Annotated in this window: 109 protein-coding genes, 1 tRNA gene, 1 pseudogene and 1 riboswitch (2 of these 112 only partly in view); of the genes and pseudogenes, 36 read left to right on the forward strand and 75 right to left on the reverse strand. The window is 69.8% G+C overall.

Annotation, left to right across the window (positions count from 1 at the left end; all coding sequences use genetic code 11):
- The 5 genes from EDC34_RS00815 to clpS all read right to left on the reverse strand — a co-directional run.
- Positions 1-400: the beginning of a ribonucleotide-diphosphate reductase subunit beta gene (locus EDC34_RS00815; protein WP_114958950.1), read on the reverse strand. It extends 620 nt beyond the left edge of the window; 400 of the gene's 1,020 nt are visible here — the first part of the coding sequence; the start codon lies at positions 398-400; its stop codon lies beyond the left edge, outside the window.
- 139 nt (positions 401-539) lie between these two features.
- Positions 540-2,930, reverse strand: a complete 2,391-nt coding sequence (locus tag EDC34_RS00820) for a ribonucleoside-diphosphate reductase subunit alpha (protein ID WP_114958951.1) — start codon at positions 2,928-2,930, stop codon at positions 540-542.
- Positions 2,931-3,113: 183 nt separating this feature from the next.
- Positions 3,114-3,337, reverse strand: a riboswitch (cobalamin riboswitch).
- A gap of 17 nt (positions 3,338-3,354) precedes the next feature.
- Positions 3,355-4,065, reverse strand: a complete 711-nt coding sequence (locus EDC34_RS00825) for a 4'-phosphopantetheinyl transferase family protein (protein WP_114958952.1) — start codon at positions 4,063-4,065, stop codon at positions 3,355-3,357.
- A gap of 6 nt (positions 4,066-4,071) precedes the next feature.
- Positions 4,072-6,351, reverse strand: coding sequence for an ATP-dependent Clp protease ATP-binding subunit ClpA (clpA, locus tag EDC34_RS00830; protein WP_114958953.1), 2,280 nt, complete (start codon positions 6,349-6,351; stop codon positions 4,072-4,074).
- Between the two features lie 72 nt (positions 6,352-6,423).
- Entirely contained in the window at positions 6,424-6,756 is a 333-nt protein-coding gene (clpS, locus tag EDC34_RS00835) for an ATP-dependent Clp protease adapter ClpS (RefSeq protein WP_114958954.1), read from the reverse strand.
- A gap of 81 nt (positions 6,757-6,837) precedes the next feature.
- Between clpS and EDC34_RS00840 the strand changes: the two genes are divergently transcribed.
- Genes EDC34_RS00840 through hflD form a run of 4 tightly spaced genes read left to right on the forward strand, consistent with a single transcriptional unit; the run spans position 6,838 to position 9,494 of the window.
- Positions 6,838-7,305 (forward strand): hypothetical protein, encoded by a 468-nt coding sequence (locus EDC34_RS00840; RefSeq protein ID WP_114958955.1) that lies wholly within the window; start codon positions 6,838-6,840, stop codon positions 7,303-7,305.
- Positions 7,305-7,769: an NUDIX hydrolase gene (locus EDC34_RS00845; protein ID WP_114958956.1), complete on the forward strand. Its 465-nt coding sequence runs from the start codon at positions 7,305-7,307 to the stop codon at positions 7,767-7,769. Before EDC34_RS00840 ends, EDC34_RS00845 begins: the two co-directional genes overlap by 1 nt.
- Entirely contained in the window at positions 7,766-8,875 is a 1,110-nt protein-coding gene (gene mnmA, locus EDC34_RS00850) for a tRNA 2-thiouridine(34) synthase MnmA (protein ID WP_114958957.1), read from the forward strand. The genes EDC34_RS00845 and mnmA overlap by 4 nt, the downstream gene beginning before the upstream one ends.
- A gap of 7 nt (positions 8,876-8,882) precedes the next feature.
- Positions 8,883-9,494, forward strand: a complete 612-nt coding sequence (gene hflD, locus EDC34_RS00855) for a high frequency lysogenization protein HflD (RefSeq protein WP_114958958.1) — start codon at positions 8,883-8,885, stop codon at positions 9,492-9,494.
- A 122-nt stretch (positions 9,495-9,616) separates the two neighbouring features.
- Here hflD and acnB read toward each other — a convergent pair whose 3' ends face one another.
- The 4 genes from acnB to EDC34_RS00875 all read right to left on the reverse strand — a co-directional run bounded on the left by acnB (position 9,617) and on the right by EDC34_RS00875 (position 13,735).
- Positions 9,617-12,208, reverse strand: coding sequence for a bifunctional aconitate hydratase 2/2-methylisocitrate dehydratase (gene acnB / locus EDC34_RS00860; protein ID WP_114958959.1), 2,592 nt, complete (start codon positions 12,206-12,208; stop codon positions 9,617-9,619).
- Positions 12,209-12,246: 38 nt separating this feature from the next.
- Positions 12,247-12,645, reverse strand: a complete 399-nt coding sequence (locus EDC34_RS00865; RefSeq protein ID WP_114958960.1) for a type II toxin-antitoxin system VapC family toxin — start codon at positions 12,643-12,645, stop codon at positions 12,247-12,249.
- Positions 12,642-12,845 carry an AbrB/MazE/SpoVT family DNA-binding domain-containing protein gene (locus tag EDC34_RS00870; RefSeq protein WP_114958961.1) on the reverse strand — a complete coding sequence of 68 codons (204 nt, stop codon included), beginning with the start codon at positions 12,843-12,845 and terminating at the stop codon, positions 12,642-12,644. The genes EDC34_RS00865 and EDC34_RS00870 overlap by 4 nt, the downstream gene beginning before the upstream one ends.
- Positions 12,846-12,943: 98 nt before the next feature.
- Positions 12,944-13,735 carry a GGDEF domain-containing protein gene (locus EDC34_RS00875; protein ID WP_165921007.1) on the reverse strand — a complete coding sequence of 264 codons (792 nt, stop codon included), beginning with the start codon at positions 13,733-13,735 and terminating at the stop codon, positions 12,944-12,946.
- A gap of 109 nt (positions 13,736-13,844) precedes the next feature.
- On the opposite strand from EDC34_RS00875, the gene acnA reads away from it, so the two are divergent.
- From acnA to EDC34_RS00900, 5 genes are all read left to right on the forward strand, one after another.
- The gene (gene acnA, locus EDC34_RS00880; protein WP_114958963.1) at positions 13,845-16,601 is read left to right on the forward strand and encodes an aconitate hydratase AcnA; all 2,757 of its coding nucleotides are present in this window, start codon (positions 13,845-13,847) and stop codon (positions 16,599-16,601) included.
- Between the two features lie 116 nt (positions 16,602-16,717).
- A complete protein-coding gene (locus tag EDC34_RS00885; RefSeq protein ID WP_114958964.1) occupies positions 16,718-17,065 on the forward strand; it encodes an ArsR/SmtB family transcription factor in 348 nt (115 codons plus the stop codon).
- Between the two features lie 47 nt (positions 17,066-17,112).
- Positions 17,113-17,526, forward strand: a complete 414-nt coding sequence (arsC, locus tag EDC34_RS00890; RefSeq protein WP_114958965.1) for an arsenate reductase (glutaredoxin) — start codon at positions 17,113-17,115, stop codon at positions 17,524-17,526.
- On the forward strand, positions 17,523-18,248 hold the full coding sequence (gene arsH, locus EDC34_RS00895; protein ID WP_114958966.1) for an arsenical resistance protein ArsH: 726 nt from the start codon (positions 17,523-17,525) through the stop codon (positions 18,246-18,248). Before arsC ends, arsH begins: the two co-directional genes overlap by 4 nt.
- Positions 18,249-18,267: 19 nt before the next feature.
- The gene (locus EDC34_RS00900) at positions 18,268-19,569 is read left to right on the forward strand and encodes an arsenic transporter (protein WP_114958967.1); all 1,302 of its coding nucleotides are present in this window, start codon (positions 18,268-18,270) and stop codon (positions 19,567-19,569) included.
- A gap of 331 nt (positions 19,570-19,900) precedes the next feature.
- Here the strand turns inward: EDC34_RS00900 and EDC34_RS00905 are convergent, their stop codons facing one another.
- Both EDC34_RS00905 and EDC34_RS00910 read right to left on the reverse strand, forming a co-directional pair.
- Positions 19,901-23,029 (reverse strand): RNA-directed DNA polymerase, encoded by a 3,129-nt coding sequence (locus tag EDC34_RS00905; RefSeq protein ID WP_114959262.1) that lies wholly within the window; start codon positions 23,027-23,029, stop codon positions 19,901-19,903.
- A gap of 66 nt (positions 23,030-23,095) precedes the next feature.
- The gene (locus EDC34_RS00910) at positions 23,096-26,536 is read right to left on the reverse strand and encodes a methylmalonyl-CoA mutase family protein (protein WP_132982821.1); all 3,441 of its coding nucleotides are present in this window, start codon (positions 26,534-26,536) and stop codon (positions 23,096-23,098) included.
- An 87-nt stretch (positions 26,537-26,623) separates the two neighbouring features.
- On the opposite strand from EDC34_RS00910, the gene EDC34_RS00915 reads away from it, so the two are divergent.
- The 4 genes from EDC34_RS00915 to EDC34_RS00930 all read left to right on the forward strand — a co-directional run bounded on the left by EDC34_RS00915 (position 26,624) and on the right by EDC34_RS00930 (position 30,868).
- A complete protein-coding gene (locus EDC34_RS00915; protein ID WP_114958969.1) occupies positions 26,624-27,448 on the forward strand; it encodes a ChaN family lipoprotein in 825 nt (274 codons plus the stop codon).
- 165 nt (positions 27,449-27,613) lie between these two features.
- A complete protein-coding gene (locus tag EDC34_RS00920) occupies positions 27,614-28,714 on the forward strand; it encodes a Glu/Leu/Phe/Val dehydrogenase dimerization domain-containing protein (protein WP_114958970.1) in 1,101 nt (366 codons plus the stop codon).
- A 215-nt stretch (positions 28,715-28,929) separates the two neighbouring features.
- On the forward strand, positions 28,930-30,087 hold the full coding sequence (locus EDC34_RS00925; RefSeq protein ID WP_114958971.1) for an isovaleryl-CoA dehydrogenase: 1,158 nt from the start codon (positions 28,930-28,932) through the stop codon (positions 30,085-30,087).
- Positions 30,088-30,343: 256 nt separating this feature from the next.
- A complete protein-coding gene (locus EDC34_RS00930) occupies positions 30,344-30,868 on the forward strand; it encodes a hypothetical protein (protein WP_132982822.1) in 525 nt (174 codons plus the stop codon).
- Between the two features lie 81 nt (positions 30,869-30,949).
- On the opposite strand, the gene EDC34_RS00935 is transcribed toward EDC34_RS00930, so the two are convergent.
- Positions 30,950-33,862, reverse strand: coding sequence for an autotransporter serine protease (locus EDC34_RS00935; protein WP_162797644.1), 2,913 nt, complete (start codon positions 33,860-33,862; stop codon positions 30,950-30,952).
- A 181-nt stretch (positions 33,863-34,043) separates the two neighbouring features.
- Between EDC34_RS00935 and EDC34_RS00940 the strand changes: the two genes are divergently transcribed.
- The 3 genes from EDC34_RS00940 to EDC34_RS00950 all read left to right on the forward strand — a co-directional run bounded on the left by EDC34_RS00940 (position 34,044) and on the right by EDC34_RS00950 (position 36,137).
- On the forward strand, positions 34,044-35,219 hold the full coding sequence (locus tag EDC34_RS00940; RefSeq protein WP_114958974.1) for a thiolase family protein: 1,176 nt from the start codon (positions 34,044-34,046) through the stop codon (positions 35,217-35,219).
- 128 nt (positions 35,220-35,347) lie between these two features.
- Positions 35,348-35,647, forward strand: a complete 300-nt coding sequence (locus tag EDC34_RS00945) for a hypothetical protein (protein ID WP_114958975.1) — start codon at positions 35,348-35,350, stop codon at positions 35,645-35,647.
- 208 nt (positions 35,648-35,855) lie between these two features.
- Positions 35,856-36,137, forward strand: coding sequence for a hypothetical protein (locus EDC34_RS00950; RefSeq protein WP_114958976.1), 282 nt, complete (start codon positions 35,856-35,858; stop codon positions 36,135-36,137).
- Positions 36,138-36,284: 147 nt separating this feature from the next.
- On the opposite strand, the gene EDC34_RS00955 is transcribed toward EDC34_RS00950, so the two are convergent.
- From EDC34_RS00955 to rlmD, 6 genes are all read right to left on the reverse strand, one after another.
- Positions 36,285-36,488 carry a cold-shock protein gene (locus EDC34_RS00955; protein WP_114958977.1) on the reverse strand — a complete coding sequence of 68 codons (204 nt, stop codon included), beginning with the start codon at positions 36,486-36,488 and terminating at the stop codon, positions 36,285-36,287.
- A gap of 133 nt (positions 36,489-36,621) precedes the next feature.
- Positions 36,622-37,371: an S-methyl-5'-thioinosine phosphorylase gene (locus EDC34_RS00960; RefSeq protein ID WP_114958978.1), complete on the reverse strand. Its 750-nt coding sequence runs from the start codon at positions 37,369-37,371 to the stop codon at positions 36,622-36,624.
- A gap of 151 nt (positions 37,372-37,522) precedes the next feature.
- A complete protein-coding gene (locus tag EDC34_RS00965; protein ID WP_114958979.1) occupies positions 37,523-38,083 on the reverse strand; it encodes a hypoxanthine-guanine phosphoribosyltransferase in 561 nt (186 codons plus the stop codon).
- On the reverse strand, positions 38,080-39,147 hold the full coding sequence (gene nagZ, locus EDC34_RS00970; protein WP_114958980.1) for a beta-N-acetylhexosaminidase: 1,068 nt from the start codon (positions 39,145-39,147) through the stop codon (positions 38,080-38,082). Before nagZ ends, EDC34_RS00965 begins: the two co-directional genes overlap by 4 nt.
- Entirely contained in the window at positions 39,138-39,674 is a 537-nt protein-coding gene (locus tag EDC34_RS00975) for a CYTH domain-containing protein (protein WP_114958981.1), read from the reverse strand. Before EDC34_RS00975 ends, nagZ begins: the two co-directional genes overlap by 10 nt.
- 69 nt (positions 39,675-39,743) lie before the next feature.
- Positions 39,744-41,087: a 23S rRNA (uracil(1939)-C(5))-methyltransferase RlmD gene (rlmD, locus tag EDC34_RS00980; protein WP_114958982.1), complete on the reverse strand. Its 1,344-nt coding sequence runs from the start codon at positions 41,085-41,087 to the stop codon at positions 39,744-39,746.
- A 114-nt stretch (positions 41,088-41,201) separates the two neighbouring features.
- Here rlmD and EDC34_RS00985 point away from each other — a divergent pair, with 114 nt between their 5' ends.
- From EDC34_RS00985 to EDC34_RS01000, 4 genes are all read left to right on the forward strand, one after another.
- The gene (locus EDC34_RS00985) at positions 41,202-42,812 is read left to right on the forward strand and encodes a carboxyl transferase domain-containing protein (protein WP_114958983.1); all 1,611 of its coding nucleotides are present in this window, start codon (positions 41,202-41,204) and stop codon (positions 42,810-42,812) included.
- 106 nt (positions 42,813-42,918) lie between these two features.
- Positions 42,919-43,401: a bactofilin family protein gene (locus EDC34_RS00990; protein ID WP_114958984.1), complete on the forward strand. Its 483-nt coding sequence runs from the start codon at positions 42,919-42,921 to the stop codon at positions 43,399-43,401.
- Positions 43,398-43,751 carry a hypothetical protein gene (locus tag EDC34_RS00995; RefSeq protein WP_114958985.1) on the forward strand — a complete coding sequence of 118 codons (354 nt, stop codon included), beginning with the start codon at positions 43,398-43,400 and terminating at the stop codon, positions 43,749-43,751. The genes EDC34_RS00990 and EDC34_RS00995 overlap by 4 nt, the downstream gene beginning before the upstream one ends.
- A 138-nt stretch (positions 43,752-43,889) precedes the next feature.
- Positions 43,890-44,273 (forward strand): hypothetical protein, encoded by a 384-nt coding sequence (locus tag EDC34_RS01000; RefSeq protein WP_114958986.1) that lies wholly within the window; start codon positions 43,890-43,892, stop codon positions 44,271-44,273.
- A gap of 136 nt (positions 44,274-44,409) precedes the next feature.
- On the opposite strand, the gene EDC34_RS01005 is transcribed toward EDC34_RS01000, so the two are convergent.
- The 3 genes from EDC34_RS01005 to EDC34_RS01015 all read right to left on the reverse strand — a co-directional run bounded on the left by EDC34_RS01005 (position 44,410) and on the right by EDC34_RS01015 (position 51,216).
- Complete coding sequence (locus EDC34_RS01005; protein ID WP_114958987.1) at positions 44,410-47,190, reverse strand: TonB-dependent receptor; 2,781 nt, start codon at positions 47,188-47,190, stop codon at positions 44,410-44,412.
- 286 nt (positions 47,191-47,476) lie between these two features.
- On the reverse strand, positions 47,477-49,498 hold the full coding sequence (locus tag EDC34_RS01010; RefSeq protein ID WP_425477425.1) for a glycoside hydrolase family 97 protein: 2,022 nt from the start codon (positions 49,496-49,498) through the stop codon (positions 47,477-47,479).
- Positions 49,499-49,596: 98 nt separating this feature from the next.
- Complete coding sequence (locus EDC34_RS01015) at positions 49,597-51,216, reverse strand: alpha-glucosidase family protein (RefSeq protein ID WP_114958989.1); 1,620 nt, start codon at positions 51,214-51,216, stop codon at positions 49,597-49,599.
- A gap of 166 nt (positions 51,217-51,382) precedes the next feature.
- Here EDC34_RS01015 and EDC34_RS01020 point away from each other — a divergent pair, with 166 nt between their 5' ends.
- Complete coding sequence (locus tag EDC34_RS01020; RefSeq protein WP_114958990.1) at positions 51,383-52,873, forward strand: MFS transporter; 1,491 nt, start codon at positions 51,383-51,385, stop codon at positions 52,871-52,873.
- An 8-nt stretch (positions 52,874-52,881) separates the two neighbouring features.
- The gene (locus EDC34_RS01025; protein WP_114958991.1) at positions 52,882-54,660 is read left to right on the forward strand and encodes an alpha-amylase family glycosyl hydrolase; all 1,779 of its coding nucleotides are present in this window, start codon (positions 52,882-52,884) and stop codon (positions 54,658-54,660) included.
- 3 nt (positions 54,661-54,663) lie between these two features.
- Here EDC34_RS01025 and EDC34_RS01030 read toward each other — a convergent pair whose 3' ends face one another.
- On the reverse strand, positions 54,664-55,710 hold the full coding sequence (locus tag EDC34_RS01030) for a LacI family DNA-binding transcriptional regulator (protein WP_114958992.1): 1,047 nt from the start codon (positions 55,708-55,710) through the stop codon (positions 54,664-54,666).
- Between the two features lie 278 nt (positions 55,711-55,988).
- Between EDC34_RS01030 and katG the strand changes: the two genes are divergently transcribed.
- Positions 55,989-58,151, forward strand: a complete 2,163-nt coding sequence (gene katG / locus EDC34_RS01035) for a catalase/peroxidase HPI (protein WP_114958993.1) — start codon at positions 55,989-55,991, stop codon at positions 58,149-58,151.
- 195 nt (positions 58,152-58,346) lie between these two features.
- Here katG and EDC34_RS01040 read toward each other — a convergent pair whose 3' ends face one another.
- Positions 58,347-59,528, reverse strand: coding sequence for a trans-sulfuration enzyme family protein (locus EDC34_RS01040; protein ID WP_114958994.1), 1,182 nt, complete (start codon positions 59,526-59,528; stop codon positions 58,347-58,349).
- Between the two features lie 96 nt (positions 59,529-59,624).
- Between EDC34_RS01040 and EDC34_RS01045 the strand changes: the two genes are divergently transcribed.
- Entirely contained in the window at positions 59,625-60,092 is a 468-nt protein-coding gene (locus tag EDC34_RS01045; RefSeq protein ID WP_114958995.1) for an Lrp/AsnC family transcriptional regulator, read from the forward strand.
- 1 nt (position 60,093) lies between these two features.
- On the opposite strand, the gene EDC34_RS01050 is transcribed toward EDC34_RS01045, so the two are convergent.
- The 8 genes from EDC34_RS01050 to fabA form a co-directional block, all read right to left on the reverse strand.
- A complete protein-coding gene (locus EDC34_RS01050; protein WP_114958996.1) occupies positions 60,094-60,828 on the reverse strand; it encodes a peptidoglycan-binding protein in 735 nt (244 codons plus the stop codon).
- Positions 60,829-61,002: 174 nt separating this feature from the next.
- Entirely contained in the window at positions 61,003-61,407 is a 405-nt protein-coding gene (locus EDC34_RS01055; protein ID WP_114958997.1) for an RNA-binding S4 domain-containing protein, read from the reverse strand.
- A gap of 82 nt (positions 61,408-61,489) precedes the next feature.
- On the reverse strand, positions 61,490-61,906 hold the full coding sequence (gene rplS, locus EDC34_RS01060; protein ID WP_114958998.1) for a 50S ribosomal protein L19: 417 nt from the start codon (positions 61,904-61,906) through the stop codon (positions 61,490-61,492).
- 197 nt (positions 61,907-62,103) lie between these two features.
- On the reverse strand, positions 62,104-62,877 hold the full coding sequence (gene trmD / locus EDC34_RS01065) for a tRNA (guanosine(37)-N1)-methyltransferase TrmD (protein ID WP_114958999.1): 774 nt from the start codon (positions 62,875-62,877) through the stop codon (positions 62,104-62,106).
- A gap of 12 nt (positions 62,878-62,889) precedes the next feature.
- Positions 62,890-63,411, reverse strand: a complete 522-nt coding sequence (rimM, locus tag EDC34_RS01070) for a ribosome maturation factor RimM (protein WP_114959263.1) — start codon at positions 63,409-63,411, stop codon at positions 62,890-62,892.
- Between the two features lie 53 nt (positions 63,412-63,464).
- Complete coding sequence (gene rpsP, locus EDC34_RS01075; RefSeq protein WP_114959000.1) at positions 63,465-63,713, reverse strand: 30S ribosomal protein S16; 249 nt, start codon at positions 63,711-63,713, stop codon at positions 63,465-63,467.
- Positions 63,714-63,822: 109 nt separating this feature from the next.
- Entirely contained in the window at positions 63,823-65,031 is a 1,209-nt protein-coding gene (gene fabB / locus EDC34_RS01080; RefSeq protein ID WP_114959001.1) for a beta-ketoacyl-ACP synthase I, read from the reverse strand.
- A 1-nt stretch (position 65,032) separates the two neighbouring features.
- Positions 65,033-65,548 (reverse strand): 3-hydroxyacyl-[acyl-carrier-protein] dehydratase FabA, encoded by a 516-nt coding sequence (gene fabA / locus EDC34_RS01085; RefSeq protein ID WP_114959002.1) that lies wholly within the window; start codon positions 65,546-65,548, stop codon positions 65,033-65,035.
- A gap of 232 nt (positions 65,549-65,780) precedes the next feature.
- Here fabA and zwf point away from each other — a divergent pair, with 232 nt between their 5' ends.
- The 5 genes from zwf to EDC34_RS01110 are packed head-to-tail and all read left to right on the forward strand — an operon-like array spanning position 65,781 to position 71,480.
- Positions 65,781-67,223, forward strand: coding sequence for a glucose-6-phosphate dehydrogenase (zwf, locus tag EDC34_RS01090; protein ID WP_338067034.1), 1,443 nt, complete (start codon positions 65,781-65,783; stop codon positions 67,221-67,223).
- The gene (gene pgl, locus EDC34_RS01095; RefSeq protein ID WP_114959004.1) at positions 67,220-67,981 is read left to right on the forward strand and encodes a 6-phosphogluconolactonase; all 762 of its coding nucleotides are present in this window, start codon (positions 67,220-67,222) and stop codon (positions 67,979-67,981) included. Before zwf ends, pgl begins: the two co-directional genes overlap by 4 nt.
- A complete protein-coding gene (gene edd, locus EDC34_RS01100; protein WP_114959005.1) occupies positions 67,981-69,810 on the forward strand; it encodes a phosphogluconate dehydratase in 1,830 nt (609 codons plus the stop codon). Before pgl ends, edd begins: the two co-directional genes overlap by 1 nt.
- Positions 69,807-70,817, forward strand: a complete 1,011-nt coding sequence (glk, locus tag EDC34_RS01105) for a glucokinase (protein WP_114959006.1) — start codon at positions 69,807-69,809, stop codon at positions 70,815-70,817. Before edd ends, glk begins: the two co-directional genes overlap by 4 nt.
- Before the next feature lie 15 nt (positions 70,818-70,832).
- Positions 70,833-71,480 carry a bifunctional 4-hydroxy-2-oxoglutarate aldolase/2-dehydro-3-deoxy-phosphogluconate aldolase gene (locus tag EDC34_RS01110; protein WP_114959007.1) on the forward strand — a complete coding sequence of 216 codons (648 nt, stop codon included), beginning with the start codon at positions 70,833-70,835 and terminating at the stop codon, positions 71,478-71,480.
- A gap of 13 nt (positions 71,481-71,493) precedes the next feature.
- Here the strand turns inward: EDC34_RS01110 and EDC34_RS01115 are convergent, their stop codons facing one another.
- From EDC34_RS01115 to EDC34_RS01125, 3 genes are read right to left on the reverse strand one after another with little or no spacing between them, the layout of a single operon-like run.
- Positions 71,494-71,727, reverse strand: coding sequence for a DUF6587 family protein (locus tag EDC34_RS01115; RefSeq protein WP_240311028.1), 234 nt, complete (start codon positions 71,725-71,727; stop codon positions 71,494-71,496).
- Positions 71,724-73,577 carry a ferrous iron transport protein B gene (feoB, locus tag EDC34_RS01120; protein WP_114959008.1) on the reverse strand — a complete coding sequence of 618 codons (1,854 nt, stop codon included), beginning with the start codon at positions 73,575-73,577 and terminating at the stop codon, positions 71,724-71,726. The genes EDC34_RS01115 and feoB overlap by 4 nt, the downstream gene beginning before the upstream one ends.
- The gene (locus tag EDC34_RS01125; RefSeq protein WP_114959009.1) at positions 73,574-73,843 is read right to left on the reverse strand and encodes a FeoA family protein; all 270 of its coding nucleotides are present in this window, start codon (positions 73,841-73,843) and stop codon (positions 73,574-73,576) included. Before EDC34_RS01125 ends, feoB begins: the two co-directional genes overlap by 4 nt.
- A gap of 91 nt (positions 73,844-73,934) precedes the next feature.
- On the opposite strand from EDC34_RS01125, the gene EDC34_RS01130 reads away from it, so the two are divergent.
- From EDC34_RS01130 to EDC34_RS01150, 5 genes and pseudogenes are all read left to right on the forward strand, one after another.
- Positions 73,935-74,720 (forward strand): enoyl-CoA hydratase-related protein, encoded by a 786-nt coding sequence (locus tag EDC34_RS01130; protein ID WP_114959010.1) that lies wholly within the window; start codon positions 73,935-73,937, stop codon positions 74,718-74,720.
- Positions 74,720-76,714, forward strand: coding sequence for an acetyl/propionyl/methylcrotonyl-CoA carboxylase subunit alpha (locus tag EDC34_RS01135; RefSeq protein WP_114959265.1), 1,995 nt, complete (start codon positions 74,720-74,722; stop codon positions 76,712-76,714). The genes EDC34_RS01130 and EDC34_RS01135 overlap by 1 nt, the downstream gene beginning before the upstream one ends.
- A 10-nt stretch (positions 76,715-76,724) precedes the next feature.
- Positions 76,725-77,615, forward strand: a complete 891-nt coding sequence (locus EDC34_RS01140; RefSeq protein ID WP_114959011.1) for a hydroxymethylglutaryl-CoA lyase — start codon at positions 76,725-76,727, stop codon at positions 77,613-77,615.
- Positions 77,612-80,173: a sensor domain-containing protein gene (locus EDC34_RS01145; RefSeq protein ID WP_114959012.1), complete on the forward strand. Its 2,562-nt coding sequence runs from the start codon at positions 77,612-77,614 to the stop codon at positions 80,171-80,173. The genes EDC34_RS01140 and EDC34_RS01145 overlap by 4 nt, the downstream gene beginning before the upstream one ends.
- A 19-nt stretch (positions 80,174-80,192) precedes the next feature.
- A pseudogene (locus EDC34_RS01150) lies at positions 80,193-80,534 on the forward strand (GNAT family N-acetyltransferase); the annotation flags it as partial.
- A gap of 50 nt (positions 80,535-80,584) precedes the next feature.
- On the opposite strand, the gene EDC34_RS01155 reads toward EDC34_RS01150, so the two are convergent.
- Genes EDC34_RS01155 through EDC34_RS01190 form a run of 8 tightly spaced genes read right to left on the reverse strand, consistent with a single transcriptional unit; the run spans position 80,585 to position 92,499 of the window.
- Positions 80,585-81,145, reverse strand: a complete 561-nt coding sequence (locus EDC34_RS01155; protein ID WP_114959014.1) for a glycine-rich domain-containing protein — start codon at positions 81,143-81,145, stop codon at positions 80,585-80,587.
- On the reverse strand, positions 81,145-81,966 hold the full coding sequence (locus EDC34_RS12255) for a hypothetical protein (protein WP_205388020.1): 822 nt from the start codon (positions 81,964-81,966) through the stop codon (positions 81,145-81,147). The genes EDC34_RS01155 and EDC34_RS12255 overlap by 1 nt, the downstream gene beginning before the upstream one ends.
- Position 81,967: 1 nt before the next feature.
- A complete protein-coding gene (locus tag EDC34_RS01165) occupies positions 81,968-85,699 on the reverse strand; it encodes a TipJ family phage tail tip protein (protein ID WP_114959015.1) in 3,732 nt (1,243 codons plus the stop codon).
- Positions 85,696-86,361: a tail assembly protein gene (locus tag EDC34_RS01170; protein WP_114959016.1), complete on the reverse strand. Its 666-nt coding sequence runs from the start codon at positions 86,359-86,361 to the stop codon at positions 85,696-85,698. Before EDC34_RS01170 ends, EDC34_RS01165 begins: the two co-directional genes overlap by 4 nt.
- Positions 86,358-87,101 carry a C40 family peptidase gene (locus tag EDC34_RS01175; RefSeq protein ID WP_114959017.1) on the reverse strand — a complete coding sequence of 248 codons (744 nt, stop codon included), beginning with the start codon at positions 87,099-87,101 and terminating at the stop codon, positions 86,358-86,360. Before EDC34_RS01175 ends, EDC34_RS01170 begins: the two co-directional genes overlap by 4 nt.
- Entirely contained in the window at positions 87,098-89,086 is a 1,989-nt protein-coding gene (locus EDC34_RS01180; protein WP_114959018.1) for a phage minor tail protein L, read from the reverse strand. Before EDC34_RS01180 ends, EDC34_RS01175 begins: the two co-directional genes overlap by 4 nt.
- Positions 89,083-89,415, reverse strand: coding sequence for a phage tail protein (locus tag EDC34_RS01185; RefSeq protein ID WP_114959019.1), 333 nt, complete (start codon positions 89,413-89,415; stop codon positions 89,083-89,085). The genes EDC34_RS01180 and EDC34_RS01185 overlap by 4 nt, the downstream gene beginning before the upstream one ends.
- A gap of 3 nt (positions 89,416-89,418) precedes the next feature.
- Positions 89,419-92,499 (reverse strand): tape measure protein, encoded by a 3,081-nt coding sequence (locus EDC34_RS01190; protein WP_114959020.1) that lies wholly within the window; start codon positions 92,497-92,499, stop codon positions 89,419-89,421.
- Between EDC34_RS01190 and EDC34_RS01195 the strand changes: the two genes are divergently transcribed.
- On the forward strand, positions 92,498-92,719 hold the full coding sequence (locus EDC34_RS01195; protein WP_114959021.1) for a hypothetical protein: 222 nt from the start codon (positions 92,498-92,500) through the stop codon (positions 92,717-92,719). The genes EDC34_RS01190 and EDC34_RS01195 overlap by 2 nt on opposite strands.
- Here EDC34_RS01195 and EDC34_RS12495 read toward each other — a convergent pair.
- The 13 genes from EDC34_RS12495 to EDC34_RS01255 all read right to left on the reverse strand — a co-directional run bounded on the left by EDC34_RS12495 (position 92,694) and on the right by EDC34_RS01255 (position 99,067).
- Positions 92,694-93,089, reverse strand: a complete 396-nt coding sequence (locus tag EDC34_RS12495; protein WP_338067035.1) for a DUF1799 domain-containing protein — start codon at positions 93,087-93,089, stop codon at positions 92,694-92,696. The genes EDC34_RS01195 and EDC34_RS12495 overlap by 26 nt on opposite strands.
- Positions 93,017-93,361: a hypothetical protein gene (locus EDC34_RS01205; RefSeq protein WP_114959023.1), complete on the reverse strand. Its 345-nt coding sequence runs from the start codon at positions 93,359-93,361 to the stop codon at positions 93,017-93,019. Before EDC34_RS01205 ends, EDC34_RS12495 begins: the two co-directional genes overlap by 73 nt.
- A 24-nt stretch (positions 93,362-93,385) precedes the next feature.
- Positions 93,386-94,348: a phage tail tube protein gene (locus EDC34_RS01210; RefSeq protein ID WP_132982824.1), complete on the reverse strand. Its 963-nt coding sequence runs from the start codon at positions 94,346-94,348 to the stop codon at positions 93,386-93,388.
- Between the two features lie 3 nt (positions 94,349-94,351).
- On the reverse strand, positions 94,352-94,528 hold the full coding sequence (locus EDC34_RS12165) for a hypothetical protein (protein ID WP_162797645.1): 177 nt from the start codon (positions 94,526-94,528) through the stop codon (positions 94,352-94,354).
- A gap of 3 nt (positions 94,529-94,531) precedes the next feature.
- On the reverse strand, positions 94,532-94,942 hold the full coding sequence (locus EDC34_RS01215) for a phage tail terminator protein (protein ID WP_114959025.1): 411 nt from the start codon (positions 94,940-94,942) through the stop codon (positions 94,532-94,534).
- The gene (locus EDC34_RS01220; protein WP_114959026.1) at positions 94,942-95,370 is read right to left on the reverse strand and encodes a gp436 family protein; all 429 of its coding nucleotides are present in this window, start codon (positions 95,368-95,370) and stop codon (positions 94,942-94,944) included. The genes EDC34_RS01215 and EDC34_RS01220 overlap by 1 nt, the downstream gene beginning before the upstream one ends.
- A 1-nt stretch (position 95,371) precedes the next feature.
- The gene (locus EDC34_RS01225; RefSeq protein WP_114959027.1) at positions 95,372-95,602 is read right to left on the reverse strand and encodes a hypothetical protein; all 231 of its coding nucleotides are present in this window, start codon (positions 95,600-95,602) and stop codon (positions 95,372-95,374) included.
- A 3-nt stretch (positions 95,603-95,605) separates the two neighbouring features.
- The gene (locus EDC34_RS01230) at positions 95,606-95,845 is read right to left on the reverse strand and encodes a hypothetical protein (RefSeq protein ID WP_132982825.1); all 240 of its coding nucleotides are present in this window, start codon (positions 95,843-95,845) and stop codon (positions 95,606-95,608) included.
- Positions 95,833-96,744, reverse strand: a complete 912-nt coding sequence (locus EDC34_RS01235; protein WP_114959029.1) for a Mu-like prophage major head subunit gpT family protein — start codon at positions 96,742-96,744, stop codon at positions 95,833-95,835. The genes EDC34_RS01230 and EDC34_RS01235 overlap by 13 nt, the downstream gene beginning before the upstream one ends.
- A gap of 3 nt (positions 96,745-96,747) precedes the next feature.
- The gene (locus EDC34_RS01240; protein WP_114959030.1) at positions 96,748-96,999 is read right to left on the reverse strand and encodes a hypothetical protein; all 252 of its coding nucleotides are present in this window, start codon (positions 96,997-96,999) and stop codon (positions 96,748-96,750) included.
- Positions 96,992-98,020, reverse strand: a complete 1,029-nt coding sequence (locus EDC34_RS01245) for a phage protease (protein WP_114959031.1) — start codon at positions 98,018-98,020, stop codon at positions 96,992-96,994. The genes EDC34_RS01240 and EDC34_RS01245 overlap by 8 nt, the downstream gene beginning before the upstream one ends.
- A gap of 112 nt (positions 98,021-98,132) precedes the next feature.
- Positions 98,133-98,312, reverse strand: a complete 180-nt coding sequence (locus EDC34_RS01250) for a hypothetical protein (protein ID WP_114959032.1) — start codon at positions 98,310-98,312, stop codon at positions 98,133-98,135.
- Between the two features lie 194 nt (positions 98,313-98,506).
- Positions 98,507-99,067 carry a phage virion morphogenesis protein gene (locus EDC34_RS01255; protein WP_114959033.1) on the reverse strand — a complete coding sequence of 187 codons (561 nt, stop codon included), beginning with the start codon at positions 99,065-99,067 and terminating at the stop codon, positions 98,507-98,509.
- A gap of 217 nt (positions 99,068-99,284) precedes the next feature.
- Between EDC34_RS01255 and EDC34_RS12170 the strand changes: the two genes are divergently transcribed.
- Positions 99,285-99,364 (forward strand) — tRNA-Arg (locus EDC34_RS12170).
- Here EDC34_RS12170 and EDC34_RS01260 read toward each other — a convergent pair.
- The 20 genes from EDC34_RS01260 to EDC34_RS01355 all read right to left on the reverse strand — a co-directional run.
- Positions 99,362-100,651: a phage head morphogenesis protein gene (locus tag EDC34_RS01260; RefSeq protein WP_114959034.1), complete on the reverse strand. Its 1,290-nt coding sequence runs from the start codon at positions 100,649-100,651 to the stop codon at positions 99,362-99,364. The two genes, EDC34_RS12170 and EDC34_RS01260, sit on opposite strands and share 3 nt — an antisense overlap.
- A 2-nt stretch (positions 100,652-100,653) precedes the next feature.
- On the reverse strand, positions 100,654-102,279 hold the full coding sequence (locus tag EDC34_RS01265; RefSeq protein WP_114959035.1) for a DUF935 domain-containing protein: 1,626 nt from the start codon (positions 102,277-102,279) through the stop codon (positions 100,654-100,656).
- On the reverse strand, positions 102,273-103,616 hold the full coding sequence (locus EDC34_RS01270) for a phage terminase large subunit family protein (protein WP_114959036.1): 1,344 nt from the start codon (positions 103,614-103,616) through the stop codon (positions 102,273-102,275). Before EDC34_RS01270 ends, EDC34_RS01265 begins: the two co-directional genes overlap by 7 nt.
- Positions 103,606-104,130, reverse strand: a complete 525-nt coding sequence (locus EDC34_RS01275; protein ID WP_114959266.1) for a DUF3486 family protein — start codon at positions 104,128-104,130, stop codon at positions 103,606-103,608. Before EDC34_RS01275 ends, EDC34_RS01270 begins: the two co-directional genes overlap by 11 nt.
- Positions 104,130-104,468 (reverse strand): DUF2513 domain-containing protein, encoded by a 339-nt coding sequence (locus tag EDC34_RS01280; RefSeq protein ID WP_114959037.1) that lies wholly within the window; start codon positions 104,466-104,468, stop codon positions 104,130-104,132. The genes EDC34_RS01275 and EDC34_RS01280 overlap by 1 nt, the downstream gene beginning before the upstream one ends.
- Before the next feature lie 2 nt (positions 104,469-104,470).
- The gene (locus EDC34_RS01285; RefSeq protein WP_114959038.1) at positions 104,471-104,794 is read right to left on the reverse strand and encodes a cytoplasmic protein; all 324 of its coding nucleotides are present in this window, start codon (positions 104,792-104,794) and stop codon (positions 104,471-104,473) included.
- Positions 104,784-105,236 carry a hypothetical protein gene (locus tag EDC34_RS01290; protein ID WP_114959039.1) on the reverse strand — a complete coding sequence of 151 codons (453 nt, stop codon included), beginning with the start codon at positions 105,234-105,236 and terminating at the stop codon, positions 104,784-104,786. Before EDC34_RS01290 ends, EDC34_RS01285 begins: the two co-directional genes overlap by 11 nt.
- On the reverse strand, positions 105,226-105,777 hold the full coding sequence (locus tag EDC34_RS01295) for a hypothetical protein (RefSeq protein ID WP_114959040.1): 552 nt from the start codon (positions 105,775-105,777) through the stop codon (positions 105,226-105,228). The genes EDC34_RS01290 and EDC34_RS01295 overlap by 11 nt, the downstream gene beginning before the upstream one ends.
- The gene (locus EDC34_RS01300; RefSeq protein WP_114959041.1) at positions 105,774-106,280 is read right to left on the reverse strand and encodes a lysozyme; all 507 of its coding nucleotides are present in this window, start codon (positions 106,278-106,280) and stop codon (positions 105,774-105,776) included. The genes EDC34_RS01295 and EDC34_RS01300 overlap by 4 nt, the downstream gene beginning before the upstream one ends.
- Positions 106,281-106,448: 168 nt before the next feature.
- Positions 106,449-106,766 (reverse strand): hypothetical protein, encoded by a 318-nt coding sequence (locus EDC34_RS01305; RefSeq protein ID WP_114959042.1) that lies wholly within the window; start codon positions 106,764-106,766, stop codon positions 106,449-106,451.
- 101 nt (positions 106,767-106,867) lie between these two features.
- On the reverse strand, positions 106,868-107,065 hold the full coding sequence (locus EDC34_RS01310; RefSeq protein ID WP_132982827.1) for a hypothetical protein: 198 nt from the start codon (positions 107,063-107,065) through the stop codon (positions 106,868-106,870).
- Between the two features lie 101 nt (positions 107,066-107,166).
- Positions 107,167-107,532, reverse strand: a complete 366-nt coding sequence (locus EDC34_RS01315) for a Mor transcription activator family protein (RefSeq protein WP_114959043.1) — start codon at positions 107,530-107,532, stop codon at positions 107,167-107,169.
- Positions 107,529-107,957 carry a phage protein GemA/Gp16 family protein gene (locus EDC34_RS01320; RefSeq protein ID WP_114959044.1) on the reverse strand — a complete coding sequence of 143 codons (429 nt, stop codon included), beginning with the start codon at positions 107,955-107,957 and terminating at the stop codon, positions 107,529-107,531. Before EDC34_RS01320 ends, EDC34_RS01315 begins: the two co-directional genes overlap by 4 nt.
- The gene (locus EDC34_RS01325) at positions 107,941-108,174 is read right to left on the reverse strand and encodes a hypothetical protein (RefSeq protein WP_132982828.1); all 234 of its coding nucleotides are present in this window, start codon (positions 108,172-108,174) and stop codon (positions 107,941-107,943) included. Before EDC34_RS01325 ends, EDC34_RS01320 begins: the two co-directional genes overlap by 17 nt.
- Positions 108,171-108,386, reverse strand: a complete 216-nt coding sequence (locus tag EDC34_RS01330; RefSeq protein ID WP_114959046.1) for a hypothetical protein — start codon at positions 108,384-108,386, stop codon at positions 108,171-108,173. The genes EDC34_RS01325 and EDC34_RS01330 overlap by 4 nt, the downstream gene beginning before the upstream one ends.
- The gene (locus EDC34_RS01335; protein WP_114959047.1) at positions 108,361-108,600 is read right to left on the reverse strand and encodes a DUF551 domain-containing protein; all 240 of its coding nucleotides are present in this window, start codon (positions 108,598-108,600) and stop codon (positions 108,361-108,363) included. Before EDC34_RS01335 ends, EDC34_RS01330 begins: the two co-directional genes overlap by 26 nt.
- Positions 108,597-109,154 (reverse strand): host-nuclease inhibitor Gam family protein, encoded by a 558-nt coding sequence (locus tag EDC34_RS01340; RefSeq protein ID WP_132982829.1) that lies wholly within the window; start codon positions 109,152-109,154, stop codon positions 108,597-108,599. Before EDC34_RS01340 ends, EDC34_RS01335 begins: the two co-directional genes overlap by 4 nt.
- Positions 109,138-109,428 carry a hypothetical protein gene (locus tag EDC34_RS01345; RefSeq protein WP_114959049.1) on the reverse strand — a complete coding sequence of 97 codons (291 nt, stop codon included), beginning with the start codon at positions 109,426-109,428 and terminating at the stop codon, positions 109,138-109,140. The genes EDC34_RS01340 and EDC34_RS01345 overlap by 17 nt, the downstream gene beginning before the upstream one ends.
- Complete coding sequence (locus EDC34_RS01350; protein ID WP_114959050.1) at positions 109,409-109,618, reverse strand: hypothetical protein; 210 nt, start codon at positions 109,616-109,618, stop codon at positions 109,409-109,411. The genes EDC34_RS01345 and EDC34_RS01350 overlap by 20 nt, the downstream gene beginning before the upstream one ends.
- A protein-coding gene (locus EDC34_RS01355; RefSeq protein WP_114959051.1) for an AAA family ATPase crosses the window boundary here: on the reverse strand, positions 109,615-109,815 show its final stretch. The gene runs 762 nt beyond the window's last position; 201 of the gene's 963 nt are visible here — the last part of the coding sequence; its start codon lies off the right edge, out of view; the stop codon is at positions 109,615-109,617. Before EDC34_RS01355 ends, EDC34_RS01350 begins: the two co-directional genes overlap by 4 nt.

Genomic DNA, 109,815 nt, shown 5'->3' on the forward strand with positions numbered 1-109,815 from the left:
CCGCCGCGAACGCCCTGGACCGCTCCTCCGGGTCCGGCAGGTAGTTGTCCAGCAGCGTGAGGTAGAACTGCACGTGCAGCGCCTCCTCGTACAACTGGCGCGACAGGTACATGCGCGCCTCCGGCGCGTTGAGGTGCTGGTACAGGTTGAGCACCAGGTTGTTGGCCACGATCGAATCGCCGGTGGCGAAAAACGCCACCAGGCGGTGGATCAGGTGGCGGTCGGCCGGCGTCATCTTGTGGCGCAAATCGCCGAGGTCAATCTCGAAATTGATCTCCTCCACCGTCCAGGTGTTGCGGATGGCGTTGCGGTACATCTCGTAGAACTGCGGATAGCGCATCGGCCGCAGGGTGAGGTCGAAGCCGGGGTCGAGCAGCATTTGGCGGGGTTGTACGGACATGGGAAACCTCGTTTTTCCCTCTCCCCTTGGGAGAAGTTGGCGCACAGCGCCGGATGGGAGTTCGGTGAGGCGGCGATGGCTGGGTTTCGCCGTACCCTCACCCCAGCCCCTCTCCCGCAGGGAGAGGGGTTTCCAGGCATTACTGGCAGGCCTCGCAGCTCTCCGGGTTCTCCAGCGAGCAGGCCACGGCCTGGGCCGGGGTGTAGGCGGAGACGGTGGTCTTGGCGATCTTCGTCGCCGGGCGCGAGCGCAGGTAGTAGGTGGTTTTGAGGCCTCTTTTCCAGGCGTACATGTACATCGACGACAGCGCACCGATGGTCGGGCTTTCCATGAACAGGTTGAGCGAGGCGGACTGGTCGATGAAGGCCCCGCGCTCGGCGGCCATGTCGATCAGGCTGCGCATCGGCAGCTCCCAGGCGGTGCGGTAGATTTCGCGCAGGACTTCCGGAATCTGCGAAAGGTTCTGGATCGACCCTTCGGCCAGCTTGATCGCATCGCGCATCTCCGGCGTCCACAGGCCGAGGCGTTTGAGCTCCTCGACCAGGTAGCGGTTGACCTGCAGGAAATCGCCGGACAGCGTTTCGCGCTTGAACAGGTTGGACACCTGCGGCTCGATGCATTCGTAGCAGCCGGCGATCGAGGCGATCGTCGCGGTCGGCGCGATCGCCACCAGCAGCGAGTTGCGCAGGCCGTGCGCCTGGATGCGCTCGCGCAGCGCGCACCAGCGCGCCGGATCATCCGGCTGCACGCCCCAGGCATCGAACTGCAGCTCGCCGCGCGCGGCGCGGGTGTCGGCAAAGGCCGGATGCGCCCCGAGCTCCTGCGCCAGCGCGCAGGACGTCTCCAGCGCGTGGTAGTAGATCTCCTCGGCGATCTTGCGCGACAGCGCGCGCGCCGGTTCGCTGTCGAACGGCAGACGCAGGCGGAAGAACACATCCTGCAGCCCCATGCAGCCCAGCCCCACCGGGCGCCAGCGCAGGTTGCCGCGACGCGCCGGCTCGATCGGGTAGAAGTTGAGGTCGATCACCCGGTCCAGCTGGCGCACGGCCATGCGCACGGTCTCGGCCAGTTTCTCGAAATCGAATTGCCCGTCCGCATCGAAGTGGCGGGCGAGGTTGATCGAGCCGAGATTGCAGACCGCGGTTTCGGCATCCGAGGTGACTTCCAGGATTTCCGTGCACAGGTTGGACAGGTGCACCACGTTGCCGGGCAGCGCGGTCTGGTTGCAGGCGCGGTTGCATTTGTCCTTGAAGGTCATCCAGCCGTTGCCGGTCTCGGCAAGGGTGCGCATCATCCGCGCGTACAGCTTGCGTGCCGGCAGCGTGCGTACGGCTTTCCCTTGCGCTTCGGCCTGGGTGTAGGCGCGCTCGAAATCCTCGCCGTACAGATCCACCAGCTCCGGCACCTGCGCCGGGTCGAACAGCGACCAGTCCTGGTCGGCCTCGACCCGGCGCATGAACAGGTCCGGCACCCAGTGGGCGAGATTGAGGTTGTGGGTGCGGCGCATCTCATCGCCGGTGTTGTCGCGCAGTTCCAGGAAATCCTCGATGTCGGCATGCCAGGTCTCCAGGTACACGCAGGCCGCGCCCTTGCGCTTGCCGCCCTGGTTGACCGCGGCGACCGAGGCATCCAGCGTCTTCAGCCAGGGCACGATGCCGTTGCTGAAGCCGTTGGTGGAGCGGATCAGCGCGCCGCGCGCGCGTACCCGCGACCAGCTCACGCCGATGCCGCCGCTGAACTTGGACAGCTGCGCGATCTGGCCGTAGCGCTGGTAGATCGACTCCAAAGAGTCTTGCGGCGAATCCAGCAGGAAACAGGACGAGAGCTGCTCGTGGCGGGTGCCGGAATTGAACAGGGTCGGGCTGGACGGCAGGTACTCCAGGCGCGCCATGCCCTGGTAGAGCGCGATCGCCTCGCCCACGTCCTGGCTCAGCGCGCAGGCGATGCGCATGAAGAACTGCTGCGGGGTCTCGATCACCTTGCGGGTGTGCGGATGGCGCAGCAGGTAGCGGTCGTACAGGGTGCGCAGGCCGAAGTAGTCGAACTCGCGATCCAGCTCCGGCGCGATCGCGGCATTGAGCTTGCGCGCATGCGCCTGCACGAAGCCGAGCAGGCGGTCGTTGGCCAGCCCGACCTCATGCGCGCGCTGCACCGACTGCGAGAACGCATGGATCTCCTGCCCCGCCACTTCCTTGGCGATCACCCCGGCGAGCAGGCGCGCGGCCAGGCGGCCGTATTCGGGCTCCTCGCCGGTCAGCAGCGCCGCGGTGCGGATCGAGAGTTCGTCCAGCTCGGCGGTGGTGGCACCGTCGTACAGTCCGGAGATGGTGCGGGTGGCCACCCGCATCGGCTCCACCGCGTGCAGGCCCTCGGCCGCGCGGGTGATCGCGCGCACGATCTTGTTGAGGTCCACCGGCTCGCTGCCGCCATTGCGCTTGGTCACGCGCATGCCGGTGGCGGTGGGCGGCGGGGTGAGGTCGAAGGCGGGAGCGGCAGGCGCGGCGGCCAGCGCGGCATCGGAAGGCGACATCGTGGTTCTCCATGCGTGATGCACGGGCCCGGGCCTGTCCCTCGCAGGCGCGGATGGCATCGGAACCACAGGATGGCGGCGCGGTGTCGCAGGGGGTGCGACCGGCGCGCCGACGGCACGCGGACTGCCCCTGCTGCACCGGCCATCTCCCCCCGGAGACTCCGCGGCCGGCACCGCGCGGCGTGCTTCGCGCGGCTGTCGGCAGGTCTTCGGGCTCGTGGATGTGGCCGGATGCCTCCGGCCGCCTCGGTCGCCGCTTCCCAGGACCACCGTCCCAGTGCGAATCGCGACCTCGTCTCCACCTACCGCTGCGGGGCAGCGCCGGATTGGGTGCACAGACACCTGGACCGGCTTCCCTTTTCATCCGACAGCTTGTGGCTGTCGGAACCGACGACCCCAAGATACTGGGGTGATCGCGTGAACGTCAATCCTGGATCGGCGCTGCCATTGCAGGCGCGTAGCGCCAGCCAGCGGCCACTCCCATGCCCGGGCCGGCGCCCTCCAGCGTCCAGCACACTCCGGGCGCGGCGGCCAACGCCAGCGCGCCGTCGCCGCAGGACCAGCTCCAGGCCTCGGCATCCGCAGCCTGCGCCGGATGCGCGCAGACGGTGCGCGCGGCGCGTGCGCCCAGCCCCGCACCGCTGCGCTTGGCCTGCGCTTCCTTGAGCGCCCACAGCCGATGGAACACGGCCGCACGCGCAGCCTCGTCGGGCGCGGCCTGCACGCGCCGGCATTCTTCCGGCGCGAACGCGAACCGCGCCAGCGCCTCCCAGTCGCGGGCGCGCCGGGGCAACTCGAGGTCGATCCCCACCGGCACCTCCGCCAGCACCAGCGCCAGCCAGTCGCCGCTATGGCTCAGGGACAGATGCAGCGGCAGCGCCTCGCCGGCAAGGCACAGCCGCGGCCGGCCCTGCGCATCCGTCGCCCATTCGATCCGGTCGGGCGCCAGCCCCAGCCACTGCCCGGCCTGCCTGCGCGCCTGCCAGTGCCCGGCCAGGAAGCTGGCACGTCGCGCCGGGGCGGTGATCGCCTGCAGGCGCCGCTGCTCGGCATCGGTGAGCCAGCCCAGGCCCTGCGCATCGGCCTCGGCGGCCGCGTCCACGACCGCGAGCAGCCCGATCCGCGCCTCCGGCATCCGGGTTTACGCCAGCACCGCCGGCAGCAGCTTCTCCGGCTCGGGCTGCACGTCCAGCACCAGCTCGCCATCGACCGCATCCAGCGCGACCCGGCCGCCATCGACCAGCTTGCCGAACAGCAGCTCGTCCGCCAGCGGGCGCTTGATCTTGTCCTGGATCAGGCGCGCCATCGGGCGTGCGCCCATCAGCGGATCGAAGCCCTGCTGGCCCAGCCACTCGCGCGCGGCCGGGGTGGCCGACAGCGTCACCTTCTTCTCGTGCAGCTGGGTTTCCAGCTCGATCAGGAACTTGTCCACCACCCGCAGGATGTGCTCGAAGCCCAGCGCCTGGAACTGCACGATCGCATCCAGCCGGTTGCGGAACTCCGGGGTGAAGCCGCGGCGGATCGCCTCCATCGCGTCCGGGCTGTGGTCCTGCTTGGTGAAGCCAATGCTACGCCGCGCCGCCTGGGTGGCGCCGGCGTTGGTGGTCATCACCAGCACCACGTTGCGGAAGTTGGCCTCGCGCCCGTTGGTGTCGGTCAGCGCGCCGCGGTCCATCACCTGCAGCAGGATGTTGAAGATGTCCGGGTGCGCCTTCTCGATCTCGTCCAGCAGCAGCACGCAGTGCGGGGTCTTGACGATCTTCTCGGTCAGCAGGCCGCCCTGGTCGAAGCCCACGTAGCCGGGGGGCGCGCCGATCAGGCGGCTCACCGAATGCGGCTCCATGTACTCGCTCATGTCGAAGCGGATCAGCTCGATCCCCAGCTGCATGGCCAGCTGGCGGGTGACCTCGGTCTTGCCCACGCCGGTGGGGCCGGCGAACAGGAAGCTGCCGATCGGCTTGTCGGGGTTGCCCAGGCCCGAGCGCGCCAGCTTGATCGCGCTGGCCAGGGTCTCGATCGCCGGGTCCTGGCCGAAGATCACCATCTTCAGGTTGCGCTCCAGGTGCTGCAGCACGTCCTTGTCGGAGGCACTGACCTGCTTGGCCGGGATGCGCGCCATGCGCGCCACGATGGTCTCGATCTCCTCCACGTCGATCAGGTGCTTGCGCGCCTCCGGCGGCTGCAGGCGCTGGCGGGCGCCGGCCTCGTCGATCACGTCGATCGCCTTGTCCGGCAGCAGGCGGTCGCCGATGTGCTTGACCGACAGGTCCACCGCGGCGCGGATGGCGTCGTCGGCGTAGGCCACCTCGTGGTGGGCCTCGTACTTGGCCTTCAGGCCCTTGAGGATCTCCACCGCCTCGCCTACCGTCGGCTCGACGATGTCGATCTTCTGGAAGCGCCGCGCCAGCGCGCGGTCTTTCTCGAACACGCCGCGGTATTCCTGGAAGGTGGTGGAGCCAATACAGCGCAGCTCGCCGTTGGCCAGCACCGGCTTGATCAGGTTGGAGGCATCCATGGTGCCGCCGCTGGCCGAGCCGGCGCCGATGATGGTGTGGATCTCGTCGATGAACAGGATCGCGTTCGGCTGCTTCTTCAGCGCCGCCAGCACGCCCTTCAGGCGTTTCTCGAAGTCGCCGCGGTACTTGGTGCCGGCGACCAGCGCGCCGAGGTCGAGCGAATAGATCACCGCCTCCTGCAGCACCGCCGGCACCTCGCCGTCCACGATCCGCTTGGCCAGGCCTTCCGCCAGCGCGGTCTTGCCCACCCCGGACTCGCCCACGTACAGCGGGTTGTTCTTGCGCCGGCGGCAGAGCACCTGGATGGTGCGCTCGATCTCCTCGGCGCGGCCCACCAGCGGGTCGATCTTGCCGGCCGCGGCCAGCGCGTTGAGGTTGCTGGCGAACTCCGCCAGCGGGTCGGACTTGGCCTCGCCCTCGCCGCCCTCGGGCTTGGCCTCGCCGTCCGCGGCCGGCTGGCCCGGCTCCTCGTCCGTGCGCGAAATGCCGTGCGAGAGGTAATTCACCACGTCCAGCCGGTGCACGTCCTGCTGGTTGAGGAAATAGACGGCGTGCGAGTCCTTCTCGCCGAAGATCGCCACCAGGACGTTGGCGCCGGTGACCTCCTTCTTGCCGGAGGACTGCACGTGGTACACCGCGCGCTGCAGCACGCGCTGGAAGCCCAGCGTGGGCTGGGTGTCGCGGCCGTCATCCTCGGGCAGGCGGTTGACCGAGACCTCGATCGCGTTCTCCAGCTCGTCGCGCAGGCGCGGCAGGTCGGCGTTGACCGCGCGCAGCACCGCCTCCGCCGACGGGTTGTCCAGCAGCGCCAGCAGCAGGTGTTCGACCGTCATGAACTCGTAGCGCGCTTCGCGGGCGTGCTTGTAGCACTGGCCGATGGTTTGCTCGAGATCCTTGCTGAACATGGGGGCGGCTCTTGGGGGAAGCGTGCCTCCTATGTAAGGCGCATTCCCCGCCGGCACAAGCCCCCGGGCGGGCTAGCTGCGTTCCATCGTGCACAACAGCGGATGCTGGTTCAGGCGGGCGTATTCGTTGACCTGGGCCACCTTGGATTCGGCGATCTCGCGGGTGTACACCCCGCACACGCCGCGTCCGCGGGTATGCACGTGCAACATCACCTGGGTGGCCCTTTCCAGGTCGAGGGCGAAGAACTGCATCAGCACATCCACCACGAAGTCCATCGGGGTGTAGTCGTCGTTCAGCAACAGGACGGTGTATAGCGGCGGCCGGGTCACCTCCGGGCGCGCCGGCGCCACCGCCACCCCGTGGTCGGGCTGCTGGTGCTGCGGCTTGTCGGGCTGGGTCGGCATGGGCAAATTATACGGGCGCCCTTCCTGCCGGTGGCGCCCCCCCTCTTCTGGCAGACCTCGAATACCACTTCCGGAGATCCCATGCGTCTGCCTTGCCTCTTCCTTGCCTGCCTGTTACCCCTCGCCGCCCTCCCCGCCCACGCCAGCGATGCGTCGGTCAAAGCCAGGCTGGAGGCCCGCGGGATCAAGTACGAAATCGACGGCGACGGCGATTACAAGATCCTGGTTTCCTATAAATCAGAGAATCGCACCCAACTGGTGTTCGTCTCGGGCACCACCGAATCGGTGAGGGGCCTGCGCGTGCGCGAAGTGTTCTCGCCGGCAGGCCGGGTAGCAGACGACGGGGTAGCCAAGCAGGCGCTCGCACTCCTCGAGGAAAGCCGGACCCAGAAAATCGGCGCATGGGAAGTTTTGGACGACACCCTTTATTTCGTGATCAAACTGCCGGACAGCGTCGACGCAGCCCAGCTGGAAGCCGCCATCGAGGTTGCCGCGGAAAGTGCGGACAACAAGGAAATCGAACTGTCCGGGAACAAGGACGCACTCTGATGAGCTATCGCGAGGGGCGCTTCTGGCAGCCGGACGTGACCGTGGCCACGGTCGTGGTCCGGGACGGACGCCTGCTCTGCGTCGAAGAGCGCGTGGCTGGCCGGCTGGTGCTCAACCAGCCGGCCGGTCACCTGGAACCCGACGAAAGCCTGATCGACGCCGCCCTGCGCGAAACCCGCGAAGAGACCGGCTGGAACGTCCGCATCACCCACCTGGTTGGCACCTACCAGTGGAGGGCACCGGAAACGCAGCGGCACTACCTGCGGTTCGCCTTCGCGGCCGAGCCGCTGGACGAAATCGCGGGTGCCCCCCTCGACGAAGGCATCGTGCGCGCCCTGTGGCTCACCCCCACCCAGCTGCAGGCGGAGGCCGCGCGCCACCGCAGCCCGCTGGTCTGGCGCACGGTCGCCGACTACCTCGGCGGCAGCCGCCACCCGCTGGCGCTGGCCCGGCACATCGCATGAGCCCTGCCACGCGCATCGTCGTCGGGGTCTCCGGCGGCGTGGATTCGTCGGTCGCCGCCCTGCTGCTGCGCGATGCCGGCCACGCGGTGACCGGGCTGTTCATGCAGAACTGGGCCGACGATGGCGCGGGCGAATGCCGGGCCGAGGACGACCGCCGCGACGCGGTGGCGGTCTGCGGCGCGCTGGGCATCCCGATCCGCTTCCGCGATTTCTCGAAGGAATACTGGGACGGCGTATTCCGGCATTTCCTCGCGGAATACGCGGCCGGCCGCACGCCGAACCCGGACGTGCTGTGCAACCGCGAGATCAAGTTCAAGCACTTCCTCGACGCCGCGCGCGAACTCGGCGCCGAGGCCATCGCCACCGGCCACTACGCGCGCGTCGATGCCCAGGGCGGGACGTTCCGGCTGCTGCGGGCGGTCGATCGCAGCAAAGACCAGAGCTATTTCCTGCACCAGCTGGGGCAGGCGCAGCTGGCCGCCACCCGCTTCCCGCTGGGCGAGCTGCGCAAGCAGGAGGTGCGCGCGATCGCCGCCGCCCACGGCCTGCGCACCGCGGGCAAGAAGGACTCCACCGGCATCTGCTTCATCGGCGAGCGCGATTTCCGCCGCTTCCTGGCGCAGTACCTGCCGGCCCGGGAAGGCGAGATGCGCACCCCCGACGGCGTCCGCATCGGCACCCATCCCGGGGTGTTCTATTTCACCCTCGGCCAGCGCGAAGGCCTGAACATCGGCGGCGTGCGCGGGCGCCCGCAGGCGCCGTGGTTCGTGGTGGCCAAGGACGTGGCGCGCAACCTGCTGTACGTCGACCAGGGCCACGACAGTCAGTGGCTGCTGTCGCACGCCCTGCGCAGCGAGCCGGCGCACTGGGTGGCAGGCGCGCCCCCGGCGACGCGCTTCTCCTGCACCGCGCAGACCCGTTACCGCCAGCCGGACCAGCCCTGCGTGGTCGAGGTCCACGACGACGGCAGCCTGTCGGTGCGCTTCGAGCGCCCACAGCGCGCGGTCACGCCCGGCCAATCGGTGGTGCTCTACGATGGCGAGGCGTGCCTGGGCGGCGCCGTGATCGCCGCCACCGACGCCCCCGTTCCCGAATCGAAGCCGTGAAGACCGCATGACCCATCCCTACCAAGACCGCGTGCTGGCCCTGGCCGGGCTGCTGCAGGCGCTGGCGCAGGTGCGCCGGATCGCCGACACCGGCCAATCCGATCAGGTGCAGGTGCAGACTGCGCTGGAAAGCGTGTTCCGGATCGACGCCCGCGATACCGAAAGCGTGTTCGGCAGCGCGCGCGAGTTGCGCATCGGCCTGCGCCAGCTGCGCGACTACCTCGCCAACGGCAGCAAGGACGAAGCGCTAGGCAAGCTGGCGCTAGCCGTGCTGCAGCTGGAGCGCCGCTTCATCCGCAACGCCGCGCTGGCGAACAAGGTGCAGGCCGGGCTGCGCCGGATCGCGCCGCGCGCGGATGACATCGGCAGCGCGCATCCGGACGTGATCGCCGACCTCGCCCGCCTCTACGCCGACACCCTCAGCACCCTGCGCCCGCGGGTGATGGTGCAGGGCAACCCGCACTACCTCGGCCAGGCCGGGGTAGTGGCCGAGATCCGCGCCCTGCTGCTGGCCGCCCTGCGCGCCGCCGTGCTGTGGCGCCAGCTCGGCGGAAGCCTGTGGGATTTCGTGTTCGCCCGCCGCCAGATGGCGGCCGCGCTGGATGCGCTGCTCGGCTGACCGCTCGCATCACCGCCGGTTCCACGCTGGCGCAGACGACAGCCCACTGACGCCGAATTGCCAAACGGAAACGCCCGGCATCGCTGCCGGGCGTTTCGTCGTGCGGGATCGATGGAAGGCGATCAGGCCGCGACCGAATCCGCCACCTGTCGGTACTCCTCGATCTGGTCGAAGTTCATGTAGCGGTAGATGGCATCTCCATTGGCGTTGATGACGCCGATGTCCGCCATGTACTCCTCGCGGGTCGGGATGCGGCCCAGGCGCGCGCAGATCGCCGCCAGTTCCGCCGAGCCCAGGTACACGTTGGTGTTGCGGCCGAGGCGGTTGGGGAAGTTGCGGGTCGAGGTGGACATCGCGGTGCTGCCCTCGCGGATCTGCGCCTGGTTGCCCATGCACAGCGAGCAGCCCGGCATCTCCATGCGCGCGCCGGCGGTGCCGAACGTGCCGTAGTGGCCCTCGTTGGTCAGCTCGGCGGCGTCCATCTTGGTGGGCGGCGCGATCCACAGCCGGGTCGGGATGTCGCGCTTGCCTTCCAGCAGCTTGGCCGCGGCACGGAAGTGGCCGATGTTGGTCATGCACGAGCCAATGAACACCTCGTCGATCTTGGCGCCGGCCACATCGGACAGGGTCTTGGCATCGTCCGGGTCGTTCGGGCAGCACACGATCGGCTCGACGATCTCGTCCATGTCGATCTCGATCACCGCCGCGTACTCGGCGTCGGCATCCGGCTCCAGCAGCTGCGGGTTGGCCAGCCACGCCTCCATCTTGGCGATGCGGCGCTGCAGGGTGCGGGCGTCCTGGTAGCCCTCGGCGATCATCCACTTCAGGAGGGTGATGTTGCTGGTGAGGTATTCGATGATCGGGGCCTTGTCCAGGCGCACGGTGCAGGCGGCGGCGGAGCGCTCGGCGGAGGCGTCGGCCAGCTCGAACGCCTGCTCCACCTTCAGGTTCGGCAGGCCTTCGATCTCGAGGATGCGGCCGGAGAAGATGTTCTTCTTGCCCTGCTTGGCGACCGTCAGCAGGCCCTGCTTGATCGCGTACAGCGGGATCGCGTGCACCAGGTCACGCAGGGTGACGCCCGGTTGCAGCTTGCCCTTGAAGCGCACCAGCACGGATTCCGGCATGTCCAGCGGCATCACGCCGGTGGCCGCGGCGAACGCGACCAGGCCGGAGCCGGCCGGGAACGAGATGCCGATCGGGAAGCGGGTGTGCGAGTCGCCGCCGGTGCCCACGGTGTCGGGCAGCAGCATGCGGTTGAGCCAGCTGTGGATGATGCCGTCGCCCGGGCGCAGCGAGACGCCGCCGCGGGTGGAGATGAACTCCGGCAGGGTGTGGTGGGTCTTCACGTCCACCGGCTTCGGGTAGGCGGCGGTGTGGCAGAAGCTCTGCATCACCAGGTCCGCGCTGAAGCCCAGGCAGGCCAGGTCCTTCAGCTCGTCGCGGGTCATCGGGCCGGTGGTGTCCTGGCTGCCCACCGAGGTCATCTTCGGCTCGCAGTAGGTGCCCGGGCGCATGCCCTTGCCTTCCGGCAGGCCGCAGGCGCGGCCGACCAGCTTCTGGGCCAGGGTGAAGCCCTTGCCGGTGTCTGGCGGGGTCACCGGCAGGCGGAACAAGTCGGTGGCCGGCAGGCCCAGCGCCTCGCGCGCCTTGCCGGTCAGGCCGCGGCCGATGATCAGCGGGATGCGGCCACCGGCGCGCACCTCGTCGAACAGCACCTCGGACTTCAGCGCGAACTCGGCGATCACCTCGCCGTTCTTCAGTGCCTTGCCCTCGTACGGGCGCAGTTCGATGACATCGCCGTGCTCCATCTTCGACACGTCGAGCTCGATCGGCAGCGCGCCCGCGTCTTCCATGGTGTTGTAGAAGATCGGCGCGATCTTGCCGCCCAGGCACACGCCGCCGGCGCGCTTGTTGGGGATGTAGGGGATGTCGTCGCCGGTCCACCACAGCACGCTGTTGGTGGCCGACTTGCGGCTGGAGCCGGTGCCCACCACGTCGCCGACGTAGGCGACCAGGTGGCCCTTCTCCTTCAGCTTCAGGATCTCGCCGATCGGGCCGCGCTTGCCGTCTTCCTCCGGCACGAACGGCGCGTCCGGGCGCTTGTTCTTCAGCATCGCCAGCGCGTGCAGCGGGATGTCCGGCCGGGTGGTGGCGTCCGGCGCCGGCGACAGGTCGTCGGTATTGGTCTCGCCCGGCACCTTGAACACGGTGATGGTCAGCGAGGCCGGCACCTCCGGCTTGCTGGTGAACCACTCGGCATTCGCCCAGCTTTCCAGCACGGCGCGGGCGTTGGCGTTGCCGGCCTTGGCCTTTTCCTCCACGTCGTGGAACGCATCGAACACCAGCAGGGTGTGCTTGAGCGCGTCGGCGGCCACCGCGCCGACCTCGGCGTCGTCCAGCAGCTGCACCAGCGGCGCCACGTTGTAGCCGCCGAGCATGGTGCCCAGCAGTTCGGTGGCGCGGGCGCGGCTGATCAGCGGGTTCTTCTCGCTGCCGAAGGCCAGCGCGGCCAGATAGCTGGCCTTGACCTTGGCGGCGTCGTCCACGCCGGCCGGCACGCGGTTCACCAGCAGGTCGAGCAGGAAGGCCTCCTCGCCGGCCGGCGGTGCCTTCAGCAGCTCGATCAGGTCGGCGGTCTGCTGCGCGTTCAGCGGCAGCGGCGGGATGCCGAGGGCGGCGCGCTCGGCCTGGTGCTTGCGATAGGCGTCCAGCATGGGGAATGTCCTTGGGTGCGGGGTGGGGGGATGGGCCTTTAGTCCTTGGGAACGATCAGCTTCAGGCCCTTGAAGTAATCGCGGTGGAATCCGGCATCGAAGGTGATCAGCGCATCGCACTGCAGCAGGGCGTGCGCGCCGACCAGGAACTCGTGCAGTGCCCGCGGCGGCTCGCCGCGCTGGCGCTGGCGGCGCTGCATCTCGCCGGCGCGCAGCGCCGACTTGGCCTCGACCGGGCTGAAATGGATGCCCATTTCCTCCAGCGCGGCCAGCGCCTCGGCGCCGTTGCGCAGGCTGGCCGACAGCTGCGCCAGCGCGGCATCGCAGACCACCACCCGGCCGTTGCCCAGCGCCTGGCGCAAGGTGGCCTCCACGGCGTCGGCGTGCGTGCCGTCGGCCAGCAGCTCGGCCAGCACCGGGGCATCGACCGCGATCACGCGCCCTTGCCCTTGGCGGCCGGCGCATCCAGCGCGAACTTGCCGCGCACCCGCGAAATGGCGTCGTCCACGTGCTTGCTGAGCACGATGCGGCCGCCATCCAGCTCTACCTTCAGCACGCTGCCCTTGGTCAGGCCCAGCGCGTCGCGCACGGGCTTGGGCAGGGTGATCTGGCCGCGTTCGGCGACGGTGGCTTCCACGGGCGGGCTCCGGCTCTATGGTAGGCCGAAATTATACATACTTTTTATTACATACTTTCGACGGCCGTGCAGCCCGGCCTGTCCCGGCTCGGCGGCATTCAGCCAAGCCCGGTGCGCGCGCCTCCGGCATGCCGGGCCAGGTACAGGGCGCGGTCGCAGCGCTGGAAGAACTGGGCCGGCGCCTCGTCCTGCGCGCCCAGCTCCACCAGCCCGGCGCTGAAGGTGACGTAGTTCGGGCCGGTGCCGTCGGCCGGCCAGGCCGTATGCCGCGCGAACGCATGCTGCAGGCGTTCGCACAGGCGCCAGCCGCCGTCGCGGCCGGTGTCGGTGAGGATCACCGCGAAGGTGTCGCCGCCCAGCCGCGCCGGCAGGTCGGACAGCCGGCACACCGCGCGCAGCAGCCGCGCCGCCTCCACCAGCACGTGGTCGCCGACCGCATGCGACCAGCTTTCGTTCACCTGCTTGAGGTGGTCGATGTCCAGCAGCACCAGGCTCAGCGGCTGCCCGTGGCGCTTGGAGCGCGCGAAGCTCAGGGCCAGCTGCTCGTCGAAGGCGCGGCCGTTGGGCAGGCCGGTCAGCGCGTCCTCGGAGGCCAGCCGCGCGAAATCGCGCTCGCGCTCCTGCATGCGCGCCATCAGGGCATCACGCTCGTGCAGCACGGCCAACAGCTGCTCGCCCTGGCGGCGCTGCTCGGCGGCCTTGGCCTCGGCCTCGCGCGCCAGCCGCGCCGCGGTGCGCCGGGCCGCTCCGCCCAGCGCGTACGCCAGGACAGCACCGAGCACGAAGGCCAGCACCACCGCCAGCACGACCCAGCCATCGGCCACGCCTTGTCCCGCTGCGGCGGGCGCGCTTGCCGGCAGCAGGGCGGCCAGGCCGCAGGACATGCGCATGTTCGCCATCGCTCACCGCCCTCGTCGCAATTCAATCCGGCTTAACATCGCAGGCGCACCATAGCGCCATCGCCTGCGCCCGCGGGCACCTTCTCCCAGGAGTCTTCCCATGCGCAACTCCCTCGCAACCCAAGACCGCCTGCACGTTAACGGCCGCGAGTACGCTTTCCACAGCCTGCCGAAGCTGGGCGAACGGTTCGACATCGCCCGCCTACCCTATTCGCTGAAAATCCTGCTGGAAAACCTGCTGCGCCACGAGGATGGCGGCATCACGGTCGGCCGCGAGCATATCGAGGCGCTGGCGCAGTGGGACCCGAAGGCCGAGCCGGACACCGAGATCGCGTTCATGCCGGCGCGGGTGGTGCTGCAGGACTTCACCGGCGTGCCCTGCGTGGTGGACCTGGCGGCGATGCGCGACGCGGTGGTGGCGCTGGGCGGACGGCCCGAGCAGATCAACCCGCAGATCCCTTCCGAGCTGGTGATCGACCACTCGGTGCAGGTGGATGCCTTCGCCCGCCCGGACGCGCTGGACATCAACGGCCGCATCGAATTCGAGCGCAACGCCGAACGCTACGGCTTCCTGCGCTGGGGCCAGAAGGCGTTCGCCAATTTCAAGGTGGTGCCGCCCAGCACCGGCATCGTGCACCAGGTGAACCTGGAATACCTGGCGCGGGTGGTGATGACGCGGGAGGTGGAGGGCGTGACCTGGGCTTTCCCCGACACCGTGTTCGGCACCGACAGCCATACCACCATGGTCAACGGCCTGGGGGTGCTGGGCTGGGGCGTGGGCGGGATCGAGGCGGAGGCGGCGATGCTGGGCCAGCCGTCGTCGATGCTGATCCCGCAGGTGGTGGGCTTCCGCCTGACCGGGCGGCTGCCCGAGGGCACCACCGCCACCGATCTGGTGCTGACCGTCACCCAGATGCTGCGCCAGCACGGCGTGGTGGGCAAGTTCGTGGAGTTCTACGGCGACGGCCTGCAGCACCTGCCGCTGGCCGACCGCGCCACCATCGGCAACATGGCGCCGGAATACGGCGCCACCTGCGGCATCTTCCCGATCGACGCCGAATCGCTGGCCTACCTGCGCCTGTCCGGCCGCAGCGAGGAGCAGATCGCGCTGGTCGAGGCCTATGCCAAGGCGCAGGGCCTGTGGCACGCGCCCGACAGCCCGCACGCGCACTACAGCAGCACCCTGGAACTGGACATGGGCACGGTGCGCCCCTCGCTGGCCGGGCCCAAGCGGCCGCAGGACCGGGTACTGCTCGGTGACGTGCCGGCCAACAGCCGCGCCGCCATCGCCCAGCTCACCGCCGCGCGCGAGCAGCGCGGCGCGGACGTGGCCGACTTCATCGCCGAAGGCGGCGATGCCGCGGTCGGCAATCGGCATCTGGCCAAGGGCCAGGCCGACGCCGTGATCGACGGCCAGTCGGTGCGGCTGAAGGACGGCGCGGTGGTGATCGCCGCCATCACCTCCTGCACCAATACCTCCAACCCCGCGGTGATGGTGGCCGCCGGCCTGCTGGCACGCAATGCGGTCGCACGCGGGCTGCGGCGCAAGCCGTGGGTCAAGACTTCGCTGGCGCCCGGCTCGCGGGTGGTGACCGACTACCTGCAGAAGGCCGGCCTGATGCCGGCGCTGGAACAGCTGGGGTTCGACGTGGTGGGCTACGGCTGCACCACCTGCATCGGCAATTCCGGGCCGCTGCCGGTGGAGGTGAGCGCCGCCATCGCCGCCGGTGACCTGTGCGTGGCTTCGGTGCTGTCCGGCAACCGCAACTTCGAGGGCCGCATCCACGCCGAGGTGAAGATGAACTACCTGGCCAGCCCGCCGCTGGTGGTGGCGTATGCGCTGGCCGGCAGCACCGAGATCGATCTCACCCGCGAGCCGCTGGGCCACGACCGCGACGGCGCGCCGGTGTATCTGAAGGACCTGTGGCCGAGCGCGCGCGAGGTAGCCGACACCATCGCCGCCACCCTCGGCCCGGACCTGTACCGCCACAACTACGCCAACGTCTTCCAGGGCGATGCGCGCTGGAACGCCATCGCCTCCCCGGACGGCGAGCGGTATGCGTGGAATGCGGCTTCCACCTACATCAAGAACCCGCCCTACTTCGAAGGCATGACCATGCAGCCGGGGCGGATCGACGACATCGCCGGCGCGCGCGTGCTGGGCCTGTTCGGCGACTCCATCACCACCGACCACATCAGCCCCGCCGGCAGCATCAAGAAGGATTCCCCGGCGGGCCGCTACCTCATCGCGCGCGGGGTGCAGCCGGTGGACTTCAACAGCTACGGCAGCCGCCGCGGCAACGACGACGTGATGGTGCGCGGCACCTTCGCCAACATCCGCATCAAGAACCTGATGCTCGGCGGCGAGGAAGGCGGCAACACCCTGTACTTCGGGCGCGATGGCGGCCGCGAGAAGCTGGCCATCTACGACGCGGCGATGAAGTACAAGGCCGACGGCGTGCCGCTGGTGGTGATCGCCGGCAAGGAATACGGCACCGGCTCCAGCCGCGACTGGGCGGCCAAGGGCACCAACCTGCTGGGCGTGAAGGCGGTGATCGCCGAGAGCTTCGAGCGCATCCACCGCAGCAACCTGGTCGGCATGGGCGTGCTGCCGCTGCGCTTCCGCGACGGCGAGACCGCGCAGTCGCTGGGACTGTACGGCAGCGAGACCTACTCCATCACCGGGCTGGCCGATGGCGAAGCGAAGACCGCGACCGTCACCGCCACCCGCGCCGACGGCCACCAGACGCGGTTCGAGGTGGACGTGCTGCTGCTCACCCCCAAGGAAGTGGAATACGCCCGCCACGGCGGCCTGCTGCAGTACGTGCTGCGGCAGCTGGCCGGCAAGGCCGCGTAAGCCGCGGGCGCTCACCGCACCGATGGCGGACGCGCCGGCTGCCGCCCGGCCGTGCGCCGCAAGAGGTGCCCCGACATCACTATCCAATAATACGAATATTGTTGCATAATCGCAGAGTGAACGACGCATCCGCCATCTCTGCCCTGTCCGCGCTTGCGCATGCCGATCGTCTGGCCGCCTTCCGGATGCTGGTCCGCGCCGGGCCCGCGGGCCTGCCTTCCGGCGAGATCGCCAACCGCCTTGCGATTCCGCCCACGCGCATGAGTTTTCACCTGGCCAGCCTGGAACGGGCCGGGCTGCTGGAGTCCCGGCGGGCCGGCAGGCAGGTGTGGTACGCGGCCCGCTACGACGCGATGCGCGCACTTCTGGCCTTCCTGACCGAAGACTGCTGCGCCGGCGACCCCCAGATCTGCGGAGGGCTGGCCGCACCGGCGCCCCAGTGCGCACCAGAGACCGCGGCATGACCCACGCGACTTCGCTGCCGCCGTCCCCGTTGCAACCGCCTTCGGCCATGACCGTCACCATCTACCACAACCCGGCCTGCGGGACCTCGCGCAATGCACTGGCGATGATCCGCCAGTCCGGCGAGGACCCGGAGGTGATCGAATACCTGGAGACCCCACCCTCGCGTGACACGCTCAGGCAGCTGATCGCCGCCATGGGCATCCCCACGCGCGACCTGCTCCGGCGCAAGGACACGCCCTACGACGCGCTCGGCCTGGACGACCCGACGCTCGACGACGACGCCCTGCTCGACGCGATGCTGGCGCATCCGATCCTGATCAACCGGCCGATCGTGGTGACCGCCAAGGGCGCGGCGCTGTGCCGCCCTTCGGAGCGGGTGCTGGCCTTGCTGCCCCATCCGGTGGCCACCTTCACCAAGGAAGACGGCGAGATCGTGTCGAGCGCGGGGGTGGCCCGATGAGCGCGGTTCCCCTCGACGACCTGCCGAACATCGACCCGGCGCTGCTGCATCCCATCGACGTGGCGGCGCTGGCCACGCCGGACGACCCCCGGCACCCGCCGCGCCTGCTGGTGCTGTACGGCTCGCTGCGCGAGCGCTCGTATTCCCGCCTGCTAGCGCAGGAAGCCATGCGGCTACTGCGCTGGTTCGGCTGCGACGTGCGCATGTTCGATCCGCACGGCCTGCCGCTCCCCGACGGCGCCGATCCCGGGCATCCGAAGGTCAGCGAGCTGCGCGCCCTCGCCGACTGGTGCGAAGGCATGCTGTGGGTAAGCCCGGAGCGGCACGGCGCGATGACCGCGATCATGAAGGCGCAGATCGACTGGATCCCGCTCGAAGTGGGCGGGATCCGCCCCACCCAGGGCAAGACCCTGGCGGTGATGCAGGTCTGCGGCGGCTCGCAGAGCTTCAATGCGGTCAACCAGCTGCGCATCCTGGGCCGCTGGATGCGCATGGTCACCATCCCCAACCAGTCGTCGGTGCCCAAGGCCTACCAGGAGTTCGACGAGGACGGCCGGATGCGGCCCTCCCCCTACTACCTGCGGGTGGTGGATGTCTGCGAGGAACTGGCCAAGTTCACCTGGCTGGTGCGCGGCCGCTCCCGCTACCTGACCAACCGCTACTCGGAGCGGGTGGAAAGCGCCGAAGCCCTGTCCCGTCGCGTCAACCAGCGCGCCCTCTGAACTCACGCCACACACTGCCATGCTCGCACTGACGATCTTCATCGCCACCCTCGTCGTGGTCATCTGGCAGCCCCGCGGGATCGGCATCGGCTGGTCGGCGCTGGCCGGCGCCGCCGTCGCGCTGGCCACCGGCGTGGTCGGCTGGCACGACGTGGGCACGGTATGGGCCATCGTGTGGGACGCCACCTTCACCTTCGTCGCGCTGATCGTGATCTCCCTGATCCTGGACGAAGCCGGCTTCTTCGCGTGGGCGGCCCTGCACATCGCGCGCTGGGGCGGCGGCGATCCGCGCCGCCTGTTCCCGCTGACCGTGCTGCTGGGCGCGGCGATCTCCGCCGTCTTCGCGAACGACGGCGCCGCCCTGCTGCTGACGCCGATCGTGCTGGCCATCCTGCTGCGGCTGCGGTTCCCGCCCGCGGGCGCGCTGGCCTTCACCGTCGCCTGCGGCTTCATCGCCGACACCGCCAGCCTGCCGCTGGTGGTGTCGAACCTGGTGAACATCGTGACCGCCAACTACTTCGGGATCGCGTTCGACCGCTACGCGCTGGTGATGGTGCCGGTCAACCTGGTCTCGGTGGCCGCGACCCTGCTGGTGCTCTGGCTGTGGTTCCACCGCGACCTGCCGGCCGCCTACCGGGTCGAGGACCTGGAATCCCCGCGCAGCGCCATCCGCGATGTCGCCGTGTTCCGCGCCGCCTTCCCGCTGCTGGCGCTGCTGCTGCTGGCGTATTTCGTGACCGGCCCGCGCGGGGTCCCCACCGCCCTGGTCACCGGGGCCGCGGCGCTGTCGCTCATGGCCATCGCCGGCCGCTGGGCCACGGGCGGACGCGGCGCCAGCGTGCAGCTGGTCAAGGTCCTGCGCGGGGCGCCCTGGCAAATCGTGCTGTTCTCCCTCGGCATGTACCTGGTTGTCTATGGCCTGGGCCATGCGTGGCTCACGCGCGAGGCCACCGCCATCCTCGACCGCCTCGCCGGATACGGCCCGCTGGCGGCGACGGTGGGCACCGGATTTGCCGTGGCCGGCCTGGCCTCGGTGATGAACAACATGCCGGCCACGCTGGTAGGCGCGCTCGCCATCGACGCCGCCCACGTGCCGGCACTCACGCGGGAGCTGATGGTCTACGCCAACATCATCGGCAACGACCTCGGGCCCAAGTTCACCCCGATCGGCTCGCTCGCCACCCTGCTTTGGCTGCACGTGCTCGCCGGCAAGGGCCAACGGATCACCTGGGGCCAGTACATGAAGGTCGGCCTGGCGCTGACTCCCCCCGTCCTGCTCGCGACCCTGCTCGCGCTCTGGCTCTGGCTGCAGGTGGTGTAAGCCCGGATCGCACCGGGGCGAGGGGCAACGCCCTGAGCCAAGCAAGGGTGGTCTTCAAGACTGCGACTCTGAGGCGATCATGCCTGTGGACGGCACGACGGCAGACCGAACGAGTGTTGGGCGCAAACCGCGTGGGCCGCGCAAGTGGCTAGATCCCGAAGGGTGACGGAGGCGATGGTGCCGCCTCAATCAAACAAACACACCGGGAGTCGGTGGCAGGCAATGACGCAACGTGCAGGCCCGGTCAGCGGGAGGCTCTTCTTCGTTCACTTGACCGGAGGCGGCGAAATGGTGACCCCGTTTTTCGTTTTTCCACACCTTTCCTCCTCGCTTAAGCGGGTGATCTTCGTCTGCGCGGCGACACATTAAACCCCTCAGGAACCGGCTTGAATGGATCATTATCGCGAGGCCATTTTTTTGCGCGAGACTGAAAGCTACGGAGCGAGTTCACATCGATATCAACAACAACGACATAGTCGTCGCCACCGCCGCGCACGCGACACAAATCCCGACGATATGCATCTTTCATCGGCGCTCGCACGCGACTGTCTCCATACGACCTATTATTCACAAGCGCAACGTATGCATGCACATCCAGCGCAGCGGACTCGACTAAGGCCCCAAATGTTTCGAGGTCCCGATTCCAAGAAAGCACAAACAAAGAATCGACTTCCCCTTGAAAACGTTGTCGATAGGAGATGCTCTGCAGTTCTGAACAGACCAGTACGCCAAAAGAGAAGCCCTTGTGATCATAGACTGGCTTCTCAGGAGGCTGCTCGTCCCACTCCTGTCCGTATTTGACGTAAAGCTCCTCTTCTTCGGAAGGAGCCGGCAAGCACTTCCGCTGACGAATCTCCACCGTGGACGGATAGCCCAGACGATCGTCAGAAAGCATTAGAAGCGCCTCACTATAGATGCGACCACCCGAGACTCGCGCGTAGTCAAGACCAGCTATAAGGCTAATCCCTGCATCTCTTAAGCGCCCACTAATACTTGAAATCCAACGTTCTGGAAGTGACACCTCTGGCAACAAGACATGGGTTGGACGGGGGACCAACTTAAGACACTGATTGATGAGTCGCACCAGTCTCCGGTATCGCGCCGGACTAAGGTCGCTTACCCCTCCGGCGCAGGAAGACCACGATGCATTCGTGGTTAGAAGGCTGGTAATGCCTAGCCGCACTGGCGACTTACTTGGCTTGCCTACAGTCCATACTCTTGACTTCGAATCCACTTGCTCAGCGCTGTTCCCCGTCAAACTCTCGAGCTCAACTGCGTCGTCGATAAGCTTGGGCTTCACCCACACGCCCCGCACTGCGCGGACATATTTCGCCCATAGCGTCGCGCCGGATTCTTCTCCGCTCCCAAAAATACACTGGGGCACAAAGAGAGCAATCTCTTGAGCGGAGTAAGGTCGAGTGGCAAAGACATATGGATATAACGACTCTTGGGTGCCAGTTTCATCCTGACGAAGACGAAGCCTGCCTCCACTCTTAGAGACAATAAGAAAATTGGTCAGGTCGGCAACGCCGTCATAACAGCTAACAATGCCGATCTCCGCCTCTTCGACCTTCCGAACTTCTTCCGAATAGCGTCGAACGTGATCCTTGTATGCAACCTTAGCCCAATCGTGTTCCCTTAGGTCACGAACTATCGAGAAGAGCTGCGAAACATCCAACGAAAGCCCGATTTCCTCAAAAAGAGCACGCGCTGATCTACTAAGACGAACGGGCGCCTTATCCTTCCACCTGTACGACCTTAGAACCGCTTCTTCTGCTGCCTCGGCAATACCACGTACAACCGATTTCCACGCTTCAGGTCTCGCGGCTTCAGACCGGTAGCCGTTCACCTTTAAGTATCTAATCTCGCCCTTCTCCGCTGCCTCCATTAATCGACCAATGGAATCGAACGACGTTCTCACTAATGCAAGCGCGTCGTCCCAATCCTCTAGCGCGACGGCCAGCGATATAAGTCGAGGAAGATAGTCTGCATGATCCAAGAACCTATCACTTCGCAGAATGTGATTCCGTGCAAACTGATAGAACTTCGAGCGCTCCTCACGCCAGTCCTCTGGCCTCAAGTCGTGCGCGACCGTTTCAGCATTCCGCAACTGTAAAGACCACCCCAAGCGACGAACTGAAAGGCCATCAGCTCGCCTTAGCGTATCCGCCTCATCCCCAACGGCTCCTGCGGCGGACAACACCTGAGCAGCTGTTGATTCTTCGAGCATGGAGAGATCTGGCATTAGCCTGCGCTCGCTCGAAACGCTGCGTATTTCCTTCTCAATGCTTTCCAATAGATCCAAGCCACCTTGGCCGCACAAAAAAAACACTTTGCGCTTCCCGTCTTGGAATGCCAAGCGCGAGCCAGCTTGGTAATCCTCGCCAAGCACAACATCCCAACCTTCATCGCCCGATTTCTTGATCAGGCCCTCTGACCGCTTCACCAAGAGATCCATTAGTCCAGCGGAATTGATATCACCCGGGTCCTTTAGCACCAACAGAACATCATCCACATACCGACCGTAATACACGGGAGACAGCTGTCGCTCAACAAAATCATCCCACTTTGCCAACAGACAGTTGGCGATTAGGCGAGTTGCCGACAACCCAATTGGCAACCCTCCGACCAATTGCGAACCATCCTCTGCTTTCGCGTATACCCCCAACTCTTGAGTCGCCTGAACTGACCACTGAGACAAGAAACCCGAAAAATCGCGCGTGAATGCAGTCTCAAATTCGTTCAAATCCACACCGATAGCTTTCTGGAAGCCATCGAGCGCGAGAAAGCTCGGATCGATCGTGTGGTAGTAGTTCTTGAAATCCAAAGAAACCGCGATTAGCGCTTCACCTTTCTGCAACCCATTCTTAAGTGCATTGAGGCCGTTGTCTCTCCAGCTCTTGTAGGGCGAAAAATAAGGTTGGAACGAACCAAGCGCCCCTAGGTGATACTCCCCCACTTCACCACCAAGAGACCTTGCCTTCCCATACCTTCTCAGTCGGGAACCATAAGCGCTAGGCCTAAGCCGCTCGTCAAAGAGATGACCAACTAGGTTGATCCACAGCGCCGACAAGACGTGAAGCTCAACAGAAAAAACGCCGACAAGGCGGAATTCTGGCGTCAGCTCCTCAGAATCCAATAGGTATCGGAAGGCGCGGTTTGGATCAGAAAAATATGCATGACTTTCTCTCCATCCATCTCGTCGCTTCCGCGCTAGCTTTTTAGGAACTAATCGATGACCGCCAAAATTTCGCGCCAAGGCATCCGAAAGCCTACCGCTTTGCAACTCACCCAGGAGATCCCGTAGGTTTTTCGAAAGCGCTTTCTCATAAGAAACAAATTCCTGAGATACGTGCAACGATCGATCGAAATAGGAATCCGCCTTAGCCTTTCGATAGGCGTAGACAAGATCTCTCATTTCGAGTTCTTGCCAAGACTTAATCCGACGCACTTCTTCCATACCCCCTCCCGTCAACTAGAAAGAAAACCCGCCAATAGGCGGGCTCTTCTATTCGTGCGCGGAGCATCACATATTCCGCCTGTACTCCCCACCCACCTCATACAACGCATGGCTGATCTGCCCCAGCGAATGCGTCTTCACCGCCTCCATCAGCGATTCAAACACATTCCGCCGCTCCCGGGCGGTCGCCTGCAATGACTTGAGCCCCTCGGTCGCATAGCCGTTGCGGTTGCCCTGGTACCCCGCCACGTTCGCGATCTGCTGCGCCTTCTCTTCTTCCGTGGAGCGGATCAGCTCGATCTCGGTGACGATGTCGCCGCCGTGTTCCTTGGGCAGGAAGGTGTTGACGCCCACCAGCGGCAGGCTGCCGTCGTGCTTCTTGTGTTCGTAGTACAGGCTTTCTTCCTGGATCTTGCCGCGCTGGTACATGGTGTCCATGGCGCCCAGCACACCGCCGCGCTCGCTGATGGCCTCGAACTCCTTGTAGACGGCCTCTTCCACGAGGTCGGTGAGCTTGTCCACGATGAAGCTGCCCTGCCACGGGTTCTCGCAGAAGTTCAGCCCCAGCTCCTTGTTGATGATCATCTGGATGGCCACGGCGCGGCGCACGGACTCTTCCGTGGGCGTGGTGATGGCTTCGTCGTAGGCGTTGGTGTGCAGGCTGTTGCAGTTGTCGAACAGCGCGTACAGCGCCTGCAGCGTGGTGCGGATGTCGTTGAACTGGATCTCCTGCGCGTGCAATGAGCGCCCGCTGGTCTGGATGTGGTACTTCATCATCTGGCTGCGCGGGCTGGCGCCGTAGCGCTCGCGCATGGCGCGGGCCCAGATGCGGCGGGCCACGCGGCCGATGACGGTGTACTCCGGGTCCATGCCATTGCTGAAGAAGAAGCTCAGGTTGGGCGCGAAGTCGTCGATCTTCATCCCACGCGCCAGGTAGTACTCCACGATGGTGAAGCCATTGGACAACGTGAAGGCGAGCTGGCTGATCGGGTTCGCCCCGGCCTCGGCGATGTGGTAGCCGGAGATGGACACCGAGTAGAAATTGCGGACGGCGTGGTCCACGAAGTACTGCTGGATGTCGCCCATCATGCGCAGGGCGAACTCGGTGCTGAAGATGCAGGTGTTCTGCGCCTGGTCTTCTTTGAGGATGTCGGCCTGCACGGTGCCGCGCACGGTGCGCAACGTCTCGGCCTTGATCTTGGCGTACGTCTCGGCATCCACCAGCTGGTCGCCGGTGACGCCGAGCAGGGCCAGCCCCAGGCCGTCGTTGCCTTCCGGCAGCGGGCCTTCGTAGCGCGGGCGCGGCTTGTTCTCGAACAGGGCGTCGATCTTCTTCTGCGCCTCGGCCCAGCGCGCCGGATCGGCCTTCAGGTATTTCTCCACCTGCTGGTCGATGGCGGTGTTCATGAACATCGCCAGGATGATCGGCGCCGGGCCGTTGATGGTCATCGACACGCTGGTGGTGGGCGCGCACAGGTCGAAGCCGGAGTACAGCTTCTTCATGTCGTCCAGCGTGGGCACGTTGACGCCGGAGTTGCCGATCTTGCCGTAGATGTCCGGGCGCGGCGCCGGGTCTTCGCCGTACAGGGTCACGCTGTCGAAAGCGGTGGACAGGCGCGCGGCCGGCTGGCCCAGGCTGAGGTAGTGGAAGCGGCGGTTGGTGCGCTCCGGCGTGCCCTCGCCCGCGAACATGCGGATGGGGTCCTCGCCGGTGCGGCGGTAGGGGTACACGCCGCCGGTGTAGGGGTAGTAGCCCGGCAGGTTTTCCTTCTGCAGGAAGGTGAGCAGCTCGCCCCAGGCCTTGTAGGTGGGCGCGGCGATCTTGGGGATCTGCTGGTGGCTGAGCGACTCGCGGTAGTTCTCTACCCGGATGGTCTTGTCGCGCACCTGGTATTCGTTCACCGGCTCGGTGATGGACTTCAGGCGCGCCGGCCAGTCGCGCAGCAGCTTCAGCGCTTCGGAATCCAGCGACTGGATGGCGTCGTTGTAGCGCTGGCGCAGGGTCTTCAGGCTGCGGTCGTCGCCCTCGGTGAGGGCTTCGGCCGGGTACAGGTCCAACGCCTTGGGCAGCAACGGATCGCCCAGCTCCTTCAGCGCGTCCCACAGCGACTGCGCGCGGTCGGCGATCTCCGCCTGCGATTCGATGCGGGCATTGATCTGGCGGCCCTGCTCGGCGATCTCCGCGAGGTAGCGGACGCGGTTGCCGGGGATGAGGACGGTGGCGCGCGGCTCCTTGAGGGTGGTGTCGATGTGCGGCGTCCACTTGCCCGCATCTAGCGCCAGCTCCTCGCGCAGCAGGCGGCAGAGATTTACGAACATCCAGTTCAGGCCGGGGTCGTTGAATTGGCTGGCGATCGTCGGATAGACCGGGACGTCCTCGTCCTTCAGGTCGAACTTCACGCGGTTGCGCTTCCACTGCTTGCGCACGTCGCGCAGGGCGTCCTCGGCCCCGCGCTTGTCGAACTTGTTGAGCACCACCAGTTCGGCGTAGTCCAGCATGTCGATCTTCTCGAGCTGGCTGGGCGCGCCGAAGTCGGAGGTCATCACGTACATCGGGAAATCGACCAGGTCCACGATTTCCGAATCGCTCTGGCCGATGCCGGCGGTTTCCACGATCACCAGGTCATAGCCCAGCGATTTCAGGAACGCGATGCAGTCCTTCAGCACCACGTTGGTGGCGGCGTGCTGGCGGCGGGTGGCCATCGAGCGCATGAACACGCGCGGGCTGCGCAGGCTGTTCATGCGGATGCGGTCGCCCAGCAGCGCGCCGCCGGTGCGGCGGCGGGTGGGATCGACGCTGATCACCGCGATGTGCATGTCGGGGAACTGCGCCAGGAAGCGGTTCAGCAGCTCGTCGGTGACCGACGACTTGCCGGCGCCGCCGGTGCCGGTGATGCCCACCACCGGGGTCTTGTGGCCGGCCAGCTGCCAGTGCTTGCGCAGGCGCGCCAGCTCGGCCTCGGGCACCGCCGATTCCTCGATCGCCGAGAGCATGCGGCCGATGTCGATCTCGTCCTCGAACGCCACCTGGTGCGGCATCTCGGCCGGCAGGCGCGCGGCCTCGGCGCGCTTGACCACGTCCTCGATCATCGCCACCAGCCCCATGTGCATGCCGTCGTTGGGGTGATAGATGCGCTCCACCCCATAGGCCTGCAGCTCGCGGATTTCCTCCGGCGTGATGGTGCCGCCGCCGCCGGCGAACACGCGGATGTGCGCGGCGTTGCGCGCCTTCAGCATGTCCACCATGTACTTCAGGTATTCGACGTGGCCGCCCTGGTAGGACGACAGCGCGATGGCGTCGGCGTCTTCCTGCAACGCCGCGCGCACCACGTCTTCCACGCTGCGGTTGTGGCCGAGGTGGATGACCTCCGCGCCCTGCGCCTGGATCAGCCGGCGCATGATGTTGATGGCGGCATCGTGGCCGTCGAACAGGCTGGCGGCGGTGACGAAGCGCAGCGGCGTGGCATCAGTCTGCTGCGCGGGAATCTGGGTGGCGGGGGTGCTCATGGGGGGCATCCACGGATCGATGAATGGCAATCTGTGGATTGTAGCGCGCAGGGTTAGCATGGGCCGTCTTCCAACCGGTCTTCCGCCATGCGCCTGCGCACGTTGCTGCTGCCGCTGCCCCTGCTCGCCCTCCTCGCCACCGGCGCCTGCCGGCACGTGCCGCCGGCCACTGCCGACACGCCGCGCATCCTGCTGCTGGGCGAGGTGCACGACAGCGCCGCCGGCCACGCCGCGCGCGCGGCGCTGCTGCGCAAGGAACTGGAAGCGGGCTGGCGGCCGGCGATCGCGATGGAGCAGTTCGACACCGATGCGCAGCCCGCGCTGGACGCGGCCATGCGCGAATGCGCCGATGCTGCGTGCGTGATCGCGCGTGCAGCGCCGGCCAAGGCCGGATGGACCTGGGCTTACTACGAACCGGTGATCGCGCTGGCGCTGCAATACAAACTGCCGCTGTACGCCGCCAACCTCTCCCGCGGCGATGCGGCGAAGGTGGTGGAGGACGGCTTCGCCGCCGCGCTGCCGGCGGGGCTCATCGCGCGCTACCGGCTGGATGCGCTGCCCGCGGATGTGCTGGCCGCGCAGGAAACTGAAGTGCGCGACAGCCACTGCGGCGCGCTGCCGGAGAGTCTGGTGGCGCCGATGGCGAAGGCGCAGATCGCGCGCGACGTGGTGATGGCGGAGACCCTGCGCACGCATGCCGCCGATGGCATCGTGCTCATCGCCGGCAATGGCCACGTGCGCCGGGACATCGCGGTGCCGTTCTGGCTGCGCCAGCAGGGGCTGCCGGCCCGCGCGGTGGGCTTCCTGGAGCCGACGTCGAACGCGACCGCATTCGACGCCGTGGAGCGCATCCCGGCGACCACCCGGCCCGACCCGTGCGCGGGCTTCAAAGCGCCGAAGAGCCCCGGCTGAATGGGGGACGCGGGAGCCATACCCCCGCGTATGCAGGCCCGGCCTGGAGGAATGGCCTAAAATGCGCGGCTGCGACGGGCGGCTTGCCCCTGCCGCAGCCCACATTCCCGTTTCCTCCCAACTGCCAGCGGTTCCGCTGCGTGCGGCGCCGGCCGGAGCTTTGCAATGATCTTCGAGACGCTCGACACCTACGGCCACGAACAGGTCGTGTTCTGCCACAACAAGGACGCCGGCCTGAAGGCGATCATCGCCATCCACAACACGGTGCTGGGCCCGGCCCTGGGCGGCACCCGCATGTGGCCCTACAAGAGCGAGCAGGAAGCCCTCAACGACGTGCTGCGGCTGTCGCGCGGCATGACCTACAAGAACGCCGTGGCCGGCCTGAACATCGGCGGCGGCAAGGCGGTGATCATCGGCAACCCGGCCACCGACAAGTCCGAGGCGCTGTTCCGCGCGTTCGGCCAGTTCGTGGAATCGCTGGGCGGCCGCTACATCACCGCCGAGGACGTCGGCATCGACGTCAACGACATGGAATACGTGTACCGCGAGACCGAGTACGTCACCGGCGTGCACCAGGTGCACGGCGGTTCCGGCGACCCCTCGCCGTTCACCGCCTACGGCACCCTGCAGGGCCTGATGGCCACGCTGAACAAGAAGTTCGGCAACGAGGACGTAGGCAAGTACGTGTACGCCGTGCAGGGCCTGGGCCACGTCGGCATGGAATACGTGAAGCTGCTGAAGGAGCGCGGCGCCAAGATCTTCGTCACCGACATCAACCAGGCGCTGGTAGACAAGGCGGTGTCCGAGTACGGCGCCGAGGCGGTGGGGCTGGACGAGATCTACGACGTGCCGGCCGACGTGTACTCGCCGTGCGCGCTGGGCGGCACCATCAACGAGCAGACCCTGCCGCGCCTGAAGTGCAAGGTGATCTGCGGTGCGGCCAACAACCAGCTGGCCAGCAACGAGATCGGCGACGAGGTGGTCAAGCGCGGCATCCTGTACGCGCCGGACTACGCGGTGAACGCCGGCGGCGTGATGAACGTGGCGCTGGAGCTCGACGGCTACAACCGCGAGCGCGCCATGCGCATGATGCGCACGATCTACCACAACCTCGCGCGCATCTACGAGATCTCCGACCGCGACGGCATCCCGACCTACAAGGCCGCCGATCGCCTGGCCGAGGAGCGCATCGAGAAGATCGGCAAGCTGAAGCTGCCGCTGGGCCGTGGCCATACCCGTTTCCAGGGGCGCATCCGCGGCAATTGATCGGGCGTTGCCCGATCAATTCTGGATTGGCTTCCATAACCCCGCCGCTGTCGCAGCGCCCCCTTGACTCGAGGGGGCCTGGCAAACCGAGCTTCTTCGACGAAACGCCCGGCAAGCCGGGCGTTTTCGTTGGCAACGCCGGCACAGTCGGGGTCCCGACTACAATTGCGGCATACCGCGCGCATCGCGCGCTTTCGACATCCACGAGGAATCCCATGCGTCCATTCCCCCTCGGTGACGACATCGACGCCCTGCGCGAAGCGGTCCGCCGCTTCGCCGATACCGAAATCGCCCCGCGCGCCGCGCAGGTGGATGCAGACAACTGGTTCCCGCAGGACCTGTGGCCGAAGCTGGGCGAAATGGGCCTGCTGGGCCTGACCATCCCCGCCGAGTTCGGCGGCAGCGAGATGGGCTATCTGGCCCACCTGGTGGCGATGGAGGAGATCAGCCGCGCCTCCGGATCGGTCGGCCTGAGCTACGGCGCGCACTCCAACCTGTGCGTGAGCAACCTCTACGCCAACGGTAATGCCGCGCAACGCGCCAAGTACCTGCCCAAGCTGTGCAGCGGCGAGTGGAAGGGCGCGCTGGCGATGAGCGAGCCCGGTGCCGGTTCCGACGTGGTCGGCTCGATGGCTTGCCGCGCCGAGCTCAAGGGCGACGTGTGGGTGGCCAACGGCAACAAGATGTGGATCACCAACGGCCCCGAGGCCGACGTGCTGATCGTGTACATGCGCACCGCCAGCCGCGAGCTGGGCAGCAAGTGCATGACCGCCTTCATCGTCGAGAAGGGCATGAAGGGCTTTTCCACCGCGCAGAAGCTGGACAAGCTGGGCATGCGCGGCAGCAACACCTGCGAGCTGGTGTTCGAGAACTGCGAGATCCCGCAGGAGAACGTGCTGGGCGAGGTCAACAACGGCGTGAAGGTGCTGATGAGCGGCCTGAACACCGAGCGCCTGGTGCTGTCCGGCGGCCCCATCGGGCTGATGCAGGCGGCGCTGGACATCGCCCTGCCCTACGTGCGCGAACGCCGCCAGTTCGGCCAGCCGATCGGCACCTTCGAGCTGATGCAGGCCAAGATCGCCGACATGTACACCGCGCTGCAGTCCAGCCGCGCCTTCGCCTACCAGGTGGCGCGCGACTACGATGCCGGCCACAAGAGCCGGATCGACGCCGCGGCCTGCCTGCTGCACGCCAGCGAAGCGGCGGTGCAGGTGGCGCTGGAGGCCATCCAGTCGCTGGGCGGCAACGGCTACATCAACGAATATCCGACCGGGCGCATCCTGCGCGATGCCAAGCTGTACGCCATCGGCGCCGGCACCAACGAGATCCGCCGCATGCTGATCGGCCGCGAACTGTTCGCCGGCAACCACTGACGGCCACGACGACCCCGGTAGTACCCCGCGAAGCCCGCCCTTCCGGCGGGCTTCGTGCTTCCTGCATCGGCCCGGCGACCACGGCCGGCACCCCAATCGCCATTCCGATCCCCATCCCGATGGGTGGCCAGATCATGACCAATCTTTCATCCACGGTGCATGCGCGATTAACCGGCGCGGGCGGATGCTGAACACGTGGAACCGCCGCCGGCATGGCCGGGCCCCACGCCCCCCACAGATACCGATGGAGAACGCCATGAAGACCCGTCTTGCCCCGATCACCCACACCCTGCTGCTGGGCACCCTGGTGCTGGCCAGCGCCTCGGCCCTGGCCACCCAGCCCACGCCGCAGCAGGCCACGCAGAAGAAGGCCAGCGCCGAAAAGACCGTCGCCCGCCAGGCCGAGGCCGCGGCCGCCGCCAATGCCGTGGCCGCCGACATGAACGCCGCCGCCGCCGGCAACGACATGGCCGCCGCCGACCGCGAAGCCAACCGCGCGGTGAAGGACGCGCGCATGGCCAAGCATGCCAAGGTCGCGCATGTGCGCCACGCCGATCGCCGCAAGGAAGCCGCCAACGCGATGGCCGCCGATCTCAATGCCACCGCGGCGGGCGTGCGCATGGCCGCGGCCACGCGCGAAGCCGACCGCGCCGCCGGCGACATGCTGCTGGCAGCGGAGGCCAAGCAGGGCTACGTGCAGACCGCGCAGACCGCGTTCACCACGCCCGACGGCCAGCAGGTGACGGTGCGTTCGATCATCCCGATCGCCGGCAAGAACTGACCGGCAACCCCTGCCCGTCCGTGGCGCGCCTGTCGCGCGATGGACGGGCAAGGCGGAGCCGTCGCCTCAAAACACAAACCTTCAGAACCGGTAGCCGGCCTGCAGTTGGGCCATGCCGGTCTGGCGCAGGCCGTCGTCGCGGCGGCCGAGGTCGAAGCGCAGCAGGCCGTGGCGGCCGAACTGGGCGCCCAGCCCCAGGCCGAACTGGCGCGCCCGAGGCGACAGCGCCATGCCCTGCAGCGGCGCCCACTGCTCCAGCCCGGTGAAGCTGGCATCGAAGGCGGTGCCGGCACTCGCCAGCGTGCGCCGCCATTCCATCCATGCATCCAGCGTCCACTGCACGTCGCCGCTGCGCCAGCCGCGCTCGGCGCGCAGGCCGGCCGCGCCCTGCCAGCGGCGGCTGTCCCAGGCGCGCGCCTGCAGGCCGAAACCGGTGGCGCCGGCTTCCGCGAACCCGTCGTTGGCCACCCGCACGTAATCGCCGGCCAGGTACGGGCGCAAGGTCAGCGGACCGGCCTGCAGCCGGCGGGCCAGTTCTAACGACAGCCCGAGGTAGCCGCCGGACAGGCGGCTGCCAACGTGGTCCTGCAGCCCGCCCAGCAGCAGACTGCGCTGCATCTGGCGCTGGACGCTGCCGCTGGCCAGAGACGCCTGCGCCTGCCACGGCCCGCGCCAGGCCGCCGCGTACAGCTGCACCTCGCGCTGCACGCCGAAACTGCGGTCGCCCAGCGCGCCCAGCCAGCTCGCCTGCTGCTGGCGATCGATCGCCAGGCCCAGCAGCGCCGAGTCGCCCAGCCGCCAATCGTGGCCGACCAGCTCGCCGCGGGTGTCCAGCGTCACCGCGTCGAACCCGGCCTGCGCCAGCTGGCCACCGCCGGCCAGGTCGCGATACCAGCCACCGGCCTGCGCCGGCCGTTCCATCAGCGCATCCAGCCGCTGGCCGAGCGCATGCTGGCTGGCCGCGATACCCTCGAGCATCAGCGCCAGCGAGGCGCCGTGCAACTGGCCGGACAGGCTGCGCAGCGACAGTGAGGCCTGCCCGGCGCTGGCCGTCTGCTGGAACGCCCCGGCCGCGTCGATGAAGGCCGCGCCAATGCCACCCGGCGCGATCCCGCCGAGCTGGGCGTCGATCGCCTGCATCGCCGATTCCACGCGCACGGCGCTGGGAACGGCCACGCCGGTCAAGCCCAGCGCCGCCACCGCCTTGCTGACGTCGATCCGGTTGATGTTGAGGAACACGTGGGTGGGGTCGTAGCCCAGACTGGCGTCGAGGAACACGTTCGGCGCCGCCTTCAGGCTGGAGAAGGTGCCGCTGACGCCGCCGTTGGCGCTCAGCAGGGTCTCCTTGGCGCTGGTGGTGTAGCCCGTTTTCACGCCGAGGATGGACATCGTCCCAGCCAGGCTGGCGCTGCCAGAGACCAGCAAGGGGCTGCCCAGCCATACGCCCAGATTGCCGCTGGATGCCTGCTGGAAGTTGCCGGCGATGGTGGCCGGATTACTGGCCCCCACCAGGAACCGGCCGCTGTTGGCGACATTGCCGCCGAACGCCCCGCTGGCCCACACGGTGGCGCCATCGGCCACCGCGAGATTGCCGCGCAGGCCCTTGCGCACGTCCAGCCCGCCGGCATCGACGCGGGTATCGCCGGTGAAGCGGCCGGCTTCGGCCAGGGTCAGGATGCCGCTGCCGCCCTTGATCAAGCCGCCGCTGCCGACGATCTCGTTGCGCCAGACCGAGTTGCCGGAGAACGCCACGCTGAAATCGCCCCAGGCGAAATTGCTGGGCCCCATCGCCGCCTTGGTGACATCCAGCAGGCCCCAGCCGAACACCGGGTCCACCCCGGGCGCGCCGAGGTCCTTGGCCCCGCCCAGGAGCAGCTGCCGCACCTGGTCGTTGCTCAGATACGGAAAGGCCGACCACACCACCGCCGCCGCGCCTGCGACCTGCGGCGCCGCGAACGAGGTGCCGCCGCCCTGGTACAGCGCATAGCTGGCATCGCCGACCTTGGCCTGCGGGTCGATGAAGACCACGTTGCCCGGCGCCACCAGGCAGTAGTTCATCGCGCTGCCGCACTGCTGCGAATACGAGGTGAGCTGGGTCGGATTGTTTGGGTCCAGCGCGCCCACGGTGAGCCAACCCTTTTCCAGCAAGGGATCATTGGCCAGGGTCGGCAGGCGGGCGTTGTCGGACGGCTCGCCGGCATAGCGCGGATCGCCGCCGCTGTTGCCGTTGGCGAACACGATGATGCCGCCGCGGTTGACCACGAAATCGCGCCAGGCGTTGGCCAGCTCCGTCGTCAGCGCCGGGTCGTTCCAGTACAGCCCGCCCCAGGAATTGTTGATGATCTTCGCGCCGGCATTCGCCAGCTCGGCATTGATGGCCTGGAAGAAATCGCCGTAGCCCTCGCCGGCGTGGATCTCGTTGCCGGCGCCGGAGCCATCGTCCACCGGCGGCGCATCGCTGATGATGCGCGAGGACACGATGTTCGCGCCCTGCGCCACCCCGCCGCCCCAGCTGCCGATGCCCTTGCCTGCGGCCATCTCCGCGACCACCGTGCCGTGCCCGACGACGTCGTCCACGCTGGTGTTGTTGGTGGCCGGATCGACGTGGATGAAGCTGGCCGTCACCCGCCCGGCCAGCGCCGGGTTCTGCCGGTTCACCCCGGTATCGACCAGTCCGATGGTGACGCCCTGCCCTTTCAGCCCCGCGCCCAGTGCGCCGGCGGCATTCGTCAGCACCAGATGCTGGCTGTACTGCGGCAGGCTGGCCGGCCCGGCCAGGGTGGGAATGGCCGGCGGGTTCACCACCAGGCTGCTGTCGTTGGCCACGGTCGGGGTGAAGCCGATGCCGCCACCGGGCGTGGTGGGCGGCGACGGCGGCGGCGAGGACCGCACCCCTCCGCCACCGCCGCCACAGGCGGCCAGCAGCAGCGCGATGGCGCAAGGCAGGAGCGCCGCCAGCGGACGGCGCGCAGGAAGGGTCTGGATGATCGGCATGTGCATGGCTCCCCGGAGGCCGGCACCGCCCATGGTGCCGCGCATCCGCCGCCAATGTTGTAAGCCGAGGGCCCCGGCGGGCGCAACGCCAGCACCATGCGGCAACGCAGCATGCGAACGCGATTCGCGCCATAATCGGGGTTTCCCGGCCCCCACGGCCACACGCATCCCGGAGCTTCCCATGCGCGACGTCGTCATCGTCGGTGCCAAGCGCACCGCCATCGGTTCCTTCCTCGGCCAGTTCACCGGCACCCCCACCCCGGCGCTGGGCAGCGCCGCCATCGCCGCCGCACTGGCGCAGTCCGGCCTGCCGGCGGACAAGGTGGATGAAGTGATCATGGGCTGCGTGCTGCCGGCCGGCCTCGGCCAGGCCCCGGCGCGCCAGGCCTCGCGCATGGCCGGCATCCCGGATGCCGCCGGCTGCACCACCGTCAACAAGGTCTGCGGCTCCGGCATGAAGGCGGTGATGCTGGCGCACGACATCATCCGGGCCGGCTCCGCGCAGGCGGTGGTGGCCGGCGGCATGGAGTCGATGACCAACGCCCCGCACCTGCTCAACGGCTCGCGCACCGGCATCCGCTACGGCAGCGCCGAGTTCCTCGACCACATGGCCTACGACGGCCTGACCAACCCCTACGACGGCAAGGCGATGGGCGTGTTCGGCGACATGGCCTGCGGCAAGTACGGTTACGACCGCGCGACCATCGACGCCTACTCCGCGGAAAGCGCGCGCCGCGCGCAGGCCGCGCAGGCCAGCGGCGCGTTCGACGCCGAGATCGCGCCGGTGACGGTCAAGACCCGCAAGGGCGAGGCCGTCATCAGCAAGGACGAAGAGCCGGGCAAGATCGATCCGGCCAAGATCCCCGACCTGCGCCCGGCGTTCGGCAAGGACGGCGTGCTGACCGCCGCCTCGTCCTCCAAGATCTCCGACGGCGCGGCCGCGCTGGTGGTGATGTCGGCCGAGGCCGCGGCCGCCGCGGGCGCCAAGCCGCTGGCCCGCATCGTCGCCCACGCCACCCACGCGCAGGCGCCGGAGTGGTTCACCACCGCCCCGGTGGCCGCGATCAAGAACGTGCTGGACAAGGCCGGCTGGAGCGTGGGCGACGTGGACCTGTTCGAGGTCAACGAAGCCTTCGCCTGCGTGGCGATGGCGCCGATGACCGACCTCGGCATCCCGCACGACAAGCTGAACGTCAACGGCGGCGCGCTGGCGCTGGGCCATCCGATCGGCGCCTCCGGCGCGCGCCTGCTGGTGACCCTGGTGCACGCCCTGCAGGCGCGCGGGGGCAAGCGCGGTGTCGCCTCGCTGTGCATCGGCGGCGGCGAAGCCACCGCGGTGGCGATCGAACTGGCGTGACCAGCGCCGCGCGGAGAACGGCTGAACGGGAAATTTTCGGTCAACCGCTTGACACGCGACACCAGCACGTCATCATGGTAGGGCACGCGATTCTTGCGTTGCCCAATTTCAGACGAGGAAACCGCATCATGTCGATCAACAAGATCCTGCTGGCGATGGCGCTGGGCCTGGCCCTGACTGCCTGCAGCAAGTCCGAGCCCGCCGCCGATGCCGCTGCCGCCGGCAACGAAGCACCGGCCGCCGAGCAGGCTGCTGCCGACAACGCCGCCGCCCAGGCGGCCGACGCCACTGCCGAAGCCCCGGCTGCCGACGCGGCTGCCCCGGCGACGGAAGCGGCCCCGGCCGACGCTGCCGCTACCCCGGCGGACGCCCAGAAAGCGGCCGACGAGGCGGAGAAGGCTGCGACCTCGGCGGAAGCCAAGAAGTAATCCGACGGCGGAGCGATCTACCGGCGTATTGCTGCTAGAATTCGGAAAGGCCGTCGGTGTCCCGACGGCTTTTTCGTGCCCCGGGCGACCGGGAAAGACGTAAGTCAGTGAACGACCCACCGGTGCAAGCCGGTACGCTAAGCGCACTGGCGTTGCCTGAAGTTCCACCCTTAAAGCTGTTCCATCAGTCAACCCTCTGGAGATTTCCATGAACAACAAGCTTTTCGTGCTCCTCGCCGCTGGCGTCCTGGCCCTGTCGGCCTGCAAGAAGGAAGAGGCTGCTCCGGCCGCCGACGCCGCTGCCCCGGCCGCCGAGGCCCCGGCTGCTCCGGCCGCCGACGCCGCCGCTGCCCCGGCCGCTGAGGCCCCGGCTGCCGACGCCGCTGCCGCTCCGGCCGCCGACGCCGCCGCTGCTCCGGCTGCCGACGCCGCTGCCGCTCCGGCCGCCGACGCCGCTGCCGCTCCGGCCGCCGAGGGCGAGAAGAAGTAATCTTCTTCTCCCAGCGTTCGATGCGAACAGGGCCCGCTTCGGCGGGCCCTGTTTTTTGCGCATGCAGGACAACAACACGAAGCGACGGCACGCGCGCGAAAAAAACCCCGCGCGAGGCGGGGTTCGGAATGCGGCGAGGGGCTTGGATCAGGCCGGCTTGACGCCTGCCGCCTGCGCGCCCTTCGGGCCCTGCTGGACTTCGTAGCTGACGCGCTGGCCTTCCTGCAGGCTGCGGAAGCCCTTGGCGTCGATCGCGGAGAAATGCACGAACACGTCGGCGCTGCCGTCCTCGGGGGCGATGAAGCCGAAGCCCTTGGCGTCGTTGAACCACTTCACGGTGCCGTACTGCATGATGCGAAGACCTCTTGCGGATGCGGGTGGTGATGGAACCGGATGGTGGGGGCGTACCGCCTTGCGGCGGCACCGCGCGAGTATGCCCGAACCGACTGCCCGCGCAAGCCGCGCGCGCACCTCGAGATTGCCCTCACTCCACCAGCAGCGAACGCAGCAGCGGCGGCACCCCGGCCATCGCCGCCGCCACGTTGTCCAGCACGTCCTGCAGGGTGATCACCTCGTCCACGTCCGGCCCAGCCCCGGCGGCCCAGTTGGCGACGATCGCCAGGCAGGCGTAGTCCAGCCCCAACTCGCGCGCCAGCCCGGCCTCCGGCATCCCGGTCATGCCCACCAGGTCGCAGCCGTCACGGCGCATCCGCGCGATCTCGGCGCGGGTTTCCAAGCGCGGGCCCTGGGTCGCGCCGTAGCAGCCGCCATCCACCACCGCCACCCCGGCGCGCGCCGCCGCGGCCAGCACCTGCTGCCGCAGCGCAGGAGTGTAGGGATCGCCGAAATCCACGTGCAGCACCTCGCTGCCCGGCTCCTCGCAGAACGTGGAGATGCGGCCCCAGGTGTAGTCGATGAGCTGGTCCGGGCACGCCAGCACGCGCGGGCCGTAGGCTTCGGTGATGCCGCCGACGGTATTCAGGGCCAGCACCCGCTGCGCGCCCAGCGCCTTCAGCGCGGCGAGGTTGGCGCGGTAGTTGATGCGGTGCGGCGGCAGCGAGTGGCCTTCGCCGTGGCGGGCCAGGAAGGCCACCCGCCGGCCCGCATACAGCCCCACCCGCACCGGGCCCGAAGGCGCGCCGTAGGGCGTCACCGGCTGGTGGGTTTCGACGCCGGCCAGTTCGCCCAGTGCGTACACGCCGGTACCGCCGATCACCGCGAGTTCGATGGTCATCGTTTACTCCGTATTCGTCGCAGGCAGACGCACGCACCGGCCGCGCTTCGCCGGACACGCCGTGAATACATCCATGTAGGCTTCTCGGCGGCATCCATGCCGCCGAGAGTCCGTCCAAGCGCAGCCGGCACGCACGTCTGCCATCGCAATTTCAATGATCCCCCAGCGCATAGATCGCCGGCAGGTTGCGCCCCTGCTCGTGGAAGTCCATGCCGTAGCCGAACACGTAGGCATCGGGCACCCGCACGCCCACGTGGTCGGCGGCGATGCCTTCCACGCAGCGGTCGTGCATCTTCTCGGCCAGGACCGCCACCCGCACCTCGACCGCGCCCTGGTCCTCGCACCACTGCTTGACCGCCAGCAGGGTGTGGCCCTCGTCGAGGATGTCGTCGGCCAGCAGCACCTTGCGCCCCTGCATCGGCGTCGCCGGCCGGTGCAGCCAGGCCAGGCCAGAGCCGCTGGTCTGGCCGCGGTAGCGGGTCGCGTGCAGGTAATCGAACTCGAGGTCGAGGCCGCGCTCGCCCAATGCGAACGCCAGCTGCGCCGCGAACGGCAGCCCGCCGTTCATCACCGTGAGGTACAGCGGCACCTCGCCGTCGGCGTAGGCGGCGCGGATCTCGCCGGCCATGCGCACGATGGCGGCTTCCAGCGCCGCGCGATCGAACAGCCGATGGGCGGAGGCCAGCGCCTCGGCCAGGGTTGGTACCGTCATGCCACGTCTCCCGAATGCACCGCGCCCGACAGGACGCCCGTCTCCAATGCCGGCGCCTGCAGCGCGTGCAGGCGCGCCTGCGCCTCGCCGCGACGCGCCTGCGCCAGCAAGCCATCCCAACCCAACGCGCCGCGCCCGATCAGCGCGGCCAACGCCAGCGTATTCCCGCGCCGCCCTTCCAGCGCCGCCAGCGCCACCTCGGCCTGCTGCGGCTGGCAGACCAGCGCCACGTCGCAGCCGGCGTCCAGGTGGGCGTGGATGCGCGCCGGCAGGTCGCCCGCGGCGTCGGCGGCGGCCATGCCGAGGTCGTCGGAGAACACCACCCCGCGGAAGCCCAGGCCGCCGGCGGACACCTCGCCGCGCAGCACGTCCCCGATCCAGCGCGGCGCGCATCCGGCCGGCTGCGGCGCCACCTGCGGATACACCACGTGCGCCATCATCACCGCATCGGCGCCGGCCGCGATACCGGCGGCGAACGGCACCAGGTCGTGCGCGCGCAGTTCCTCCAGCGAGCGCGGATCGACCGCCGCGTCGAAGTGGGTGTCCTCCTGCACCGAGCCGTGCCCGGGAAAATGCTTGAGGGTGGCGGCCATGCCGGCTTCGTGCATACCGGCGACATACTCGCGCGCGAAAGCGGCCACGACCTGTGGATCGGCAGCAAACGCGCGGTCACCGATCGCGCGGTTGCCGCGCGCCAGGTCCACGACCGGGGCGAAGCTGAGGTCGATCCCGCTGGCGCGCAGTTCGCTGGCCATCAGCCAGGCATGCTCGCGCGCCAACGCCAGCGCGGCCTCGGGATCGCGCCGGTACAGCGCCTCGAACCCGTGCAGGGCCGGCAGCGCGCTGTAGCCCTCGCGGAAACGCTGCACGCGTCCGCCTTCCTGGTCCACGCACACCAGCAGCGGTCGCGGCGCGGCCTCGCGGATCGCCTGCGCCAGCTCCGTCACCTGCGCGCGCGAGGCGAAATTGCGGGAAAACAGGGTCACCCCGGCGCAGGCCTCGTGCGCCAGCAGGTCGCGTTCGCGCGCGGTGAGCGTATGCCCGGCGATGCCGATCAGGAGCATGTCGCCACCTCCTGCAGATCCAATGCACGCCGCTCGTCCTCGCGCCACTGCGAGTACGGCCGCGCGGCCAGCGCCAGATTGTAGTAGCGCTGCGCATGGGTCGCCTCGGCGCCGGCCCAGTCCGGCTTGGCCAGCGGTGCATCCTCCGCCTCCAGCTCGACCTCGGCCACCACCAGCCCGGCGTTTTCGCCGAGGAATTCATCCACCTCCCACAGCCGCCCGGCGTACTCGACGTAGTGGCGGTTCTTCTCGACCAGGCCGCCGACGCACAGCGCCAGCAGCGCACGCGCATCCGCGACCGGGATCGGGTAGTCGAACTCCTGCCGGCGCGGGCCGGCCTCGCGCGACTTGATGTTGAGGAAGGCGGCGTCGCCCTCGATGCGCACCCGCACCGAGGCCTGCATCGCGCCCGACTCCACCTGCGCCAAGTCGTTGAGGTAGCCCTGCGCCATCGGCACCACCTTGTGCGCGGCGGCGCGCCAGGCGTCGCTGCAGACCAGAAACTTGCGTTCGATCTCGATGCCCATCAAAAAAAATCCTCGCATCCGTTTGCACGCAGCGCGTGGCGATGCGCTGCAGGGGTGTTACATCCACATTCAATCGCGGCGCGGCGGGTCGAACACCGCGATCGACTCGACATGCGCGGTGTGCGGGAACATATCCATCACCCCGGCCGCGCGCAGGCTCCAGCCGGCCTCGTTGACCAGGTAGCCGGCATCGCGCGCCAGCGAGCCCGGATGGCAGCTGACATACACGATGCGCTTGAGGCCCTTCAGCGGCAGCTGGCGCAGCACCTCGATCGCGCCGGCGCGCGCCGGGTCCAGCAGCAGCTTGTCGAAGCCGGCCTTCAGCCACGGCTGGCCGACGAGGTCCTGGGCCAGGTCGGCGACGAAGAATTGCAACGTGTGCAGGCCGTTGCGCGCGGCGTTGGCGCGCGCGCGCGCCACCAGCCCGGCATCGCCCTCGACCCCGACCACCGCGCCGTCGCCGGCCATCCGCGCCAGCGGCAGGGTGAAGTTGCCCAGCCCGCAGAACAGGTCCAGCACGCGCTCGCCGGGCTGCACCTCCAGCAGCTCCAGCGCACGCGCGATCATCGCCTCGTTCAGACGCGCATTGACCTGGATGAAGTCCAGCGGGCGGAACTGCAGGGTGACGTCCCACTGCGGCAGGCGGAACGCAAGGTCGGCATCCGCACCCAGCGGATGCACCGAATCCACCCCGCCCGGTTGCAGGTAGATCACGAACCCATGTTCCTGCCCGAACCCGGCCAGACGCTCGCGGTCGGCCGCGGACAGCGGCTGCAGGTGGCGGAACACCAGCGCGGTGGCGGCATCGCCGGCGATGAACTCGATCTGCGGGATGTCACGGCGCGCATCCAGCCCGTCCACCAGCGCGCCCAGCGCCTGCAGTTTGAAGCCCAGCTGCGGCACCACGACATGGCATTCGGACAGATCGGCCACGAAGCGCGGGTCCTGCTCGCGGAAGCCGACCAGGGTCTTGTCCTTCTTCTCCACCCGGCGCACCGAGAACCGCCCCTTGCGGCGATAGCCCCAGGCCCCGGCGCGCAACGGCGGCAGCACGGCGGCCGGCGCCACGTGGCCGATCCGCTGCAGGTTGTCCAGCAGCACCTGCTGCTTGTAGGCGATCTGGCGGTCCTCGGCCAGGTGCTGCAGCACGCAGCCGCCGCAGGTGCCGAAGTGCGGGCAGCGCGGCGGCACCCGGTCGGCGGAAGGCTGCAGCACCTCCAGCGTGCGCGCCTCGTCGAAATGGCGCGAGCGCGCGGTCTGCTGCACGCTCACCGTCTCGCCCGGCAGCGCACCGGACACGAACACGGTCTTGCCGGCCTGCGCATGGCCGTCCGGCCAGCGCGCCACGCCGCGGCCGTCGTGGCTGAGGTCGAGGATGGAGAGGGTCTTGGGGGATGGGTCGAGGCGGGCCAAGGCAAGCGCTGTCCTGCGGATGGCCTGCCATTGTCGCAGACCCGGCACGGGCCCGGCGCGGGCTGCCCCGACGCAGGCGGTATCCTTGTCGCTTTCCCGCCACCCGCACGCCCCATGCCCGCGCTGACCTCGCAAATCGACCCCCGCTCGCAGGACTTCCAGGACAACGCCGCCTTCCACCGCGCACTGGTGGCCGAACTCGAGCGCCGGCTGGCGCGCGCGGCCGACGGCGGCGGCGAGAAGGCGCGGGCCAAGCACACCGAGCGCGGCAAGCTGCTCCCGCGCGAGCGCATCGACGCCCTGCTCGACCCCGGCGCGCCGTTCCTGGAGATCGCGCCGCTGGCTGCCGAGGGCATGTACGAGGACGCCGCGCCGGCCGCCGGCATGGTCTGCGGCATCGGCCGGGTGATGGGCCAGGAAGTGGTGATCGTCGCCAACGACGCCACCGTGAAGGGCGGCACCTACTTCCCGATGACGGTCAAGAAGCACCTGCGCGCACAGGAGATCGCGCGCGAGAACCGCCTGCCCTGCATCTATCTGGTGGATTCCGGCGGCGCCTTCCTGCCGCTGCAGGACGAGGTGTTCCCGGACAAGGAACACTTCGGGCGGATCTTCTACAACCAGGCGCGGATGAGCGCGGAGAACATCCCGCAGATCGCGGTGGTGATGGGCAGCTGCACCGCCGGCGGCGCCTACGTGCCGGCGATGTGCGACGAATCGGTGATCGTCAAGGAACAGGGCACCATCTTCCTCGGCGGCCCGCCGCTGGTGAAGGCCGCCACCGGCGAGGTGGTGGACGCCGAGACCCTGGGCGGCGCCGAGGTGCACACCAGCATTTCAGGGGTCGCCGACCATTTCGCCGAGGACGACCGCCATGCGCTGCAGATCGCGCGCAGCATCGTCGGTGCGCTCAACCGCAAAAAGACCGTGCCGGTGGCGACCCAGCCGGCGCGCGAGCCGCTGTATCCGGCCGAGGAGCTGTACGGGATCGTGCCCAAGGACGCGCGCCGGCCGTTCGACATCCGCGAGGTGATCGCGCGCATCGTCGATGGCAGCGAGCTGCAAGAGTTCAAGGCGCGCTACGGCAAGACCCTGGTGACCGGCTTCGCCCACCTGCACGGCTATCCGGTCGGCATCGTCGCCAACAACGGCATCCTGTTCCCGGAAAGCGCGCTCAAGGGCGCGCATTTCATCGAGCTGTGCAACCAGCGCGGCATCCCGCTGGTGTTCCTGCAGAACATCACCGGCTTCATGGTCGGCAAGAAGTACGAGCAGGCCGGCATAGCGAAGGACGGCGCCAAGATGGTGACCGCAGTGGCCTGCAGCCACGTGCCCAAGTTCACCGTGGTGATCGGCGGCAGCTTCGGCGCCGGCAACTACGCGATGTGCGGCCGCGCCTACGGCGCCCGTTTCCTGTGGATGTGGCCGAACGCGCGCATCAGCGTGATGGGCGGCGAGCAGGCCGCCAGCGTGCTGGCCACCGTGAAACGCGACGGCATCGAAGCACGCGGCGGGGTGTGGACGCCCGAGGAGGAGGAGGCGTTCAAGGCACCGATCCGCCAGCAGTACGAGGACCAGGGCAACCCCTACTACGCCACCGCGCGGCTGTGGGACGACGGCATCATCGACCCGGCCGACACCCGCCGCGTGCTGGGACTGGGCCTGTCGGCGGCGCTCAATGCACCAATCGAGGACCGCACCCGGTTCGGCGTGTTCCGCATGTGATGCGCATCGCATTCACGCGCTGTGCTGACGCGCCGCGCCCATTCATGCCGCAAACCGTCGCCTCGGAGTGATAGCCTCGGCATTTCCTCCCGTGGAGAGCCTGCCCATGGCCATCTGGAAAGATCCCGCTCCGGCGTCCAAGCCCGAACCCGCCCGCTTCGATCCGCCGACCCACCTGCCCGATCTGGCCGCCGCGCAGGCCGCGCCGATGCGCGCGGTGGAAACGCCCGCGCGCGAATCGGTGATCGCCGCCGATTTGTCGATCGAAGGCAAGATCGAAGGCGCCGGCCACGTCCGCATCGCCGGCAAGTTCAAGGGCGACGTCAAGGTGCAAGGCAACCTGGCGATCGACCAGGGCGCCAAGGTGTCCGGTAGCGTCACCGCCGGCAAGGTGACCCTGGCGGGCGAGCTGGACGGCAACATCACCTCGGCCCAACACGTGGAGCTGCTGGCCAGCGGCGCACTCAACGGCGACCTCAAGGCCGGCTCGCTCACCGTCGCCGCCGGCAGCCGCATCCGCGGCCACGTCGAATGCGGCTGGGAGAAGGACGCCAAGGCCGCGAAACCGGAGCCCGGCGCCGCCGCATGAGCGCCGTCCGCCCGGGCGAGGCAGGCGCCACCCGCGCCTGCCCGCACTGCAAGGCCACCATCCTGGAAAGCTCGGCGGTCTGCCCGGCCTGCCGCGGCCACCTGCGGTTCGATGCCGCCGCCACCGATGCGGCGCAGCGCTTCGTGCCGCTGCACGTGGAAGGCACCTTGCGCGGCGACGACCACGGCAGTTTCGAATACACGATGGTGGTGGTGATCCGCAACGAACGCGGCGAGGAAGTCGGCCGCCACGTGGCCGGCGTGGGCGCGGTCTTCCCCGGCGAGGCGCGCAGTTTCAGCGTATCGGTGGAAGCGGTTCCGGTGCCGGCGGGCAAGCGTCGGCGGCACTGAGCCGCTCCATTTCCCGCAACCTTTTTTTCACATCGCGCCGCGTACATTCAAGCTGCCGCTTTCGCGGCCACCGGCTCGCGGCTGCTGCCTGCAGCCAGCCCGCCGCAGTGCAACTTCACACACTCAGGAGTCCATGAGATGACCACGAAGCTGTATGTCGCCCTGGTGGCTGCCACGCTGGCACTGACCGCCTGCAAGAACGACACCCCGGCTGCGCAGGATGCAGCCGCCGATGCCAACGCGGCGATGCACGATGCGGCCGACGCCACCAAGGCCGCCGCCGATGCCACTGCGAAAGCTGCCGACAAGGCGATGGATGCCACCGCCGCGGCCACTGGCGAGGCTGCCGGCGAGGCCAGCAATGCCATGCACGATGCAGCCGACTCCACCAAGGCCGCCGCCGACGAGGCTGCCGCCAAGGCCGCCGACGCCACCGCGGATGCCGCGCAGGCCACTGCGGACGCCGCCCAGAAGATGGCGGACAAGGCCAAGGCCGCGGCCGACCAGGCCAAGAAGAACTGACCAGGCCGGTTGTCGCTGCATGACCCCACGAGGCCCGCTTTGCGGGCCTCGTGCTTTTTGGCGATCACCGGATAAAAACAACCCCCGCCGGTGTTGACCGACGGGGGTGGCGTGCCCCAGGGACGCCAGAGTGCGATCAGAACTTGTAGCTGGCCCCCAGCAGCAGGGTGCGGCCCCACTTGATGTATTCCAGCGGACGGTCCTTGCTGCCGGCGTAGGTGCGGTAGGCCGCATCGCCCAGGTTGTTGGCCTGCAGCAGCAGGCTCAGCCCGTTGAAGCGGCTGCCCTCGCCGAAGGTGTAGCTGACCTGCGCATCGGTGATGTTCTCGCCGACCACGTAGCGCAGCGTGCGGTTGCCGTCGAAGTTGCCGATCTCGCCGATGAAGTCCGAACGGCGGCGGTTGTTGATGCGGAACTCGAAGCCGTTGCGCTCGTAGTAGGCGGTCAGGTTGTAGACCTGCTTGGACAGGCCCGGCAGGCTGATCGGGCCGCTGCCGACGCTGCTGCTGCTCTCCGGATCGAGGATCTTGATGCTGCTGTCGGTGAAGCTGGCGCTGGCGATCACGCCGAACCCGCGCAGGCTGTCGCCGAACACCATGTCGAGCGGCATCGACGCCGTCAGCTCGATGCCCTGCAGCTTGCCACCCTTGCCGTTGAACGGCGCCGACATGGTGCCGGTGGTCTGCACCGGCACGGTCATCCCCGGCGGCGGCACCCAGCCCTGCAGCAGGGAGGTGAAGTCATAGCCATCGCGGGTCTGGGTATAGATGTAGCTGGTCAGCTGCTTGTAGAAGTAGGCGGCGGCGATGTAGGCCTTGTTGCCGAAGTACTTCTCCCACGAGATGTCGAACGCGTTGGCGCGCCACGGATCCAGCAGCGGGTTGCCACCGCCGGCGCCGGGCTTGCCGGTGGCGGTATCCACGCCGAACTCCACCGAGGCGCGCAGCTGGTCCACACGCGCACGCGCCACCTGGCGGGCCAGGGCCACGCGCAGGGTCTGGTCGTCCGCCAGCGAGAACGCCAGATTCAGGCTGGGCAGCACGTCGGTGTAGGTCTTGCCGTTCTGATAGGGACGGATTTCCTGGCCCGCGGGCTGCGAGCTGTCCCACACGCGCGAACGCGAGGACTGGTCGGTGTGCTGGATCTGCACGCCGACGTTGCCGCGTACCGGCACCGAGCCCCACATGGTGTCGATGTTGCCCTGCACGAAGGCCGTGCTGATCTTCTCCAGCACGGTCCAGGCCTTCGGGATCAGGTACGGCGCCGAGGAATCGCTGGGATTGAAGGTCATGTAGCGGGCCACGGCGCCCGGCACGTTCCACGACGGGATCAAGCCGACCCCGGCGAAGCCCAGGTCCACCAGCCCGTACTGCAGGTCGGAGGCAATCGGGGTGACGCCCTGGGCCCCGAGCAGAATGCTGCCCTCGGGCTGGGTCTTGTCCTTGCTGCGGTCGGCGTAGTTCACGCCCACGTCGATCCCGGAGAACACGGTCTCCATCGCGCGCGGGGCCGGCAGCGAGGCCACCAGGCGGCCGCTCTTGAGCTCGTCCAGCACCTTCGGCACCTTGCCGTAGCCGGAGCCGTAGATGGTGTTGGCCAGGTAGAGATTGGCCGGGTTGGAGTAATCACGCCCCGGATGCAGCTGCGAGAAGCCGTCCGAGGTGAAGGCCAGCTGCACCGAATCCAGCTGCGGCGCCGGCAGCAGCTGGGTGTTGTTCTCCAGGTTCAGCTCGTCGCGCTTGGCGCGCGACCAGCTGGCATCGGCGGTCAGCTTGATGCCGTTGCCGAAGAAGAACTCGTTGCGCCAACCGGCCGCATCGATCTTGTCCTTGCGGTCGTTGTACATGCCACGCACCAGCGGATAGACGTTCTGCGCGGTGCCGCCGGTGAAGGTGCCGTTGCTGTTGATCTGCGCGTTGACCACGTTCAGGCGGCCATAGCCGCCGTTGTAGTCACCGATGTGCACCTCGAACTGGTTGGCGGTGTTCTCCTGGTGCGACTGCGAGTGGAACACGTCGAGGGTGCTGGTCCAGGCGTCGGACGGACGGAACTCCAGGGTCGCCATCACGCCATCGCGCTTGGTGTAGCCGGTGCGGCGCAGCGCCTTGATGCCATCGGAGTAGTAGGTGCCGGCGGGCACGCCCGGGCGCCAGTTGTCGCCGATCGCCTGCCACGGCTCGTAAAGGCCGACCTGGTTCTCCTGGATCGGCGTGTCGGAATGCGAATAGCCGATCACGAAGCCGAAGGTGCGGTCGGCGGACTGGCCGATGTAACTGGCGTTGAAGCGGTTGCCGGTGGCGCCCTGGTTGGCGGCCGAGCCGAGCGAATTGCGCTGCCAGCGGCCGCTGATGGCGGCCACCGGCTTGTCATAGTCCAGCGGGCGCACGGTGCGCATGTCGATGGTGCCCGACAGGCCCTGCCCCACCAGCGAGGCATCCGGGGTCTTGTACACGGTGACGCCGGCCATCAGCTCGGACGGGTACTGGTCGAACTCGACGCTGCGGTTGTCGCCGGTGCTGACCATCTCGCGGCCGTTCAGCAGCGTGGTGGCGAAGTCGGGCGACAGGCCGCGCACGCTGATCACCTGCGCGCGGCCGGCCACGCGCTGCGCGGCCAGGCCCGGCAGGCGGGCGATGGATTCGGCGATGCTGACGTCGGGCAGCTTGCCGATGTCCTCCGCCGACACCGCCTCGACGATCGAGGTGGCGTCCTTCTTGATGTCGATGGCGCGCTCGATGCCGCCGCGGATGCCGGTCACCACCACCGCATCCAGGTTCTTGGCGTCGTCCTTTTCCTTCTTCGCCTTGGCCGGCGCGTCCTGCTTGGTCGCCGCCTCCTGCGCCTGTGCCTGCACCGCCAACATCAGCGCGGCCGAAGCCAGCGCCACGCTCAACAGATTCCGCTTCAACTGCACCATGGTCCCCTCCAGGAATGGTTTTGTGAGGTCCGGGCGATCTGCGCCGCCCGCGGTTTCATGCCTGTATCACGCGTGAATGCATGAACGCTGCGATGGTGTGGCAGCGCCCGCGCAAACGAAAGCGCCTGCATACGTATTCATGGCCGGCTGCAACGCAAATCACGCAACCCCTTGCTCACGCGGGATTTCTCCCGGCACGGCGGGAGCCATGAATGCGAACCGGGCGCATTTCCGGGGCGCCGCGACAGGGGCCGGCCCGATGCCGGCGCAGGCGGCGCGCGACGGGTCAGCCGTCCAGCGGCACCAGCCGGATCGCCGCGCCACCGCCAGCGGCCAGCCACAGCGAGAGCACGTCGCCGCGGGCGACCGTCTTTTCCTCGCGCACGAAGCGGAAGCGCGCCGGTCCCCGCCAGTCCGCGCCCTCGCCGTCGCGGTAGATCTCCGCGCGGTAGCGCTTGCCGGGATCGAGGAACTCCAACGCCAGCGCCAGCGTGCGCGGGTGGCGGTCGTTCATCGCGCCCACGAACCACAGCGGCGCGCCGCGCTGCTTGCGCGCGATGGCGACGTACTCGCCCACCTCGCCGGCCAGCACCCGGCTCTCGTCCCAGTCCACCGCCACGTCCTTGATGAACTGGAACGCCTGCGGGTGCTCGGCGTAGTGCTCGGGCAGGTCGGCCACCATCTGGATCGGGCTGTAGATGCCGACGTACAGCGCCAGCTGGCGCGCCAGCGTGCTCTGGATCTCCTGGCCGTCGCGGCCGGTCAGACTGACGATGCCGGGGGTGTAGTCCATCGGCCCGGCCAGCAGGCGGGTGAACACCAGGGTCACCTCGTGCTCGGGCGGGTTCGGCGGGTGGCCCCAGGCGTTGTATTCCATGCCGCGCGCGCCCTCGCGCGCGACCCAGTTCGGATAGGTGCGGCGCAGGCCGGTGTCCTTGATCGGCTCGTGCGCGTCGATGGCCACGTGGTGGCGGGCGGCATCACGCACCACCCGCAGGTGGTGGTTGCTCATCCACTGCCCTTCGTGCCATTCGCGCAGGATGGGGCCGCCTGGCGTGTCCTGGCGCTCGATCTGGCCGGCATCGCAGACATAGCCGGTCTTCACCACCTCGACCCCCAACTGCCGGAACAGGGTGAACGCGCTGTCCATCTGGCGCTCGTAGTGGCTCACCGCGCAGGCGGTCTCGTGGTGCCCGATCAGGTGCACGCCGCGCGCTGCGGCATACGCGGCCAGGCCCGTGAGGTCGTAATCGGGCGTGGGCTTGCGGAAGTCGAAGTTCCAGCCGTTGGCGAACCAGTCGCCATCCCAGCCCAGGTTCCAGCCTTCTACCAGCACGCCGCGAAAGCCGTTGGCGGCGGCGAAGTCGATCATGCGGCGGGTGTTTTCGGTGGTCGCGCCGTGCTCCTGGCCGGTCGCCCAGCTCTGCTGGTTCAGGTGCAGCGACCACCACACGCCGACATATTTCGAGGGCTTGAACCAGCTGACCTCCCCGAGCTTGTTCGGCTCGTTGAGGTTGAGGGTCAGGTTGGATTCCACCAGCCCGCCGGCGCGCTCGCTGATAGTGATGGTGCGCCAGGGCGTGGCGAATGGCGTTGCGCGCACCACCGGCGCCGGGCTGCCTGGAGTCAGCATCACGCGCAGCTGACCATCGCCGCCGCGGGCCAGGTTCATGCCGGCATAGTCCACCAGCGCGGCCTCGTGGATGCTCAGGTGCAGGCCGTCATCGGTGCGCAGGGTCAGCGGGGTCTGCGCCAGGCCCACCTCGGCCAGCGAGGTCCTGCGGTAGAGATACTCGGCGCGGTTCCATTCCAGCGCCGGAATCCACCACGCCGTGGCCGGGCGCGCGATCGCGAACTCGGTCAGCTCCTGCACGATCTGCGCCTGCTCCAGCGCGGGCTGGCGCGGCACCTCATAGCGGAAGCCGACGCCATCGTCGAACACCCGGAACACCACGTCGAAGCGGCGGTGGTCGCCGTCCTTCTCGACGAAATGCGCGCGCAGCTCGTTGTGGTGGTCGCGCACGTAGCGGCGCTCGCCCCAGGGCTGCTCCCAGGTGGTGTCCGCGCGGGTGTTGGCCTGTCCGTCCAGGCGCAGGTTGCGCAGCAGCTGGCGGCCATTGCGGAAGATGAAGCCCAGCCGCGAATCGTTGATCACCGGCTTGCCGTCGCGCAGCACGCGGTAGGCCAGCCGGCCCTCGCCATTGAGGTCCAGCTGCACCTCGATGCGGCCGTCGGGCGAGGCCACGCGGGCCACGGTCTCGGCCTGCGCCAGCGGCGACAGCAGCAACGCCGCCAGCAGCCAGCCCACGCAAGCCTTGGACGCACCGCGCCGCTGCAGGCATCCACGCAGGGAGGGTCGCGGATTTCCATCGCCACGGCGATGGCAGGGATGGGCGGCCATCGGCATCACTCCAACATGGCGAACGCAGCGCCGCGCGGCGGCAGGTGCAGGGTGCCGTCCTGCAAGTGGCCCGCCTCCGGGCCGGGAACCGCAAGCAGCGCGCCGGCGGCGAACGCCGGCCACGCCACCGGCGCGGGCGACAGGTTGAACACCGCCAGCAGGCGCTGGCCGGCGTGCTCGCGCACGAACGCCAGCAGCGGCGGCGGCGCATCGAGGAAGCGGATGCCGCCTTCCACCAGCGCCGGCTGCCCGCGGCGCCAGCGCAGGAAGGCGCGGGTGGCGTGCAGCACCGAGCGCGGGTCCTGCTCCTGCGCGGCCACGCTGCGCGCGCGGTGGGCCTCGGGGATCGGCAGCCACGGCGTGCCGCTGGTGAAGCCGGCCTCCGCGCTTGCGTCCCACGGCATCGGCGTGCGGCAGCCGTCGCGACCCTTGAAGTTCGGCCAGAACGTCTTGCCGTACGGGTCCTGCAGCGCCTCGAACGGCACCTCGGCCTCCGGCAGGCCCAGTTCCTCGCCCTGGTACAGGCAGACGCTGCCGCGCAGACAGCACACCAGCGCCACCAGCTGCCGCGCCAGCGCGTCGTCGCCGGCTTCCGGCGCGCCGCTGCCCCAGCGCGTCACCGCGCGCTGCACGTCGTGGTTGGAGATCGCCCAGCACGGCCAGTCAGCGCCCAGCTTCGCTTCCAGCGCCTCCACCGTGGACCGGATGTAGGCCGGGCTGGCGTCCTCGGTCAGCAACTCGAAGCTGTAGCCCATGTGCAGGCGGCCGGGCGCGCAGTACTCGGCCATGGTCGCCAGCGAATCCTCGGAGGAAATCTCGCCCAACGCACCCACGTCCGGGTAGCGGTCCATCAGCGCGCGTAGATCGTGCAGGAAGCCGAGGTTCTCCGGCTGGGTGTTGTTGTACCAGTGGTACTGGAAGGCGTACGGGTTGTCGGGGCTGAAGCCGCGCCCGGTGCGCAGTTCCACCGGCTTGGGCGGGTTGTCGCGCAGCTGGGCGTCGTGGAAGCAGAAATTGATCGCGTCCAGGCGCAGGCCGTCCACCCCACGGTCGAGCCAGAACTTCACGTTGTCCAGCTGCGCCGCGCGCACCTGCGGGTTGTGGAAGTTGAGGTCCGGCTGCGAAGGCAGGAAGTTGTGCAGGTAGTACTGGCCGCGTCGCGGTTCCCACTGCCAGGCCACGCCGCCGAAGATCGACAGCCAATTGTTCGGCGGGCTGCCATCCGGTCTGGCATCGGCCCATACGAACCAGTCGGCCTTCGGGTTGTCGCGGCTCTGGCGGCTTTCCTGGAACCAGGCGTGGCGGTCGGAGCAGTGGCTCAGGACCTGGTCGATCATCACCTTCAGGCCCAGCGCGTGGGCCTTGGCGAGCACGCGGTCGAAATCGGCCAGGGTGCCGAACAGCGGATCGACGTCGCGGTAATCGGCGATGTCGTAGCCGAAGTCGGCCATCGGCGAGGTGAAGAACGGCGAGATCCAGATCGCATCCACGCCGAGGCTGGCGATGTAGTCCAGGCGCGCCAACAGCCCGGGCAGATCGCCCACGCCGTCGCCATCGCTATCGAGGTAGCTGCGCGGATACACCTGGTAGATCACCGCGCCGCGCCACCAATTGCCTGCTGCCATCCCTGCGTCCCCGCTGTCGTCGTCCCGGACTATGCCGCCTCGGCCGCGCGCTTGCGGCCCCCGGCCGGCGTGAATACGTTTACAGGCCTGCCACCCCGGCGCCTGCGCTATATGTACGCGGCTGCCGCGCACGGGTGGCAACGACGCTACCGCCACCGGGGACGCCATGCACGCAGCGATCGCAAAGGACAAACCGCAGCTCTCGTTCTGGCAGATCTGGAACATGTGCTTCGGCTTCCTCGGCATCCAGTTCGGGTTCGCGCTGCAGAACGCCAACGTCAGCCGTATCTTCCAGACCCTGGGCGCGGACATGGATGCGCTGCCGGGGTTGTGGATCGCCGCGCCGCTGACGGGGCTGCTGGTGCAGCCGGTGATCGGCTACCTCTCCGACCGCACCTGGACCGGCCTCGGCCGCCGCCGCCCCTATTTCCTCGCCGGCGCCCTGCTCGCCTCGCTGGCGCTGGTGTTCATGCCGGCGTCGCCGACCCTGTGGGTGGCCGCCGGCCTGCTGTGGGTGCTGGATGCCTCGATCAACGTGTCGATGGAACCCTTCCGCGCCTTCGTCGGCGATCAGTTGCCGATGTCGCAGCGCGCCCAGGGCTATGCGATGCAGAGCTTCTTCATCGGCATCGGCTCGGTGGTCGCCAGCCTGCTGCCGTGGCTGCTGGAAAAAGCCGGGGTGGCGAACACCGCCGGCCCCGGCCAGGTGCCGGACACCGTGCGCTACGCCTTCTATGCCGGCGCGGTGGTACTGGTCGGGGCGATCCTGTGGACGGTGTTGCGCACCCGCGAATACCCACCCGAGCAGCTGCACGCGTTCGACCAGGCGCCGCCGCTGGACCGCGCGCCGCTGGATCGCGCGCGCGCCACCCGCTTCGGCCTGCTGTGGCTGGCGATCGGCGCGCTGGGCCTGGCCGGCGTGGCCTGGCAGGGGCTGCCGCGCGAGCTGTACCTGCTGGGCGCGCTGCTGGCCGCCTACGGCGTGGCGCTGCTGGCGCTCACCGTGGTGGGCCGCGACAACGGCTTCGCCCAGGTGATGGGCGACATCTACGCGATGCCGCTGGCGATGCGGCGGCTGGCGGTGGTGCAGTTCTTCTCGTGGTTCGCGCTGTTCGCGATGTGGATCTACACCACCGCGGCGGTGACCCGGGTGTACTACGGCACCGCCGACACCGCCTCCGCCGCCTACAACAGCGGCGCCAACTGGGTGGGCGTGCTGTTCGCCGCGTACAACGGCTTCGCCGCGCTGGCGGCGATCGCGATCCCGTGGATGGCACGCCGCTTCGGCCTGCGCGGCAGCCACCTGGTGAACGTGGTGCTGGGCGGGATCGGACTGGCCTCGATCCCGTTCCTGCCCAACGAGAACTGGCTGGCGCTGTCGATGGTCGGGGTGGGCATCGCCTGGGCCTCGATCCTGTCGCTGCCCTACGCGCTTCTGTCCGACAGCGTGCCCGCCGCCAAGATGGGCGTGTACATGGGCATCTTCAATTTCTTCATCGTGATTCCCCAACTGGTGGCGGTGGCCACGCTGGGCTACCTGCTCAAGCACCTGTTCGCGGACGACCCCGCGAAGATGCTGGTGCTGGGCGGCGCCAGCCTGGTCGTGGCCGGGCTGTGCGTGCTGCGCGTGCCCGAGCCGTCCGCCCACCGCGCCTGAGGCCGCCCATGCACCCGACCCGCACCCTGCTCGCCGCCGCCCTGCTGGCTGCCACCACCGCCTGCGCCGGCACCCCGGCCCGCCCCGCGCCGCCGGCGCAGCCGAACGTGCAGGTGGAAGAACAGGCGAAAGGACAGGCGACGCCGGCGGCGGATTACTACGGCACGCTGGAGCCGTTCGCGCGCGAGGCGGTGTACTTCGTGATGACCGACCGCTTCGTCAATGGCGATCCCGGCAACGACCACCGCGACCAGGGCGGCAAGTACCGCACCTTCGACATCCCGCTGCCGCCGTGCAACGGGGTGTCCGGCAACATCGGCTACCTCGGCGGCGACTTCAAGGGCCTGGCCGAGCACCTGGACTACATCCGCGGCATGGGCTTCACCGCGGTCTGGATCACCCCGATCGTGGACAACCCCGACCAGCACTTCACCGGCGGGCAGGCCCCGACCTGCGGCGGCATCCTCGCCGACCACGGCAAGGCCGGCTACCACGGCTACTGGGGCGTGGACTTCTACAAGGTGGACGAACACCTGCCCAGCCCCGGCATGGACTTCAAGGACCTGGCCGCGGCGATGCATGCCAAGGACCTGAAGCTGGTGCTGGACATCGTGGCCAACCACGGCTCGCCGGCCTGGGGCATGGCCTTCGACCAGCCCAAGTTCGGCAAGGTGTACGACCGCAATGGACGCCTCATCGCCGACCACCAGAACCTGCCGCCGCAGAAGCTCGATCCGGCGCACAACCCGCTGCACCGCTTCTACAACACGCGCGGCCCGGTGGACGGCGCGCAGGGGTCGATCTTCGACGGCAATCTCGCCCAGCTTTCGGACTTCAACGAGAACAACCCTGAGGTGCTCGACTACCTGGCCGGCGCCTACGCGCAGTGGATCGAACAGGGCGCGGACGCCTTCCGCATCGACACCATCGCGTGGATGCCCGACAGCTTCTGGCAGAAGTTCACCCGCCGCATCCGCGCCAGGCACCCGGGTTTCTTCATGTTCGGCGAGGACTTCAACTACGACGCCAACGCCATCGCCCACCACACCCTGCCCGGCCACGGCCAGACCAGCGTGCTGGACTTCCCGATGAAGCAGGCGATGGAGGAGGTCTTCGGCCGCCAGCAGGCCGGGTTCGAACGGCTTATCCCGGCGCTGCACCTGACCGGCGGGCCGTACGCCAATCCCTACGAGCTGGCCATCTTCTACGACAACCACGACATGCCGCGGCTGGACGCCAGCGACGCCGGCTTCATCGACGCCCACAACTGGCTGTTCACCGCGCGCGGCATCCCGGTGGTCTATTACGGCTCGGAGATGGGCTTCATGCGCGGGCGCCCGGAGCACGGCGGCAACCGCAACTACTTCGGGGTGGAAGGCATCCGCGCCGCGCAGGCCAGCCCGATCTTTGCTGCGCTTACCCGCATCGCCCACGTGCGCAAGGCCTCGCCGGCCCTGCAGCGCGGGCTGCAGCTGGACCTCGAACTGGCCGGCACCCGCGCCGCGTTCTACCGCGTGTACCAGCACGCCGGCCAGCACCAGATCGCGCTGGTGCTGCTGAACAAGGGCGAGGCGCCGGAGCGCTTCCGCATCGACCGCCTGCTGCAGCCCGGCCACTGGGTCTCCGCGCTGGACGGCAGCACGCGCGATGTCGCCGCCGGCGAGGCGCTGGAGGCCGAGGTCCCGGCGCACGGCGTGCAGGTGTTCCTGCTGGATGCGCCGGCCACGCAACCGGACCTGGTGGCCGCGCTGCAAACCGCGATGGCCGGCGCGCGCAGGGCGCGCTGAGGTTCAGCCGCCGCTGGAGGCGCGGACTTCGAGGGTCGGTGCCAGCATCACGCTGCGCACCGGCTGATCGCGCACCTGCCGCAGCAGCGTCTCCACCAGCAGCTCGCCGGCGCGCGAGGTGTCCTGCACCACCGTGGTCAGCGGCGGGTCCGCGAAGCGCGCCATCGGGGTGCCGTCGAAACCGACCACCGCCACGTCCTGCGGCACCCGCAAGCCGGCCTCTTTCAGCGCATGCAGCGCGCCGATCGCGATCAGGTCGCTGGCCGCGAAGATCGCGTCGAACGGTTTATCACGCGCCAGCAGGTTGCACGTGGCGGCATAGCCGGCTTCCTCGGTGCTGTCGGCATCCACCTGCAACTCGCGCAGCATGCCCAGCCCGGCCTCGCGCAGGGCCGCGTCGCAGCCCTGGTAGCGGGCGAAGAATTCCGGGAACCGCGAGGAGGCATCGCCGAGGAAGGCGATCCGCCGATGTCCGCGTTCGAGGAGGTGCCGGCCCGCCAACGCGCCGCCGGCATGGTTGTCGCAACCGATCGAGATCCCCGGCTGGCCGGGCTGCACCTGGCCCCAGCGCACGAAGTGGGTGCCCTGCTCCACCAGTTTTTCCAGCTTGCTCTCGTAGGCCAGGTAGTCGCCGTAGCCGAGCAGGATCAACCCGTCGGCCTTCATGCTGTCCTCGTAATCGGCGTGCCAGTCGTCCGAGAGCTGCTGGAACGACACCAGCAGGTCGTGCCCGTGGCGCGCGCAGGCGCGGGTGATCGAGCCCAGCATCGACAGGAAGAACGGGTTGATGTGGGAATCGTCGGGCGTCGGATCTTCGAACAGCAGCAGCGCCAGGGTGCCGGCGCGCTGGGTGCGCAGGCTGGAGGCGTGGCGATCCACCTTGTAGTTCAGCTCGCGCACCGCCTGTTCCACCCGGCGCCGGGTCTCGGCGTTCACCAGCGGGCTGCCGGCCAGCACGCGCGAGACGGTGGCCTGCGAGACCCCGGCCCGGTGCGCGATGTCCAGCGATGTCACACGGGTCTTCTTGCGGGGTCGGCGCGGCTCGGTCATCCCCGGAGTTTAACCAATGCCGCCCCCGCGCCCCGCTGGCCGCCCCCGCCGCACGGCGGCGTTGGCCTGCAGGCGGCGAAGCCTATTGCCCGAACGCATGCGCGGGCTTCGCCCTTCCAGTCAACCAATAGCCTTCAGCTATTGATTGCATTTCAAAATGAAACTTCACCTATCGATTGGCGCGCACTACAGTCACGAAGTCGGCCGACGCTGGATTCCCGGTGCACCCAGGCCCACACCACCCAACCGACCATCGACCAACGGAGAGGACCATGGCTATGAACGAATCCAAGCACGGCGGCAAGTGCCCGGTGATGCACGGCGCGATGACCGCCGCCGGCACCACCAATACCAGCTGGTGGCCGAACGCGCTGAACCTGGACATCCTCCACCAGCACGACACCAAGACCAACCCGATGGGCAAGGGCTTCAACTATCGGGAAGAGGTGAAGAAGCTGGACGTGGCCGCGCTGAAGAAGGACCTGCACGCGCTGATGACCGACAGCCAGGACTGGTGGCCGGCCGACTGGGGCCACTACGGCGGCCTGATGATCCGCATGGCCTGGCACGCGGCCGGCACCTACCGCCTGGCCGACGGCCGCGGCGGTGGCGGCACCGGCAACCAGCGCTTCGCCCCACTCAACAGCTGGCCGGACAACGTCAGCCTGGACAAGGCGCGGCGCCTGCTGTGGCCGATCAAGAAGAAGTACGGCAACAAGATCAGCTGGGCCGACCTGATGATCCTGGCCGGCAACATCGCCTATGAGTCGATGGGCCTGAAGACCTTCGGCTTCGGCTTCGGCCGCGAGGACATCTGGCATCCCGAGAAGGACATCTACTGGGGCTCCGAGAAGGAATGGCTGGGCCGCGACCGCTACGAGAGCGACGACAAGCCCGACTCGCTGGAGAACCCGCTGGCCGCGGTGCAGATGGGCCTGATCTACGTCAACCCGGAAGGCGTGGGCGGCAAGCCCGACCCGGCCAAGACCGCGCTGGAAGTGCGCGAGACCTTCAAGCGCATGGCCATGGACGACGAGGAGACCGCGGCCCTGACCGCCGGCGGCCACACCGTCGGCAAGGCCCACGGCAATGGCCGCGCCGACCGCCTGGGCCCCGACCCGGAAGGCGCCGACGTCGCCGAGCAGGGCCTGGGCTGGGCGAACCCCGACATGCAGGGCAAGGCCGCCAACGCCATGACCTCGGGCATCGAGGGCGCGTGGACCAGCAAGCCCACCCAGTTCGACATGGGCTACTTCGACATGCTGTTCAACCACGAGTGGGAGCTGCGCAAGTCGCCCGCCGGCGCCTGGCAGTGGGAGCCGGTGGACATCAAGGAAGAGGACAAGCCGCTGGATGCGACGGATCCCACCAAGCGCCGCAACCCGATCATGACCGACGCCGACATGGCGATGAAGGTGGACCCGATCTACAACGCGATCTGCCGCAAGTTCATGGCCGATCCGGAGTACTTCAAGGACACCTTCGCGCGCGCCTGGTTCAAGCTCACCCACCGCGACATGGGCCCGAAGGCCCGCTACATCGGCCCGGACGTGCCGGCCGAGGATCTGATCTGGCAGGATCCGGTGCCGGCCGGCAACGCCCACTACGACGTGGCCGCGGTGAAGGCGAAGATCGCCGCCAGCGGGCTGTCGGTGGCCGACATGGTCAGCACCGCCTGGGACAGCGCGCGCACCTACCGCGGCTCCGACATGCGCGGCGGTGCCAACGGCGCGCGCATCCGCCTGGCCCCGCAGAAGGACTGGGAAGGCAACGAGCCGGCGCGGCTGGCGCGGGTGCTGGCGGTGCTGGAGCCGATCGCGCGCGAAGCCGGCGCCTCGCTGGCCGACGTCATCGTGCTGGCCGGCAACGTCGGGCTGGAACAGGCGATCAAGGCCGCCGGCTTCGACGTGCCGGTGCCGTTCTCGCCCGGCCGCGGCGATGCCAGCCAAGAGCAAACCGACATCGAATCGTTCGCCCCGCTGGAGCCGCTGGCCGATGGCTACCGCAACTGGCTGAAGAAGGACTACGTGGTCAGCCCGGAGGAACTGCTGCTGGACCGCACCCAGCTGATGGGCCTCACCGCACCGGAAATGACGGTCCTGATCGGGGGTATGCGCGTGCTGGGCACCAACCACGGCGGCAGCAAGCATGGTGTGTTCACCGACCGCGTCGGCGCGCTGACCAACGACTTCTTCGTCAACCTCACCGACATGGCCTACACCTGGGCCAAGGCCGGCGACCATTACGAAGTGCGCGACCGCAAGACCGGTGCGCTGAAGTGGACCGCCACCCGGGTGGACCTGGTGTTCGGCTCCAACTCGATCCTGCGCGCCTACGCCGAGGTGTACGCCCAGGACGACAACAAGGAGAAGTTCGTGCGCGACTTCGTGGCGGCCTGGACCAAGGTGATGGACGCCGACCGCTTCGACCTGCACGCCTGACCTCCCCCCGCAGGCAGCCTTGGCAACGGCCGCGCAAGCGGCCGTTGCCATGTGTGCGCCTCGCAGCGCGCCGCGCGCCCTGCTCGGCCGCGGCAGGGCCTGTGTCAGCCCCGGCCCGATTGCGATTGCATCTGTATCCGTACTTTCATCCGGATAACGCGCATTCCCGTCCGCGGAAGTGCGCCACCCGCCCAATCACTCCACGGACGCGGACGCGACCGCCAGCGACTGCGCAAGGTCGTCCCACAGGTCCTCGACGTCCTCGATGCCCACCGACAACCGCAGCAGGCCGGGGGTGATGCCGGTGGCCGCCTTCACCGCGTCGTCCACCATGCGGTGGGTCAGGCCGGCCGGATGCTGGATCAGGGTGTCCACCGAACCAAGGCTGACCGCCGGCGTCATCACCTTCACCGCCGCCATCACGGCCGCCGCCGCGGCGTGGCCGCCGTGCAGCTCGAACGCCATCAGGCAGCCGGGGCCGCGCATCTGGCGGCCCACCAGCTGCGCACCGTGCGCACCCGCCAGGCCCGGATAGAACACCCGCGCCACCGCCGGATGCTGCTGGAGGCGCTGCGCCAGCACCTGCGCGTTCGCCTGCGCCGCCTCCACCCGCAGCTTCAGGGTCGGCAGCCCGCGATGCAGCAGGTAGGCGGCCAGCGGATGCAGCAACGCGCCGGTGGCCGCGCGCACGGTGCGCAGCGGCGCCGCATGCGCCTCGTCGCAGCAGACGACCCCGGCGATCACGTCGCCATGGCCGCCGAGGAACTTGGTCGCGCTGTGCAGCACGTAGGCGGCGCCGAACTCGGCCGGGCGCTGCAGCACCGGGGTGGCGAAGGTGGAATCCACCAGCACCGGCACCTCGCCGGCCGCCGCCGCCACCGCGCGGATGTCCACCAGCTGCAGGGTCGGGTTGGCCGGGGTTTCGATCACCACCAGCGCGGTGTCGGCGCGGCGCCTGGCGGCGATCTCGTCGGCCTGCACGAACTCCGCCTCGAGCCCGCACATGCCGCTGGCCAGCAGGTGGTCGGAGGTGCCGTACAGCGGTCGCACCACCAGCACGTGCTTGCCGTGCTGCGCGCGCGCCAGCAGCACCGCGGTCATCGCGGCCATGCCGGAGGCGTAGGCGACGCAGGCCTCGGTGCCCTCCAGCGCGGCGATCGCGGCCTCGGCGCGGGCCACGGTGGGGTTGTGCAGGCGCGCGTAGATCGGGTTGGCGGCCGTGGCGCCGCCGCCCACCAGCGCGTCGAAGCTGGCGCTGCCCACTGCGAGGTCGGCGATCGGATAGGTGGTGGACAGGTCCAGCGGCGGGGCGTGCACGCACAGCGCGCCGAAGTCGTCGCGGCCGGCGTGGACGGCGGTGGTCTGGAAACGGTGCATGACGGCCTCTCGTGCGGTGGAATGCCGCTATCCTAGAAGCTGCTTCGGCTTTGATTTCCAATGCCGAATGATATTTCGATTTTCCGGGGAACCTGCATGCTCGACCGAATCGACTACGCCCTGCTGCGGCTGCTGCGGAAGAATGCGCGCCTGCCGAACAAGGATCTCGCGGAAAAGACCGGGATCGCGCCGTCCACCGCGCTGGAACGGGTGCGGCGGATGCGCGAGGCGCGGATCCTGCTGGGCTACCACGCCGAGATCGCGCCCGAGGCCATCGGCATCGGCTTGCAGGCGATGGTGTCGGTGCGGCTGGCGCGCCACTCGCGGGCGCTGGTGGACGGCTTCCACCGCCACCTGCTGGGCCTGCCGGAAGTGCTGGCCTGCTACCACGTGGCCGGCGCGGACGATTTCCTTGCCCATGTCGGCGTGCGCGACAGCGAGCACCTGCGCCAGTTCACCCTGGCCGCCTTCACCGAGCGCGAGGAAGTGGCGCACATCGAGACCCGGCTGATCTTCGAGTTCCAGCGCAACGTGGACCTGCCGCCGCAGCCGGGCGCGGACTGATCTACTGGAACAGGCGGTAGGTGCGGGTGGAGACTTCGCTCATCCAGCGGTAGTAGCTGACGCGCCAGCGCCGGCCCACGTTCGGTTCCCACGGGTCGTACACCATCAACGTGGTGCCGCGGCCGCTGGGGTCGTTGTCGCCGCGCACGCCCACCACCAGGGTCATGTGTCCTGGGCTGCCCTGGTAGCCGCTGGGGATGCGCTTCAGGTAGCCGCCCGCGTTCCACAGGGTGTCCACCATCACCGGCCCCTGCCGCACCATCGCGGCGAAGGCCTGCGGGGTCCACGACGCCGGGGGATAGAAGCGCAGGCCGTGCGCGCGCGCGTAGCGCTCGGTCAGCGGCAGCCAGTTGGCGAGGTCGGAGGCGTTGTGCAGGCCGCCCGCGTCGTCCCACATATCGGACGGCGTGGCCGCCTTGACCGCGGCCACGCTGCTGCGCTTGAGCATCGCGGTGGAGGCCGCCCAGCAGGTGGTATTGGTCGGCTGCGGGATGAACGGCCGCAGGTGCTGCACCGCCGGATAGGCCTCGGCATCGAACAGCGCGTTCTGGGTGCAGGGGCCGGCCTCGCCGTCCACCACCAGCCAGGCCTGGTCCTGGTAGCGGCGCACCGCCTCCTGCGTGCGCGGGCCGTAGCTGCCGTCCGCGCGCAGGCTGCAGCCGGGCAGCTTGCGATTCAGCGCCTCCTGCAGGCGCCGCACCTCGGGCCCGCTGGACCCGTTCCTGAGCACCGTCATCTGCCTCTCCAGCAAACACCTTGCGATGCCGGGCAGGATGCGGACCCGCGGGCGCCATCGCTATTCCCGAAACGGCCTATGCGCCCCCTGCGTTCGGCATAGGCGCGGGTCGCGAGTCGTGGAGTTCGGGGCGTGGAACGTGGGGCGTGAGCGCGCGGCAACCGCGGGCGCGGGCTACAGCGCGTCGATATCGCCCAGCGCGCGGATCAGGCGGCGGGCGCGCTTGTCCGGCTTGGTTTCGGGCGGCTGAAAGCCGGCGCGCTCGGCCGCACGCTGCGCGCGTGCATGCGCGCGCGCCTGCCGCGACGCCTCGGATTCGCGGTACAGGGCTTGGGCGACGCTGGCCGGACCGCGCGCATCGCTGAGCGCCAGCACTTCGATCTCGAAGCGCTCCTCCGCGCGCTGCACCACCAGCGCATCGCCCACCCGCACGCCACGCGCGGGCTTGGCGCGTTGCCCGCCGACCTCGACCTTGCCGGTCTCGATGGCGTGCTTGGCCAGCGCGCGGGTCTTGAAGAAGCGCGCGGCCCACAGCCACAGGTCGAGGCGGACGCTGGCGATATCGTCGGGGGTCTGCATGTAGGGCGTCCTGCGCACCGGAAACGCAGACGGCCACCCGAGGGTGGCCGTCGCGGGGCGTCGCGAGGGTCGCGAAAGCGCCTTACTCGGCGGCGGCGGCAGCAGCAGCGGCCGCGGCGGCCTTGGCCTTGGCGTTGCCGGCCAGGTCTTCCTTGATGCGCGCCTTCTTGCCTTCCAGGCCACGCAGGTAGTACAGCTTGCTGGCGCGCACGGCGCCGCGGCGCTTCACTTCCACCGAGTCGATCGAGGCACTGTGGGTCTGGAACACGCGCTCGACCCCGTAGCCGTGGGAAATCTTGCGCACGGTGAACGCGGAGTTCAGGCCGGCGTTCTTCTTGGCGATCACCACGCCCTCGTACGCCTGCACGCGCTCGCGGTTGCCTTCCTTCACCTTGACGTTGACGACGACGGTGTCGCCGGGGCCGAACTCCGGCAGCTTGCGCGCCACCTGGGCGGCTTCGAAGTCCTGGACGAGGGCGTGGATCGAGGGCTTGTTCATGGGATCAACCTGTTGAATGTGTTGCGTGCAACGGCACGCGCCTGTTGGAGTCGTTGTTGCGCGAGTGCACGTGGACCCGCGTCATGGCACTGGTGTAGCGGATGAATCTGGAACAACCGGGCGCAGGCCCAGCCGCGCATTATAGCGGGAAATTCCGTTGCGTGTCGCGCGCTTGCACGCCCCGGGACGCGAACGGCTCAGGCGTCCCCATCCGGCGGCTCGCCGGCCGCCGCCAGCCACTGCACCCGGAATGCCTCCAGCAGGGCGCGGTCGGCCTGCGACAGCGCGGCCTCGTCCAGCAGGTCGGGGCGGCGCAGCCAGGTCCGGCCCAGCGATTGCTGCCGGCGCCAGCGCGCGATTTCAGCATGGTTGCCCGACAGCAGCACCTCCGGCACCCGGCCCAGTGGATGTTCCACCGGGCGGGTGTAATGCGGGCAGTCCAGCAGCCCATCGCCCTCGAAACTGTCCTGGGCCGCGGATTCGGCATCGCCCAGCGTGCCGTCCAGCAACCGGGCCACCGCATCGACCACCACCGCCGCGCCCAGCTCGCCACCCGAAAGCACGTAGTCGCCGATCGACAACTCCTCGTCCACCTCGGCCTGCAGCAGGCGCTCGTCCACGCCTTCGTAGCGGCCGCACAGCAGCACCAGCCGCGGCAGCGCCGCCAGTTCGCGCACCTTGCGCTGGTCGAGGCGCCGCCCCTGCGGGCTCAGGTACACCACCCGCGCCGGCGCAGGGTCGGCAGCCCGCGCAGCCGTGATCGCCGCACGCAGCGGGTCGATCAGCATCACCATGCCCGGGCCGCCGCCGAACGGGCGGTCGTCCACCCGGCGGTAGTTGCCCTCGGCGAAGTCCCGCGGGTTCCAGCCGTGGATCGCCAGCAGCCCGCGCTCGCCGGCGCGTCCGACCACGCCATGGGCCGCGAGCTGGGCGACGAACTCCGGGAACAGGCTGATGATGTCGAAGCGCATGCCTGCGGGCGCCTAGAAGTCCGGGTCCCAGTCCACCACCACCAGGCCGGAGGCGAAATCGACGCTGCGGATGAAGTCGGGCTGGACGAACGGGATCATGCGATCGCGTTCGCCCTGCGCCACCAGCACATGGTTGGCGCCGTTGTCGAACAGATAGGCCACGCGCCCGAAGTCCACGCCCTCGACGTTGGCCACGCGCAGGCCCTCCAGGTCCACCCAGTAATACTCGCCGGGGGCCGGCGGCGGCAGCGCGCTGCGCGGCACCAGCACCTCGGTCCCGCGCAGGGCCTCGGCGGCATCGCGGTCGGCGACCCCCGGCAAGGTGGCGATCAGGCCCTTGCCGCCGGCGCGCACTTTCGCGCCTTCGCACAGGCGCTCGCCACCGCGCCCATCGCGCAGGGTCCAAGGCTGGTAGCGCGCGATCGCGCGGGCGGGCTCGGTATAGCTCTCCAGCTTGACTTCGCCACGCACGCCGAACGCACCGTGCAACCGACCCACGGCGATCATCCGCTGGCCAGCCGACGGTGCGTTCATTTCGGCATCCAGTCCGGCGGCACCCGCGGGCGCCATGCCGGAGCGCATCCGGATCAGGCCGCCTTGGCGGCGGTCTTGTACAGGTCGGCGACCTTGTCGCTCATCTGGGCGCCATTGTCCACCCAGAACTTCATGCGCTCGAGGTTCAGCTCGACGCGCTTTTCCTGGCCCTGCGCCACCGGGTTGTAGAAACCCAGGCGCTCGATGTTGCGGCCGTCGCGGGCGCTGCGGCTGTCGGTGACGATGATGTGGTAGAAGGGACGCTTCTTCGCGCCGCCGCGGGTGAGACGGATCTTGACCATGATGTTTCCAGTGTTGCCCAGCGGCCGGGATGGCCGGGTAAGCGGGCAAGTATAGCGGCCTTTCGACGTCGAACCAAGCCTCGGGAGGGCGCTCACACCCCCGCGAGGCTCAGGCGCGTGCGAACACCAGCGCGGCGTTGGTGCCGCCGAAGCCGAAGCTGTTGGACATCACCACGTCCAGGCGCGCGTCGCGGCTCTCGCGCACGATCGGGAAGCCCTCCGCCTGCGGGTCCAGCACGTCGATGTTGGCGGAGCCGGCGATGAAGCCGTCGCGCAGCATCAGCAGGCTGTAGATCGCCTCGTGCACGCTGGCCGCGCCCAGCGAATGCCCGCTCAGCGCCTTGGTGGACGACAGCGGCGGCATGGCATCGCCGAAGGCCTCGCGTACCGCCTTCAGCTCGACGATGTCGCCCAGCGGGGTCGAGGTGCCGTGGGTATTGAGGTAATCCACCGGGCGCCGCACGCCCGCCAGCGCCATCTGCATGCAGCGCACCGCGCCCTCGCCGCTCGGCGCGACCATGTCGGCGCCGTCGCTGGTGACGCCGTAGCCCACCAGCTCCGCATGGATGCGCGCACCGCGCGCGACCGCGTGGTCCCAGTCCTCCAGCACCAGCATGCCGCCACCGCTGCCGATCACGAAGCCGTCGCGGCCGGCGTCGTACGGGCGCGAGGCGCGTTCGGGCGTATCGTTGTAGCCGGTGGACAGCGCGCCCATGGCGTCGAACATCACCGTCATCGTCCAGTCCAGGTCCTCGCCGCCGCCGGCGAACACGACGTCCTGCGCGCCGTGGCGGATCAGGTCCGCGGCCGCGCCGATGCAGTGCGCGGAGGTCGCGCAGGCGGCGCTGATCGAATAGCTGACGCCCTTGATGTGGAAGGCGGTGGCCAGGTTGGCCGAGACCGTGGAGCACATCGTGCGCGGCACCATGTACGGACCGACCTTGCGCGCGCCGCGACTGCGGGCGATGTCGGCGGTCTCCACCTGCCAGCGGCTGGAGCCGCCGCCGGAGCCGGCGATCAGCCCGGTGCGCGGATGGCTGACCTGCGCCTCGTCCAGGCCGGCATCGGCGATCGCATCGCGCAGCGCCAGGTAGCTGTAGGCGGCGGCATCGCTCATGAAGCGCTTGAGCTTGCGGTCGATGGCGGCCTCGAGGTCGAGCTGGACCGCGCCGCCGACCTGGCTGCGCAGGCCGCGTTCGACCGCATCGGGCAAGGTGCGGATGCCGGAAATCCCCTCGCGCAGCGCGCGCGAGACGGTATCGAGGTCATTGCCGAGGCAGGACGTGATGCCCATTCCGGTGATCGCGACGCGACGCATGTCAAAGGCTTTCCGTGGAGGTGAACAGGCCGACCCGCAGGTCCTTGGCGGTGTAGATCTCGCGCCCATCCACCAGCGTGCGCGCATCCGCCTGCGCCACCACCAACTTGCGGTTGATGACGCGGCTGATGTCGATCTCGTAGCTCACCACCTTCGCGGTGGGCAGCACCTGGCCGCTGAACTTGACCTCGCCGCAGCCCAGCGCGCGGCCACGGCCGGGCGCGCCCAGCCAGGTCAGGTAGAAGCCGACCAGCTGCCACATCGCATCCAAACCCAGGCAGCCCGGCATCACCGGATCGCCGAGGAAATGGCACTGGAAGAACCAGAGGTCCGGGCGGATATCCAGTTCGGCGCGGACGAAGCCCTTGCCATGCGCGCCGCCGTGGTCGTTGATCTCGACGATGCGGTCGAACATCAGCATCGGGTCGGCCGGCAGGCGGGCCAGGCTGTTGGGGAACAACTCGCCACGCGCGCTGGCCAGCAGCTGCTCGCGGGTGAAGGAAGACGCGCGGGTCATGGACTGGCCCAAGGGGAAAGGGTTTCGATTCTAAACACCGCCCCGCGACATACCTAGACGTATGCGGCCGCGCACGCCGGGCGCCTGAAGCGGCATCGAGGCCGGCCGCGACCCCGGCGGCGGCCGGCACTGAAATCGTGTGCACCGCAATCCCGACGGCGAAGCGTATTAAGCTCGGGAAAACCCAAGCCTGGAACCGATGTCCGTGACGCCTGCCACGCACGCTTCGCTGTTGACCATATTCGGCGCCACCGGCGACCTGGCACAGCGCATGCTGCTGCCCTCGCTGTACAGCCTGCAGGCCGAACGCCTGCTGCCGGAGGGCATGCGCATCCTCGGCACCGCGCGCAGCGAGCTGGACCGCGAGGGCTTCGCGCAGCTGGTGGCCGACAGCATCCAGCAGCGCATCCCCGCGCACGAGCGCAGCGAGGAGGCCCTGCGCGGGCTGCTGGAGCGCCTGGACTACCTGCCCGCCAGCGCCGACGACGACGCCTCGATGGCAGCGCTGGCCGCGCGCGTGCAGGCGCTGCGCGCGGGCGACGTGCTCTACCACATGAGCACCGCGCCGAAGTTCTACGGCCCCGCCTGCCAGGCGCTGGCCGCGCATGGCGCCGCCGGCCCCGGCACCCGGGTGATGCTGGAAAAGCCGATCGGCAAGGACCTGGCCAGCGCGATCGCGATCAACGACGCGGTGGCGCGTGCGTTCGATGAAGAGCGGGTTTACCGGGTCGATCATTACCTTGGCAAGGAAGGCGTGCAGAACCTGATCGCGCTGCGCTTCGGCAACGCACTGTTCGAGCCGCTGTGGAACGCACGCCACGTCGAGCAGGTGCAGATCACGGTCGCCGAGACAGTGGGCGTGGAGGGCCGCGGCGATTACTACGATGACGCCGGCGCGCTGCGCGACATGCTGCAGAACCATCTGCTGCAGCTGCTGTGCCTGGTCGCGATGGAGCCGCCGGCGCGGTTCGACCCGACCGCGGTGCGCAACGAGAAAATCAAGGTGCTGCGCTCGCTGCGCGCGATCGACGCCAGCAACGTCGCCACCGAATCGGTGGCCGGCCAGTACACCGCCGGCGCGATCGACGGCGCCGCGGTGCCCGGCTACGTGGAGGAGTTGGGCCGCCCCAGCCGCACCGAGACCTTCGTGGCGCTGCGCGCGCACGTGGACAACTGGCGCTGGTCCGGGGTGCCGTTCTACCTGCGCACCGGCAAGCGCCTGCCCGCGCGCAGCACCGAGATCTACCTGCAGTTCCGCAAGGTGCCGTATTCGATCTTCGGCGGCGCCGCGGCGGCCGACATGCGCCCGAACGGGCTGCTGATCAAGCTGCAGCCGGAGGAGCGCATCGAGCTGGACCTGATGAGCAAGACCCCGGGCCTGGACCGGCACGGCCTGCGCCTGTCGCAGGTGGCGCTGGACCTGGACTTCCACCAGGAATTTTCCAGCGCGCGCCGGCGCATCGCCTACGAGCGCCTTTATCTGGATGCGATCGAGGGCAACGGCACTCTGTTCGTGCGCCGCGACGAGACCGAGGCCGCCTGGCAATGGGTGGACGCGATCGCCGCCGGCTGGCGCGATGCCGGCATGCTGCCGCGCCCCTACCCCGCCGGCACCTGGGGGCCGGGCGCCGCGATCTCGCTGGTGGACCGCCTGGGCCACGGCTGGCGCGAATGAGCAGGCGCGCGGCGATGGCAGGCAGCGAGCACCTCTATCCCGACACCCCCGCGCTGGTCGCCGGGGTCGCCGCCGCGTTCACGCAGGCCTGCCGCGATGCCATCGCCAGATGCGGCCACGCCTGGCTGGCGCTGGCCGGCGGGCGCACGCCGCTGCCGGTGTACGCGCAGCTGGCGCAGGCCCTGCGCGATGCACGGATCGATGCCGTGCCCACCGACGAGCGCTGCGTCCCGCACGACCACCCAGCCTGCAACCTGCGCCACCTGCGCGCGGCTTTTGGCAGCGAGGCTCCCGCTTTTGCCCGTCATTCCCGCGTAGGCGGGAATGACGAACCAAGGAATATCGTGGCGCATCCGCTCACCGCCGCCAATGGCGGCATCGACGCCTCGCTGGCGCAGGCGCGCGCGCTGCTCGCCGCGCGTCCGCAACCGTTCGATGCGGTGCTGCTCGGAATGGGCGCGGACGGCCATATCGCCTCGCTGTTCCCGGGCGCGGCCAACCTGGCCGAGGGCCTGGCGCTGGACAGCGGCGTGGATGCCATCGCCACCCTGCCCGACCCGCTGCCGCCGGAGGCACCGTTCGCGCGCATCAGCCTGACCCTGCCGCGCCTGCTGCGCGCACGCAGCGTGCACCTGGTCGTGACTGGCCACGCCAAGCGCGCGGTGCTGGAGCAGGCCCGCCGCGATCCGCAGGCACCCTTCCCGGTCACCGCGCTGCTGCATGCCGGCGCGCCGGTTCACGTTCACTGGAGCCCCTGATGAGCCTCCCACTGCACCCCGTCGTCGAGCGCGTCACCGCCCGCATCGCCGAGCGCAGCCGCGCCACCCGCGCCGACTACCTGGCGCGGATGGACGCCGCGCGCATCCAGGGCCCGTACCGCCACAAGCTCTCGTGCGGCAACCTCGCGCACGCCTTCGCGGCGGCCGGCGAGGACAAGCTGGCCCTGCGCGCCGGCCGCGGCGGCAACATCGGCATCGTCACCGCCTACAACGACATGCTCAGCGCGCACCAGCCGATGGAGCACTACCCGGCGCTGATCCGGATGGCCGCGCGCAACGCCGGCGGCAGCGCGCAGGTAGCGGGCGGCGTGCCGGCAATGTGCGACGGCGTCACCCAGGGCCGCGCCGGGATGGAGCTGTCGCTGTTCTCGCGCGACGTGATCGCGATGGCCACCGCGGTGGCGCTGTCGCACGACACCTTCGACGCCGTGCTGTGCCTGGGCGTGTGCGACAAGATCGTGCCGGGCCTGCTCATCGGCGCATTGAGCTTTGGCCACCTGCCGGTGATCTTCGTGCCGGCAGGCCCCATGCCCTCGGGCATCCCCAACAAGCAGAAGGCCGAGGTCCGCCAGCGCTATGCGCTCGGCCAGGCCAGCCGCGAGGAGCTGCTGGAGGCCGAGGCCGCCTCCTACCACGCGCCCGGCACCTGCACCTTCTACGGCACCGCCAATTCCAACCAGATGCTGATGGAAGTGATGGGCCTGCACCTGCCGGGCAGCGCCTTCGTGCCGCCGAACACGCCGCTGCGCGATGCGCTGACCGTGGCCGCCGCCGAGCAGGCGCTGCGCATCACCGCGCTGGGCGGGGACTATCGCCCGCTGGCGCGCACCATCGACGAGAAGGCGATCGTCAACGCGATGGTCGGGCTGGCCGCGACCGGCGGCTCCACCAACCACACCCTGCATCTGGTCGCCATCGCCCGCGCCGCAGGCATCCGGATCGACTGGGACGATTTCGACGAGCTCGCGCGCGCCACCCCACTACTGGCGCGCATCTATCCGAACGGCGCCGCCGATGTGAACCAGTTCGAAGCTGCCGGCGGCCTGGGCTTCGTGATCACGCAATTGCTGGACGCCGGCCTGCTGCACGAAGACATCGCCTGCGTGCACGGCGGCAGCCTGCGTCGGCAGGCGATGCAGCCGTATCTGGACGATCTGGCCCTGTGCTGGCGCGACCCGCCGGCGACCTCGGGGAATACCGACATCGTGCGCCCGGTGGCCGCGCCGTTCGATACCGAAGGCGGGCTGCTCCGGCTGCAGGGCAATCTCGGTCGGGCGGTGGTGAAGATTTCCGCCGTGGCCCCGGAATTCCGCCGCATCCAGGCGCCCGCGCGGCTCTTCGACTCCCAGGACGCCCTGCTGGCGGCGTTCCAGGCCGGCACCCTGGAAGGCGATTTCGTCGCGGTGGTGCGCGGCCAAGGGCCGCGGGCCAATGGCATGCCCGAGCTGCACAAGCTGATGCCCACCCTGGCGGCGCTGCAGGACCGCGGCCAGCGCGTCGCGCTGCTGACCGACGGCCGCCTGTCCGGCGCCTCGGGCAAGGTGCTGGCGGCACTCCACCTCACGCCCGAGGCCGCCGCCGGCGGGCCGCTGGCGAAGCTGCGCGATGGCGACCCCGTGCGCATCGACGCCGAGGCCGGAACCGTGGACGCGCTGGTCGATGCCGCCGATTGGGAGGCACGCACGCCGGCCGCGCTGGCGCTGGACGGCAACCGCAGCGGCATCGGCCGCGAGCTGTTCGGGCTGATGCGCGGCCACGTCGGCCCCGCCGAGGAAGGCGCCTGCAGCCTGTTCGGGCACCCGGCATGAGCACCTCCACGCTGGCGCTGGTGGGCGACATCGGCGGCACCAATGCGCGCTTCGCGCTGGTGGACCTGGCGGCACCGAGCATCGAGCTGCACGCCTCGAAGTCGCTGCCGAACGCCGAATTCGCCAGCCTGCAGCACGCCATCGAGCACTACCTGGCCGAGGTGCGGGAAACCCCGGCGCGCGCCGCGCTGGCGGTGGCCTGCCCGGTGGGCAGCGACGAGATCCGGCTGACCAACCGCGCCTGGTCGTTCTCGCGCTCCGAGCTGCAGCGCACGCTGGGGCTGGCCGAGCTGCGCATGCTCAACGATTTCGGCGCGGTGGCCTGGGCCGTGCCGGCGCTGGCCGAGGAGCACCTGGTGACCCTGCACGGTGACCCGCAGGCGCCGCTGCAGGGGCCGGTGAGCGTACTCGGCCCCGGCACCGGGCTGGGCGTGGCGCTGCTGGTGGGTGATCCAGATCGCGGCTGGCAGGTGGTGGAAACCGAGGGCGGCCACGTCGGTTTCGCCCCGATCGGCGACGAGGAACGCGCAATCGCCGCGTGGCTGACCGCCCAGCACGGCCGCACCTCCACCGAGCGCCTGCTGTGCGGCAAGGGCCTGTCCGAGATCGACCTGGTGCTGCGCGGTGCGGCGGTGCCGCCGGCGGCCACCCTGCTGCCCGGCGAGAGCAGCCTGCGCCGCCCGACCCTGCGCGAACCGGCGGAGATCGTGGCGGCCGCGCTGGACGGCCACGACCAGGCCGCGCGGCGCGCGCTGGCGCGGTTCTGCGCGGTGCTCGGCAGCGTGGCCGGGGACTGCGCGCTGATCCACGGCGCGCGCCGGGTGGTGATCGCCGGCGGCATCGTGCCGCGCTTTTTGCCGTTCCTGCGCAGCAGCGCCTTCCGCGAACGCTTCCTCGCCAAGGGCCGCATGGCCACCCTGCTGGAAGCGGTGCCGATCCAGATCATCACCCATCCCCATCCCGGGCTGCTCGGCGCCGCCTGCGCCCTGCGCGCCGGGCCCGCCTGACGCAAGGAGCCACGGATGCTCGACACCGCCCGCCACAACGCCCTGGTCGATGCCGTGTTCGCACGCGCGCCGGTGATCCCGGTGATCACCCTGCAGCGGCTGGAGGATGCCCTGCCGCTGGGCCGCGCGCTGGTGGAGAACGGCCTGCCGGTGCTGGAAATCACCCTGCGCACGGCATGCGCGCTGGATGCCATCGCCCTGCTCGCGCGCGAACTTCCTGAGGCCTGCGTGGGCGCCGGCACGGTGCTGGAGGCCGCCGGCCTGCGCCGCGCGCGCGATGCCGGCGCCGCCTTCGCGATCTCGCCCGGCGCCACCGACGCGCTGTATGCCGCGGCGCAGGCCAGCGACATCCCGCTGATCCCGGGCATCGCCACCGCCAGCGAGCTGATGCGCGGGCTGGAGCACGGCTGGCAGCGCTTCAAGTTCTTCCCGGCCGAGGCCAGCGGCGGCGTGGCCGCGCTCAAGGGCCTGGCCGGGCCACTGCCGATGGCGCGCTTCTGCCCCACCGGCGGGATCGACGCCGCCAAGGCACCGGCCTACCTGGCGCTGCCGAACGTGGCCTGCGTGGGCGGGTCGTGGATGCTGCCGGAGGAGGCACTGCGCGCGGGCGACTGGGCGCGCATCGGCGAGCTCGCGCGCGCCGCCGCCGCCCTGCGCGGCTGAGCCGCAGGCGCGCTCAGCCGCAGCCGTCGCAGCCGCCGCAATCCTTGCCGCCGCCCTGCACCGACGGCGCGATCCGGCGCGCCAGGGCGCGCATCCACGCCGGCCGTCCGGCGCGCGCCAGCGGCAGCGCCAGTGCGATCCGCAGGCGGCGGGTGGCGTTCGGGAACTGCTTGCGCATGACCACCGCCACGCTGACCAGCACCGCCAGCGCCACCAGCAGGTACTGCAGCCATAGCGGAATCATCATCCCCCTGCTCCCAACACCAATGTGATGCGGTAAGTAAGCAGCGAGGCCAGATAAGCCAGCGCGAACAGATAGCCGGCGGCGAACCCGGTCTGCTTCCAGGAATGGGTCTCGCGGCGAATCGTCACCAGCGTGGACAGGCACTGCGGCGCATAGATGTACCAGACCAGCAGCGACAGCGCGGTGGCCAGCGGCCACTGCGCCTGGATCACCGGGGCCAGCGCCTGCGCGGCGGCATCGTCGCTGGCCGCCGACAGCGCGTACACGGTGGCCAGCGAGGACACCACCACCTCGCGCGCGGCCAGCCCGGGGATCAGCGCGATGCAGATCTGCCAGTTGAACCCGATCGGCGCAAACACCGCGGTCATGGCCTGCCCGATGCGGCCGGCGAAACTGTAGTTGATGGCCGGGTCGGTGGCACCGGCCGGCGCGCCCGGAAAGCTGAGCAGGAACCACAGCAGGATGGTCAGCGCAAGGATGATCCCGCCGACCCGCTTGAGGAAGATCATCGCGCGCTCCCACAGCCCGATCAGCAGGTCGCGTGGGTGCGGCACCCGATACGAGGGCAGCTCCATCAGCAGCGGGTGCTCGCTCTGGTCGCGCCGCCACTTCTTCATGGTCCAAGCCACCGCCAGCGCACTGAGGATGCCGGCCAGATATAGCCCGAACAGTACCAGCCCCTGCTGGTTGAACGGGCCGACCGCGCGCCGCGGCACGAAGGCGCCGATCAGCAGGGTATAGATGGGCAAGCGCGCCGAGCAGGTCATCAGCGGCGCCACCAGGATGGTGGCGAGGCGGTCGCGCGGGTCCTGGATGCTGCGGGTGGACATGATCCCCGGCACCGCGCAGGCGAAGCTGGACAGCAGCGGGATGAAGCTGCGCCCGGACAGCCCGGCGGCGGCCATGCCGCGGTCGAGCAGGAACGCCGCGCGCGGCAGATAGCCGGATTCCTCCAGCGCGAGGATGAACAGGAACAGCACCAGGATCTGCGGCAGGAACACGACCACCCCGCCGGTGCCGGCGATCACGCCGTCCACCAGCAGGCTGCGCAGCGGCCCGTCCGCCATCGCGCCGGCCACCCAGTCGCCCACCCAGCGGGTGGCCGCCTCGATCCCGTCCATCATCGGCGTCGCCCAGGCATACACCGCCTGGAACACCAGGAACATCACCAGCGCCAGCGCCAGCAGCCCGAGCACCGGGTGCAGCAGCCAGCGGTCGAGCGCGTCGTCGATCGCCGCGGTGCGGCGCGGCATGCGCACCGCCAGCGCCAGCAGCCGGCGCACCTCGGCGTGCAGGGCCGCTTCGTCCACTGGGGCCTTCGCCTGCGGTGCCGGCGGGGGCGGCGCATCCAGCAGCTTAAGCAGCGCGTGCGCACCGTCGCGGCGCACCGCCACGGTCTCCACCACGGGCACGCCCAGCTCGCGCTGCAGTGTGGGCACGTCGATCATGATCCCGCGGCGCCGGGCCACGTCGCTCATGTTCAGCGCCACCAGCATCGGCCGCCCCAGCGCGCGCAGTTCCAGCACGAAGCGCAGGTGCAGGCGCAGGTTGGTGGCGTCCACCACGCACACCAGCAGGTCCGGCGCCGGCTCGCCCGGGTAGAAGCCGCGGATCAGGTCGCGGGTCACCGCCTCGTCCAGGCTGGCGGCATGCAGGCTGTAGGCACCGGGCAGGTCGAGCACGGCGAAGCGCTGGCCGGAAGGTGCGGTCAGCCAGCCTTCCTTGCGCTCGACGGTGACGCCGGCGTAGTTGGCCACCTTCTGGCGACTGCCGGTCAGCAGATTGAACAGCGCGGTCTTGCCGCAGTTGGGATTACCCACCAGGGCGATGCGCGGGAGTGCGGCCTGGCTCATGCCCCGCCCCGTGCCGCGTCTTCGACCGCATCACCGCTGCGCAGCGTCACCCGCTCGGCTTCGATCCGGCGCAGCGCGAAGCGGGTGAAGCCCACTTGCACCAACAGCGGTTCGGCGCCCAGCGGCCCGGCGGCCACCACCTCCACCGGCTCGCCGGACACGAACCCCAGCTCGCGCAGGCGACGCGCCACCGGATCATTGGGCAGGCGGTCCTGCACCGCATCGACGACAGCGGGTTGCCGCCGCGGGAGTTCGGTCAACAGCATGGGGGTGCTGACAAATGGGAATTGTTCTCAATTCTAGCACCGCCGCCAGTGGCTATCATGTACGGCTGGCAACTTCCGCATGGACCCCCGCATGAGCAATGCCCTGCAGCTCCGCCGCGACGGCCCGGTGGCCCGCCTGTGCCTGGCCCGCGGGCAGGTGCGCAACGCCTTCGATGCCGCGCTGATCACGGAGCTGACCGAGGCCCTGCAGGCGCTGGCGGCCGACCCCGGCGTGCGCGTGGTGGTGCTGGAAGGCGAAGGCCCCGCGTTCTCGGCCGGCGCCGACCTGAACTGGATGCGCGCCATGGCCGCCGCCAGCGAGGAGGAGAACCGCAAGGACGCGCTCGCCCTCGCCCGCCTGATGCGCACCCTGGATGAGCTACCCAAGCCCACCCTCGCGCGCGTCCACGGCGATGCCTACGGCGGCGGCGTGGGCCTGATCGCCTGCTGCGACATCGCCATCGGCGTGCCGGAAGCGAAATTCGGCCTGACCGAGAGCAAGCTCGGCCTGCTGCCGGCGGTGATCTCGCCCTATGTCATCGCCGCGATCGGCGCGCGCCAGGCGCGGCGCTACTTCGCCAGCGCGGAAATTTTCGATGCCGCCGAGGCGCTGCGGCTCGGCCTGCTGCACCAGCTGGTGCCTGCCGAGGCGCTGGACGCGGCCGTGCAGCGCCAGATCGACCTGCTGCTGAAGGCCGCCCCGCTGGCCAGCGCCGCCGCCAAGCACCTGGTGCGCGCCGTCACCGCCGCGACCGACCGCGACCGTCTGGACGCCGACAACGCCGCCCTGATCGCCCGCCTGCGGGTGTCGCCGGAAGGCCAGGAAGGCATCAGCGCCTTCCTCGAAAAACGCCCGCCGCACTGGATGCCACGATGATGTTCGACACCCTGCTCATCGCCAACCGCGGCGAAATCGCCTGCCGCGTGATCCGCACCGCGCGCAAGCTCGGCATCCGCACCGTCGCGGTGTTTTCCGAGGCCGACGCCGACGCCCAGCACGTGCGCCTGGCCGACGAGGCGCACTGCATCGGCGGGCCGCGCCCGCAGGACAGCTACCTGCGCGGCGACGCCATCCTCGACGTTGCCAAGAAAACCGGCGCGCAGGCCATCCACCCGGGCTACGGCTTTTTGTCCGAGAACGCCGACTTCGCCGACGCGGTGCAGGCCGCCGGGCTGGTGTTCGTCGGGCCGTCCGGCGCCTCCATGCGCAAGATGGGCAGCAAGGCCGGCGCCAAGGACCTGATGGCCGCCGCCGGCGTCCCGGTGGTGCCGGGCTACACCGGCGAGGACCAGTCGCCCGAGCATCTGCAGCGCGAGGCCGACCGCATCGGCTACCCGCTGATGATCAAGGCCGCGCACGGCGGCGGCGGCAAGGGCATGCGCATCGTGCGCGAATCCGACGAGTTCGCCGCGCACCTGGAAAGCTGCCAGCGCGAGGCGAGAAACGCCTTCGGCCGCGACCGCGTGCTGCTGGAGCGCTATATCGAACATCCGCGCCACATCGAAATCCAGGTGTTCGCCGACCACCACGGCAATGCCCTGCACCTCGGCGAGCGCGAGTGCTCGGCCCAGCGCCGTTACCAGAAGGTGCTGGAGGAATCGCCCTCGCCGTTCCTGACCCCGGAACTGCGCGCCGCGATGGGCGCGGCCGCGGTGCAGGCGGCACGCGCGATCGACTACGCCAACGCCGGCACGGTGGAGTTCATCGTGGCGCCGTCGGGCGAGTTCTTCTTCATGGAGATCAACACCCGGCTGCAGGTGGAACACCCGGTCACCGAGCTGGTCACCGGGCTGGACCTGGTGGAATGGCAGCTGCGGATCGCCGCCGGTGAGAAGCTGCCGCTGACGCAGCAGGACGTGACCCAGCGCGGGCACGCCATCGAGGTGCGGCTGTACGCGGAAGACCCGGAGGCCGGCTTCCTGCCCGGCTCGGGCACGCTGAAGACGCTGCGCCTGCCGCCGCCGTCGCCGCATGTGCGGATCGATGCGGGCGTGGTGGAAGGCGATACCGTCACCATCTTCTACGACCCGATGATCGCCAAGCTGATCGTGTGGGACGAGGACCGCCCGCGCGCGCTGGCGCGCCTGCGCGAGGCGCTGGCGGCCTGCGAGATCCACGGCCCGAAATCCAACGTGGCCTTCCTCGAGCGGCTGGTGCGGCACCCGGCGGTGGTGGAGGCGCGGATCGACACTGGCTACCTCGATCGCCATCTCGACGAATTCCTCGCCCCCGCCACCGCGGAGCCGTCCGCGCTGCTGGGTGCCGCCTGCGCCTGCCTGCTGGCGCAGGAATCGGCGGCAAGCACGGCGGCCGCCGCCTCGCCCGACCCGACCTCGCCGTGGGCGCTGGCCGACGGCTGGCGCCTGGGCCATGCCGGCGCGCGTCGGCTGCAGCTGCTGCACGGCGAGCGCAAGATCGAACTGCGCGCGCATGGCCACGGCGGCGAGTACCGGATCGCGCTCGACGGCCACACCCACGCCCTCGCCGGCGCGCGCTGGCAGGATGGCGTGCTCAGCCTGCGCATCGACGGCGCCATGCACCGCTTCCGCGCCGAAGTCGCAGGCGGCCTGGTGCAGGTGCATGATGGCCGCGCGCGGCTGACCCTGCGGATCGATGCCGGCGACCGCGACGGCGGCGGCGGCGAGGCGGCCGGCGACCACCGCATCCGCGCGCCGATGCCGGGCCGGGTGGTGCTGGTGCAGGCCCAGGCCGGGCAGGCGGTCAAGGCCGGCGAGGTGGTGCTGGTGCTGGAGGCGATGAAGATGGAGCTGGCCCTGAAAGCCCCCCGCGACGGTGTGCTGGCGGAGCTGCGTGCCGCCGCTGGCGACTTCGTGGAGGCCGACGCCGTGCTGGCCGTGCTGGAGGAGTGATCCCATGCCCATGCCATCCTGCGTCCGTATCGTCGAAGTCGGCCCACGCGACGGGCTGCAGAACGAGAAGACCGACATCGGCACCGCGCACAAGATCGCGCTGATCGACCGCCTCTCGCAGACCGGCCTGCGCAGCATCGAGGCCACCGCCTTCGTCAGCCCGAAGTGGGTGCCGCAGATGGCCGATGCCGCCGAGGTGCTGGCCGGGATCACCCGCGCGCCCGGGGTGTCCTACCCGGTGCTGGTGCCGAACCTGCAAGGCTACGAGCGCGCGCGTGCCGCCGGCGCGCAGGAGGTGGCGGTGTTCACCGCGGCCTCCGAGGCGTTCAACCGCAGGAACACCAACGCCGGGATCGAGGAATCCCTGCAGCGCTTCCAGCCTGTGCTGGAACGCGCCCGCACCGACGGGGTGCGCGTGCGCGGCTATGTCTCCACCGTGCTCGGCTGCCCCTACCAGGGCGAGGTGCCGCTGGCCGACGTGGTGCGCGTGGCGCGTTCGCTGCATGCGATGGGCTGCTATGAGATCTCGCTGGGCGACACCATCGGCGTGGGCACCCCGGCCAAGGCGCGGGCGATGCTGCGCGCGGTCGCCGCCGAGGTGCCGATGGCCGCGCTGGCGATCCATTTCCACGACACCTACGGGCAGGCGCTGGCCAACGTGCTGGCCTGCCTGGAGGAAGGCGTGGCGGTGGTGGACAGCGCGGTGGCCGGCGCCGGCGGCTGCCCGTACGCGAAGGGCGCCAGCGGCAATCTGGCCAGCGAGGACCTGGTGTACATGCTGCACGGGCTGGGCATCGAAACCGGCGTGGACCTGCCGCAGCTGGCCGCGACCGGGCGCTGGCTGGCCGGCCTGCTCGGGCGTGAGACCGGCAGCAAGGCGGGGCGGGCGCTGTCCGCGTGAGCCGCGACGCGCCCCGCGCCGATCCGGACGCGCCGCTGGCGCGGCTGGCGCAGGCGCTGGCGGCGCTGGAGCAGGCCGCCGCCGGACTCGCCGTGGAGCCACCGCTGCGGCCGCTGCTGGACGCGCTGGACCACGCGCTGCGCGATGTGCGCCAGGGCGCCGCGCGCGAGCACGGCATGTACCGCGCGCTGTTCGATGCGGTGCCCGACCCGGTCAGCATCATCGGCCGTGACGGTGTGGTGCTGGACGTGAACCAGGCCAGCCTGCGCGCCTACGGCCGCCCGCGCGCGGAGATCGTCGGCCGCCCGATCGAGCTGCTCAACCCCGACCTGCCGCCGGGCCACATGGGGCCAGTGCTGGAAGCGCTGGACCGCGGCGAGACCTACGTGGTGCAGGCCACCAACATGCGTGCCGATGGCAGCCGCTTCCCGGTGGAAGTGCATTCGGCCAATCTCGACTTCGACGGCCGCCGCGCGATCGTGGCGGTGGCGCGCGACCTCAGCGCGCGGCGCGAGGCGGAAGCGCGCTATTTCAGCCTGATCGAACACATCGACCAGGCCCTGACCGTGCAGGACGGCGATGGCCGCATCCACTACATGAACGCCGCCGCGATGCGCCTGTACGGGCTGGACGCCGAGGCCGAGGACGCGCGCAGCCCCGCCGCGGACGACGACTGGCTGGTGCTGGACGTGCACGGCCGGCGCCTGCCCGATGCCGAGGACCCGCCCGCGCGCGCCCTGCGCAGCGGCCACACGGTGGCCGGCGAGGTGATCGGGCTGTACCGGCGCAGTCGCCGGCAGCTGCTGTGGCTGGCGATGACCGCGGTGCCGCAGTTCGCCCCCGGCGCCGACCGCGCTGACCGCGTGCTGGTGCTGGCCAGCGACATCACCGCCCTGCAGCGCGACACCACCCTGTTCCAGCGCGTGCAGGAACTGGCGATGATCGGCGGCTGGCAGTGGGACCGCGCCAGCGGCGCGCTGTACCTGACCGGCGAGGCCCGGCGCATCCTCGGCGCGGCGCGCGCGCCGGACTCGATGCCGGCGGTGCTGGCCTGCCTGCTGCCGGAGGACGCGGCGCGGCTGCAGCGGACCCTGGACAGCATCCGCGACGGCACCGGCTTCGAACTGGAGCTGGAAGGCCGCCAGCACGACGGCAGCCCGTTCTGGGTGCGCATGATCGGCGAGCCCGACCCGCACGACCCCGCGCATGCGCGCATCAGCGGCACCCTGCAGGACATCACCGAGCGCCGACGCGCGGAGGAAGCGCTGCGCACCCAGGCCCAGACCGACGCCCTGACCGGGCTGCTCAACCGCAACGCGATCCTCGCGCAGATCGAGCACCGGCTGCGCGCGCCAGACGGCCCCGACCTCGGCCTGCTCTACATCGACCTCGACCGCTTCAAGATCGTCAACGACATGCAGGGCCACGATGCCGGCGACCTCCTGCTGGTGGAGGCCGCGCAGCGCATCCGCGCCGCGGTCGGCGACGAGGGGCGGATCGCCCGCTTCGGCGGCGACGAGTTCCTGGTGATCTGCAGGACGACGGACGACCCCACCCGTTCGGAGCGCCTCGCGCGGCAGGTGCAGCAGGCCTTCCAGGCCCCGTTCCGGCTGGGCAAGGACGAGTTCACCGTCACCACCAGCATCGGCATCGCGCACGCACCGCAGGACGGCGACACCCCGCGCCGGCTGATCCAGAGCGCGGACGTGGCGATGTACGACAGCAAGCACCGCCGGCGCGACGGCTTCCAGGCGTTCTCGCCGCAGCTGGCGCAGCGCCAGCACCAGCGCCTGCAGATCGAAACCCAGCTGCGGCGGGCGCTCGACAACGGCGAATTCCACCTCGTGTACCAGCCGCAGGTGGACCTGCGCAGCGGGCGCATCCTCTCCGCCGAGGCGCTGCTGCGCTGGAACAGCCCGACGCTGGGCGCGCTGCCGCCGGATCGCTTCATCGCGCTGGCCGAGAGCACCGGCGAGATCGCGCGGATCGACCACTGGGTGCTGCGCGAAGCCACCGCCCAGCTGCGCCGCTGGCAGGACGCGGGGCTGGCGATCGGCCGGATAGCGGTGAACGTGTCCTACCACCAGTTCATCGGCGAGGACCTGGCGCGCGGCGTCGAGCAGGCGCTGCAGGCCAACGGCCTGCCCGGGCACGCGCTCGAGCTGGAGCTGACCGAGCGCGTGCTGGTGGAGGATTCGCACGATGCCCTGCGCATCCTCGAGGGCCTGCGCGCGCTCGGCGTGCTGCTGTCGATCGACGATTTCGGCGAGGGCTACAGCGCGCTCAACTATCTGCGCCGGCTGCCGATCCATGCGCTCAAGCTCAGCCACGGCTTCCTCAAGGGCGTGCCGCGCAATGCCTCCGATGTGGCGATCTGCCAGACCGTGCTTGGGATCGCCCGCTCGCTCGGACTTGGCACCGTCGCCGAGGGCGTGGAAAGCGAGGCCCAGCGCGATTTCCTGCTGCGCCAGGGGGTGACCCTCGGCCAGGGCTTCCTGTTCGCGCCCGGCCTGCCGCCGGGCGAATTCGCCCGCCGCCTGGCGACCCAATCCACCTGACCCACCTCCACCGACCCGCATGCAAGACACCGTTTCGATCCGCCCGATCCAGCCCGGCGACGACGCCGCGATGGCCGCGGTCATCCGCACCGTGATGCCCGAATTCGGCGCCGTGGGCAGCGGGTTTGCCATCAATGATCCCGAAGTGGACTGGATGAGCCGCGCCTACGCCGCGCCGCGGCACGCCTATTTCGTGCTCGAACGCGACGGCCGGGTGCTGGGCGGCGCCGGGGTGGCGCCACTAGCCGGCGGCGATCCCGATACCTGCGAGCTGCGCAAGATGTATTTCCTGCCCGAGGCCCGCGGGCTGGGCGCCGGCGCGGCGATGATGGAGCGCTGCCTCACGGCTGTAATCGCGCACCTGATTTGAGACAGTTTTTCACCTGATTTGAGACAGTTTCAGGTGAAACATTAGGTGTAGTAGAAGATCACGCGCCCGCTGCCACCCGCATTTCCCGACATGAACCGGGCGCCGCCGGCACCGCCGGCGCCGGCACTGTACCCGCTCCATCCCACGATGGCCGCGCCGCCGGCACCGCCTTCGAGGCCGACGGGAAACCCGCCGGCGTTCGAATACACGTTTGCCACGTTCCCGCCTGACGGCGACGCAGCAGCCGACATGGTGGTGATCGTCGCCGTCCCGCTGGCGACTGTGCTGGTACCGCCAGCGCTGCCAACGCCGGCAGGGTACGTCCCACCGGCGCCGCCTGTCCCAACGGTATACACCAGGGTCTGGCCACCGGCAATCGAGTACACGGACTCGCAGTAGCTGCCGCTATCGCCGCCCTCGCCGCTGAGGATGCCATCGCCGGCGTTTCCGCCGTTGCCACCCGCCCAGACGCAGATGCGCACCTGACTGCAGCCGATGGGCGCGGTCTCGGTGACGCCGGTGCCGCTGGTATAGTCGCGCAGGATCGGACTGAACGGCGCGCCGGTCTCGACGGCGCATGCCAGCATCTGCTGCATGGTCATCAGCTCACCCCCGTGCCGCTGATGACCCAGCTATCCGTGCCTTCCTTGAGCAGCGTGGCCATGCCCCAGACCGCCAGCGTGGCATTGGCATCGGTACCGCTGCCGGCCTTGCGCAGGGCGACGCCACTGCCCCGTGCGATGGTCACTGCGCCGGTGGCATTCGCATTGCGCAAGGTGATCATGGTGCCGACCGGGAACGCCACGCTGCTGTTCGGCGGGATCGTCCACGTATAGGCGGTGGTGTCGTTCTTGAGCACGCACTTTCCGCGGTCGGCCAGCACCAGCGTGTAGTTGGCGTTCTGCGTGTTGATCGTCAGGTCGCGGACGTGCCCGGCGCTGTCGGCCAGTGCCCCGGTGAAGGTCTTGTTTCCAGCGATCAACTGGTCGCCGGTCGTGCCTACGGCGTCCGTGATGCCGTAGCCGGCCAGCGTCGTGGGGTTCGTCCCGGCAGTCACCCGGCCTTTCGCATCCACGGTGACGCTGCGGTAGGTGCCGGCAGTGACGCCGCTTGCGGCGAGGGTCGCGGCGGCGCTGGCATTGCCAGACCCATCGAAGCTCACCGACCACGACAGGTCGCCTGTCGCGGCGATGGTACGTGCGGTGGAAAGCTGCGATGCCTTGAGGAGGGCGGCCACCCAGGCGCTGCCTGAGTAGCTCTCGAGCACCCCCGCATTCAGGCGGTAGGCACCGGCCGGGACATTGGTATGCGTGCCTGAGGTGGCGGGGTCAAGCCAGCGCAGTGCGGCCGTGATGTTCGCAGTCAGCGTAGACTGCCAGCTGGTGTAGGTGTCGGTCAGTAGCGGCTTGGAAAAATCGGCCATGTCAGTAGCCTCGCGCAGTCCAGGAGAAGCTGCCGGTTGTCTTGGCCCCGGCAGTGGTATAGAGGTAGACCCGGAACCCGGTGGGGTTGGGCACGTCGGAGAAGTCCACCACGGGGATCAGCGGAGTCGCCCCTTCCGGCTGTACCAGTGGGGTATCGGCATCGATGAAGGTCACATTGAATGGAACCCAAACGCCATTTACGGCGTCCGTGACGGTGCCACGGCCGGAATCGGTGCGCAGCTTGTTCGCCAGCTTGATCGAAAGGCCATTGACCTGCACGAGGTCGGTCGCCGCACCAGAGACGCTGAGGGTCACCCGGATGTAGCGGGCATTGACGACCAGCGCCTGCACTGCGCCAGCCGGCGCCGCCGTCCATGGGCCCGTGGTGCTGGCGCGGTAGTCGATCTGGCAGGCCACGCTGGCGCTGCCACTCACCGCCTGTGCCGTGAACGCCACCGTCACCACGGTCGATGACAGCACGGCGCCGTAATCGATCTCCACCTGATAGCTGCCGGTGCCGGGGCCAGGCTGCAGGTAGCGCGGATAGCCGGCATCGATCTGCTGCTGCGGGGTGGTCCAGCTGCGGCTGGTGAAGTGCGCCTGCCAGGTCTCGCTGGTATTCACCGGCAGCAGCAGGGTGCTGGCGGACAGGGGCAGCGCATTGGTGCGCGTCCCCTGGGCCTGGAAATCTACTTGCACCTGGGTACGCAGCACGTAGTCGGGCGGCTGCGCCACCTGCGCTGTGATGGGGGTCGGGGTGCCGATGGTGCCCGCGGTGTCCACCGGGGCGATGTGGTAGATGTACTGGCCGCTGGCCTGTTCGAACAGGGTGGCGAACGTGCCGGACACCGTGAAATCGCTGTTGGGGTCGCCACCGGCCCAGGTCGCGCCCTTGCGCACGATGTAGTGGTCCACGGGCAGCGTGCCGGCCGCGGCGGGCGGGTCGCGCCAGCGCAGCAGCACATTGTTGTCGATCACCTCCGCGCTGGGCGATTGCACCTGCCCCAGCGGATTCACGGTGACATCCACGCGTCCTGCGGTGCCGACATTGCCGGCCACGTCGATCGCCGCCACCCACCAGCTGCGGCTGCCGCCGTAGTCCACGCGCCTGCGCAGCAGGCTGGCCTTGACCGACCCCACGGGCGTGCCCGCTGCCCAGCTCGCGCCGTAGCGCACCTCGTAGCGGTCGATGGCGAAGGTGCCAGGTGCCGCCGTCCAGCTCAGCACCTCGTCCGGCCCATCCAGCGCCCATGTCACCGCCGGCGCTGGCGGCGCGGCAATGGTGATACTGACGGAGGTTGGAGCCTGGCTGTAGTTGCCGGTCGAATCCACCGCCGCGATCCACACGGTCAGCGTGCCGGTCGCCTGGGCCTGCCACAGGTAGGTGGTGGCGGCGACCTGCGCGATCAGCGTGCCCGTAGCCCACGTCGCCCCGACGCGCAGCTCGTAGCCAGACACGTCGATGTCGGGGACCGCGTTCCACTTCAGGCGGATCGCATAGCCCTCCGTCGCCCAGGCGAAGCCGGTGACATCCGCCGGCGGCGCGGCCAGCCCCTGCACGGTCACGTCCAGACTGGTGCGCTGGCCCTGCACGCCGAGCGCGCTGATCCCGCGCACGTAAAGCGTGTAGTCGCCCGGCTCGACTGGCGCAAAGTCGGCGCTCGTCAGCTTGCCGCGCACGGTCTGCGAGTAGCCGATGTTCGCGCCGCGACCACGCAACTCGCAGGCATATTCGGTGGCGAACGGCACCTGCTGCCAGCTGGCGGTCAGGCGCGTGGCGATGGTGCCGGGGCCAGCGCGATAGAGCGACTCCGATGCCGAAAGCCCCGCCGGCGCCTGCGGGGCCTGCCCACGGTCCAGTGCGGTGACCGGCGGCGTCTCCAGCTTCAGCCCCTGCTCGATCGCGGCGTATTTGCTCGGGTTGTGCGCCAGCGCGACGATCTCGCAGGTCTGGCCGTCGCCGGTCTCCTGCACCGCGAGCACGCGCCAGGTCGTCGGCACGAGGTTCGATGCCGCCAGCACCCAGATGGCCCCGGCCTGCGGCGCGGACGGCAGCGCCGGCGACAGGCTGAGCACGGACGTGGCGCCCGCCGTCGTGGTCACGCCCGAGGTGGCCACCGCGCCCGTCGGCAGGATCACGCTCAGCTGGTAGGTCTGCCCGGCCTCCAGGGTCACCGGGGCATCCAGCGTCACCTGCGATGTCGTGGCGCTCGTGATGCGGCCGCCGAAGCGCTTGCCGGCGCGCACCGGGTCTTGCACCTTGATCACCGCACCCGGGGTCACGTAGGCCGCATCCAGCGCCGCGCGGAAGGTGGTCGTCTCCGACTCGAGGCGCTCGCTGTAGAGCAGCCACTTCCCGAGCCGGTGCGCCTGCCCGCGTGACGTGCAGCCGATGGCGACCACGTTGGTCTCGATCACCCCATAGCGGGCGATCCCGTCATCGTCGGGCACGTACTCGACCGCCGGGCGATACATGTCGGACGGGTCATTCCACTGCACCAGCGCGACGGTGTGGATCGCCTTCGTGCCGGCGCCCTGGTACTCGAACGCCCCGTCGATCACGTTGGCCGGGGTGAACAGCGCCACCGGATCGGACGGGGCATCCTGCGCGGCCACCACCTGCCCGTCGCGCCAGTACAGCATCGCGCGGAACACCGAGGCGAGCTGCTGCAGCACCGTGAACGCTTCCTGTCGCGTCTGCAGGTACAGGTTGCAGGTGAAGCGTGGCTCCACGCCGCCGAAGCCGTTGGGCACCAGCTCGTCGCAGTACTGCGCGACCTGGTACAGCGCCCACTTGTCCACCTGCGTGGCGTCGATGAACTGCCCGAGCCCGTAGCGCGGATGCGTGAGCAGGTCGTAGAAAATCCACGCCGGGTTATCCGTCCACGCCTGCTTGAAGGTACCGTTCCAGGCACCGCTGTAGGTGCGCGTCTCCGGGTCGTAGTTGACGGGGACGGAGACCACGCGCAGCTTCATGTCGTAGCCGCGCGTGGGCACCGCCTGGAACTGGGAGGCATCTATCTCCAGCGCGACCAGCGCGCTATTCGGATAGCTCAGCTTGGCCTCGGTCAGCAGGGTGTAGCTGTCCCACCAGGTCTTGTTCTGCAGGGCGCTGTTGGTGCTGTCCGGGGTGATCCTGCGGACCCGGATGTCCCACGGCCCCGGCTTTGGCAGCTGCACCCGGTAGCTGCGCTGGTAGCGGCTGGTGGTCTTGCCGCTGATCGTGTCCTGCAGCACCTGCTGCCAGCCGCCGCCGGCGTTGTTCACGTCCACTGCGATGGTGACGGAGGTACCGGTCAGGCGGCTGGCGGAATAGTCCTGGTAGGTGAGCTGTGGCACGCTCACCGTGATGCGCACGGCATCCACGCTGCCGGTCACGCTGCGGGTGACCGATGCGCTGGCCTTGACCTCCGCGCCGACCGCGATCTCGCTCTCGACTTCATCGAACCCGGGAATGTGCGCCTGCGCCTGCTCGCCGGTGCGCCATGCCGCGGAGACGCCCTGGAAGTTGAACGTGCCGTCCTGCGCCTGCAATGGCGTGTCGTTGAGGTAGATCGACTTCAGGCCATTGACCAGCCCGACGATCGGCCCCTCGCTGATCAGGTCGAGCACGCGCGCATACTGGCGCGAGCGCAGGCTGTCCGGGTCTTCGCTGGGCGAGCCGCCGCTGCCACCGCCGCCCTTGCTGCCGCCACCGGCGCCGATCACGGGCATGGGCCACCGTGTGCTCATGCGCCGCCTCCGAACACCGCATCCCGGGTGAAATCCCACACCGTGCCGCCGCCACTGCCGCTGCTGGCATCCGCCACCGAGGCGGCGGCCAGCCCCGCAGATATGACCTGCGAGCCGACGATGAGCCGCCCATACCCCACCGGCACCGGGTTGCCCTGCTGGGTGGTATTGACCGGCCCCGCGAACACGTCGCTGGCCTTGTTGTCGGCGGCTTTGCCGGCCTTGGGCGTGGGCGACAGCATCTGCGCGATGCCGCCCATCACCAGCGCCACGCCGAACTTCGCCGCGATCAGGCCCGCCGTCGTGAAGCCAGCGCCGGTCACGAGGCTGGACAGCCCGATGCCGGCACCACCCGTCACGAACGCGAAGCCGATCAGCGCGGCCCCCAGCAGCACCTGGCCGAAGCCGCGCCCACTGCCGGCCACCACCGGGACGATCCGGATCACCGGCTCCTCGGCGGGCAGCGCCAGCGTCTCGCCATCGCGCGGGGACTGGCCGACCAGCACGCGGTAGCCGGGTTCGTTGTGGGCCAGCACATGCGCGCGGAAGCCGGGCACGGTCGCGCACAGCGCGCGCACGGCCTCGGCCGGGTCGCGGATGTCGAAGTCGTAGCGCCGCCCGAAGCGGCGGCGCAGGTGGCCGTACAGCAGCACCGCGATCATGCGGTAGCCTCCGCGCAAAGGCTGCGGTGCCGCACCACCATGCCGGTCGCGCGCCGCCAGAATCCGCCGTACACGCCGCGGCTCGACAGCTGGTGCGCGCAGTGGTGCAGGATCGTGTTGTCGCCCAGGTACACCGCGCCGTGGTTCAGCACCGGGCTGGCCACCTGCATCAGCAGCACATCGTGCGGCTGCAGCAGCCCGGCATCGAACTCACTGCCGGCCACCTGCACGAAACCGGCATCCGCGAAGTGCTGGCGGTAGAGGTCGCCGCCGGCCAGCCACCACTCGTCGGCGCGCGGGAAATCGGGAAGCGCGATGCCCAGCTCCATCCGGTAGTAGTCGCGGATCAGGCTGTAGCAGTCGAGCACGCCGTGCACGAATGGGCGCCCGACCAGCGGGGCATCGAATGCGTCGGGTTCGAGCACCTCCGCCTGCCCGGTCGGCCATGCCACGATCAACCACGGCACCCCCGTGCGTGCGGCGGATACGCGGTCTGCCATGCTCGGCGTGGCCGGCAGGTACACGTGCGAGTGGCACACGCCGACGATGGGCCCGGCATCCTCTGCCGCGGCCCAGTCCTCCGGCGCGATCTCGAACTCGGCGCCGGTGGATGCGCGGTTCTCGCACGGCCAGTAGACCAGTCCGCCCTGCGCGCGCACCGCCAGCCCGCAGCACTCGCGCGGCGCGCAGCGCGCGGCATGCGCCATCACCTCTGGTACCAGGTCCAGGAGCGCGCTCATCCGATCCTCCGCGTGCCCGGGAACCCGCCATAGGGCAGCACGCCGGTCTGCCCGAACCGCAGCTTGCAGCTGGCCAGCCGCTTGCCGCAGGCATCCAGCGCGGGGTTGTTGGTCGGGTTGTCGTCGCGGTCGGCCACCGGGCCACCGGCATAGCCGCACTCCGCGCTGCGGTAGCGCCAGGCGCAGACGTTGGCCACCACCTGCCGGCGCGGCAGCATGACCCCGGCCACGTCGATCGGCGCGGCAAGCTCGAACTCGATGAACACGCGGTTTTCGCTGGACTTGCGGTCTACCACCCATACGTCGCGCGATAGGTACTGGTTGGGGTCGGCCGTCGGGTTGAAGGGCGCCAGCGTGTAGACCTCCAGCGCGCCGGTGCTGGTGTCCATGTCCAGCGCCGGCAGGTCGGAGATCGCGCCGCCGCTGGTGATGGTCTGCAGCTCGGCATTGGTGAGCGCGCGCGACCAGTACCGATGCCGGCGGATCGTGCTATTCCACCACTCGCCGGACGCGTCGCGGCCGATCATGGCGCGGTCCACCGTCGGGATGCTGGCGCTGGTGTCGCTCTGCACCGCACCGCCATTGAGGCAGCCGCGGATGTCGTTGGCCGCATAGCTCAGCGCTGCGCTGAACTGCGCGCCTGCGGTGAGCGTGCCCAGCGACAGGCTGGCCTGCGTGACGCCGCCCGCGATGATCTCGGCTTTCAGTGCGCCGCCGGCCTCCATGCGGAAGCGGATGACGTTCCCCGTGGTGTTGTCGTTGTAGCTCAGCAGCGTCGCCGCCTGCGCCAGACTGGCCGGAGCACGCGCGGTGACGGTCAGCCCGCCAGCCGTCGCGCTGTAGCCGATGGCCGAAAGGCTGGTCGCCGTTTCGTTGTCCGCGGCTCGGGTGACGGCGGCCGTGGTGGTGGGGATGTAGCTGCTGGCAAAGCTGCCAAGCTCGAACTGAGCGCCCCATGCTTCAACACCGGATGTTCCATCCCCAAGATAGGAATAGTCTGTGTCGGTGCTGGAGTTCGCTCCGTTAGTGGATAGATATACAATTGCATAGCAGGTTTCGCTGCTACCCATATCGAACGTCAGTGCACAGCGATACCACCCATTAGCGCATTGAGTGATAGCCGCAGACACAAAATTCGTGGCTCCGCGGTTGTTAAACGGCGCGCCGACGATGGCTCCTGTTTGCAGGTCGATTCCTACTGACGCGGCATTCGTGGCAGTGCTTGCCACGTGCATGATCGCGTACCTGCGCCCTGCCGCGCGCAGATAGATCGAATAAGTGACGATCTGCCCAGTGCTTGCAAATCCGGTAGTGGCGTTTGGGCGGAAGGCATGAATTACCTTTGCGGCTGTTTCGATGATGCGATCCGCAGTAGTCGTGCCGTCTGGAGCAGTGGATGCATTGGCGGAGACACTGACATTGAATTTGGACCACCAGCCATGATCGATCTCTTGGCTTCGCTGAAATACATTGGTGCGCTGTCCCTCCACCAGCAGCCCCAGCACCGCGCCAGTCGCCGGATCGTGGTCGATGCGCGGCTGGTCTACGGCGGCCGTGCTCAACACCCCGGCCGCGCTGAAATAGGTCGCCGTGGTCGAACGCGCGAACGTCAGCGCGCCTGGCGTGGACTGCTGGGCCAGCGGGAAGTTCACGGCGTCCAGGTAGTGGACGAAGGTGCGCCAGCGGGTCACCCGCGCGCCCAGCAGGTCATCGAGCTCGATGGCCAGCGCCCCCATGAGGCCGGTCGCGTTGGCCACGCGCAGCTTGGGCCGCGGCAGCGCGCCGCGCCCAGACAGCTCGAAGCCCTCGGCCTCGACCGGATAACGGGTGTAGGTCTGCCCGCGCCACACCACGTCGCCGCCCTGCGGGTTGGCCCAGTTGACGAAGCGGTAGACGCCGGCGGCGCCCTGCGCTGTGGCATCCAGCTCGAACAGCTCGATGATCGCGCCAGGGGCGGGTTTCTGGATGTCCTGCCGGGTCGTCATTCGCCGAACACCTGTTCGAAGGTGGCGTTGATCTCGCCGTATTGCGGCCCGCTGTGCGTGCGCTGCCACTTGCGGCAGACCCACTTGCCGGCGCTGCCGCTGGGCGGCGTCCAGTCGAACGACTCGACGCCAGCGCGGGCGACCAGGAAGGCCTCGATCGGGGCCAGCGTGGCGTCGTAGCCGACGAAGCGCAGGGTCCACTGCCGCGCGATGGTGTTGACGCCTGCCGCCACGCGCTGCTCGTAGCCGTCCCCGAAGGCCGCGCGGGTCACGCGCGGCGCCACCTCCACGGAAGCGCTGTAGCTGGCGGGCCAGGTGAATGCCGGCATCGGTCAGGCCCTCCCTGCCAGCAGCCCGCCGGGGCGCTGCTCGTCTACCAGCACGGCCTTCACCGCCGCCTGGATGCGGCGGCCGAGGTCCAGCCCGCGCGCATCGCCGCCCACGCCGTCGCGCTGGCCGCTGGCATCCACGGCGACGTTCACGGTGATGCTGCCGCCACCGCCGCCCTGCGCCACCACGCCCAGCTTGCCGTCGCGGCCGCGCTTGAGCGGCATGATCGCCTCCGGGCCAGCCTCGCCGAAGACGCCGACGCCCTTGGCGAACGCGAACACGCGCGGGCTGTCGTACACCCCGCCGGAATAGGCCGATAGGCTGGGCGAGGCATACACGCCGCCGGCGGCATTCTTGGCGAGGCCGGGCAGCGCGATCTGGAACAGCTTGGCCAGCCCCTGCTGCAGCTGCAGGCGGGCCAGGTCGGCCAGGATGCTCACCACCAGCCCGCGGAAGTCGGCCTTGCCCTTCACCACCAGGTCGGTCAGCGCATCCTCGATGCCCTGGAACGCGCGGGTGGCGGCCTCGCGGGCGCTGCCGAAGGCGTCGGCGGCCTTCGCGGCGTAGTCGCGCACGGACTGCGAGAGGCCGTCGAAGGCAGTCTTTTCGCGCCCCTCCGCCTGCATCTGGCGCACCTTGTCCAGCGCGGCCTGCAGCTGCGCCAGCACCACCGGGTCGGTCACGGTCGCCAGCAGGCGCTCGATCTGCGGGATCAGCTCGCGCGCCAGTGCCTCGCCCTGCGCGCGTGTGGCCTCGACGACGCGCTTGCGGGCCTCGACCTCGGTCTCCAGCCCGATCGCCACCCGCGCCTGCGCGCTCTGCTCCACGGCCTGCAGCAGGGCCTGCGCGCGCGACAGCTGTTGGTCCACGCCGTCCAGCTCGGCCTTGGCCGTGGCGCGTGCGGCCCGGCGCTCGATGTCACCGGCCTGGTTCTGCAGGATGGCCAGCTGCGCCTGCGCCTGCACCAGCTCGCCGGCGATGCGCTCGCGCTCGCCGCCCTTGGCCTTGCCCTGCGCCCGCTGCAGCGATTCCAGCTGCGCGCGCAGGCGCTCCTGCTCGGCCGCGTTCTCGCGCAGCTCCAGCTGCGCCTTCCTGCGGTAGTAGTCCGCCGCCGACAGCAGCCGGTCCTGGTAGCCCTCGTCCAGCACGGCCTTGGCCCGCTCCACCTCGTCCTTGAGCAGCGCCAGCCGGGCCTCGGCCTGCGCGCGCGCCACGGCTTCGGTTTCGCGGGCGGAGAGGCTGGGCGACTTCGCGTCTTCGGCATAGCGCTTGCGCACGGCGGCCGCGGCGGCGCGGAACTCGGCGCTGTCCTCGCTCAGCCCCTTCTGCTTGGCCAGCGTTTTCAGCTCGGCCAGCGCCGCCTTGAGCTGGTCGGCCTTGCTGCGGTACTGGGCGATGTAGGCGTCCCACTGCCTGTTGGCCAGCATCCTGGCGGCGTCCGAGGGAGCGCCCGGGGCCTGCGCGCCCTCCTCGCCGGAGGCTTCCAGCTGGCGCAGGCGCGCGATGTTGGCCTCGCGGTCGCGCTGCAGGCCGGCGACCTCGGCGCGCAAGGTCTTGATGCGGTCGAGCTGGCGCTGGTAGTCGGCGAGCGCGGCGATGTCGCCGCCTTCCCTGGCAAAGCGCATGCGCTGTGCGGCTTGGTCGGCCGCGCGCTGTGCCTCGACGATCGCCCGCGTCTTCGCCGCGATCTGATCCGCCGCGGCCGCCACGCCCTCGCGCAGCGTGCCGGCATCGCCGCTGCCGAATTTCTGTGTGCGCTCCAGCCGGTCGCGCGCGGCGTTGGCCTGCTCGATGGCTTCGCGCGCATTGTCCGCGGCCGACTTGGCCTTGTCGCCAGCTTCGGCGGCCCTGTTGCCCCAGATCGCCCAGGCAGTGGCGCCCGCAGTCAGCAGAGTCACGATCAGCCCCACCGGGCCACCGACCAGCGCCAGCGCCGCCGACAGCGTGCGCGCGGTGAGGCTTCCGGCCGCCTGGGCGGCATTCAGGGCGGTCTGGGCGGCGGTCAGGCGCTGCTGCGCCGGGACCAGCACGGTCTGCACGGTGGTGAGCCGGGCCATGCCTGCCGTGGAGGCCACGGTGGCCTGGGCGGCGGCAAGCTCCGCGCGCGCGAAATCCAGCCGCGCGGCGGCCAGGGAAATCGCGCTGGCGCGGGCGGCGTTGTCTCCCACGATGCGCCGATATACATCCCCCAGGTAGGCGGCTCCGGCGCCGGCCGCGCGGCCCAGCATGAGCGCGATGCCGGCCAGCGCCGTGGGCAGGCCCACCGCCACGATGCCCTGCATGTTCCGCGCCAGGGCATCGAAGGCTTGTCCGGCCGCGTGGCTGGCCCCGATGGCCTGGTCCATCTGCACGATGGTCTGGCCGAACGCATCGCGCATCGCGGTCAGGCTCTGGCCGATGGTACGCGGCATCGCGGCGGCGGCCTGGGCCAGCTTGGCGCGCTGCGATTCCAGCGCGGTCACCACGATGTCGGTGGTCAGCAACCCTTGCTCAGCCAGCGCTTTGAGTTCGCCGATGGGTCGCTTCAGACCGTCGGCCAGCGCCTTCGCCAGCGCGCCGCCGTTTTCCATGATGGAGTTGAACTCGTCGCCGCGCAGCACACCGCTGCCGAGGGCCTGCGACAACTGGGTGATGACGGACGCGGATTCACTGGCACTGGCACCGCTGACCTTGAGCGCATTGGCCGTGATCTCGGTGACGGCCGCCACCCGTTCCTGGTTCAGGCCGTAGTCCTTGGCCGTCATCGCTAGCCGCGAATAGAGCGCCGCGACGGCCTCGTAGCCGGCCCCGGTCTTGGCCGACAGGTCCAGCGCCAGCCGCTGGGCGGCGGCGAACTCCTGGGTACTCGTGGTGACCTGGCGCAGGCGGGCATCCACCGAGCGCACCTGGTCCACCAGCCGTCCCAGTCCCGAGAGGCCGGCCGACAGACCCATCGCTCCCTGCAGCGCAAGAAAGGCGTTCCGCGCCGTGTTCAGCTGCCTGGAAATCGACTCCAGGCCCGCCCGCGTGCGGCCCAGGGCCTGTTCCGCCTGGCGGCCGTCGGCGCTAATCTTGATCCCGAGCTGGAGAGCGGAGGCGGCCATGTGGGGGCTCTTGGGTCAGTTCATCGGGTACGTGCTGGTGATGGCCGGAGTCCTGCTCTGGCTGCTGTTGATCGCCCGCTTCCACTGGTTGTGGTGGGCGGTGGCGGTGGCGGTGGTGCTGTTCGGCGGCTCCATCGCGATCGGGATCGGGGCCGGACTCGGCAAGCCGTGGGCGCTGAAGGCGTACCGCTGGCTTACTTGGCACCGCCGGCCGCACTGAACACCCGCAACACCTCGGCTTCCATCACCTGCACGTCGGCGAAGGTCTGGCGCACGTCGGCAGTGCCGAGCATGCGCATGACCGCCTCCAGCGCGGGGTAGTCCATCCCCAGCGGGTTGCCGGCGGCATCCAGGCGCCACTGGGTGGCGCAGGCCAGGAACACCTCGACGCTCGGCATGCACTCCGGCCATAGCTCGATCTCCGGCTCGGGGTCGGGCGGGGCCAGCCCGAACGCGCGGGCGGCCTCGCAGGTATCGTCACGACCGCCACCCGCCGCCCAGCGGCGGGCGACGGCCCTCAGTTTTTTGCGCGGCCCTCGGGGCTGTGCGCCTCGATGAACGCGCCCACCACCGCCGGCAGTACCGGCCAGATGTCCAGCAGCGCATCGCGGGTGGCGGCGCTGAAGGCCACCTCCTGCCCCTCGGCATCCTGCACACCGCGCCAGCCCACCAGCACGTCCTCGGCCAGCGCCAGGTCGGTCTGCTCGCCGGACTGCAGGCGCTGCACCAGCGCCTCGAACTGCGTGCGCGAATAGCGTTTGAAGCGGGCTTCGAACTGGTGTTGCGTGCGCTTTCCGTCGGCGTCGATCAGCGCGACGGTGACCGGGTACCAGAATGCGTCCGGGGGAGCGATGGTGAACATCCTGCGGGGGTCTCCTTGTGCGGTTTAGCGGGCGACGATCACGAGCTCATCATTGCCGGCGTTCGGGATGCAGCGCAGATCCATGCTCAGCAGCGCGCGGCCGTTGTAGTCGTCCCACTTGGGATTGATGCGCTGCACCGCCGGCGCATACAGCACCACGGTGCTGCCGGCGGTGGAACCGATCTGGAACCCCATGCCGGTGACGGCGTTGGCCAGGATGTCGCCGACCATCGTCGTGGCCTGCGCCGGGGTGACATCCAGCGCCACCTTGCCGGTGGTTTCGCGGGCGGTGATGTCGATGCTGTCGCCGCCGACCAGCGGCACGTACTTCACGTCCTGGCCGAGGGTGAGTGCCAGGCCGCGGCTGGGATAGACCGTGCCGCCGGACAGGCTGCCGGTGGCGGCGGTGAAGGTGGCGCCCAGGCTGATGCTGGTGGCGGTGGCGTCGGTCACCGGCAGCGGCTTCTTCCATGCGGTGATGGTGGCGCTGGGATTGGCGGCGGCGCTGACCGTGGAATGCCGGCCCTGGAAACTGAACTTCAGGGTGGGGCGTTCGCCCAGCTGCGCCGACAGCTCGACGGTGCCGCGGCAGCCGGTGGCCTTGTACAGCAGGCCGTCCAGGTAGTAGTAGATCGTCAGCGACTCGAAGCCGCTGGACACCGGGCTGTAGGCCACGTTGTTGCCGGCGGTGACGGTCTCGGCCATGCCGCAGGCACGCAGCAGCGGCCCCCAGGCCGGCGCGGTGCCGGCGGTGCCGGAGCCGGACAGCTCGACGGTGAACTCCAGCTTGGCGTAGCGGTTGCCGACCAGCTGCTCGCTGCCGCCCATCGTGGGGCGCAGCAGGTCACGGTTGATGCCGTCGATCGCCAGCTCGAAGCTGGCATCGCTGACCAGCAGCGCGTTGGCGGCGCCGGTCGGCGCGGCATCCACGCCGTAGGTCGTCTCCAGCTTGGCCAGGATGATGGTATTGCGGATGAGCATGGGCATGGTTCAGGCCTCCTGGGCGGTGGGCGGCGTGGGGGCGTCGGCGGCGATTTCGATGTCGGGCGCGGGCGCGCCTTCGGGCTGCAGGCGGCCGTCGGGCAGGCGGTACCAGCGCCCGCCGGTCTCCGGCATCGGGTCGGCGGGCGGCATCTCGGGCGTGGTGTTCGGTGTGGTCTTGGCCATGTGTCACTCCCTCAGGAATCCGACCGCGAAGGTGTCCGACCACACCGCGCGGCCCACCTCGCTGGCGACCAGGCGGCCGCCGCGGTGCTCCACCGGCCAGTCGCAGCCGTCGGGCAGCCAGCCGCGCAGCGCATCCAGCACGTCGGCGCGGGCGGCCTCGATGGCGGCGGCCAGGCCGCTGCCGATGCCGGCCTGGCGGGCCGCACTGGCGACCACCAGGCTGACCGAGAACCGCAGCTCCACGCGCTGGGCGCGGCTGCCGATCAGCTCGGGCGGCTCGGCCTGTTCTTCCTCGGCCACCATGTAGGCCGCCGGGGTGGTGGCCGCGGCGCTGTCGTAATCCAGCCCCAGCGCCACCAGGCGCAGGGCCGGACACTGGGCGCGCAGGCGGTCGGCGGCCAGTTGCAGGTCCATCAGTAGCCCCCCGTCGCGTCGCGGCCGAACACCGGCGCCGGGCCGCTCTGCGCGGCGGCCAGGCCGCGGCCGGGCTGCTGCGCGGGCGGCAGGTCGGCGGGCAGGCCGAGGGTGACGGTGCCGCGCGCAAGTGCTTCCAGCAGGCGGCGGGCGTCCTCGTACTCGATGCGCACGCGCTCGGGCACGGCCTCGTCCCACAGGCGGTAGCGGGCGATCGCGCAGGCGATCCGCACCAGATGCGGCGGCACGCTGGGCAGCGGCAGCCGGTAGCGGCCGGCCAGGTAGGCATCGATCTCGGCACTGGCATCGGCCAGTGCCTGCGCCACTACGGCGGGGTCGATCACGCCGGTGCCGGCGTGATCGCTGCGCTGGCGGATTTCCTCCTCACCGTAGCGCGTGGTCAGGTCCGCGAGGGTGGCGTAGGGCACCTCACGCCTCCTCGACGATCAGGAACGGGTCGGCGTGCAGCGCGTCCAGCTGCGCGCGGGTCGGCGCCACCTCCACCGCCGCGCGCCCGAACGGGCCCAGGCCGGCGCGGTAGCGGCGCCCGTCCTGGCCGAGCGCCGCCACGGTGCGGACGCGCACGCGGGGGGCACTGGCGGTCTGGCTCGCCGCCTGGGGGGCGGCGTCACTGGCGGCAGGCTTGGCGGTCTTGGCCATGGCTCACCCCGCGAAGTCGAACAGGATCAGGCTGCCGGCGGCATCGGCCAGCGATTGGCGCTGTGCGGCCGTGAGCTTGCCGGCGCGCGCCACCTCGATGCGGGCGCCGGACTGCGCGGCGATGGCCGCCAGCTCCAGCCACTGCGGCGGGGTGAGCGCATGCGCGTCCACCCGCACCGCCGCGCCCAGCACCGCGGCCTCCTTCACCTGGGCGAACACCACCATCGCCATCACGCCACCCACGGCGAGACGATGACCTGCACCGCCTTGTAGTTGGGGTTGCTGCTGCCGGCAATCTGCTGCGACTCGATCAGCGCCAGCGCATCCGCGCGCAGGGTGGGCGGCACCACCAGGTGGGTCGGGCGCACGCCCAGCGGGCGGCCGCCGTCGGCGGGGCGGCTGGCCATGGTCGCCCAGGCCGCGTTGAAGTTCGCGGCGGTGAGCGCGGCCTTGCTCTTGTACGCCAGCTGCCAGAACCCGAACCCGGCCGCGCAACGGTAGCGGATGCCGAAACGATACAAATCCTTGGTGAACACCGCCTCGTCCTGGGTGCTGTTGAGGGTCTCCAGCTCCGGCGCGGTGCGCTCCTGGAAGATCAATGGCTTGAGCGCGCGGCTGCAGTCCAGCAGGTACCAGGGCGCGCCGGGGCTGGCGCCGCCGTTGTCGTAGTTGCTGGCCAGCGCCGGCGTGCCCGTGCCGTCCACGTTCGGGTAGATCGGGTGGTCCACGTCAAAGAAGTTCTGGCCGTCGTAGCACAGGGTGGACTCGCCGGCGGCCAGCAGGCCGAACACCAGCTCGTCCGCGTGCGCGGCGGCGCCGCGGCCCATCTCCGCGAACTGCGGGGTGTAGATGCCGACGTTGTCGTCCTCGATGTCGGTGCGCTTGACCCCGACGGTGCCCTCGTACAGCTTGTTGGTGATCTGGTAGCCGCTGGCGGCCATATCCTTGACCACGCGGTCGCCCACCCACTCGCGCAGCTTGGGGAACTGCCCCAGCCAGCCGTAGGTGTTGCTGGTGGAGCTGGACGGCACGCGGGTGGCGACATTCGCCCAGTCGGTGGGGGTAGCGGCCAGGGCGTCCTGGAACGCCTGGCTGTAGCCGGTGCGCAGGCTGGTGATCAGCGCGGGGGTGATGATGGCCATGGATCAGGTCTCCGGAGTGGATTCGAGGAAGGCGCAACCCGCGCCCGTGATGCAGTAGCGGTCGCCGTCGCGGCGGAGGTAGCCCTGCTCGGCCAGGGTGGCCAGCAGGAAATCGGCGTGCGCGGCCAGGTCGGCCAGCACCCGCCGCGGCAGCCACCCGGCCACCTCCTGCTGGGTGGCCGTCATGCGCGCGGCATACAGGCGTTCCAGCAGGAGCCGGCGGGCGACGGCGTTCTCGCGCAGGACCTCACGCATGGTCGAGCGCGCGCTTGTGGGCCACGAAGGCGGCCTCGCTCATGCCCAGGGCGGCGATGACGTAGCGGTCCTCGTCGGTGAGGGCGTCGTCCTGGACGCGGTGCGCGCTGGTGGCCCCGGCGGTGGCCACCACCACCGGGGCAGCGGCGGCCCAGGCGGCGAAGCCGGTCGGGTCCTGGCTGGCGTAGGCCAGCGCCCAGTCCTGCATGGCCGGCACCAGCTTGCCGCTGCGCATGGCCTCGGCCACGGCGGTCTCGGCGGCGGCGCGCGCCTGCGCGGCCTGCAGCGCGGCCAGCTGCTCGGCCACCGCGCGGTGCTGGGCCACCGGCACCCATTCGGCCGGGTCCGGCGCGGCCGGCTGCGCGGACTGCGCGGCCTGCGCCGCGGCCTCGGCGGCGGTGAGGCGGTCGATCAGCTTCTGCAGCTCGGCGGCCACCTCGTCGCCGGTGGCGGTGACGGGCAGGTTGAGGATCATGATCAGGCGTTCCAGCAGGTCGTCCACGGGGTGGGCCTCCAGTTGGCGCGCCGCGGCGGCGCGCAGGTGCAGGTTGGGGGTATGGGTGAGGCCGGCGCCGACCAGCTCGACGATGGCGCCGTCCTTGCGGTACATGAACACGGGGGACAGGTAGCGGTACTCGCGCGCGGCCAGCAGGGCGGCGGCCTGCGGCGTCCACGCCACCTGCGCCCACAGGCCGTCGGCGCGCAGCTCCAGCGCCTTGATCCAGCCGGCGGCCGGCACCGGGCCGGCCTTGTCGGTGGCGGTCAGGCTCTGGTGTTCGTAGTCGATCGGCAGGTCAGCGCCGTGGCGGGCGAAGGCGTCCAGCACCGCCTGCGCGGCGCCGGCATCGAGGGTGTAGGGGCCGCGGCCGTCGCGGCCGGAAAACGTCCCCGCCGGAATGAGGTGCACCCACTCCGGCGGGGCGTCCCCACCCGACGAGGAGCCATGCAGGCAGATCGCCAGCACGTCGCGCGCGAGCCGGGAGCCCAGTGGGTGCGGGTGCTTGCGGGACGGCGTGGCCATGCGCCCAGAATCCAGCGCTGGCGCGGCCTGCAACAGGCCGACCCGGGTCGGCCCGCGCAAAAAAACAGGCCGCGCAAGCGGCCTGTAAAGGGAGTGCAGCGGGCGGTCGCGCTCAGGCCGCGTTCGGCTCCCAGCGCGCGCGTGCGCGCACCTGTTCGATCTGGCGGTGGATCACCCGCAGCAGCGCGGACAGGTGCTCGCCGGAAATCTCCGGCGAGGCGTCGCGCGCCAGCAGGGTGCAGCCGGTGTGGCTGAAGATGCGGTACGTGCGAGCTTGCCCCTGGTCGGCCATTTTGACCGAGCATGTGTCCTCCGGCCCGAACTCCTCCAGGTGGCGGCCGGGGGGGCGCAAGGGGGGCGTGGGGGCCGGCCGCGCAGGACGCGATTTGAGGCGCATCTTGGTGGGAGGCGCTACCACCATGCCACCCATGGCGCGCGCGGCGATTTCATACGCGGTTTACACGCCTCACAGGGGGGATTCCGGCCCTATCCGCGGGCGGCATCCTCCAGTGCGCGGGCCAGCAGGCCCAAAACGGCCTCCCGATCCCCGGTGCCGAGCCACTCCCCGGCGGCGGTGACGGGCAGGAACGGACGCGCCGGGATGGCGCCCCACGGGATGGGCGCGCCGCGGCGGGTGCGGCCGAACTGGCCACGGCGCGCGCCGAACTGCTGCACGCCGGCGTAGCGCTGCGGGCTGCCGATGAACACGCTGTCGCGGCCGGCCTGGTAGTACAGCCGCTGGGAGAGCTGGCGGCTCTCGCCGATCAGCGGCTTCTTGGCGGCGATCCGGGCCTGCCCGCGTTTGCTCAGGCTGCCGTCCTGCTTGTAGCTGCCGGCGTAGCGCGCGGCATAGGCCGCCAGGGTGCTGGGGCGGTTGGGCGCCCACGGCCGCCCGTCCGGGCCGGTGCTGGTGGCGAAGCGCTGCCTGGCGCGATCCAGCAGCTCCTCGCCGATGTCCTGCATCACCGGGGTCAGGTCGCCCAGGCGCTGGCGCAGCTGCGCCAGCGCACCCTGCAACTGTCGGTCGTCGAGCTGGATGGTGATCATTGCGGCTCCTTGCGTGCGAGGCGCACGGCTTGAGGCACGAGTGGGCAGGTTATACTGCCGTCCGTGGCCAGCGCATGGCGCCGTCCGGCTCATACCCGGAAGCGTTGCGGACGTTAGGCGCCGGGGCTGGCCATTTCCGCACGCTTTTCAGGGCCAGCATTCGCCGCCGGGTGGGCTGATGTGCTGACATGGTTGCGCTATGCTTGCAGCAGGCTGTGGCGCCGTGTGCCCCGACTGGCAAGGGGGCCGCCGGTCTTTCCGGTAGGCGTACATGGGTTCGATTCCCATCCGGCGTCACACGCCGCCCTCCAACTCCACCAGCTTTCCTCGCGCCACCTCCGAGCGCAAGGAGCCCGTCTCGATCAGGCGGCTGGCTGTGCGCACGACGTTGTGGCCTGCGCCGCGGTAATCGACGAGCACGACGATCTTTGCCTTGTCCGATCCAGAGTCGTAGATCAACAGCATTTCTTGCTTTGGCTCAACGCGCAGCAGCACGGCCTGCGGCGTGCGCAGGTGCAGCGGCAGCGTTCGATACCAGAGCGGATCGACGGCCTTGCCGTCTTTCACCTTCGATGGGCGCATCGCATGCGTGATGTCCTGATCCCTGACCGTCAGCTCGGCGGTTTTGATCGTGGCTCCCTGCGACAGACCGGCGCGCACCCATGCAGCGCGCATGGCGCCGACGAAATGCGCGCGGCCTTGTGGCTTACGGTCGGCGATGAGATCGTCGGCGATCTGACCGAAGCGCGCCGCCAGCAAATCGAAAATATAGGGCGGCCAGGCATCGACCATCTGCGCGCCGATTAGTGCTTGCTGGCCTGGAAGCTTGCGCAGGAGTGCGTCCAGCATGCGCATGTCAGCGCATTGCCTGTCACCGCCTGTCGCGTGCGCCTCTTTACACAGCACTGTAGCCCCCGGCATGTAGTCCCAGCCCTCGTCCACGCCGGGCAGGCGGCCGCGGCTGTCGCGGGTGTCCCAGCCCTTGGGCGGGGCGGTGTAGCCGGCCTTGCCGCCGCGGCGCAGGGCGGCGTCCATGTCGCGCGCGCCGACCACGTAGCAGCTGCAGTTCCAGGCGCTGGGCGGATAGTGGGTGCGCCAGAAGGGGTGGTCGGCGGGCAGCACCAGCCCGTCCCAGGCCAGGTGCTGCGGGCGGGGGTCGCGGCTGGCGCCGTGGCGGTACACCCACAGCGGGAAGGCGCGCAGCTGGGCCAGGCGGCCGGCGGCGTAGCTGGTGGCCTGGTTGGTGGTGTAGATGATGCGGGTGCGCCAGGCGCGGCCGGCGGCGCTGTCGCTGCCGGTCCAGCCCTGCCAGCCGTGGCGCTGGACGATCTGCCCGAAGCGGGCGCGGAACTGGTCCAGGGTCTCGCCGCCGGCGATGGCGGCATCCACCGCGGCGGCGAGGTCGGCCAGCAGGTCGGCGCGGGCGGCGCCGGCGACCATGAAGGCGCGGTCGTGCGCGCCCTTCCACAGGTCGCGCCAGGTGGCGGTGGGCACCAGGTCGCCCAGCTTGCCGCGGAAGAAAGCCACCTGCTCCGGGAACGGGCGCCCCAGCGCGAACGCCAGCTCCTCCGGCGTGATGGGCATGCTCAGCCCTCGCTGTCGGCCTGCGCGGCCAGGCGGCCGGCGAGGTCGGCGGCGGCGAAGGCCATGGCCATGACCTCGGCCAGGGTGTCCTGCGGCAGGTCGGCGTAGGCGGCCAGCAGCGCGTCACGCAGGGCGGGCAGGCTGTCGGCCTCGTCCACCAGCGCCTTGATGCGGTCCATGATCGCGGCCCAGGCCGGGGCGGTGGCCTCCTCCAGGCGATCGGCGTGGCGCTCGGGCAGATCGAGCGCGGCGGCGGACAGCGGCGCCGCGGCGGTGCCGGCGGCGTGCGCGGCCGGCGATCCGCAGCCGCAGGCGGGGCCGTGGGGCGCTACATCCGGCGTAGCAACGGCGACATCGCGCGTAGCGGCCTGTGCCGATGGCACAGGATCGGGGCTGAGTTGGCCGGATCGGGCCGGATCGAGCACGGCTTCGCCGGGCTGGGCCTCGGGGATGCCGAAGCGCTCGCGCACCCACCACTGCGGGATGGACAGGCCGGCCTGCTGCAGCTGCACCACCTGCTGCGCCAGCCCCGACAGATCGTCGGGATCGTCGGCCACCAGGCGCAGGCTGGGCAGCGGGGCGTCGCCCAGATTCAGGCGCACCAGCGGGCCGATCAGGTCGCGCAGCAGGGTGGCGGCGATGGCGCGGGCGTCGGCGCGCAGGATGTCGTCGCGCACCTCGGCGTGCACCCGCGCCTGGGCCAGGCTGCCGCTGCTGCCGCTGTCGGTGGTCATGGTCTGGCCGAGCACCGCCTTGCTGACCTGGCGATCGAGGTAGTCGATCAGGCCGTGATACAGCTCGGCCGAGCCGGTCTTGCCGGCGGCCTCCACCAGTTCCAGTGCCATGCCCTCGGGGATCACCGCGGCGGCATCGGAGCCAAGGCCGAACACCGCTTGACGGAGTACGGCCACGTCGTCGGGGCTGGCCGAGTCCGGATATTTGCCGATGCGGATGGGCTGCCCGTACAGCTCCGCAAACCGCGCCCAATCGCGCATCGCATAGGATTTGAACACCCAGGCCCACAAAGCCGAGCGGGCCACCCCGCCCAGCAGCGGCACGCCGGCGGCCAGTGGCGGCACGTGCTGGATCATGCGGTAGGGCGGGATGTCCGCGCCCTCCGGGCTGCCGTCGGCCAGGCGCAGGAGGCGCCCGCTGTCGCGGTCGAAGGTGAACCAGTGCGCCTCGCGCGGCTCGATCCGCGCCGGCAGCCAGGTGGTGCCGCGGGTGTCCCAGACGATCTCGGACACGGCGTAGCCCTTGGCCACGGCGTCCATGAGGTGGGCGATCAGCCCCGGCAGGTCGATCGCGTCCAGCGCCTGGCGCACCAGGTCGGCGGCGGCGATGGCCGGGGGGCTGTCGTCCCAGGGCTGGATGTCCACCGGCAGCCCGGCCACCGCCAGGGTGCGGGTCTGCAGCACCGCGCGGTAGTGCAGGTCCTTCTCGCGGATGTCATCGGCAGCCAGCAGGAAGTCGTGGGCATCGCCCATCGCCGCCCGCCGCAGCATGTCGGCTACCGCACCGGGGGTGAGGCTGGCCAGCGGACGCCACTGCCAGGCGCTGCGAATCCCGACCTGGCTGGGGCGGGCGATTTCTTGCCGCAGCGCGGCGGCTTCGGATTTGGTCACCATGCGCTCCACTCCTGTGCATGCGGCTCGCGCGGCGGTGCGAAGGTGCGCCGCGCGATGGATTCGTAGGCGAATACCGGCGCACCGCCTTCGCCGGCGGCGGCGCAGGCCAGCGCCAGCGACCAGAAGCGGTCGGCGTGGCCGGCGCCGGTGCGCTCGGCCAGCAGGCGCGGCACGCCGCCGGTGCCGGGCTCCATGCGCACGGCGCGCAGGTCGTCGATCAGCTCGGGGCGGAACGGCTCGGCCACTGGCAGCAGCAGGCGGCGCGCCTGCAGCCGGTCTTTCAGCGCCACCGCCATGTCCAGCTTGCTGGTGGCGGTGAACACCACCCCGCGCACGCGGTAGTGGCCGTGGCGGCGCTGCGCTTCCTGCACAGGCATCTCGCCCATGCCGGTCTGGTCGATGCACACCCGCACCACGCGATAGGCGCGCATGATGCCGTCGAGGGCGGCCAGCTGGGCGGCGAAGCTCTCGCCGCGCATGACGGTCATCTCGCGCAGGGCCAGCACGCCGGCGCCGATGTCCTCCAGCACGCTGATCACCGACAGGTCGCCGCGGGCAGCGATGTCCATGCCGACGTAGCAGGGATTGCCCGCGTAGTCCGGTAGGGGGTCGGCCTCCAGCGCGGTCAGGATTTCCTGATAGCCCAGCCACTCGCGGGCGGCGCGGTCCAGGAACTGGCACTCGAACTCCTGCGCCCAGGTGTCGGGGTCGGCGGCGGCGCGGCGCAGCTCGGCGATGTCGCGCGGCAGGCCGTCGGCCACGGCGTCGTGGATGGTGACCACGTGCCGGCTGAACAGCCCGCCCAGGCCGTCGCGCATGATCTCGTGGAACATATCGCCCGTGCCGTTGGGGGTGGAGATCACCCGCAGCTTCAGGCCCGGCTTGGACACCACCGGCACCAGCGCGCGCCACAGGGCGCGGTTGTCCTTGTGGTGCGCGAACTCGTCCAGGATCAGGTTGTCGGACATGCCGCGCGCGGTCTCGGGCTTGGCGGCGATGGCGCGGATGTAGCTGCCGCCGGGGAGCTTGACGGCGTGCGCCAGCTCCTCGGCACCGAGGCTGGCGTCGGTGATCTCCTCGAATGCGGCGCCGATGGCGCGCATGTGCAGGGCGGCGCCGTTGCGGATGGCGTCCAGCGCGCGGTCGCGGCTGATGGAGAGGATGGTCCAGCGCGCGATGCGGCCGCTGGCCTCGGCGTCCAGGCAGTCGAGCACGGCCTCCAGCGTGGTGGTGAAGGTCTTGCCGGTCTGGCGGGACCAGCAGGCGGCCTTCCAGCGGCTGGCGTCGGCCAGGTAGCGGCGCTGGTAGGCGTACAGGACGGGCGCCTCAGCCGCCATACAGCCCCTCGCGGATGGCGCGCAGGGTGTCGGCATCCAGGCGCTTGCCGGCACGGCCGGCGGCGGCCTCCACCGCGTCCAGGCGCGCACGCACCTCATCGGCCCACTTCTTCTGCCCGATGCTGGCGCGGCTGGCGTCCGCGATGGCGCGGGCGGCGCCGGACAGGAGCTTGATCTGCTCGGCGGGGTCGGCCTCGGCTTCGTGCATGCCGACCAGGGCTTCGAACAGGCGCGACTGCACCATGCGGATCACCGCGGCGCTGTGCTCGTCGGCATCGTCCGGATGCGCGGCCACGATCTGACGCGCGGCCTCGGTGCTGGCGCGGATGGCGGCCATGGTGCGCTGCACGCGCGCGTCGTAGCGGTGCAGGCTGCTCTTGCCGATCTCGTAGCCCTGCTCCTTGAGCCACGCGGCCAGCGCCTCGTAGCCGCCGTGGCTGCGGTCGGCCAGCAGGCGTTCGAGCTGCGCCTTCAGCGCGGCCGGTAGGGCATCCACCTTGCTGCGGCGGGCCATCATGCACCTCCCGTGACCAGCAGGCGCGCCAGCTGGATGATGGCATCCATCGTCAGGGCCACGCCCCGACGCTTGGCTTCGTCCTTGATCTGCGCGAAGAACCCGTGCTTGCGCAGGACTTCGGCAAGGTCGTGCCCGGCCCAGGTCAGCCGGGTCAGGCACTCGGGCGAGTGCGCCGGCTCGCCCTGGGCAAGGCCGGCTTCGACCAGCATTCGGAAATAATCCAGCGCCTCGATGCGCTCGATGCCAGGCACGTCGTCCAGATGGACGCGCTGCCCCCAGCCTGCGCCTTCCAGCGCCTCCAGGATGGCGCGCACCTTGTCCCAGTCCCGGCGCATGCTCACCACCTCGGCGGGCGGGCGATGTCGGTCGGGGCCTCGGCGCGGTAGTCCACCACGGCCTCGCCCTGCGGGGTCAGCTCGGCCGACCAGATGGGGGCCGCATCCTGCAGATCCACCAGCCCGCGCTTGGCCAGGCTGCGCAGCTCGGCGCGCAGCTGGTCGCCCGTCGCCCGCAGCGGGATGTCGCGGCACGCCCCCATGATCACCGTTTCGGTGGTGCCGTAGGGCCGCGCGTGCCACAGTGCCGAGAGGATCACCCAGCGCAGGTACTCGCGCTCGGCGCGGGCGGTGTCGATCAGCGCATCGAGCCTCTTATCGGTCATGTTTCAACTCCACTAGCACCTCATACACGCGGTCGATCTTGGCGTTGAGGCTGGTGTATTCGCGGATGGCGTCGTCGCGGCGCTGGTAGCGCATGACGTCCGTCTCGCGCTGCTTTTCCAGGTCTTCGATGCGCCGGCGGTGCAGCGCGACTTCCTCGCGCATGGCCTCGATCACGCTCTCGACGATGCGCTGGTAGCGGCTATCGGCCTGCTGCATCTCGCGCACGAAATCCTCGCGCCGCTGGTAGTGCAGCGGCAGTTCGGCCATCAGCCGCTCGAAGCGGCTTTCGAGGTCGTCGATGCGGATCAGCCGCGCCTCGATGTCGGCAAGCAGCCGCCCGGCGAACCACTTGAGCAGCGCGAAGATGCCGCCCAGCAGCGCGCCGCCGATGGCCAGCAGGGCCGGCCAGTTGACAGCGCCGACCATCACGTCACCTTCCATGCGTCACCTCGTCCCAGCGGCGGATCGCATCGATGCGGGCGCGGCATTGCTCGTAGAGCGCGGCGGCGTCGAGCGCCCAGCCGGCGATGTCGGCGTCGGTGCTGGCGCGCTCGCCGGGATCGGCGGCAGCGGCGGGGCCGGCTGCAGCAGGGCCGGCGGCAGGCGCGGGCACGGCGGCGAAGGCGGGCGCACGGTGGAGCACGCGGCGAGCATCGGCAGACAGACACACGCGGCCAGTCGTGGCAGTGGCAAGGGCATAGCGCAGGTCCTCGGTGGTAGCAGCGGCACGGGTGAGCCGCTGCTGCAGGTCGGTGATGGCGGCGGCGTCGGCAGCGCGGGCGCGGGCGATGGCCTCGGCACGGGCGCGCTCGGCGTCCGCCTGGGTGCGGGCCAGCTGCGCGCGCAGGCCGGCGATCTGGCCGACATCGCGCCAGCCGCGCACGGTCCAGCCCAGCAGGCCGCCGCCGATCCCGGCGGCGAGCACGGCGATGCCGGCATAGGTGGCCAGCGGCCAGGCGGGCAGCAGGCGCGGCAGGCTCACGGTGCGGCCTCCTCGCCCAGGCACAGGCGCATCTCGGCGGCCCGGCGCGCCTCCAGCCCCGGCAGCCGGCGGCCGCCGGCATAGACCCAGCGCCCGATCTGGCGACAGGCGCCGGCGTAGTCGGGCGGCGTCTGGTGCAGCAAACGCACGATAGTGCTGCTGCAAATGCGGGTTGCACCCACGTTGTAGGCCAGGCTCACGTAGGCATCCCACTCGTGCTGCGCCAGCGGGACGGGGCCGATGCACTGGCGCAGCACCTGCTCGGTGCGCCCGACATGGGCGCCGAGGGTGATCAGGGCGCGCACCGGCGGCAGGCGGTCTCCCATCTGCACCGGGGTCGCGCCATCGGCATGCACGGTGGCGCCGAAGCCGACCGTGGGGATGCCGACGGGGTCCCGATAGGCGGTCTCACGGTAGCCCTCGTGCACCGCGACGCCGATCAGCGCGGCCGCAGACACGGTCAAGAATGCTGGCAACAGGCGCGGGCGGAGCGGCGGAGACATGCCGCCAGCGTGGTGCGCTGCGGCGCGCGGCAACAGGCCGACCCGGGTCGGCGCAAGAAAAACCCGGCGCGTGGCCGGGTCAGTGCAGCGCGCTGCGGAAGCAGGATGATGTCGCGCAAAGGCGGCCGAACATCACGTTATCCGGCGCGCTTGGGGTCTAATCCCGTGTTATGTCCCAAGAAACTGCGCGGCCAGCGGCAAGGCTTCAACCGACGGCGACACGTCTTTGTGCGTCCACGGGCCTTCCTCGCCGCCGTCGGCAACCTCGACCCAATTCAACAGGCGCGGAGCGCCCGGATCGTCGCCAAGCTGCGGCCACCAGTTCAAGCGGATGCTCTGAGCGATTTCCGGGCTTTGAGCCTCAACAAAGCGCGCCATCTGTTCACGGCAGGCAAGCAACCCTGCGCGGAAATAGACCTGGTGCGCCGGGTTACTGAGTGCCGCTTGCACCTGTTCGTGCTGCTCGGCCAGTTCTTGTTCAGTCATTTCGTTCTCCTGCGGGACATAACAATTCGTTCAAGCCGAGCCCGCTTCTCGGCTTGAACAGGGTTTGAAATGTCCGGCAGCGGGCCGGCTTAACTCAGGCGTTAGCCGGCATTGATAATTGCGTCCACGTCGGTGATGTTCGGGGCGCGCTTCCTGCGCTTGTGGTCGTTGCTCAAATGATCGATTGCAACATCCAGAGCTTCGCCAACTTCCAGCGCGCATTGCTGTGTCGCCCGCTTCGCGCCACGCCGCCACGCTTGGTGCTTTTTCAGAATCGCCAGGGCTTTCTTGGTGTCCATCGCTATCCTCGCGCCGGTTCTGCCGGCTAACTAGTCAATCAAGCCGAACGCCAATCGCTACGCGCTTGTCGTCGGCTTATTTCCGGTGTTAGACGGCGGTCTCATGCCACAACGTCCTGGGTCTCTCTCAGCAGGCGCTGCACCTGGCGCACGTGGACGCGCAGGGTACGGGCGATCTGTGGCACCGAATGCCCGGCCGCGCGCATGCGCGCGATGCGCGCACGCAGGCGCTCGCGCATGAACGCCTGCCCCAACGGGATCACGATCCGGCATCCGGCGTAGTGCTGCACCAGCGTGCGGGCCGCCTGCTCCCCGGCCACCTCGGTGAGGTCGCGGCAGACCGCGCTGCGCGCCGGGTCGTACTGGCGCGGCAGGTACACGGACAGACCTCCCATTTCGGTCACCAGGCGCTCCACCTGCTCGGCGGTGACGCCGGCGTCCAGCAGCTCGCGGATGACCTGGCTCATGCGGCGTCTCCCCGGTGCCCGCGCGGGTGGCGTTTGGCGTCATAGGCCAGGGCGGCGATGAGGGCGCGCAGCTGTTTGGGCGCGTGCCACTCCAGCCGGGCCGGGCTGAGCGCGCCGAACATCTTGCGGCTGATCCCCAGCGGATAGGCCGGGTGTGGATAGCCGGCGGCGGCGCAGTCGCGCTCGATGCGCCATAGCAGGCGCGCGCGGTCGTCGGCCGGGCGCCGGGGCCGCGCCGGCTTGCCGGCGAGGCGGTGCAGCTCGGCCAACACGCTGCGCAGCTGGCGATCGCTCATGTCGGCGCAGCTGGCGTGTCCGCCGATGCGCTGCTGCAGCGCGCGGCGGGCCTCCTCGTCCAGGCCCAGGGCCTTGGCCTCGGCGTGCACGGCCGCCAGCAGGCGGCGGCGGTCAGGGCGCGTGGCCATCTCCCCCCTCCTGCGCGGACTCCGCGCACCAGGTGTCCTCCAGCACCCGCGCCAGCGCGCGCGCCAGGCGGATGCGGCATGACGGCCCGCCCGGCGACTGCTCCCAGCACTCGTCCGGCAGGCTCAGCGTGATGGCCACCTCGGCCAGCAGCTGCTGCACGCGCGCGGCGTCGTCCATGTCGGCCAGGCCGCGCTCCATCTTCCCAATCACGTTCATGCTCCCTCCCGCTCGATCCAGTACCACCAGGTATCCCCCTGCCGCTGGCAGGCGATGCGCCAGCCGTTGGCGCGCAGCTCGGCGATGATGCTGTTCACCGCGCAGACGTTGGCCGCGCGCACGATGTCCATCGTGGTGCGCGGGCGGCCGTCGGCCAGCAGCGCCGCCACCCGGCGCAGGCGCTCGCTATGCGCGATCCGGGCGGCGCGCATGGCCCACCTCCTGCGGCGGCTCCGGCAGCGGCATCCAGTGCGTGACCCGCCCGCTGATCTCGTCGTCCCCGCCGGTGTAGCGCCAGCGGTGCGGCGCGCTGTGTTGGCGCCAGGCCATCCAGACGCACGGGCCGATGTCGTCCTCGACCACCACCAGCACGTCATCCAGCGGCCTGGGCTCGGTGGCGCTCACGGTGTGCCAGATGCTGGTCATGCCGCGCCCTCCTCGGTGAGGTCGGCCAGCAGGCGTTCCAGCATGCGGTCCAGCTCGCCGGCCACGTCCTTGACCACCACCACGTCGCAGTCGTCCTCGATGCGGATGCCCAGGCGCTTGAGGTCGCCGGCGGTCAGGTCGTACACCGCCGGCTTGTGCACGGCCTCGCGCACGCGGATCAGCAGCGCGGCCTGCTCGGCCGGCAGCAGGCGGCGGATGCGCTCGATCACTTTGGCCTCGTCGTCCCACTCCACCTTGCCGCGGCTCTTGGTCCAGCCGATGCGGATGCCGTGCACCATCCGGGTGCGGGTGCGCCGCCACAGCTCGGCGGGGCTGGCCTCCACCGCCTGGCGCAGGTCGGTTTCGGCCTGCGCGCAGGCGGCCAGCGCATCGCGCAGCGCCGGCAGGTGGGCGCGCTTGATGGCCTCGATGTCCTGCTGGATGGCGTTGGCCACATCGCGCAGGCGGTCGCGCGCGCCGCGCAGGGAGGCGGCCTGCGCTTCCAGGGCCATGCTCTCGGCCAGGGGGGTCAGGGATTCAGCGGGGGCGCTCATGGTCGGTCTCCGGGTAGGGGTAGGTGGGGAACAGCTGGCGGTGCATCTCGTGCAGCAGGTCGAGGTAGCGCTCGCCCTGCCACGGCGGCAGGTCGTCGTCGTCATCGGTGGGCATGGCGGTGCCGCACCAGCGCCGCAGGTGGCGCACGGCCAGCTGCCCGCGCGCGTGCGCCTCCAGCGGATGCCAGGCGCCGGCGGCGATGGCGCGGCGGTAGTAGTCGGCCAGCCGCTCGGCGGCGGTCGGCGGGGTGAGGTCAGCGAACCACGCGCACACGGCGCACCTCCTGCCGCAGCTCCATGAGGGCGCGCGCCGGGCTGACGTTGCGCAGCAGCGCCAGCGCGACCACCGCACGGGCATGCGGGCGGCTGAGCCCGTAGCGGTCGGCGAACAGCTCGGCGGCGCGCAGGGTCACGAACAGGCGCTCGGGGTCGGCGCGGTCGGGGACGTGGAGGGGCGCGTTCATGCCGCACCTCCGGTGAGGTCGGCCCAGGCCGCCGCGATGTGGTCAGCGCCCAGCTCCGTGCCCTGGCCGGCGGCCATCATCCGCGCCAGGCGCAAGGTCTTGCCGACCGCGCGCAGGGCGCCGGCCTGGCCGCCGATCTCCACCAGCCGGCGCAGGGCGGCGGCCTCCTCGACCCCGTGCGCGGCGGCCAGCGCGGC

The organism is Thermomonas haemolytica, from assembly GCF_004346265.1.
Lineage (GTDB): Bacteria > Pseudomonadota > Gammaproteobacteria > Xanthomonadales > Xanthomonadaceae > Thermomonas > Thermomonas haemolytica.

Excerpts from the sequence above, each read along its gene's own strand:
- EDC34_RS00820 (WP_114958951.1), bottom strand. The coding sequence starts at position 2,930 with ATGTCGCCTTCCGATGCCGCGCTGGCCGCCGCGCCTGCCGCTCCCGCC.
- EDC34_RS00825 (WP_114958952.1), bottom strand. The coding sequence starts at position 4,065 with ATGCCGGAGGCGCGGATCGGGCTGCTCGCGGTCGTGGACGCGGCCGCC.
- clpA (WP_114958953.1), bottom strand. The coding sequence starts at position 6,351 with ATGTTCAGCAAGGATCTCGAGCAAACCATCGGCCAGTGCTACAAGCAC.
- clpS (WP_114958954.1), bottom strand. The coding sequence starts at position 6,756 with ATGCCGACCCAGCCCGACAAGCCGCAGCACCAGCAGCCCGACCACGGG.
- EDC34_RS00840 (WP_114958955.1), top strand. The coding sequence starts at position 6,838 with ATGCGTCTGCCTTGCCTCTTCCTTGCCTGCCTGTTACCCCTCGCCGCC.
- EDC34_RS00845 (WP_114958956.1), top strand. The coding sequence starts at position 7,305 with ATGAGCTATCGCGAGGGGCGCTTCTGGCAGCCGGACGTGACCGTGGCC.
- mnmA (WP_114958957.1), top strand. The coding sequence starts at position 7,766 with ATGAGCCCTGCCACGCGCATCGTCGTCGGGGTCTCCGGCGGCGTGGAT.
- hflD (WP_114958958.1), top strand. The coding sequence starts at position 8,883 with ATGACCCATCCCTACCAAGACCGCGTGCTGGCCCTGGCCGGGCTGCTG.
- acnB (WP_114958959.1), bottom strand. The coding sequence starts at position 12,208 with ATGCTGGACGCCTATCGCAAGCACCAGGCCGAGCGCGCCGCCCTCGGC.
- EDC34_RS00875 (WP_165921007.1), bottom strand. The coding sequence starts at position 13,735 with ATGCGCATGTCCTGCGGCCTGGCCGCCCTGCTGCCGGCAAGCGCGCCC.
- acnA (WP_114958963.1), top strand. The coding sequence starts at position 13,845 with ATGCGCAACTCCCTCGCAACCCAAGACCGCCTGCACGTTAACGGCCGC.
- arsC (WP_114958965.1), top strand. The coding sequence starts at position 17,113 with ATGACCGTCACCATCTACCACAACCCGGCCTGCGGGACCTCGCGCAAT.
- arsH (WP_114958966.1), top strand. The coding sequence starts at position 17,523 with ATGAGCGCGGTTCCCCTCGACGACCTGCCGAACATCGACCCGGCGCTG.
- EDC34_RS00900 (WP_114958967.1), top strand. The coding sequence starts at position 18,268 with ATGCTCGCACTGACGATCTTCATCGCCACCCTCGTCGTGGTCATCTGG.
- EDC34_RS00905 (WP_114959262.1), bottom strand. The coding sequence starts at position 23,029 with ATGGAAGAAGTGCGTCGGATTAAGTCTTGGCAAGAACTCGAAATGAGA.
- EDC34_RS00910 (WP_132982821.1), bottom strand. The coding sequence starts at position 26,536 with ATGAGCACCCCCGCCACCCAGATTCCCGCGCAGCAGACTGATGCCACG.
- EDC34_RS00915 (WP_114958969.1), top strand. The coding sequence starts at position 26,624 with ATGCGCCTGCGCACGTTGCTGCTGCCGCTGCCCCTGCTCGCCCTCCTC.
- EDC34_RS00920 (WP_114958970.1), top strand. The coding sequence starts at position 27,614 with ATGATCTTCGAGACGCTCGACACCTACGGCCACGAACAGGTCGTGTTC.
- EDC34_RS00925 (WP_114958971.1), top strand. The coding sequence starts at position 28,930 with ATGCGTCCATTCCCCCTCGGTGACGACATCGACGCCCTGCGCGAAGCG.
- EDC34_RS00930 (WP_132982822.1), top strand. The coding sequence starts at position 30,344 with ATGAAGACCCGTCTTGCCCCGATCACCCACACCCTGCTGCTGGGCACC.
- EDC34_RS00935 (WP_162797644.1), bottom strand. The coding sequence starts at position 33,862 with ATGCCGATCATCCAGACCCTTCCTGCGCGCCGTCCGCTGGCGGCGCTC.
- EDC34_RS00940 (WP_114958974.1), top strand. The coding sequence starts at position 34,044 with ATGCGCGACGTCGTCATCGTCGGTGCCAAGCGCACCGCCATCGGTTCC.
- EDC34_RS00945 (WP_114958975.1), top strand. The coding sequence starts at position 35,348 with ATGTCGATCAACAAGATCCTGCTGGCGATGGCGCTGGGCCTGGCCCTG.
- EDC34_RS00950 (WP_114958976.1), top strand. The coding sequence starts at position 35,856 with ATGAACAACAAGCTTTTCGTGCTCCTCGCCGCTGGCGTCCTGGCCCTG.
- EDC34_RS00955 (WP_114958977.1), bottom strand. The coding sequence starts at position 36,488 with ATGCAGTACGGCACCGTGAAGTGGTTCAACGACGCCAAGGGCTTCGGC.
- EDC34_RS00960 (WP_114958978.1), bottom strand. The coding sequence starts at position 37,371 with ATGACCATCGAACTCGCGGTGATCGGCGGTACCGGCGTGTACGCACTG.
- EDC34_RS00965 (WP_114958979.1), bottom strand. The coding sequence starts at position 38,083 with ATGACGGTACCAACCCTGGCCGAGGCGCTGGCCTCCGCCCATCGGCTG.
- nagZ (WP_114958980.1), bottom strand. The coding sequence starts at position 39,147 with ATGCTCCTGATCGGCATCGCCGGGCATACGCTCACCGCGCGCGAACGC.
- EDC34_RS00975 (WP_114958981.1), bottom strand. The coding sequence starts at position 39,674 with ATGGGCATCGAGATCGAACGCAAGTTTCTGGTCTGCAGCGACGCCTGG.
- EDC34_RS00985 (WP_114958983.1), top strand. The coding sequence starts at position 41,202 with ATGCCCGCGCTGACCTCGCAAATCGACCCCCGCTCGCAGGACTTCCAG.
- EDC34_RS00990 (WP_114958984.1), top strand. The coding sequence starts at position 42,919 with ATGGCCATCTGGAAAGATCCCGCTCCGGCGTCCAAGCCCGAACCCGCC.
- EDC34_RS00995 (WP_114958985.1), top strand. The coding sequence starts at position 43,398 with ATGAGCGCCGTCCGCCCGGGCGAGGCAGGCGCCACCCGCGCCTGCCCG.
- EDC34_RS01000 (WP_114958986.1), top strand. The coding sequence starts at position 43,890 with ATGACCACGAAGCTGTATGTCGCCCTGGTGGCTGCCACGCTGGCACTG.
- EDC34_RS01005 (WP_114958987.1), bottom strand. The coding sequence starts at position 47,190 with ATGGTGCAGTTGAAGCGGAATCTGTTGAGCGTGGCGCTGGCTTCGGCC.
- EDC34_RS01015 (WP_114958989.1), bottom strand. The coding sequence starts at position 51,216 with ATGGCAGCAGGCAATTGGTGGCGCGGCGCGGTGATCTACCAGGTGTAT.
- EDC34_RS01020 (WP_114958990.1), top strand. The coding sequence starts at position 51,383 with ATGCACGCAGCGATCGCAAAGGACAAACCGCAGCTCTCGTTCTGGCAG.
- EDC34_RS01025 (WP_114958991.1), top strand. The coding sequence starts at position 52,882 with ATGCACCCGACCCGCACCCTGCTCGCCGCCGCCCTGCTGGCTGCCACC.
- EDC34_RS01030 (WP_114958992.1), bottom strand. The coding sequence starts at position 55,710 with ATGACCGAGCCGCGCCGACCCCGCAAGAAGACCCGTGTGACATCGCTG.
- katG (WP_114958993.1), top strand. The coding sequence starts at position 55,989 with ATGAACGAATCCAAGCACGGCGGCAAGTGCCCGGTGATGCACGGCGCG.
- EDC34_RS01040 (WP_114958994.1), bottom strand. The coding sequence starts at position 59,528 with ATGCACCGTTTCCAGACCACCGCCGTCCACGCCGGCCGCGACGACTTC.
- EDC34_RS01045 (WP_114958995.1), top strand. The coding sequence starts at position 59,625 with ATGCTCGACCGAATCGACTACGCCCTGCTGCGGCTGCTGCGGAAGAAT.
- EDC34_RS01050 (WP_114958996.1), bottom strand. The coding sequence starts at position 60,828 with ATGACGGTGCTCAGGAACGGGTCCAGCGGGCCCGAGGTGCGGCGCCTG.
- EDC34_RS01055 (WP_114958997.1), bottom strand. The coding sequence starts at position 61,407 with ATGCAGACCCCCGACGATATCGCCAGCGTCCGCCTCGACCTGTGGCTG.
- rplS (WP_114958998.1), bottom strand. The coding sequence starts at position 61,906 with ATGAACAAGCCCTCGATCCACGCCCTCGTCCAGGACTTCGAAGCCGCC.
- trmD (WP_114958999.1), bottom strand. The coding sequence starts at position 62,877 with ATGCGCTTCGACATCATCAGCCTGTTCCCGGAGTTCGTCGCCCAGCTC.
- rimM (WP_114959263.1), bottom strand. The coding sequence starts at position 63,411 with ATGAACGCACCGTCGGCTGGCCAGCGGATGATCGCCGTGGGTCGGTTG.
- rpsP (WP_114959000.1), bottom strand. The coding sequence starts at position 63,713 with ATGGTCAAGATCCGTCTCACCCGCGGCGGCGCGAAGAAGCGTCCCTTC.
- fabB (WP_114959001.1), bottom strand. The coding sequence starts at position 65,031 with ATGCGTCGCGTCGCGATCACCGGAATGGGCATCACGTCCTGCCTCGGC.
- fabA (WP_114959002.1), bottom strand. The coding sequence starts at position 65,548 with ATGACCCGCGCGTCTTCCTTCACCCGCGAGCAGCTGCTGGCCAGCGCG.
- pgl (WP_114959004.1), top strand. The coding sequence starts at position 67,220 with ATGAGCAGGCGCGCGGCGATGGCAGGCAGCGAGCACCTCTATCCCGAC.
- edd (WP_114959005.1), top strand. The coding sequence starts at position 67,981 with ATGAGCCTCCCACTGCACCCCGTCGTCGAGCGCGTCACCGCCCGCATC.
- glk (WP_114959006.1), top strand. The coding sequence starts at position 69,807 with ATGAGCACCTCCACGCTGGCGCTGGTGGGCGACATCGGCGGCACCAAT.
- EDC34_RS01110 (WP_114959007.1), top strand. The coding sequence starts at position 70,833 with ATGCTCGACACCGCCCGCCACAACGCCCTGGTCGATGCCGTGTTCGCA.
- EDC34_RS01115 (WP_240311028.1), bottom strand. The coding sequence starts at position 71,727 with ATGATGATTCCGCTATGGCTGCAGTACCTGCTGGTGGCGCTGGCGGTG.
- feoB (WP_114959008.1), bottom strand. The coding sequence starts at position 73,577 with ATGAGCCAGGCCGCACTCCCGCGCATCGCCCTGGTGGGTAATCCCAAC.
- EDC34_RS01125 (WP_114959009.1), bottom strand. The coding sequence starts at position 73,843 with ATGCTGTTGACCGAACTCCCGCGGCGGCAACCCGCTGTCGTCGATGCG.
- EDC34_RS01130 (WP_114959010.1), top strand. The coding sequence starts at position 73,935 with ATGAGCAATGCCCTGCAGCTCCGCCGCGACGGCCCGGTGGCCCGCCTG.
- EDC34_RS01135 (WP_114959265.1), top strand. The coding sequence starts at position 74,720 with ATGTTCGACACCCTGCTCATCGCCAACCGCGGCGAAATCGCCTGCCGC.
- EDC34_RS01140 (WP_114959011.1), top strand. The coding sequence starts at position 76,725 with ATGCCATCCTGCGTCCGTATCGTCGAAGTCGGCCCACGCGACGGGCTG.
- EDC34_RS01155 (WP_114959014.1), bottom strand. The coding sequence starts at position 81,145 with ATGACCATGCAGCAGATGCTGGCATGCGCCGTCGAGACCGGCGCGCCG.
- EDC34_RS12255 (WP_205388020.1), bottom strand. The coding sequence starts at position 81,966 with ATGGCCGATTTTTCCAAGCCGCTACTGACCGACACCTACACCAGCTGG.
- EDC34_RS01165 (WP_114959015.1), bottom strand. The coding sequence starts at position 85,699 with ATGAGCACACGGTGGCCCATGCCCGTGATCGGCGCCGGTGGCGGCAGC.
- EDC34_RS01170 (WP_114959016.1), bottom strand. The coding sequence starts at position 86,361 with ATGATCGCGGTGCTGCTGTACGGCCACCTGCGCCGCCGCTTCGGGCGG.
- EDC34_RS01175 (WP_114959017.1), bottom strand. The coding sequence starts at position 87,101 with ATGAGCGCGCTCCTGGACCTGGTACCAGAGGTGATGGCGCATGCCGCG.
- EDC34_RS01180 (WP_114959018.1), bottom strand. The coding sequence starts at position 89,086 with ATGACGACCCGGCAGGACATCCAGAAACCCGCCCCTGGCGCGATCATC.
- EDC34_RS01185 (WP_114959019.1), bottom strand. The coding sequence starts at position 89,415 with ATGCCGGCATTCACCTGGCCCGCCAGCTACAGCGCTTCCGTGGAGGTG.
- EDC34_RS01195 (WP_114959021.1), top strand. The coding sequence starts at position 92,498 with ATGTGGGGGCTCTTGGGTCAGTTCATCGGGTACGTGCTGGTGATGGCC.
- EDC34_RS01190 (WP_114959020.1), bottom strand. The coding sequence starts at position 92,499 with ATGGCCGCCTCCGCTCTCCAGCTCGGGATCAAGATTAGCGCCGACGGC.
- EDC34_RS01205 (WP_114959023.1), bottom strand. The coding sequence starts at position 93,361 with ATGTTCACCATCGCTCCCCCGGACGCATTCTGGTACCCGGTCACCGTC.
- EDC34_RS01210 (WP_132982824.1), bottom strand. The coding sequence starts at position 94,348 with ATGCCCATGCTCATCCGCAATACCATCATCCTGGCCAAGCTGGAGACG.
- EDC34_RS12165 (WP_162797645.1), bottom strand. The coding sequence starts at position 94,528 with ATGGCCAAGACCACACCGAACACCACGCCCGAGATGCCGCCCGCCGAC.
- EDC34_RS01215 (WP_114959025.1), bottom strand. The coding sequence starts at position 94,942 with ATGGACCTGCAACTGGCCGCCGACCGCCTGCGCGCCCAGTGTCCGGCC.
- EDC34_RS01225 (WP_114959027.1), bottom strand. The coding sequence starts at position 95,602 with ATGGCCAAGACCGCCAAGCCTGCCGCCAGTGACGCCGCCCCCCAGGCG.
- EDC34_RS01235 (WP_114959029.1), bottom strand. The coding sequence starts at position 96,744 with ATGGCCATCATCACCCCCGCGCTGATCACCAGCCTGCGCACCGGCTAC.
- EDC34_RS01240 (WP_114959030.1), bottom strand. The coding sequence starts at position 96,999 with ATGCGTGAGGTCCTGCGCGAGAACGCCGTCGCCCGCCGGCTCCTGCTG.
- EDC34_RS01245 (WP_114959031.1), bottom strand. The coding sequence starts at position 98,020 with ATGGCCACGCCGTCCCGCAAGCACCCGCACCCACTGGGCTCCCGGCTC.
- EDC34_RS01250 (WP_114959032.1), bottom strand. The coding sequence starts at position 98,312 with ATGGCCGACCAGGGGCAAGCTCGCACGTACCGCATCTTCAGCCACACC.
- EDC34_RS01255 (WP_114959033.1), bottom strand. The coding sequence starts at position 99,067 with ATGATCACCATCCAGCTCGACGACCGACAGTTGCAGGGTGCGCTGGCG.
- EDC34_RS01260 (WP_114959034.1), bottom strand. The coding sequence starts at position 100,651 with ATGCCCATCACGCCGGAGGAGCTGGCGTTCGCGCTGGGGCGCCCGTTC.
- EDC34_RS01265 (WP_114959035.1), bottom strand. The coding sequence starts at position 102,279 with ATGGTGACCAAATCCGAAGCCGCCGCGCTGCGGCAAGAAATCGCCCGC.
- EDC34_RS01270 (WP_114959036.1), bottom strand. The coding sequence starts at position 103,616 with ATGGCGGCTGAGGCGCCCGTCCTGTACGCCTACCAGCGCCGCTACCTG.
- EDC34_RS01275 (WP_114959266.1), bottom strand. The coding sequence starts at position 104,130 with ATGGCCCGCCGCAGCAAGGTGGATGCCCTACCGGCCGCGCTGAAGGCG.
- EDC34_RS01280 (WP_114959037.1), bottom strand. The coding sequence starts at position 104,468 with ATGCGCCGGGACTGGGACAAGGTGCGCGCCATCCTGGAGGCGCTGGAA.
- EDC34_RS01285 (WP_114959038.1), bottom strand. The coding sequence starts at position 104,794 with ATGACCGATAAGAGGCTCGATGCGCTGATCGACACCGCCCGCGCCGAG.
- EDC34_RS01290 (WP_114959039.1), bottom strand. The coding sequence starts at position 105,236 with ATGGAAGGTGACGTGATGGTCGGCGCTGTCAACTGGCCGGCCCTGCTG.
- EDC34_RS01300 (WP_114959041.1), bottom strand. The coding sequence starts at position 106,280 with ATGTCTCCGCCGCTCCGCCCGCGCCTGTTGCCAGCATTCTTGACCGTG.
- EDC34_RS01305 (WP_114959042.1), bottom strand. The coding sequence starts at position 106,766 with ATGACTGAACAAGAACTGGCCGAGCAGCACGAACAGGTGCAAGCGGCA.
- EDC34_RS01310 (WP_132982827.1), bottom strand. The coding sequence starts at position 107,065 with ATGGACACCAAGAAAGCCCTGGCGATTCTGAAAAAGCACCAAGCGTGG.
- EDC34_RS01315 (WP_114959043.1), bottom strand. The coding sequence starts at position 107,532 with ATGAGCCAGGTCATCCGCGAGCTGCTGGACGCCGGCGTCACCGCCGAG.
- EDC34_RS01320 (WP_114959044.1), bottom strand. The coding sequence starts at position 107,957 with ATGGCCACGCGCCCTGACCGCCGCCGCCTGCTGGCGGCCGTGCACGCC.
- EDC34_RS01325 (WP_132982828.1), bottom strand. The coding sequence starts at position 108,174 with ATGAACGTGATTGGGAAGATGGAGCGCGGCCTGGCCGACATGGACGAC.
- EDC34_RS01330 (WP_114959046.1), bottom strand. The coding sequence starts at position 108,386 with ATGCGCGCCGCCCGGATCGCGCATAGCGAGCGCCTGCGCCGGGTGGCG.
- EDC34_RS01335 (WP_114959047.1), bottom strand. The coding sequence starts at position 108,600 with ATGACCAGCATCTGGCACACCGTGAGCGCCACCGAGCCCAGGCCGCTG.
- EDC34_RS01340 (WP_132982829.1), bottom strand. The coding sequence starts at position 109,154 with ATGAGCGCCCCCGCTGAATCCCTGACCCCCCTGGCCGAGAGCATGGCC.
- EDC34_RS01350 (WP_114959050.1), bottom strand. The coding sequence starts at position 109,618 with ATGAACGCGCCCCTCCACGTCCCCGACCGCGCCGACCCCGAGCGCCTG.